Origin of the sequence: Deinococcus apachensis DSM 19763 (genome assembly GCF_000381345.1) — a bacterium.
GTDB lineage: Bacteria > Deinococcota > Deinococci > Deinococcales > Deinococcaceae > Deinococcus > Deinococcus apachensis.
Window position 1 is genome coordinate 10,001 of record NZ_KB906403.1, and the last position, 113,215, is coordinate 123,215.

General features: G+C 69.0%; 104 protein-coding genes and 1 tRNA gene (2 of these 105 cut by a window edge). 41 read left to right on the forward strand and 64 right to left on the reverse strand.

Annotation, left to right across the window (positions count from 1 at the left end; genetic code table 11):
• Together rpoB and F784_RS0110845 are read left to right on the forward strand one after the other, a co-directional pair.
• Positions 1-318, forward strand: partial view of a DNA-directed RNA polymerase subunit beta gene (rpoB, locus tag F784_RS0110840; protein WP_026332408.1) — the final stretch only. Its footprint begins 3,141 nt before the window's first position; the window shows 318 of its 3,459 coding nt (coding positions 3,142-3,459); the start codon falls outside the window, past its left edge; the stop codon is at positions 316-318.
• 91 nt (positions 319-409) lie between these two features.
• On the forward strand, positions 410-5,017 hold the full coding sequence (locus tag F784_RS0110845; RefSeq protein WP_019586754.1) for a DNA-directed RNA polymerase subunit beta': 4,608 nt from the start codon (positions 410-412) through the stop codon (positions 5,015-5,017).
• Positions 5,018-5,079: 62 nt separating this feature from the next.
• On the opposite strand, the gene F784_RS0110850 is transcribed toward F784_RS0110845, so the two are convergent.
• A complete protein-coding gene (locus F784_RS0110850; protein ID WP_019586755.1) occupies positions 5,080-5,613 on the reverse strand; it encodes a DUF2721 domain-containing protein in 534 nt (177 codons plus the stop codon).
• Between the two features lie 120 nt (positions 5,614-5,733).
• Here F784_RS0110850 and rlmN point away from each other — a divergent pair, with 120 nt between their 5' ends.
• From rlmN to F784_RS26135, 5 genes are all read left to right on the forward strand, one after another.
• Positions 5,734-6,768 carry a dual-specificity RNA methyltransferase RlmN gene (gene rlmN, locus F784_RS0110855; protein WP_019586756.1) on the forward strand — a complete coding sequence of 345 codons (1,035 nt, stop codon included), beginning with the start codon at positions 5,734-5,736 and terminating at the stop codon, positions 6,766-6,768.
• Between the two features lie 203 nt (positions 6,769-6,971).
• Positions 6,972-8,594, forward strand: coding sequence for a tetratricopeptide repeat protein (locus tag F784_RS0110860; RefSeq protein WP_019586757.1), 1,623 nt, complete (start codon positions 6,972-6,974; stop codon positions 8,592-8,594).
• Positions 8,591-9,862 (forward strand): SPOR domain-containing protein, encoded by a 1,272-nt coding sequence (locus F784_RS27580; protein ID WP_026332409.1) that lies wholly within the window; start codon positions 8,591-8,593, stop codon positions 9,860-9,862. The genes F784_RS0110860 and F784_RS27580 overlap by 4 nt, the downstream gene beginning before the upstream one ends.
• 4 nt (positions 9,863-9,866) lie before the next feature.
• Positions 9,867-10,562 (forward strand): redox-sensing transcriptional repressor Rex, encoded by a 696-nt coding sequence (locus tag F784_RS0110870; protein ID WP_019586758.1) that lies wholly within the window; start codon positions 9,867-9,869, stop codon positions 10,560-10,562.
• On the forward strand, positions 10,559-11,170 hold the full coding sequence (locus F784_RS26135; RefSeq protein WP_157465190.1) for a hypothetical protein: 612 nt from the start codon (positions 10,559-10,561) through the stop codon (positions 11,168-11,170). Before F784_RS0110870 ends, F784_RS26135 begins: the two co-directional genes overlap by 4 nt.
• A 76-nt stretch (positions 11,171-11,246) precedes the next feature.
• Here F784_RS26135 and cpdB read toward each other — a convergent pair whose 3' ends face one another.
• The 4 genes from cpdB to F784_RS0110890 form a co-directional block, all read right to left on the reverse strand.
• Positions 11,247-13,133, reverse strand: a complete 1,887-nt coding sequence (gene cpdB / locus F784_RS0110875) for a 2',3'-cyclic-nucleotide 2'-phosphodiesterase (RefSeq protein WP_040383024.1) — start codon at positions 13,131-13,133, stop codon at positions 11,247-11,249.
• A gap of 44 nt (positions 13,134-13,177) precedes the next feature.
• Positions 13,178-14,455, reverse strand: a complete 1,278-nt coding sequence (locus tag F784_RS0110880) for a lactate 2-monooxygenase (protein ID WP_019586760.1) — start codon at positions 14,453-14,455, stop codon at positions 13,178-13,180.
• A gap of 32 nt (positions 14,456-14,487) precedes the next feature.
• Complete coding sequence (locus tag F784_RS0110885) at positions 14,488-15,681, reverse strand: MFS transporter (protein WP_019586761.1); 1,194 nt, start codon at positions 15,679-15,681, stop codon at positions 14,488-14,490.
• A 345-nt stretch (positions 15,682-16,026) separates the two neighbouring features.
• Positions 16,027-16,839, reverse strand: coding sequence for a pyruvate, water dikinase regulatory protein (locus tag F784_RS0110890; RefSeq protein ID WP_019586762.1), 813 nt, complete (start codon positions 16,837-16,839; stop codon positions 16,027-16,029).
• A gap of 166 nt (positions 16,840-17,005) precedes the next feature.
• Here F784_RS0110890 and ppsA point away from each other — a divergent pair, with 166 nt between their 5' ends.
• On the forward strand, positions 17,006-19,387 hold the full coding sequence (ppsA, locus tag F784_RS0110895) for a phosphoenolpyruvate synthase (protein ID WP_026332411.1): 2,382 nt from the start codon (positions 17,006-17,008) through the stop codon (positions 19,385-19,387).
• Between the two features lie 56 nt (positions 19,388-19,443).
• On the opposite strand, the gene F784_RS0110900 is transcribed toward ppsA, so the two are convergent.
• From F784_RS0110900 to F784_RS0110910, 3 genes are read right to left on the reverse strand one after another with little or no spacing between them, the layout of a single operon-like run.
• The gene (locus F784_RS0110900; RefSeq protein ID WP_019586764.1) at positions 19,444-20,649 is read right to left on the reverse strand and encodes a branched-chain amino acid ABC transporter substrate-binding protein; all 1,206 of its coding nucleotides are present in this window, start codon (positions 20,647-20,649) and stop codon (positions 19,444-19,446) included.
• Positions 20,650-20,682: 33 nt separating this feature from the next.
• Complete coding sequence (gene dinB, locus F784_RS0110905; protein WP_019586765.1) at positions 20,683-21,768, reverse strand: DNA polymerase IV; 1,086 nt, start codon at positions 21,766-21,768, stop codon at positions 20,683-20,685.
• 6 nt (positions 21,769-21,774) lie between these two features.
• Positions 21,775-22,995: a 23S rRNA (cytosine(2499)-C(5))-methyltransferase gene (locus tag F784_RS0110910; protein WP_026332412.1), complete on the reverse strand. Its 1,221-nt coding sequence runs from the start codon at positions 22,993-22,995 to the stop codon at positions 21,775-21,777.
• A gap of 351 nt (positions 22,996-23,346) precedes the next feature.
• Here F784_RS0110910 and F784_RS24605 point away from each other — a divergent pair, with 351 nt between their 5' ends.
• Positions 23,347-24,285, forward strand: coding sequence for an Ig-like domain-containing protein (locus F784_RS24605; RefSeq protein WP_019586768.1), 939 nt, complete (start codon positions 23,347-23,349; stop codon positions 24,283-24,285).
• Between the two features lie 81 nt (positions 24,286-24,366).
• Here F784_RS24605 and F784_RS0110925 read toward each other — a convergent pair whose 3' ends face one another.
• The 13 genes from F784_RS0110925 to F784_RS0110985 form a co-directional block, all read right to left on the reverse strand.
• A complete protein-coding gene (locus tag F784_RS0110925; protein ID WP_019586769.1) occupies positions 24,367-25,572 on the reverse strand; it encodes a thiolase family protein in 1,206 nt (401 codons plus the stop codon).
• On the reverse strand, positions 25,565-25,921 hold the full coding sequence (locus F784_RS26140; protein WP_157465192.1) for a hypothetical protein: 357 nt from the start codon (positions 25,919-25,921) through the stop codon (positions 25,565-25,567). Before F784_RS26140 ends, F784_RS0110925 begins: the two co-directional genes overlap by 8 nt.
• Positions 25,908-27,095 (reverse strand): alpha/beta hydrolase family protein, encoded by a 1,188-nt coding sequence (locus F784_RS22970; RefSeq protein WP_040383026.1) that lies wholly within the window; start codon positions 27,093-27,095, stop codon positions 25,908-25,910. Before F784_RS22970 ends, F784_RS26140 begins: the two co-directional genes overlap by 14 nt.
• Before the next feature lie 2 nt (positions 27,096-27,097).
• Positions 27,098-29,446, reverse strand: a complete 2,349-nt coding sequence (locus F784_RS0110935; RefSeq protein ID WP_019586771.1) for a 3-hydroxyacyl-CoA dehydrogenase/enoyl-CoA hydratase family protein — start codon at positions 29,444-29,446, stop codon at positions 27,098-27,100.
• Between the two features lie 101 nt (positions 29,447-29,547).
• Positions 29,548-30,633 carry a hypothetical protein gene (locus F784_RS0110940; RefSeq protein WP_019586772.1) on the reverse strand — a complete coding sequence of 362 codons (1,086 nt, stop codon included), beginning with the start codon at positions 30,631-30,633 and terminating at the stop codon, positions 29,548-29,550.
• A gap of 314 nt (positions 30,634-30,947) precedes the next feature.
• Positions 30,948-31,220, reverse strand: coding sequence for a hypothetical protein (locus tag F784_RS0110950; RefSeq protein ID WP_019586774.1), 273 nt, complete (start codon positions 31,218-31,220; stop codon positions 30,948-30,950).
• Complete coding sequence (locus F784_RS0110955; protein ID WP_019586775.1) at positions 31,217-31,969, reverse strand: sulfite exporter TauE/SafE family protein; 753 nt, start codon at positions 31,967-31,969, stop codon at positions 31,217-31,219. Before F784_RS0110955 ends, F784_RS0110950 begins: the two co-directional genes overlap by 4 nt.
• Before the next feature lie 115 nt (positions 31,970-32,084).
• Complete coding sequence (locus F784_RS0110960) at positions 32,085-33,044, reverse strand: VWA domain-containing protein (protein ID WP_019586776.1); 960 nt, start codon at positions 33,042-33,044, stop codon at positions 32,085-32,087.
• A gap of 34 nt (positions 33,045-33,078) precedes the next feature.
• On the reverse strand, positions 33,079-34,095 hold the full coding sequence (locus tag F784_RS0110965) for a VWA domain-containing protein (protein ID WP_019586777.1): 1,017 nt from the start codon (positions 34,093-34,095) through the stop codon (positions 33,079-33,081).
• The gene (locus F784_RS0110970) at positions 34,092-35,060 is read right to left on the reverse strand and encodes a DUF58 domain-containing protein (protein WP_026332414.1); all 969 of its coding nucleotides are present in this window, start codon (positions 35,058-35,060) and stop codon (positions 34,092-34,094) included. The genes F784_RS0110965 and F784_RS0110970 overlap by 4 nt, the downstream gene beginning before the upstream one ends.
• Entirely contained in the window at positions 35,047-36,105 is a 1,059-nt protein-coding gene (locus tag F784_RS0110975; protein ID WP_019586779.1) for an AAA family ATPase, read from the reverse strand. The genes F784_RS0110970 and F784_RS0110975 overlap by 14 nt, the downstream gene beginning before the upstream one ends.
• Positions 36,105-36,551, reverse strand: a complete 447-nt coding sequence (locus F784_RS22975) for a hypothetical protein (protein ID WP_019586780.1) — start codon at positions 36,549-36,551, stop codon at positions 36,105-36,107. The genes F784_RS0110975 and F784_RS22975 overlap by 1 nt, the downstream gene beginning before the upstream one ends.
• A gap of 223 nt (positions 36,552-36,774) precedes the next feature.
• Positions 36,775-36,849 (reverse strand) — tRNA-Ala (locus F784_RS0110985).
• A 98-nt stretch (positions 36,850-36,947) separates the two neighbouring features.
• On the opposite strand from F784_RS0110985, the gene F784_RS0110990 reads away from it, so the two are divergent.
• Both F784_RS0110990 and F784_RS0110995 read left to right on the forward strand, forming a co-directional pair.
• Positions 36,948-38,270, forward strand: coding sequence for a CCA tRNA nucleotidyltransferase (locus F784_RS0110990; protein WP_019586781.1), 1,323 nt, complete (start codon positions 36,948-36,950; stop codon positions 38,268-38,270).
• Between the two features lie 37 nt (positions 38,271-38,307).
• Positions 38,308-39,759 (forward strand): glycoside hydrolase family 13 protein, encoded by a 1,452-nt coding sequence (locus F784_RS0110995; protein WP_019586782.1) that lies wholly within the window; start codon positions 38,308-38,310, stop codon positions 39,757-39,759.
• A gap of 66 nt (positions 39,760-39,825) precedes the next feature.
• Here the strand turns inward: F784_RS0110995 and F784_RS0111000 are convergent, their stop codons facing one another.
• The 7 genes from F784_RS0111000 to F784_RS0111030 all read right to left on the reverse strand — a co-directional run bounded on the left by F784_RS0111000 (position 39,826) and on the right by F784_RS0111030 (position 47,134).
• On the reverse strand, positions 39,826-40,677 hold the full coding sequence (locus tag F784_RS0111000) for a carbohydrate ABC transporter permease (protein ID WP_245557831.1): 852 nt from the start codon (positions 40,675-40,677) through the stop codon (positions 39,826-39,828).
• Positions 40,678-40,685: 8 nt separating this feature from the next.
• The gene (locus F784_RS0111005) at positions 40,686-41,609 is read right to left on the reverse strand and encodes a carbohydrate ABC transporter permease (RefSeq protein ID WP_019586784.1); all 924 of its coding nucleotides are present in this window, start codon (positions 41,607-41,609) and stop codon (positions 40,686-40,688) included.
• Positions 41,610-41,761: 152 nt separating this feature from the next.
• Complete coding sequence (locus tag F784_RS0111010; protein WP_019586785.1) at positions 41,762-43,210, reverse strand: ABC transporter substrate-binding protein; 1,449 nt, start codon at positions 43,208-43,210, stop codon at positions 41,762-41,764.
• A 304-nt stretch (positions 43,211-43,514) separates the two neighbouring features.
• Positions 43,515-44,606 carry a PQQ-dependent sugar dehydrogenase gene (locus F784_RS0111015; RefSeq protein WP_040383028.1) on the reverse strand — a complete coding sequence of 364 codons (1,092 nt, stop codon included), beginning with the start codon at positions 44,604-44,606 and terminating at the stop codon, positions 43,515-43,517.
• A gap of 158 nt (positions 44,607-44,764) precedes the next feature.
• Positions 44,765-45,325, reverse strand: a complete 561-nt coding sequence (locus tag F784_RS0111020) for a cupin domain-containing protein (protein WP_019586787.1) — start codon at positions 45,323-45,325, stop codon at positions 44,765-44,767.
• Between the two features lie 95 nt (positions 45,326-45,420).
• Entirely contained in the window at positions 45,421-46,764 is a 1,344-nt protein-coding gene (aroA, locus tag F784_RS0111025; protein ID WP_019586788.1) for a 3-phosphoshikimate 1-carboxyvinyltransferase, read from the reverse strand.
• An 82-nt stretch (positions 46,765-46,846) separates the two neighbouring features.
• Positions 46,847-47,134: a hypothetical protein gene (locus F784_RS0111030; protein WP_019586789.1), complete on the reverse strand. Its 288-nt coding sequence runs from the start codon at positions 47,132-47,134 to the stop codon at positions 46,847-46,849.
• Between the two features lie 167 nt (positions 47,135-47,301).
• Here F784_RS0111030 and F784_RS0111035 point away from each other — a divergent pair, with 167 nt between their 5' ends.
• Together F784_RS0111035 and F784_RS0111040 are read left to right on the forward strand one after the other, a co-directional pair.
• Positions 47,302-48,519, forward strand: coding sequence for a saccharopine dehydrogenase family protein (locus tag F784_RS0111035; protein ID WP_026332415.1), 1,218 nt, complete (start codon positions 47,302-47,304; stop codon positions 48,517-48,519).
• A gap of 10 nt (positions 48,520-48,529) precedes the next feature.
• On the forward strand, positions 48,530-49,162 hold the full coding sequence (locus F784_RS0111040) for a hypothetical protein (RefSeq protein ID WP_019586791.1): 633 nt from the start codon (positions 48,530-48,532) through the stop codon (positions 49,160-49,162).
• Positions 49,163-49,216: 54 nt separating this feature from the next.
• Here F784_RS0111040 and F784_RS0111045 read toward each other — a convergent pair whose 3' ends face one another.
• Positions 49,217-49,903 (reverse strand): MerR family transcriptional regulator, encoded by a 687-nt coding sequence (locus tag F784_RS0111045; RefSeq protein ID WP_342662484.1) that lies wholly within the window; start codon positions 49,901-49,903, stop codon positions 49,217-49,219.
• Positions 49,904-50,196: 293 nt separating this feature from the next.
• Between F784_RS0111045 and F784_RS0111050 the strand changes: the two genes are divergently transcribed.
• On the forward strand, positions 50,197-50,418 hold the full coding sequence (locus F784_RS0111050; protein WP_019586793.1) for a hypothetical protein: 222 nt from the start codon (positions 50,197-50,199) through the stop codon (positions 50,416-50,418).
• 6 nt (positions 50,419-50,424) lie between these two features.
• Here the strand turns inward: F784_RS0111050 and F784_RS0111055 are convergent, their stop codons facing one another.
• Positions 50,425-51,453: a PIN/TRAM domain-containing protein gene (locus tag F784_RS0111055; protein ID WP_019586794.1), complete on the reverse strand. Its 1,029-nt coding sequence runs from the start codon at positions 51,451-51,453 to the stop codon at positions 50,425-50,427.
• Positions 51,454-51,577: 124 nt separating this feature from the next.
• On the opposite strand from F784_RS0111055, the gene F784_RS0111060 reads away from it, so the two are divergent.
• Positions 51,578-52,369, forward strand: a complete 792-nt coding sequence (locus F784_RS0111060; protein ID WP_019586795.1) for a hypothetical protein — start codon at positions 51,578-51,580, stop codon at positions 52,367-52,369.
• 147 nt (positions 52,370-52,516) lie between these two features.
• On the forward strand, positions 52,517-53,197 hold the full coding sequence (locus F784_RS0111065) for a PspA/IM30 family protein (protein ID WP_019586796.1): 681 nt from the start codon (positions 52,517-52,519) through the stop codon (positions 53,195-53,197).
• A 69-nt stretch (positions 53,198-53,266) separates the two neighbouring features.
• Here the strand turns inward: F784_RS0111065 and F784_RS25260 are convergent, their stop codons facing one another.
• Positions 53,267-53,593, reverse strand: a complete 327-nt coding sequence (locus tag F784_RS25260; protein ID WP_169405678.1) for a cupin domain-containing protein — start codon at positions 53,591-53,593, stop codon at positions 53,267-53,269.
• An 86-nt stretch (positions 53,594-53,679) separates the two neighbouring features.
• Between F784_RS25260 and F784_RS26145 the strand changes: the two genes are divergently transcribed.
• The 3 genes from F784_RS26145 (at position 53,680) to dxs (ending at position 56,597) form a co-directional block, all read left to right on the forward strand.
• Positions 53,680-53,817 carry a hypothetical protein gene (locus F784_RS26145; RefSeq protein ID WP_019586798.1) on the forward strand — a complete coding sequence of 46 codons (138 nt, stop codon included), beginning with the start codon at positions 53,680-53,682 and terminating at the stop codon, positions 53,815-53,817.
• 121 nt (positions 53,818-53,938) lie between these two features.
• Positions 53,939-54,613 (forward strand): hypothetical protein, encoded by a 675-nt coding sequence (locus F784_RS0111080; RefSeq protein WP_026332418.1) that lies wholly within the window; start codon positions 53,939-53,941, stop codon positions 54,611-54,613.
• Between the two features lie 76 nt (positions 54,614-54,689).
• Positions 54,690-56,597, forward strand: a complete 1,908-nt coding sequence (gene dxs, locus F784_RS0111085) for a 1-deoxy-D-xylulose-5-phosphate synthase (RefSeq protein WP_019586800.1) — start codon at positions 54,690-54,692, stop codon at positions 56,595-56,597.
• A gap of 84 nt (positions 56,598-56,681) precedes the next feature.
• On the opposite strand, the gene F784_RS0111090 is transcribed toward dxs, so the two are convergent.
• Positions 56,682-57,965, reverse strand: coding sequence for a glutamate-5-semialdehyde dehydrogenase (locus F784_RS0111090; RefSeq protein WP_019586801.1), 1,284 nt, complete (start codon positions 57,963-57,965; stop codon positions 56,682-56,684).
• A 258-nt stretch (positions 57,966-58,223) separates the two neighbouring features.
• Between F784_RS0111090 and F784_RS26820 the strand changes: the two genes are divergently transcribed.
• Positions 58,224-59,900 carry an HD-GYP domain-containing protein gene (locus F784_RS26820; protein ID WP_019586802.1) on the forward strand — a complete coding sequence of 559 codons (1,677 nt, stop codon included), beginning with the start codon at positions 58,224-58,226 and terminating at the stop codon, positions 59,898-59,900.
• Here F784_RS26820 and proB read toward each other — a convergent pair.
• The 4 genes from proB to F784_RS0111115 all read right to left on the reverse strand — a co-directional run bounded on the left by proB (position 59,851) and on the right by F784_RS0111115 (position 64,913).
• Entirely contained in the window at positions 59,851-60,942 is a 1,092-nt protein-coding gene (gene proB / locus F784_RS0111100; RefSeq protein ID WP_019586803.1) for a glutamate 5-kinase, read from the reverse strand. The genes F784_RS26820 and proB overlap by 50 nt on opposite strands.
• A 57-nt stretch (positions 60,943-60,999) precedes the next feature.
• Entirely contained in the window at positions 61,000-61,893 is an 894-nt protein-coding gene (locus tag F784_RS0111105; RefSeq protein WP_019586804.1) for a phosphotransferase family protein, read from the reverse strand.
• Positions 61,894-62,271: 378 nt separating this feature from the next.
• Positions 62,272-63,999, reverse strand: coding sequence for a tRNA lysidine(34) synthetase TilS (gene tilS, locus F784_RS0111110; protein WP_019586805.1), 1,728 nt, complete (start codon positions 63,997-63,999; stop codon positions 62,272-62,274).
• Complete coding sequence (locus tag F784_RS0111115) at positions 63,996-64,913, reverse strand: DUF72 domain-containing protein (RefSeq protein ID WP_019586806.1); 918 nt, start codon at positions 64,911-64,913, stop codon at positions 63,996-63,998. The genes tilS and F784_RS0111115 overlap by 4 nt, the downstream gene beginning before the upstream one ends.
• A gap of 98 nt (positions 64,914-65,011) precedes the next feature.
• Between F784_RS0111115 and F784_RS0111120 the strand changes: the two genes are divergently transcribed.
• Positions 65,012-65,479, forward strand: a complete 468-nt coding sequence (locus F784_RS0111120) for a peroxiredoxin (protein ID WP_019586807.1) — start codon at positions 65,012-65,014, stop codon at positions 65,477-65,479.
• Between the two features lie 2 nt (positions 65,480-65,481).
• Here the strand turns inward: F784_RS0111120 and F784_RS26825 are convergent, their stop codons facing one another.
• The 4 genes from F784_RS26825 to kamA all read right to left on the reverse strand — a co-directional run bounded on the left by F784_RS26825 (position 65,482) and on the right by kamA (position 69,474).
• Positions 65,482-65,928 carry a hypothetical protein gene (locus tag F784_RS26825; RefSeq protein WP_019586808.1) on the reverse strand — a complete coding sequence of 149 codons (447 nt, stop codon included), beginning with the start codon at positions 65,926-65,928 and terminating at the stop codon, positions 65,482-65,484.
• On the reverse strand, positions 65,928-66,410 hold the full coding sequence (locus tag F784_RS0111130) for a Panacea domain-containing protein (RefSeq protein ID WP_019586809.1): 483 nt from the start codon (positions 66,408-66,410) through the stop codon (positions 65,928-65,930). Before F784_RS0111130 ends, F784_RS26825 begins: the two co-directional genes overlap by 1 nt.
• Positions 66,411-66,512: 102 nt before the next feature.
• On the reverse strand, positions 66,513-67,874 hold the full coding sequence (locus tag F784_RS0111135) for an acetyl ornithine aminotransferase family protein (RefSeq protein WP_019586810.1): 1,362 nt from the start codon (positions 67,872-67,874) through the stop codon (positions 66,513-66,515).
• 151 nt (positions 67,875-68,025) lie between these two features.
• Complete coding sequence (gene kamA, locus F784_RS0111140) at positions 68,026-69,474, reverse strand: lysine 2,3-aminomutase (protein WP_019586811.1); 1,449 nt, start codon at positions 69,472-69,474, stop codon at positions 68,026-68,028.
• 157 nt (positions 69,475-69,631) lie between these two features.
• On the opposite strand from kamA, the gene F784_RS0111145 reads away from it, so the two are divergent.
• The gene (locus F784_RS0111145) at positions 69,632-70,093 is read left to right on the forward strand and encodes an Lrp/AsnC family transcriptional regulator (protein WP_019586812.1); all 462 of its coding nucleotides are present in this window, start codon (positions 69,632-69,634) and stop codon (positions 70,091-70,093) included.
• A gap of 6 nt (positions 70,094-70,099) precedes the next feature.
• Here the strand turns inward: F784_RS0111145 and F784_RS0111150 are convergent, their stop codons facing one another.
• From F784_RS0111150 to trpE, 5 genes are all read right to left on the reverse strand, one after another.
• Positions 70,100-70,954 carry a HEAT repeat domain-containing protein gene (locus tag F784_RS0111150; protein WP_019586813.1) on the reverse strand — a complete coding sequence of 285 codons (855 nt, stop codon included), beginning with the start codon at positions 70,952-70,954 and terminating at the stop codon, positions 70,100-70,102.
• A 217-nt stretch (positions 70,955-71,171) separates the two neighbouring features.
• The gene (trpD, locus tag F784_RS0111155) at positions 71,172-72,230 is read right to left on the reverse strand and encodes an anthranilate phosphoribosyltransferase (RefSeq protein ID WP_019586814.1); all 1,059 of its coding nucleotides are present in this window, start codon (positions 72,228-72,230) and stop codon (positions 71,172-71,174) included.
• Positions 72,227-72,838, reverse strand: coding sequence for an anthranilate synthase component II (locus F784_RS0111160; RefSeq protein ID WP_019586815.1), 612 nt, complete (start codon positions 72,836-72,838; stop codon positions 72,227-72,229). Before F784_RS0111160 ends, trpD begins: the two co-directional genes overlap by 4 nt.
• Entirely contained in the window at positions 72,835-73,158 is a 324-nt protein-coding gene (locus F784_RS27810) for an Imm53 family immunity protein (protein WP_211211898.1), read from the reverse strand. The genes F784_RS0111160 and F784_RS27810 overlap by 4 nt, the downstream gene beginning before the upstream one ends.
• 52 nt (positions 73,159-73,210) lie before the next feature.
• On the reverse strand, positions 73,211-74,641 hold the full coding sequence (gene trpE / locus F784_RS0111165) for an anthranilate synthase component I (protein WP_019586816.1): 1,431 nt from the start codon (positions 74,639-74,641) through the stop codon (positions 73,211-73,213).
• Positions 74,642-74,924: 283 nt separating this feature from the next.
• Here trpE and F784_RS0111170 point away from each other — a divergent pair, with 283 nt between their 5' ends.
• The gene (locus tag F784_RS0111170) at positions 74,925-75,572 is read left to right on the forward strand and encodes a class I SAM-dependent methyltransferase (protein ID WP_019586817.1); all 648 of its coding nucleotides are present in this window, start codon (positions 74,925-74,927) and stop codon (positions 75,570-75,572) included.
• Positions 75,573-75,857: 285 nt separating this feature from the next.
• Here the strand turns inward: F784_RS0111170 and F784_RS0111175 are convergent, their stop codons facing one another.
• The 7 genes from F784_RS0111175 to hisB all read right to left on the reverse strand — a co-directional run bounded on the left by F784_RS0111175 (position 75,858) and on the right by hisB (position 81,673).
• Positions 75,858-76,496: a PepSY-associated TM helix domain-containing protein gene (locus F784_RS0111175; RefSeq protein ID WP_245557833.1), complete on the reverse strand. Its 639-nt coding sequence runs from the start codon at positions 76,494-76,496 to the stop codon at positions 75,858-75,860.
• Positions 76,474-77,022, reverse strand: coding sequence for a DUF2271 domain-containing protein (locus F784_RS0111180; protein ID WP_019586819.1), 549 nt, complete (start codon positions 77,020-77,022; stop codon positions 76,474-76,476). The genes F784_RS0111175 and F784_RS0111180 overlap by 23 nt, the downstream gene beginning before the upstream one ends.
• Before the next feature lie 85 nt (positions 77,023-77,107).
• Positions 77,108-78,058: an FAD:protein FMN transferase gene (locus F784_RS0111185; protein WP_019586820.1), complete on the reverse strand. Its 951-nt coding sequence runs from the start codon at positions 78,056-78,058 to the stop codon at positions 77,108-77,110.
• A 77-nt stretch (positions 78,059-78,135) separates the two neighbouring features.
• Positions 78,136-78,396, reverse strand: coding sequence for a hypothetical protein (locus tag F784_RS0111190; protein ID WP_019586821.1), 261 nt, complete (start codon positions 78,394-78,396; stop codon positions 78,136-78,138).
• Positions 78,393-80,306, reverse strand: coding sequence for a 1,4-alpha-glucan branching enzyme (locus F784_RS0111195; RefSeq protein ID WP_019586822.1), 1,914 nt, complete (start codon positions 80,304-80,306; stop codon positions 78,393-78,395). Before F784_RS0111195 ends, F784_RS0111190 begins: the two co-directional genes overlap by 4 nt.
• A gap of 114 nt (positions 80,307-80,420) precedes the next feature.
• Complete coding sequence (gene hisH, locus F784_RS0111200; RefSeq protein ID WP_019586823.1) at positions 80,421-81,074, reverse strand: imidazole glycerol phosphate synthase subunit HisH; 654 nt, start codon at positions 81,072-81,074, stop codon at positions 80,421-80,423.
• Positions 81,071-81,673, reverse strand: coding sequence for an imidazoleglycerol-phosphate dehydratase HisB (hisB, locus tag F784_RS0111205; RefSeq protein WP_019586824.1), 603 nt, complete (start codon positions 81,671-81,673; stop codon positions 81,071-81,073). The genes hisH and hisB overlap by 4 nt, the downstream gene beginning before the upstream one ends.
• A gap of 382 nt (positions 81,674-82,055) precedes the next feature.
• On the opposite strand from hisB, the gene F784_RS0111210 reads away from it, so the two are divergent.
• The 3 genes from F784_RS0111210 (at position 82,056) to ddrA (ending at position 85,272) form a co-directional block, all read left to right on the forward strand.
• Entirely contained in the window at positions 82,056-83,612 is a 1,557-nt protein-coding gene (locus F784_RS0111210) for a S8 family peptidase (protein ID WP_019586825.1), read from the forward strand.
• A gap of 78 nt (positions 83,613-83,690) precedes the next feature.
• Entirely contained in the window at positions 83,691-84,539 is an 849-nt protein-coding gene (locus F784_RS0111215) for a serine protease (RefSeq protein WP_019586826.1), read from the forward strand.
• A 124-nt stretch (positions 84,540-84,663) separates the two neighbouring features.
• The gene (gene ddrA / locus F784_RS0111220; protein WP_019586827.1) at positions 84,664-85,272 is read left to right on the forward strand and encodes a single-stranded DNA-binding protein DdrA; all 609 of its coding nucleotides are present in this window, start codon (positions 84,664-84,666) and stop codon (positions 85,270-85,272) included.
• Positions 85,273-85,440: 168 nt separating this feature from the next.
• On the opposite strand, the gene hrpB is transcribed toward ddrA, so the two are convergent.
• Positions 85,441-87,930, reverse strand: a complete 2,490-nt coding sequence (hrpB, locus tag F784_RS0111230) for an ATP-dependent helicase HrpB (RefSeq protein WP_019586829.1) — start codon at positions 87,928-87,930, stop codon at positions 85,441-85,443.
• Between hrpB and F784_RS0111235 the strand changes: the two genes are divergently transcribed.
• On the forward strand, positions 87,929-88,186 hold the full coding sequence (locus tag F784_RS0111235) for a hypothetical protein (RefSeq protein WP_019586830.1): 258 nt from the start codon (positions 87,929-87,931) through the stop codon (positions 88,184-88,186). The genes hrpB and F784_RS0111235 overlap by 2 nt on opposite strands.
• Positions 88,187-88,496: 310 nt before the next feature.
• Here F784_RS0111235 and F784_RS0111240 read toward each other — a convergent pair whose 3' ends face one another.
• From F784_RS0111240 to F784_RS0111255, 4 genes are read right to left on the reverse strand one after another with little or no spacing between them, the layout of a single operon-like run.
• Complete coding sequence (locus tag F784_RS0111240; protein ID WP_019586831.1) at positions 88,497-89,459, reverse strand: NAD(P)/FAD-dependent oxidoreductase; 963 nt, start codon at positions 89,457-89,459, stop codon at positions 88,497-88,499.
• A gap of 2 nt (positions 89,460-89,461) precedes the next feature.
• A complete protein-coding gene (locus F784_RS0111245) occupies positions 89,462-90,163 on the reverse strand; it encodes an SDR family oxidoreductase (RefSeq protein WP_026332421.1) in 702 nt (233 codons plus the stop codon).
• Between the two features lie 9 nt (positions 90,164-90,172).
• The gene (locus F784_RS0111250; RefSeq protein ID WP_019586833.1) at positions 90,173-90,517 is read right to left on the reverse strand and encodes a hypothetical protein; all 345 of its coding nucleotides are present in this window, start codon (positions 90,515-90,517) and stop codon (positions 90,173-90,175) included.
• Between the two features lie 12 nt (positions 90,518-90,529).
• Positions 90,530-91,051 carry a hypothetical protein gene (locus tag F784_RS0111255; protein WP_019586834.1) on the reverse strand — a complete coding sequence of 174 codons (522 nt, stop codon included), beginning with the start codon at positions 91,049-91,051 and terminating at the stop codon, positions 90,530-90,532.
• Positions 91,052-91,190: 139 nt separating this feature from the next.
• Here F784_RS0111255 and F784_RS0111260 point away from each other — a divergent pair, with 139 nt between their 5' ends.
• Positions 91,191-92,378 (forward strand): class I SAM-dependent rRNA methyltransferase, encoded by a 1,188-nt coding sequence (locus F784_RS0111260; protein WP_019586835.1) that lies wholly within the window; start codon positions 91,191-91,193, stop codon positions 92,376-92,378.
• A gap of 141 nt (positions 92,379-92,519) precedes the next feature.
• Here the strand turns inward: F784_RS0111260 and F784_RS0111270 are convergent, their stop codons facing one another.
• Positions 92,520-93,212 carry a Crp/Fnr family transcriptional regulator gene (locus F784_RS0111270; protein WP_019586836.1) on the reverse strand — a complete coding sequence of 231 codons (693 nt, stop codon included), beginning with the start codon at positions 93,210-93,212 and terminating at the stop codon, positions 92,520-92,522.
• Positions 93,213-93,470: 258 nt separating this feature from the next.
• Between F784_RS0111270 and F784_RS0111275 the strand changes: the two genes are divergently transcribed.
• The 3 genes from F784_RS0111275 (at position 93,471) to F784_RS0111285 (ending at position 97,626) form a co-directional block, all read left to right on the forward strand.
• Entirely contained in the window at positions 93,471-94,778 is a 1,308-nt protein-coding gene (locus F784_RS0111275) for a S8 family peptidase (RefSeq protein ID WP_019586837.1), read from the forward strand.
• A gap of 317 nt (positions 94,779-95,095) precedes the next feature.
• On the forward strand, positions 95,096-96,886 hold the full coding sequence (locus F784_RS26160; protein WP_281166707.1) for a tetratricopeptide repeat protein: 1,791 nt from the start codon (positions 95,096-95,098) through the stop codon (positions 96,884-96,886).
• A gap of 35 nt (positions 96,887-96,921) precedes the next feature.
• Complete coding sequence (locus tag F784_RS0111285) at positions 96,922-97,626, forward strand: ABC transporter ATP-binding protein (protein ID WP_019586840.1); 705 nt, start codon at positions 96,922-96,924, stop codon at positions 97,624-97,626.
• Between the two features lie 354 nt (positions 97,627-97,980).
• On the opposite strand, the gene F784_RS0111290 is transcribed toward F784_RS0111285, so the two are convergent.
• Positions 97,981-99,093 carry an NADH:flavin oxidoreductase/NADH oxidase gene (locus F784_RS0111290; RefSeq protein WP_019586841.1) on the reverse strand — a complete coding sequence of 371 codons (1,113 nt, stop codon included), beginning with the start codon at positions 99,091-99,093 and terminating at the stop codon, positions 97,981-97,983.
• 230 nt (positions 99,094-99,323) lie between these two features.
• Here F784_RS0111290 and F784_RS22990 point away from each other — a divergent pair, with 230 nt between their 5' ends.
• Positions 99,324-99,617: a GNAT family N-acetyltransferase gene (locus F784_RS22990; protein ID WP_019586842.1), complete on the forward strand. Its 294-nt coding sequence runs from the start codon at positions 99,324-99,326 to the stop codon at positions 99,615-99,617.
• Between the two features lie 15 nt (positions 99,618-99,632).
• Here F784_RS22990 and F784_RS0111300 read toward each other — a convergent pair whose 3' ends face one another.
• Positions 99,633-100,595, reverse strand: coding sequence for a homoserine dehydrogenase (locus tag F784_RS0111300; protein WP_026332422.1), 963 nt, complete (start codon positions 100,593-100,595; stop codon positions 99,633-99,635).
• Between the two features lie 201 nt (positions 100,596-100,796).
• Here F784_RS0111300 and prfA point away from each other — a divergent pair, with 201 nt between their 5' ends.
• Together prfA and F784_RS0111310 are read left to right on the forward strand one after the other, a co-directional pair.
• A complete protein-coding gene (gene prfA, locus F784_RS0111305; protein WP_019586844.1) occupies positions 100,797-101,927 on the forward strand; it encodes a peptide chain release factor 1 in 1,131 nt (376 codons plus the stop codon).
• Positions 101,914-102,417 carry an NUDIX hydrolase gene (locus F784_RS0111310; RefSeq protein ID WP_019586845.1) on the forward strand — a complete coding sequence of 168 codons (504 nt, stop codon included), beginning with the start codon at positions 101,914-101,916 and terminating at the stop codon, positions 102,415-102,417. Before prfA ends, F784_RS0111310 begins: the two co-directional genes overlap by 14 nt.
• A gap of 64 nt (positions 102,418-102,481) precedes the next feature.
• Here F784_RS0111310 and F784_RS0111315 read toward each other — a convergent pair whose 3' ends face one another.
• From F784_RS0111315 to F784_RS0111325, 3 genes are all read right to left on the reverse strand, one after another.
• Positions 102,482-103,147, reverse strand: a complete 666-nt coding sequence (locus F784_RS0111315; protein ID WP_019586846.1) for an anti-sigma factor — start codon at positions 103,145-103,147, stop codon at positions 102,482-102,484.
• Entirely contained in the window at positions 103,144-103,710 is a 567-nt protein-coding gene (locus F784_RS0111320) for an RNA polymerase sigma factor (RefSeq protein WP_019586847.1), read from the reverse strand. The genes F784_RS0111315 and F784_RS0111320 overlap by 4 nt, the downstream gene beginning before the upstream one ends.
• 78 nt (positions 103,711-103,788) lie before the next feature.
• On the reverse strand, positions 103,789-104,034 hold the full coding sequence (locus F784_RS0111325) for a Sec-independent protein translocase subunit TatA/TatB (RefSeq protein WP_019586848.1): 246 nt from the start codon (positions 104,032-104,034) through the stop codon (positions 103,789-103,791).
• Between the two features lie 136 nt (positions 104,035-104,170).
• On the opposite strand from F784_RS0111325, the gene F784_RS0111330 reads away from it, so the two are divergent.
• The 3 genes from F784_RS0111330 to F784_RS0111340 all read left to right on the forward strand — a co-directional run bounded on the left by F784_RS0111330 (position 104,171) and on the right by F784_RS0111340 (position 108,185).
• Entirely contained in the window at positions 104,171-105,163 is a 993-nt protein-coding gene (locus F784_RS0111330; protein WP_019586849.1) for an RluA family pseudouridine synthase, read from the forward strand.
• Between the two features lie 334 nt (positions 105,164-105,497).
• Positions 105,498-107,255 (forward strand): DEAD/DEAH box RNA helicase, encoded by a 1,758-nt coding sequence (locus F784_RS0111335; protein ID WP_019586850.1) that lies wholly within the window; start codon positions 105,498-105,500, stop codon positions 107,253-107,255.
• 81 nt (positions 107,256-107,336) lie between these two features.
• On the forward strand, positions 107,337-108,185 hold the full coding sequence (locus tag F784_RS0111340) for a nucleotidyltransferase domain-containing protein (RefSeq protein ID WP_019586851.1): 849 nt from the start codon (positions 107,337-107,339) through the stop codon (positions 108,183-108,185).
• A gap of 81 nt (positions 108,186-108,266) precedes the next feature.
• Here F784_RS0111340 and F784_RS0111345 read toward each other — a convergent pair whose 3' ends face one another.
• Entirely contained in the window at positions 108,267-109,325 is a 1,059-nt protein-coding gene (locus F784_RS0111345) for a dipeptidase (RefSeq protein ID WP_019586852.1), read from the reverse strand.
• 32 nt (positions 109,326-109,357) lie between these two features.
• Between F784_RS0111345 and F784_RS22995 the strand changes: the two genes are divergently transcribed.
• The 4 genes from F784_RS22995 to ilvC all read left to right on the forward strand — a co-directional run.
• On the forward strand, positions 109,358-110,011 hold the full coding sequence (locus tag F784_RS22995; RefSeq protein ID WP_157465196.1) for a winged helix-turn-helix domain-containing protein: 654 nt from the start codon (positions 109,358-109,360) through the stop codon (positions 110,009-110,011).
• Positions 110,012-110,387: 376 nt separating this feature from the next.
• Positions 110,388-112,106, forward strand: coding sequence for a biosynthetic-type acetolactate synthase large subunit (ilvB, locus tag F784_RS23000; protein ID WP_019586854.1), 1,719 nt, complete (start codon positions 110,388-110,390; stop codon positions 112,104-112,106).
• Positions 112,103-112,720, forward strand: coding sequence for an acetolactate synthase small subunit (ilvN, locus tag F784_RS0111360; protein ID WP_019586855.1), 618 nt, complete (start codon positions 112,103-112,105; stop codon positions 112,718-112,720). The genes ilvB and ilvN overlap by 4 nt, the downstream gene beginning before the upstream one ends.
• 189 nt (positions 112,721-112,909) lie before the next feature.
• A protein-coding gene (gene ilvC, locus F784_RS0111365) for a ketol-acid reductoisomerase (protein ID WP_019586856.1) crosses the window boundary here: on the forward strand, positions 112,910-113,215 show its 5' end (the start). Its footprint extends 705 nt past the window's final position; the window shows 306 of its 1,011 coding nt (coding positions 1-306); it begins with the start codon at positions 112,910-112,912; the stop codon falls past the right edge of the window.

The following is a 113,215-nucleotide window of genomic DNA, read 5'->3' on the forward strand; positions in this document are numbered from 1 at the left end:
CTCATCACCCAGCAGCCGCTCGGCGGCAAGGCGCAGTTCGGCGGCCAGCGCTTCGGGGAGATGGAAGTGTGGGCGCTCGAAGCCTACGGCGCGGCGCACACCCTGCAGGAGATGCTGACGATCAAGTCCGACGACATCGACGGACGCGACGCCGCCTACCAGAGCATCGTCAAGGGTGAGGAAGTCTCCGGCAGCACCATCCCCGAGTCGTTCAAGGTGCTCGTGAAGGAGCTGCACTCCCTCGGCCTGGACGTCGAGGTGCTCGACAACGGCGACAAGCCGGTCGACATCTTCGAAGGGATGATGCCGAAGCGCTGAGGCGCAGCGCGTCTCGTCCGAGGGTGGACGGTCACCCACCCGAAACCCTCGGATCCCCCAGCAACAACAAGCCTCTCTCACAGGAGAAGCCGTGAAAGATTTCAACAAGGTCCGCATCGCCATCGCCAGCCCCGCCCGCATCCGCGAGTGGAGCTTCGGCGAGGTCGAGAAGCCGGAAACGATCAACTACCGCACCCTGAAACCCGAGCGCGAGGGTCTGTTCGACGAGCGCATCTTCGGGCCGATGAAGGACTACGAGTGCGCCTGCGGCAAGTACAAGCGCCAGCGCTACGAGGGCAAGGTCTGCGAGCGCTGCGGCGTCGAGGTGACCTCCTCCAAGGTGCGCCGCTACCGCATGGGCCACATCGACCTGGCGACCCCCGCCGCGCACATCTGGTACGTGAAGGACACGCCGAGCAAGATCGGCACCCTGCTCGACCTGAGCGCCGGGCAACTGGAGAAGGTGCTGTACTTCAGCTCCTTCCTGGTGACCCAGCCCCTCAACGCGCAGAAGGACGGGCGCCCGCTCAAGCGCGGCGAACTCCTGAGCGACGACGAGTACCGCGAGCTGCGCTTCGGGCGGCAGGAGACGTACGCCATCCCCAACGGGCAGGAAGCCAACATCCGCGACGGCGAGTACGTGACCCGCGGGCAGTCTCTGGGCGGCAACGTCGTGAGCAAGATGGACGGCCTGGCGCAGTACCGCTTCCCCCGCCGCGCCGAGATCGCCTACGCCGAGCAGGTCGAGGCCAGCCTGCCGCTGCCCGCCGACGTGCTGGTGGAGCAGGAAGCCTTCCGCGCGGGTGAGATCCTCGCCGAGCTGGAGCAGGACGTTCAGATCACCTCCCCGGTGGACGGCACCGCGTTCCTGCACGACATGGGCGAGGACTCCGTCATGGTGGAGCTGCGGGACAGCGCCGCCGAGGAAGGCACTTGGGGCGAGGTGCTGGCCCGCGTGTACATCCCCCACGGCCTGAACGTGCAGGTCGCCGAGGGCGAGGTCGTGGAGGCTGGCGCCGTGCTGGCGAACGCCACTGCGGGCAGCCGCCTGCGTGTCAGCCGCGACAGCCGCCTCTCGAACGTCACCTTCCCCAAGAAGAAGGGGGACGTGAAGGTCACGGCCCACTGGACGCGCCGCGTTGAGTACCCCATCAACCCGACCATGCACGTGCTCGTCGGCGACGGCTCGGAAGTCCGCAAGGGCCAGAAGGTCGTCGGCGCCATCGACAAGGATGAGGAGGTCGTGGCCGAGGCCGACGGCGTCATCACCCTGCACGCGCCCGCGAGCATCATCGTCTCCAAGGCGAAGGTGTACTCGTACCAGGACGAGCCCCTCGTCGTGAACGGCGACCGCGTGGAGCCGGGCGACGAGCTGGCCGACTCCGGCAACCTCCGCAGCGAGATCAGCGGGCGCATCGAGATCGACCTCGTCCGCAAGCAGGTTCGCGTGATCGAGTCCTACGACTTCGAGGCCAAGATGGGCGCCGAGGCGGTCAAGGAACTCCTCGACGACATGGACCTCGACGTGATGGAGGCCGAACTCGGCGAGCAGATGAAGGATTCGAGCCGCCACAAGCGTGCCAAGGCCCGCAAGCGGCTGGAAGTGGTGCGCGCCTTCAAGCGCAGCGGCAACAACCCCTCGTGGATGATCATGGAGACGGTCCCGGTCATGCCACCCGATCTTCGGCCGATGGTGCAGGTGGACGGCGGGCGCTTCGCCACGTCGGACCTCAACGACCTGTACCGCCGCCTGATCAACCGCAACAACCGCCTGAAGAAGCTGATGAGCCAGGGCGCCCCCGACATGATCATCCGCAACGAGAAGCGGATGCTGCAGGAGGCCGTGGACGCGCTCATCGACAACGGGCGGCGCGGCTCGCCGGTCACCAACCCCGGCTCCGACCGCTCCCTGCGTTCGCTGACCGACCTGCTCGGCGGCAAGCAGGGCCGCTTCCGGCAGAACCTGCTCGGCAAGCGCGTGGACTACTCCGGCCGTTCAGTGATCGTGGTCGGCCCGCAGCTCAAGCTGCACCAGTGCGGGGTGCCCAAGCGCATGGCGCTCGAACTCTTCAAGCCCTTCCTGTTCAAGGTGCTCGAAGAAAAGGGCGAGGTCACCAACATCAAGCAGGCCCGCAAGATGCTGGAGCGCTACCGCGACACCCGCGACAGCGTGTGGGACGCTCTGGAAGAGGTCATCGAGGACAAGGTCGTGCTGCTCAACCGCGCGCCGACCCTGCACCGCCTCGGCATCCAGGCGTTCGAACCCGTGCTTGTCGAGGGTCAGTCCATCCAGCTTCACCCGCTCGTCTGTGAGGCGTTCAACGCCGACTTCGACGGCGACCAGATGGCGATCCACGTCCCGCTGAGCGCGCAGGCGCAGGCCGAGGCCCGCATTCAAATGCTCTCGGCGCACAACCTGCTCTCGCCCGCGAACGGCGAGCCCAACGTCAAGCCCAGCCGCGACATCATCCTCGGCATCTTCACGCTGACCCAGCTCCGCAAGGACAACCTGGGCGCGGGCAGCGAGTTCGCCAGCGAGCAGGACGCCCTGGCCGCGCTGAACGAGGGCCGGGTCGCGCTGAACACGCCGATCACGGTGAACGGCACCGAGACCAGCCCGGGCCGCCTGCGGTACGTCTTCTCCAGCCCCGACGAGGCGATCATGGCCGTCGAGCGCGGCGAGATCGACTACCAGGACCATGTCCGCATCCGGTTGAACGGCACGGTGTACGAGACCTCCGCCGGGCGCGTGATGTTCCGCCGCCTGGTGCAGGAGGCGCTGGGGAACCAGGCGCACCTGGTCGACACCCTGGTGAACCTCGACACCGCCTACGAGAAGGACCACCTCAAGGACATGATCATGGGGTGCTTCAAGCACCTCGGGATCGAGGCCACCGCCGGGCTGCTGGACGCCCTGAAGGACAGCGGCTTCCGCCTCTCCACGACTTCCGGCATCACCATCGGCATCGACGACATCGTGCTGCCGCCCAACAAGGCGGAGCTGCTCGCCGAGGCCGACAGCAAGCTCGCCGAGATCGAGCAGAACTACGAGTTCGGCTTCATGACCGAGGAAGAGCGGTACAAGCAGGTCGTGCAGCTCTGGAACGACACCACAGACGAGGTGAAGAACGCGGTCTTCGAGAACTTCAGCCGCAACTACCCCTTCAACCCGCTGTGGATCATGAGCCAGTCGGGCGCCCGTGGCAACCCGCAGCAGATCCGCCAGCTCGCGGGCATGCGTGGCCTGATGGCCCGCCCGGACGGCAGCACCATCGAGGTGCCCATTAAGGCGTCCTTCCGCGAGGGCCTGACGGTGCTGGAGTACTTCATCTCCACCCACGGTGCGCGTAAGGGTGGTGCGGACACCGCGCTGCGTACCGCCGACTCGGGCTACCTGACCCGCAAGCTGGTCGACGTGGCCCACGAGGTCGTCGTCCGCGACGTGGACTGCGGCACCACCGACTACACGGTGATCCCGCTGGGCGCGACCGACGAGCGCACGGGCGAGTGGCGCACCCGCAAGGGCAGCGAGATCGAGACGAGCATCTACGGCCGCACCCTGACGGCGGACGTGGACGTGGCGGGCCGCACCATCCCGGCCGGGCAGATGCTCAGTCTGGAGGATGTCAAGGCAATCACGAAGGACGCTAAGGCTATCAGTGAGGTGTTCGTCCGCACGCCGCTGAACTGCCGCGTGAAGGCGGGCGTGTGCCAGAAGTGCTACGGCTACGACCTCTCGCAGGCCAAGCCCGTCTCCATGGGTGAGGCGGTCGGTGTGGTCGCCGCCGAGTCCATCGGCGAGCCCGGCACGCAGCTCACCATGCGTACCTTCCACACCGGTGGTGTGGCGGGCGGCGGTGACATCACGATGGGTCTGCCCCGCGTGATCGAGCTGTTCGAGGCGCGCAAGCCCAAGACCCAGGCGGTCGTCGCCGACCGTGACGGCGTGGTCCGCATCGAGGAGGAGGAGGAGCGTTACCTCGTCCGCATCGAGGCCGAGGACGAGCAGTACTCCTCGAAGACCGCGATGAAGATCGGCAAGGCGCTGCGCCTGATCGTGCGCGACGGCGACCGGGTCGAGGCCGGGCAGCCGCTGACCCGCGGCGCGATCAACCCCCACGACCTGCTGCTGTACAAGGACACCGACGCCGCCCAGCGGTACCTGGTGGAGGAAGTGCAGCGCGTGTACCGCTCGCAGGGCGTGAAGGTCCACGACAAGCACATCGAGGTCATCGTCCGCCAGATGCTGCGCTACGTGGAGATCACCGACGGCGGCGACACCGACCTGCTCGAAGGGCAGACGGTCGAGCGCTGGGAGGTCGACCAGGCGAACGAGGCGCTGGCCGACGGCAAGACCCCGTCCTCCTGGAAGCCCGTCCTGCTCGGCATCACCAAGAGCAGCCTGACGACCAAGAGCTGGCTCTCGGCCGCCTCCTTCCAGCACACGACGCACGTGCTCACCGAGGCCTCCATGCGCGGCCAGGTGGACGAGCTGATCGGCCTGAAGGAGAACGTGATCCTCGGCAAGCTGATTCCCGCCGGAACGGGTCTGATGACCGTCCGCGAGATGCAGGTCGCCGACGACCGCACGCTGGAGAAGTACGGCGAGGAGGGCCGCAGCCCCGACTCGGTCACCGGCACCCAGCGCTACGACGACACCCGCCCCAGCAGCCCCACCCTGCCCGGCTACGCCGACTGAACCAGGGCTGAATTCAAAGACCCCCACTCGGCGACGGGTGGGGGCTTTTTTGTTGCCTGGATCTACACCTCGCGCGCCACCCGCTCCGCCTCATCGCTGTAGAGGGTGGCGTAGTGCTGCCCCAGGTTGACCAGAAACTGCATCTCCTCGTGGGTCGTCCGCGCGCTCAGCCGTGTCTCGAAACTCAGGAGGAGCGCCCCGTAGGCGAGGGAGGCCGCGCCCAGGATCGCCAGGACCACCGGGGCCGGACCAAACGCCGCGTCAAACAGAGCCCCCGAGCCGATCAGGATGCTCGTCAGCACGAGCAGGGCGACCGCCACGTACAGCGCCGTCATCGCCCGCTGGATGATGCGGCTGCGGCGGGCGAGGCGGGGAAGCTGACGGATGATCATGCGTTTTTCCTCGCGGGCGAGGGGTTCAAGCTGGCCGCTCTCGCTCACGAGCACCTTGAAGCGCGCGGTGAGATGACGGACTCGATCCGTCGTCCGTCCCAGGCGCGTACTCGTGCTCATGAGTAATGTGCCCGCGCCGCTGATGAGGACGGCGGGCGTGATCATCGCCGTCAGGACGCTGAGGTTCGGGTCGGCGGTCGCCACAGGTTCAGGGTAAAACGTCGGCGGTGGCGCGGCTGTCGGGTCCGGGCTACAGAGACATTCGCCCCGCCGAACGTGTCCCATCCCTTCCCCCTACTTCAGCCCAAGCAGTAGAATTTTCTGATGCAGTTTCTCCTCGACCTTCACCCCGATCAGTACCCGTTGGAGGGCTTCCGGTGGCGGCAACTGCTGGAGTGGGTCTTCGTGCAGGGCGTGGGGACCTTCGACGCCATGACGAACCTTCCGGTAGAGGTTCGCGCCGACCTCGCCGCGCGCTACACCCTGAACCCCTTTCGGGAAATCGAGACGGTTCGCAGTTCGGACGGCTCGGTCAAATACCTCTTCACTCTCAATGACGGCCGCCAGATGGAAGCCGTCTATATGCCCTACCTCGACCGCAAGACGATCTGCGTGTCCACGATGGTGGGCTGCCCCGCCCGCTGCGCCTTCTGCGCGACCGGGGCAATGGGCTTCGGCCGCAACCTGACGCCGGGCGAGATCGTGGCGCAGGTGCTTGCGGTGGCGGGCGGCGAGGGCGTCGCCCCGCGTGAGATTCGCAACCTGGTCTTCATGGGCATGGGCGAGGCCATGCTGAACTACGCCCACACCATGCAGGCCGCGCGTATCCTGCTGCACCCGCAGGCGCTGGGCATGAGCAAGCGCCGCGTAACCCTCTCCACCGTGGGCATCGCCAAGGGCATCCGCCAACTGGCGGCCGAGGACGACCTGGGCATCAAGCTGGCGATCAGCCTGCACGCCCCGGACGAGGAAACGCGGCGGCGCATCATCCCGACCGGCGCCGCGAACTCCATCGAGGAGATCATGGCCGCCGCCCGCGACTATCAGGCGGTGACCGGGCGCCGGGTGACGCTGGAATACACCATGCTGCGTGGGGTGAACGACCACCTGTGGCAGGCGGAACTGCTCGCCGATCTGCTGCGCGGGCTGGTCAGCCACGTCAACCTGATCCCCATGAACCCCTGGGAAGGCTCAGGCTTCGAGAGCAGCACAGAGGAGCAGATTCAGTCCTTTTACGATGTGCTGGAGGCGCGGGGCGTGGACGTCAGCGTGCGCCGCTCGCGCGGGAAGGACGCGGGGGCGGCCTGCGGGCAACTCGCCCTCAAACGTCCCGGCGCGGCCATCAGCGTTCCCGCCTGACTCCCCGTGTTCAACAGGCCTCCCCCCACCGGGAGGCTTTTTTCTTGCCCGCTCAATGAGGCGGGTGAGAAAGGATAAACCCCTTCCTGTCCAGCTCCTCCTAGAGCGTGAGAGAATCACGGCACCCAGCGCATTGCGCGTAAGGGTTCAGCAAGAACCTCTCGCCTAACCTGTTCACGTTCTCCCCCCCCTGGAGGCCCCCGGTGAATCAACGTAATCTCAAGCTGCTGCTCGGCCTGCTGCTGATGGGCACACCTGTCGCCTCGGCACAGACGCTACTCGACACGTCGGCGGCAATCTCCGTCCAGAACACCCTGAACCAGGTGGGAACGCCTGCCGTGCCGAAGGTTCCGGCCATCCCCGGAACTTCAACGCCAGCCACTATCCCCGACACCTCCACGCCTGCGGCCACCACACCTGCCGTTCCTGTCACGCCGCTCACGCAGGCGCAGCAGGCTCAACTCGCCCGGGCGCGGACGGCGCTGAACGCGGGACAACTCCCTCAGGCTCGCACGCTGTTCGAGGGGCTGATCGCGCAGAACTACGCGCAGCCGGAGCCGCACTTTGGGCTGGGTCTCACACTGCTCGCGCTGGGGAATCTCAAGGGGGCGGCCTTCGAGTTCACGCAGCTCGCCGCGCTGGCTCCCGACCGGTACGAGGCGCCGTACAACCTCGGCGTGATCGCCACCCGCCAGAAGCGCTATGCGGACGCGCTGGGGTTCTACGGGCAGGCGGCTACGCTGGCTCACGGCAAGGCCGGGCCCGCCAGCGAGCGGCAGGTGCTGGAGGCGCTCGCCGCCGAGCAGACCCGCGTCGGGGACTTCGCGGGGCTGAGCACCACCCTGACGCAGGTTGTGGTGCTCGAACCGAACGACGTGGACGCCCAGTTCCGGCTGGCGCAGGCCATGACGCTGGCGGGGCGCAGTGCGGAGGCGCTGCCCCAGGCCTACGCCGTCTTGCAGCGCCAGCCCAAGCGGGTGGACGCAGCGCTGCTGGTCGCGGATATCTACGTGGCGCAGGGGCTTCCCGACCGCGCCGCGCGGGAACTCGACGCCGCGGTGGGCCGCACGGGCAACGGGATGGACCGCGCCCGGCTGCTGCTCCGCAAGGCCGACGTGCTGGCCGCGAACGGCGACACGCGCGGGGCGGTCCTCGCCGCTCAGGCCGCCGCCCATGAGGACAGCCGCAACGCCGCCACCTTCGCCCGGTTGGGGGAACTGCGGGTTCTACGAGGCAACCAGCCCGAAGCCGCTGCCGCTTACGAGGTCGCGGTCCGCTTGGCGCCGAAAAACGCCGCGTACCGCACCGCGCTGGCCGCCCTGCGCCTCGCCCTGGGGCAGACCGCCCAGGCCGGGCGCGACGCCGCGCAGGCGCTGCGCCTGAAGCCGGACCCTGCCACCCTGGCCCGCGCCCAGTTTGTGCGGGGTGTGGCGGCCTACCGCCAGGGCCAGTACGCCCAGGCCAGGACGGCGCTGCGCTCCAGCGGTCAGCTCACCCCCAGCGCCGAGACCTACCTGTGGCTGGGCCTGAGCGCCTACGCCATGAAGGACTACGCGGGGGCCGCCGGAGCCCTGGGCGCGAGCGTGAAGCTTGACCCCACGCCGGTCGCGCGACAGAATCTCGCCTCGGCGCTGCTCGCCGCCGCCCGCTACACGGAGGCCGAGGCCGTGCTGCGCGGCCTGGTGAGTGACCAGCCGAAAAGCGGCGAGGCGTGGTATCTGCTGGGTCTGGCCCAGCGCGCCCAGACCCGTGAGCCCGAGGCCCGCCAGTCGCTGAAGACCGCCGCGAACCTGGGGCACGTCGCCGCGAAGGGGGCCTTGAAGTGAGCGGGGCGCAGGGTAAGGTGCGCCGCTGGCCCGACCTGCTGATCGGCCTGCTGGTCCTCCTGTTGCTGGGGGGCTTCGGCGTCCTGCTGCTGGGGCAACGCGCGCCCCAGGTGCAGGTGGCCCAGGCTCCGTCCCCGTCCACCTCCTCCACCCCGTCCGACACCCCCCCCCCACCCGTCATCCCCGGCGCGCCCGGAACGGACCTCGGGACCGGGACGACAGAGGCGACGACGGAGACGCCCGACAACTCGGCCACCGCGGGGCAGGATACCGGCTCCCCATCCCCCCAGGCCTCCACCCCGCAGACGGACAACCCCCCAGCGACCGCCGAGCCGTCTAACACGGCCCCCGAAGCGAGCGCTCCCAACACGACGACGGATCAGGGCAACATCGGCTCCGCTACCAGCACCTCCCCGGCGCCCACGGCCTCCAACTCCTCCGGTGCGGTGCCCGTGGTGCCCGCCGAGCCTATCCCGGCAGCCCCTGAAGCCCCGCCCACGCCCCAGGTTGATGTGCCCAACGCTCCACCGTCCTCCACGGTGGAGCCCTCGACTTCCGGGACGACCACCCCCGCTCCCGCCGTCCCAGCCCGCGCGGGCGGGGCCGTCGCCACGAGTGAGCAGCGCACACCGCTGCGGAGCGACTACCGCATCAGCCTGGGGACTTTCGGCAGCGAGGGCGCGGCGCAGAGCCGCACCGAGGGCGTCCGGACCCTGGGCTACACCGTCTACCCTATCGACGTGGGCAGCCAGGTCGTTGCGCAGGTCGGCCCTTTCGCCGACGAGGCCACCGCCCGGCAGGCCCTGGCGGACATTCAGCGCGTGTATCCCCGCGCCCTGCTGTACCCGCCCCGCAACCGCAGCCTGACGGGAGGCAGTGGGGACAGCGCGGCCAGCACCCCCGACACCACGTCCACCCCAGCCACCCCCACCCCCACCCCCACACCCGCGACTCCCGCCGAGCGCCCCACCTCCACCCCGGAAGCCACGAACACGCCCGAGACGCCCAGCGAGGCCACGACCCCGCCCGCCGCCACACCCGCCCCCGCGCCGAGCGGTCCCGTCTACCTTCAGGTCGGGGCCTTCGACCGGGTGGAGAGCGCCCAGCGGCTGGTGGGTCTGCTGCGCGACCAGGGCTACGCGCCCACCGTGAACGCCCCGGAGGGCGGCAAGGTGACCGTCTTGATCGGACCCTTCAGTGGCGAGGCCGTGACCGACACCGAGGCCAAACTGGACGCCAGCGGCTTCGACCACTTCCGGGTGCGGTGAGGCCATGACCGGCATCCCGACGGCCACCATCAGCCGCCTCGTGACCTACCTGCGAATTCTGGAGGGTCTGGAGGCGCAGGACGTGAGCCGCACGAGCAGCGGCGACCTTGCCGAACGCGCCGGGGTCACCGCCTTCCAGGTTCGCAAGGACCTCGCCTACTTCGGGCGCTTCGGCACGCGCGGCATGGGGTATACCGTACCCATCCTCAAGCGCGAGCTGCTGCGGGTGCTGGGCCTGAACCAGACCTGGAACGTGGTGATCGTGGGCGTGGGGCGGTTGGGGCAGGCCATTGCCAACTACCCCGGCGCCAGCGACTACCAGTTTCAGTACGTGGGCCTGTTCGACGTGAATCCCGATCTGGTCGGCCAGAGTGTGCGCGGCCTGCCCGTGCGCCACGTGGACGACCTGCGGGAGTTCGTCCGAACCACCCGGGTGGACATGGGCTTTCTCGCCGTGCCGCCCGAGCGCGCCCAGGATGCCGCACAGAGCCTCGCCGACGCCGGGGTGCGCGGCATCCTGAACTTTGCCCCCACCGTCATTCAGCCGCGCACACTGGAACGCTCCGGCCAGCAAGAAATCAGTGACGAATGGCGTGCTGTGATTGTGGAGAACGTGGATTTTCTGGCGGGGATGAAGCGTCTGGCCTTCTACATCCTGAATCCCCACCTGAAGACGGTCGAACCGGAGGAGAATGAATGAAGAGATTGGCCCCCCTCGCCCTGCTTTTCGGCTTAGTCCTGAGTGCTTGCGGGAGCGCACCGGGGCAGTTGTCCGGTACACGGGTATCCATTGGCGTCGCCGTGGATGACTCCAAGTCAACCGAGACTGCAACCAAGACCATTACGCCTGCTACAGACACAGCCCCTCAAAAGGTTTCCTGGACCATTACGTCTGGAAGCGGCGTGACCTTTACCTTCATGACCAGACCCGGTTCTGATGCAGTATACTTGACTGGATACCGCATTCTCAAAGAAACCATTACCACTGCTGCCGGAACGACAGTCCATGAGAATATGAGCGACGTCAACAAGATGGACCTGTATCTAACTTCAGGGTACACCTGCACTGCTCGGACTGCTCTCACCTCCTGCCCCACCAGTGGAAGTGATACTGCGCCTGCTAACGGCATCCCTGCCCAGCACGCCATCTATCTAGAAGGCGGGCTTGGCGGCTTGGCCCGGGCCACCGACGGTGATGTGTCCCAGGTCACCTCTGTAGAGTTTTACGGCATAAGCAGCAATGGGCAGCCTGTGGCAGTACGTGCGGACGGGGTTGTGAGCACTGGTCTACGACTTGGTGACGAGTGAGACCCAGCTAGCAATTGAACGCAAGACGAGAGGGTGGGGGACGCCGGTCTAGCGCCCCCCCACCCTCTCGTCTCGTTCAGAACTTGATCGAATACTCCGCGAACCCGTCCTCCCGAGTCCGCAGCAGCGTGGCTCCGGCGGGCAGGTTCTTCTGCGCGTTCGGGCTGCTGACGTACAGCAGGGTCACGCCGGGGATGGGCGTCAGCTTCCAGTTGTTGTCGGCAGTGGGGTTCACCGTCTTCTGGTCCTGGAAGAACTTGATGATCGCCTGGCGCGTCTCGTCGGGGGCCTGGAGGACGATGTTCTTGCCATCCAGGCCGGGGAAGGAGCCGCCGCCCGAGGCGCGGTAGTTGTTCGTGGCGATCACGAACTGCTGGTTCGGGTCGATGGGCTTGCCCTGGTACATCAGGTTCTTGATGCGGTGGGCGCCCTCGTTCACGACCTCACCCTTGCTGCCGTAGCGCGAGGGCTGGGTCACGTCGATCTCGTAGGTGACGCCGTCGAGGATATCGAAGTTGTAGGTGGGGAAGGACTCGTCCACCAGCGCCTGGGGCTCGGTCTTGCTCGGGTCAATCTGCTTGAACTGCCCGGCGGCGCGCTCCAGCCACTCCTGCACGCCCGCACCGTTCACCACGACGGCCTGGACCGTGTTGGGGTACACGTACAGGTCGGCGACGTTTTTGATGGCGAGCGTTCCGGCGGGAATGTCGGTGTAGTAGCTCGGGCCACTCCGGCCCCCGGCCTTGAAGGGCGCGGCGGCGCTCAGCACGGGCAGGTCCTTGTACTGGGTGTCCGCCAGCGCAGACTTGACGTAGGCGATCTGCGCATTGCTGACAAGCTGCACACTGGGATCGTCCTGCACGAGCGCCCAGTAAGAGGTGATGGGGGCCGCGAGGTCGGCGACCTTGCCGCGCACGTAGGCGAGGGTGCCCTCGTTGGCCTGCTTGACCGCTCGGGCGATGCGGGGGTCGGGCGTGACGAGGCTCTTCTTCGCCGTCTTGTCCCAGATGGGGCGGAGACTGGTGGTGCTGTCCGCGACCGTCCACTTCTGGGACTGGCGGTCGTAGTTGAGCTTGAGGTCCACGATCCCGAGGTCGTTGCCCCAGAACCCGGCCATCACGACGGGCTTGCCGTTGATGGTGCCCTTGGTGATGTCAGCGCCGGGAATGTCCTTGTACACCGGCCCGGGGAACTCCTGGTGGCTGTGGCCGCTGAGGACCACGTCGATGCCGTCTACCTTCGTCAGCTCGGTGGCGACGTTCTCCTGGCCGGGCTGGTAGTCAGCGTTGATGCCGGTGTGCGCGACGGCGACGATGATGTCCGCGCCCTTGGCCTTCATTTCGGGGACGAACTTGCGCGCCGCCTCGACGATGTCGGTGGTGACGATCTTGCCGTCGAGGTTGGACTTGTCCCACTGCACGATCTGCGGGGGCAGGAAGCCGATCACGCCAACGTTGAGGACGTAGGGGCGGCCTTCGGCGTCGTAGACCGTCTTGCGCTCGATCAGGTAGGGCGTGAAGGCGTTCTCGCCGGGCTTGCCGGTGCCGTTGTCCTTGTAGGTGTTGGCGCTCACGTAGGGCATAGGCGCGGCGGAGAGCACCTGCTGGAGGTAGGGCAGGCCGTAGTTGAACTCGTGGTTGCCCAGGTTGCCCGCGTCGTACTTCAGCAGGCGCATGGCCTCGTGCATGGGATGCAGTTGGCCCTCCTTGAGGGGCTGCACGCGCGCGACGAAGTCACCCAGCGGCGTGCCCTGGATCAGGTCGCCGTTGTCGTAGAGCAGCGTGTTGCGCTTCTCGTCGCGGGCTTGCTTGACCAGCGTGGCGGTGTACTCGAACCCGAACTCGCCCGTGGGCTTGTCCTGGTAGTAGTCGTATCCCAGCGCGTTGGAGTGCAGGTCGGTCGTTTCGAGGATACGCAGGTCGACAGTCTGCGCGCCCGCCGCGCCCAGCAGCAGGGCGGCCATCAGGGTCAGTTGCTTATGCACGCCCTGTAGAATACCCGGCTTTGTCAGGGCTGTGTAGACGGTGAAGGGGGCGCCAGAGTCCCCGGTCCAAGATCACGGGCCGCCCGCACACCCAGCAGGCCCAGGGTCAGATCGAACTCGGCGAGGACGTTCTGAAGGACCTCCCGCACGCCCGCCTCCCCCGCGATGGCGAGGCCGTAGGCGTAGGGCCGCCCCAGCAGCACCGCCCGTGCCCCCAGCGCGAGGGCCTTCGCCACGTCCGAGCCGGTGCGAACGCCGCTGTCGAAAAGCACCGGAAGGTTTCCCGCCGCGACCACGCCGGGCAGGGCGTCGAGTGCGCCGATCTCGCCGTCGATCTGGCGCCCGCCGTGGTTGCTTACGATCAGGCCGTCTACACTGCGCCGCACCGCTTCCCGCGCGTCGTCGGGGTGGAGGATGCCCTTGAGGAGGATGGGGAGGCGCGTCCACTCGCGCAGGCGGCTCACGTCGTCCCAGCTCAGGTCAGGGCGGGTGTAGGTGGCGGTGAAGCGGGCGGCGGCAGAGCGCATTTGGGTGGGTCTGAGGCCGAAAGTGCGGCCCTTGGCGGCAAGTTCCGCCCCGGCCCGGACGAGGGCGGGCGTGCGGGGAGGCTGCACGGCGGGGGCGGGCAGAGGTGTCTCCAGCCGTGAGCGGAACACCGGGTCGCTGAGGTACTGGGCGATGCCGCGTCCCCGCAGGAAGGGCAGGTGCCCCAGGTCGAGGTCGCGTGGACGCCAGCCCAGCAGCGTGGTGTCGAGGGTGAGCACGATGGCCGCCGCCCCGCAGGCCTCCGCGCGGCGCACGAAGGAGCGGGTCACCTCGTCGTCGGTGCCCCAGTAGAGCTGGAAGAGGCGGGGGCTCTCCCCCATCGCCGCGGCGCATGTTTCCATCGGCACGGACGCCTGGGAGCTGAAGATGAAGGGCACCCCCTCGGCCGCCGCCGCCCGTGCCACGGCGAGGTCGGCCTCGGGGTGGGCACTTTCCAGCACGCCGATGGGCGCGAGGAGGAGGGGCGCTGGGAGGGTGCGGCCCAGCAGGTCCACGCTGAGGTCACGCTCACGCGAACCACTCAAACGGCGGGGAACAAGCTTGACGCGCTCGAAGGCCGCGAGATTCGCCCGCATGGTTCGCTCGGCCCCCGCCCCACCCGCGATGTAGGCGAAGTCCGCCGGGTTAAGCTTTGCGCGGGCCGCCTCCTGCAACCGCTCGGGGGCGACCGGAACGCGGGGGCGCTCGCCGCCCAGCCCCCGCACGTACACCTGCGTCTGACGCGTCCTGCCCGGCCCGGACCCGATGTTGGTCATGGTTGAGGATACGGTCGGCCGCCCAGAACCGCTCAACGACTCCCTTCCACCACCCGGCGCGGCAACCCCACCAGCAGGGCGAGCGGTCCGGCGAGGAGCAGCCACAGGGCCGCCTCCACCCCGAAGTGCTGCGCGACCACACCCAGCCCCAGCAGGACCGCTCCACTCGCCATCCCCGCCACGCTGCCCAGCGCCATCACCGTGCCGCTGCGTTCGGGGAGCGTCGCGTACAGCCGCGCCTGCAAGACCGCGTACCATCCCGAATTGAGCATCCCCAGCAGGCCCAGCAAGGCGAGCTTGACGCCGAGATGGGGCACGAGCAGGAAGGCGGGGAACACCAGAACTGTTGCCCAGGCACTCATCCGCAGATAGCGAATTCCCGGCATCCGTTCCAGGAGTGGCAGCACGAGCACGTCGCCCACCAGACCCACGCCCGTCAGCACCGCGACCGCCAGGCCCGCCGCCGCTGGAGTCGCCCCCACCGCATCCACGAAGTACAGGGCCACAAAGCTGCGAAACACGTCCCCCGTCAGGTTCGCGCACTCCAACAGGACGAGCGCGGCCCGCACCTCGCCTCGTCGGAGCGACGCCACGACACCCCGCGCCGCGTCCCGCCAGTCGAGCTGCTCGGGGGCCTCCGCCCCGTGAGACAGTGCCGATGATCTCCAGGTGCCGACCAGCGCCACCACGGTCAACGCGGCGAGCAGCGCGAACACGGCCCGCCAACCCAGCCCCAACGTCACGGCGAGGCCGACGAGCAGCGGGCCAACCACGTTGCCCACCGATCCAGCCAGCGCCCAGCGCGCCATGTTCTGCTCGCGGCGGGACGGCTCGGCGTCCATGAGGGCAGCCTGCGTCAGACTGACGAACGCGCCCGAGGCGGGGTAGAACAGCACCAGCGCGGCGAGCAGCGGCCAGAAGCCCCCGGCGACCGCGAAGAGCGCGAGTGAGGCCGCGAAGCAGACGCCCCCACCCAGGATGAGCGCCCGCCGGTAGCCCAGGTCCGCGAGCAAACCCAGGAAGGGCTCGACGAGGTTGACGAGGATGCCGGGCAGGCCGAGCAGCAGCCCCAATTCGACGTACGAGAGCCCGAGGTCCTGGCGCACGAGCGGCCAGGCGGCCCCGGTGGCGCCGTCCACCAGCTCGTCGAGCAGTTCGACGGTGAGCGCGGCAGCCAGAAAGACGACGGTGAAGTTGAGTGGACGCGGGAGTGGGCGTTGGGTCACGGGTCTTTCCCTTTCACGAGAGCGGCGGTGGAAGCAGCAGCTTGTGAAAGGGGGCGGGGACAAGCCCGTGAAGACCGGCGGGCCGAAGATCAGGTCAGCCGTGCGGGGGCGCCAGGGGCGTTACCAGGGCGGGAACGTCATGGGTCAGTGTACGGCGCGGCGAGAGGAGCCGCAAAGCTCAGGTCCCCGAACGCCGTGGGAGAGTTCCTGTCGCCCAGGACGAGGTGAAGGGCCTCGCCCTCCAGTCAAGTCTGGGGATGCTTCGCCTGCGGCTCAGCATGACACTGTCTATACCCATGGCAACGGTTCCGCGCCTGCCTCATTGGAGAAGATGGGGCAACCCCCCTACCCCCGCCGCACCTGCGCCAGAATGCCCGCCGCGATCTCCTCCACGCTGGCGCTCGTCGTGTCGCGCACGGGAATGCCCGCTCTTTGAAAGAGGCGCTCGGCGCGGCGGACCTCGTGTTCGCACTGCTCCAGGCTGGCGTAACGGCTGTTCGGCTTGCGCTGGGTGCGGATGGCATGCAGTCTGCGGGGGTCGATGGTCAGGCCGTGCAACTTGGCGCGGTGCGGCTCCAGCGGGATGGGCAGCGACTCGCGCTCGAAGTCGTCCTCTGCCAGGGGATAGTTGCTGGCCCGGACCCCGTGCTGGAGCGCCAGGAAGAGGCTGGTGGGCGTCTTCCCGACACGGCTGACGCCCACCAGGATCACGTCGGCCAGGCCGTACTGGCGGTCGCCCAGCCCGTCGTCGGTGGCGAGGGCGAAGTCGAGGGCGTCCATCCGCGCCAGGTAGCCGTTCTGGTCGTGCATGTCGTGATAGCGGCCCACGCTGCGGGCGGCCCGCACGCCGAATTCCTCCTCCAGCAGGCCGAGACCTGGGCCGAGCAGGTCGAACACGCGGGCGGGGGCAGCCTCCAGCTCGCGCAGCACGGCGGGGTCGGTGATCGTCGTGAAGATCAGCGGGCGGTCGCCGCGTTCGGCCAGGGCCGCGACCTCGCGCGCCACTCCCTGCGCGGCGGCCACGCTGGCGACGAAGGGCCGCTGGAGGTACTTGAGGGGCTGATTCGGAAAGTGCGCGAGCAGGGCGCGGGCCGTGTTCTCGGCGGTCAGGCCGGTGTGGTCCGAGACGATCAGCACGGTGCGGGGCGGCGGGGTCATGGGGGCAGGGTGACATGGCCGGAGGCTCACCTCCCCAGAACCATGAAGGCTGTCCCCCGAAAGGTGGCAGGGTTGGGACGGCCCTCGGGTTAAGCTGGGCGGGCAGCCGATACACCAACCCCCGCCGCTTCCACGCGCGGGACTCCCTTCTACACGCGGAGGACACATGAATATGATTCGCTGGTTCCAGACACTAAGGATGACGGACGTGGAGGTCGTGGGCGGCAAGAACGCCTCCATCGGCGAGATGATTCAGGGCCTGGCAGGGGCGGGGGTGCGGGTGCCGGGCGGCTTTGCCACGACCGCCGACGCCTTCCGCGCCTTCCTGACCCATAACGGGATCGAGGAGAAGATCAACGAAAGGCTCTCCTCCCTGGACGTGAACGACGTGGTAGCCCTCACCGCCGCCGGTCGGGAGATTCGCGGCTGGGTGGAACAGGGCGAGCTGCCCGCCGAGTTGGAACAGGCTATCCGCGACGCATACGCGCAAATTACAGCGGAGGCCGGGGGCACGGAACCCGACGTGGCCGTGCGCTCCAGCGCCACCGCCGAGGACCTGCCGGAAGCCTCCTTCGCAGGTCAGCAGGAGACCTTCCTGAACGTGCGGGGCATCGACGCTGTGCTGCACCACGTCCGCCTCGTCTTCGCCAGCCTCTACAACGACCGGGCGATCTCCTACCGCGTCCACCACAACTTCGAGCATTCGGAGGTCGCGCTCTCAGCGGGCGTGCAGCGCATGGTCCGCACCAACCTGGGCGTGAGCGGCGTGGCTTTTACCCTCGACACCGAGAGCGGCTACCGGGGGGCGGTGCTGGTGACGGCGGCGTACGGGCTGGGGGAACTCGTCGTGCAGGGAGCCGTCAATCCCGACGAATTCTTCGTGTACAAGCCCGCGCTGAAGGCCGGGAAACGCGCCGTGCTGCGCCGCACGCTGGGGAGCAAGGCCAGGAAGATGATCTACGCCGAGGGGGGCGGCGTCGAATCGGTGGACGTTTCCGAGGCCGAACGTCGCCGCTTCTCCCTCTCGGACGAGGACCTGACCGAACTCGCCCGCCAGTGCGTGGCCATCGAGGAGCACTACGGCCGCCCGATGGACATCGAGTGGGGCAAGGATGGGCGCGACGGGCAAATCTACATCCTTCAGGCCCGCCCCGAGACGGTACAGAGCCGCGCTGGGCGAACGTTGGAACGCTTCGAGCTTCAGGGGAAGGGCGAGGTGCTGGTCGAGGGCCGGGCGGTCGGAAGCCGCATCGGCGCGGGCACCGTGCGTGTCGTCGGCGACCCTGCCGAGATGGATCAGGTGCGGGAGGGGGACGTCCTTGTCGCCGACATGACCGACCCCGACTGGGAGCCGGTGATGAAGCGCGCCAGCGCCATCGTGACCAACCGGGGCGGGCGCACCTGCCACGCGGCAATCATCGCGCGGGAGCTGGGGATTCCGGCGGTCGTGGGAACGGGGAACGCGACCCGTGAACTGCGGAGCGGGCAGGAGGTCACGGTCAGTTGTGCCGAGGGCGACACCGGCTACGTATACGAGGGCCAGCTCCCCTTCCGGGTCAACCGGGTGGAACTGGACGCCATGCCCGATGTGCCCATGAAGATCATGATGAACGTCGCCTCGCCCGACCGGGCCTTCTCCTTCGCGGCGCTGCCGAATGAGGGCGTGGGGCTGGCGCGGGTGGAGTTTGTCTGCTCGAACGTGATCGGCGTTCACCCCCGCGCGCTGCTGGACTACCCGGACGTGCCGGAGGACGTGAAGACCCAGATTGAGGAGAAGACAACCGGGTACGCCTCCCCGCGCGACTTCTTCCGCGAGAAGCTGGCGGAGGGCGTGGCGAGCATCGCGGCGGCGTTCGCGCCCAAACCCGTGATCGTGCGCCTCTCCGACTTCAAGAGCAACGAGTACGCGCACCTGATCGGCGGCCCCGCCTACGAGCCGCAGGAGGAAAACCCCATGATCGGCTTCCGGGGCGCCTCCCGCTACCGCTCGCCCGACTTCGCCGCCGCCTTTGCCCTGGAATGCGAGGCGATCAAGGCGGTGCGCGACGAGATGGGCCTGACGAACGTGCAGGTCATGATCCCCTTCGTCCGCACGGTGGCCGAGGCGCGGACGATCATCGAGATTCTGGAACGCAACGGCCTGAAGCGCGGCGAGAACGACCTGAAGGTCATCATGATGTGCGAGGTGCCAAGCAACGCCATTCTGGCCGAGCAGTTTCTGGAGCACTTCGATGGCTACTCCATCGGCAGCAACGACCTGACGCAGCTCACGCTTGCGCTGGACCGCGACTCCGGGCTGGTGGCGGACATGTTCGACGAGCAGAACGAGGCCGTGCTGGCGCTGATGAGTCAGGCGATCAGGGCGGCCAAGCGGCAAGGTAAGTACGTCGGCATCTGCGGACAGGGTCCTTCCGACCATCCTGCCCTCGCCGCGTGGCTGATGGAGCAGGGCATCGACTCGGTGAGCCTCAACCCCGACTCGGTCCTGAGCACCTGGCTCCACCTGGCGGGTGAGGTGAACGGGGAGCGGGAGACGGCGCGGGCGTAGGACTTCTTTCGCAAGAGAGGGACGGCCCACCCGGAGCCGTCCCTTTTTTTCTCCCCTTATTTCAAGCTGTCGGCGGTGACGATCTGGACCTTCGCCACCTGGGGCTGAAGCACGTCGTCGAAGCGCATGATGAGCAGACGCGACCGCTGCCGCTCGCCACTGGTCGAGAAGTTGACGGCACCCGTCACGGTCATGCACTTGGACTTGTCCGCGCTGAAGCAGGCGGGGAGGTTCACCTTGCGGACCGCCTCGCTGACCTGAGCGCGGGTGGGCACGTGGCCCGCCTGATTCGCGGCGGCCTTGATGCCTTCCAGGAGGACCATCATGGCGTCGTAGGAGTACACGGCCACGCCGCTCGGCGCCGTCTTGTAGGCCGCCTTGTAGCGGTCGGTGAAGTCCAGCGCGTTGGAAAAGGCGCTCACCGGGCCGAAGCCGGTGCTGTACACCACGCCCGCCCCCGCGATCCCCGCCCGCTGGAGGAAGCTGGGCGAGTCGAGGCCGTCCCCGCCCATGAAGGTCGCCTTGACGCCCGCCGCGCGCAGCGACTTGACGAGCAGCGAGCCGGTGTCGTCCGTGCCGCCGAAGTACACGACCGGGGCGCCACTCGCCTTGACCTGCTTGACGACATCGGTGATCTGGGCCGGAGTGGCAGCGGAGGCTCCCGTGTAGCCCGCGACCTTGATCCCGCGCTTTTTCAGGTTGCTGAGCAGGACCTTGGTCAGCCCGTTGCCATAGGCGGTGTTGTCGGAGATCACGAACACCGAGTTCGCCTTCAGCTCATCGGCGATGTATCCGGCCGCCGCCACGCCCTGCGCGCTGTCGGGCGACACGACCCGGTTGAAGTTCGTCCAGCCGTTCTGGGTCAGCCCGTCGTTCGTGCTGGTGGGCGACACGAGCGCGAGCCTGGCGGGCGCGAAGGCCTGCGCCAGCACGTTCGAGACGCTGGAATTCAGCGCCCCGACCACGCCAATCACGCTCTTGTCCGCCAGGATCGTCTTGGCGACCTGCCCGCCCAGCGCCGCCGAGGCCTGATCGTCGTAGGGGGCGAGGACGAGGTCGTACCCCAGCGCCCTGAACGCCCCTGCCTGCGCCCGCACCGCGAGTTCCGCCCCCCGCTTGACCTCGCTGCCGATGGCCGTCAGGCTGCCGCTCAGCGGGCTGACCGTCCCCACCTTGATCGTGGCCGCGCTCGCCCCGCTCGCCAGCAACAGCGCGGAGAGTGCTGCACCCTTGAACCAACCCTTGCTCTTTGCCTTCTGCATAATTCAAGCTACGAATCCTGCATAACAATGCTCTTACTCCTCCCACGTCTCGCCGAACAACGTGGGCTGGGGGGGTGTCGGCGGCCCGAGCCCGGCCACCGTAATCCCGACGAGGCGGACACCCCGACCGGCCAACAGCTCAGCGCTCACCAGGCGGGAAGCCACCCGCGTCAGGACTTCCGCCTCCCGCACAGGTTGGGGCAGCGTCACGCGCCGGGTGAGGAGGGTCCGGTCGTGGAACTTGAGTTTGAGGACGACCACGCGGCCCGTCACGTTCGCCCGTGCGAGGCGGCGCTCGACGGCTCGCGCCAGGCCCGGCAGGACCGCCCGCACCTGTTCCGGCGTATGCAGGTCGTCCGCATAAGTCTCCTCGGCGCCGATGCTGACGGGGGCGCGGTCCGGCTCCACCGGTCGGTCATCTTGCCCCCGGGCGATGCGGGCGAAATGCTCGCCCACACGGCCGAAGAGGGTGACCAGCGTCTCGGGGGGCGTGGCGCGCAAGTCCGCCCCCGTATGAATGCCATGCGCCGCGAGCTTGCGGGCCGTCGCCGGGCCAATGCCATGGAAGTCGGCGGTGGGGAGGGAGGCCAGCAGCACGTCCGCCTGCGCGGGCAGGAGCACGGTCAGGCCGTCGGGCTTGTTCCGCCCGCTCGCCAGCTTGGCGAGGAACTTGTTCACACTGACCCCCGCCGTGGCGGTGAGATCGGTGGTCGCCCGAATCTCCGCGCGGATACTCCCGGCGATGCGGGTGGCGCTCGGCCCGCCGATGAGGGGAGCCGTCACGTCCAGATACGCCTCGTCCAGCGAGAGGGGCTCGACGAGCGGGGTGTAGCGCCGGAAAATCTCGCGGACCTGGGCGCTCACCTCCCGGTAGGCCTCGAACCTCGGCTCCACGACGAGCAGATCCGGGCAGCGTTCGAGCGCGTGGTAGAGCGGCATCGCGCTCCGCACCCCGAAGGACCGGGCCTCGTAACTCGCGGTGAGGACCACACTGCGTTTGCCGCCCCAGGCGACGGCGAGGGGCCGCCCACGCAGCCGGGGGTCGTCCCGCTGCTCCACGGACGCGTAGAAGGCGTCCATGTCCACATGGATGATCTTGCGCGTCCCCTCCCCCACCACAGGTATTCAGGGTTCGAAGTGCAGGTAGATCGCCTTGAGGTACTCCGCCTCGGGGAAGGCGGCGTGGTGGTCGGGGGCGTGGCGGCTGGTCCGCAGCTCGCGCCAACGGCGGCTGCTGCGGCGGGCCACCCCCCGCACGGCCTCGAAGAATTCGTCGGCGCTGACGTGGGCGGAACAGGAGGCGCTGACGAGGATGCCGCCCGGTGCCAGTCGGCGCAGCCCGTCCGCCGCCAACTTCGCGTACGCGCGGATCGCCCCGGCCCGCTCCGCCTCCCGCCGCGCCAGGGAGGGAGGGTCAAGGACGATCAGGTCGAACTCGCGCCGCGTCCCTGACAGCCAGTCGAACACGTCCGCCTGCACCGTCTCGTGGCGGCAGGCGGCGATGTGCGGATCGGCAACGTTCAGGGCGAAGTTACGCTCAGCACTCCTGAGGGCGTGCGCGCTGATGTCGAGGCTGACCACGTCGGTCGCCCCACCGCGCGCCGCGTACAGCGAGAAGCCCCCGGAGAAGGAAAAGGCGTTTAACACCCGCCGCCCCTTCGCCACGGCCTCCACCCGGCGGCGGTTCTCGCGCTGGTCGAGGAAAAAGCCGGTCTTCTGCCCGCGCACCACGTCCGCCTCGAAATGCAGGCCCGACTCGCGGAAGATCACCGGCCCGTCGGGTTCCGTGCCTACCAGCGTCTCCCCGTCGTGTAGCCCCGCCTCCTCCGCCAGCGTCTCTATGTTGCGGCTGAGGCGCACGACCACCCGGTACTTCGGGAAACGCTCCTCCAACAGCCGCAGCAGCAGGGACAGGTGGGGAAACCAGGCCGCCGTGTAGAGCTTCAGGACCAGCGTGCGCGAGTAGCGGTCGAGAACGGCACCGGGAAAGCCGTCGCTCTCGCCGTTCAGCACCCGGTAGCCGTCCGTCTCCGGCCCGAAGAGCGCCGCGCGGCGGTGGACGGCCGCCTCCAGCCGGGCCTCCCACCACGCCTCGTCTACAACCACCGGCAAGCCCATATGCAACACCCGCAGCCGCAGCGGCGAATGGGGGTCATACAGGCCGAGGGCGAGAAAACGGTCGCGGCGGTCGTACACCACGGCGAGTTCCCCGGCCTCGCCCTCGCGGTTCTGCTCGCGCACGCTCGACTCGTACAGCCAGGGGTGCCCCGCGCGCAGATGCGACTCCGCCGTGGCCGTCACACGCAAGCGTAGGCGGGGGCGGGCGGGGGAAACGGGCTCAGGCATCGCCGCCAGGGTAGAGGTTCCCCAGCCCCTCCGCCAGCGCCCGGACCACTCTTCCGGAGCCTCCCCTCATTTGGGGCACTGTGAGAGGTCGTTCACTGGACAGGCTCTCGTATTGAGCGCAGCAGGGCCGAGGGGAACCAGCTTCATCGTGAGCTTTTCCAGGACGGACAGGCACAGCTTCGGGACGGTGCTGCTGGCCCTCGCGCTGGCCTCGCTGATCGTGCTGTGGTAAGCGCGGCGGAGCCACTGGGTGCAGGGGAGCGAGAACACAGGCCGCACCACTGGAAGCAATCCGCTCATGCCGCATATGCGGCAACAGCGAAAGTCATCGACCTTTACGCTGAGGGGGTGATGAAAAAACTGGCCCTACCCATTCTCGGTGCTGCCCTCCTACTCGCCTCGTGCGGTGGCAGTGAGACGCCGACGACGGACACGACTGCCCCCACCGTGAAGCTCTCGGGCATGTCACCCACCACGCCGGGCGACTTCACGCTGACCGCCTCTACCTCGGATAATGTCGGCGTCACGAAGGTCGAGTTCTACCAGGGCAGCACCCTCATCTCCACCGATACCGACGCGCCTTACACAGCCACCTTCACTGTGGACCAACGCAACAACGGCTCAGTGAGTTTCACCGCCAAGGCTTACGACGCGGCGGGCAACGTGGGGCAGGGTGGCCTGAACACGACGATCAACATCAATACCCTGTATCAGGGGGACTGGGTGTGGGTGGCCGTCGACTCCTCCAACAATGTGGTGGCTTCCGGCCTGACCACCCTCTTTAGTCAAACCGATGTCGACACGGGCACTCTGGCGCTCGGAGTCTATGGAAAGAACGTGGCTCCCGGTGATTTCAAAAGCGACGTGGGGCTTGAGGGATTGACCGTCATGGGGCCAGTGACGGACTCCGGGCAACTTCAGGTGCGCCTCGTCCGCGATCCAGAGAACAAAGACCTTTTTATCCTGGCCGACGACGATGACAATGCCCTCGAAACTCAGCAGGGCAGGCCGTTCTTCTTCGATGACGACGCGGAGCTTCGCGCCGACCCCACCAGCAGTCGGGCCGTTGCCTTCGGTATGAGCCAGGTCAGCACTACCCCGTCTCTCGAGGGCCTGTCCGTGTCCGCTGGTGGCTTCTCGGCACAAAGCCGCCCTCAACTCCAGGTGGCAAAGCTGATTCGCCAGGCCAGTGCGCTGGCCGCGTCCGCCAAGACGCCGAACGGGGCAAGCACCAGCTTCACCGCTGGGCAGCTGTTTCCCCTCGTCCAGAAAGTGGCCGCCGCGCGCTGACCGCTCCTGCCACCCGGTAGGAACCAGCAAGGGAAGGGGCCACCGCCCGGGCGGTGGCCCCTTCCCAGCAGTTCTGAAGTGTCAGTCCGCCGCCTGTTCCCCCGCGCCCTCCTCGGGGAAGACCTCGATCACGCCCGCCGCGCCCATGCCACCGCCAATGCACATGGTGATGAGCGCCTTGCCGCCGCCCCGGCGCCGCAACTCGTAGATCGCGGTCGTGGTCAGCTTGGCGCCCGAGCAGCCCAGCGGGTGCCCTAGGGCGATGGCACCGCCGTTCACGTTCATCTTCTCCTCGTCGAAGCCCAGTTCACGGGCCACGGCGAGGCTCTGGGCAGCAAAGGCCTCGTTCAGCTCGATCAGGTCGATGTCGTCCAGGGTCAGGCCCGTCTGGGCGAGCACCTTCGGGACCGCGCGCACAGGACCGATGCCCATGAGTTCCGGCTCCACGCCCGCCACTGCGAAGCCCAGGAACTTGGCGAGCGGCTTCACGCCGAGTTCCTGCGCCTTATCGGCACTCATCACGAGGACGGCGGCAGCCCCGTCGCTGAAGGGGCTGGAATTCGCCGCGCTCACCGAGCCGGTCGCCTTGAAGGCCGGGCGCACCTTCGCCATGTCCTCCAGGTTGGCGTCCCGGCGAATCAGCTCGTCCTTGTCGAAGGTGACGGTTGTGCTGGTGACCTTCGTGCCCTTGAGCTTGTCTACCTGCACGGGCACGGGCACGATCTCGGCGTCGAACTTGCCGGAGTCCTGGGCCGCCGCCGCGCGCTTGTGGGAGCGGAGGGCGAACTGGTCCTGGTCCTCCCGGCTCACCCCGTACTTGGCGGCCACGTTCTCGGCGGTCAGGCCCATGCCGATGTAGGCCCCGGGGCGCTCGTCCACGAGGTCAGGGTTGGGGCTGGGGTTGTGGCCGGTCATGGGCACCATGCTCATACTCTCCACGCCCCCGGCGAGCATCACATCTGCCTGCCCGGTCTGGATCGCCGCCGCCGCCATGGCGATGGTCTGGAGGCCGCTGGAGCAGAAGCGGTTGATCGTCACGCCGCCCACGCAGTCGGGCATCCCCGCCCGCAGCGCGGCCATGCGCGCCACGTTCAGGCCCTGCTCGGCCTCGGGGATGGCGCAGCCCATGTACACGTCCTCCACGATGGAGGGGTCCACGCCCGCGCGCTTCACGGCCTCGCTTAGCACGAGGGCGGCGAGGTCATCGGGGCGGGTGTTGGCGAGGGTGCCTTTGACGCCACGCCCCACGGGGGTACGAACGGCGGAAACGATAACAGCATCACGCATTAGGGTTCTCCTTCTCCTGGGGGATGGTTTTCTGTCCCGATACCGCCTTGAGAAAACTATTGACACTCATCTCAGGGGGCGTAGCAGGGACAACGAGGTCGCTGTTCAGAACCACATTTTGCATCTGATCTAAGAGGCAAAAAGTGCTACCCAACCAAGCGTGGATGGTGGTCAAATTGTCATCTCGCCCAATTTCGGGTTGCCCACCTATTGGCCCGGTGATCTCCAGAACGTAATGAACACCTACTTGTAGCTCGTACTCCTCAGCCCAAGGCTCAACGACCAGCCTTTGCCCTTGTGTTTCGGCCACAAGAGGAACGTTGACTGTACGGAGATTAGCCTTGGACATAGCTCCGCCCCAACACCCGCGCCACGAACCCCTCCAGCACCGCGTCATATCTCTCCGGGTCAATGTTCCAGCAGCGGATGTGCTTGGCTCCCTCGACCCGGTGGTACTCCACCAGATCGGGGCGGGCGGCGGCCAGAGCGTCTGCCTGTCCCACAGGAATGGTGCGGTCGCGGGTGCCGTGCCACAGGAGGATGGGCACCCGGAAGGTGGGGGCGGCCCTGATCTGGTCCACCGCGTCGAAGTCCTGGCCGGACCGGCGGGTGACGACGTACTGCACGAAGGTCGCCATATGCCGCGCCACGAAGGGCGGCAGGCCGTACCGCTGCCCCTGCCACCGAATGGTCGCGCGCCAGTCGAGTACCGGGCAGTCGAGCATCACGCCCAGGACGGGGAGGGGGAACGGCTCGTGCTTCGGGCGCAAGACGCTCAGGACGATGTTGCCGCCCATGCTGAAGCCATACAGCACCGCCCGCCTGTACCCCGCCTTCCTCGCCCACTGCAGGGCGGCTATAACGTCCTCAGCCTCCTCGTCGCCCAGGGTGTGGTAGCCGTTCTCGGTGCGCGGGGCGCCATAAGCGTTCCTGAACGTGACGAAGAGGGAGCCCGCGCCCGTCCGCCGCAGCGCCGGAAGCATTCTGAGCGCCTGCGACCGCTGCCCGCCGTGCCCGTGCACGACGATTACGAGGGCATCACGTTCGCCGGAGGCGGGGGGGATGTGCCAGGCGGGCATGTCTCCCAGAGTTGTCTTTACGGCGGTGTCCTCGTACCCCACGCCCAGTTGTGCTGGGGTGCCGTTGTAGACGAAGGAGGAGGCCCAGGCGAGGGCGCCATTGGGCACCACGCCGCGTTCCTCCTGAATATCCCGGCGCACCAGCGTGCCCATGATTCGGGCAGGACTCAGGACCGCGTGCCCCCGGTTGGGGCGGAGTGGAACAACGCCTATTACGCCCCTTGAAAGCGTCTCCGGCAGCGCGGGCAACCACACCGAGTTTCCCCGCCGCCCTATGGCGACGAACACGCCCTTTACCCGCCGTGTTTTGGAGCGCAGGGTGATGTCGGCACCGACGAACGCCCCAACGCCCAGCAGGGCAGCGTAGCCCACGGCAGCCCAGGCGGCGACGTGGCGCTTGCGGACATGGCGCAAACGGTCGAGGAGGCGGGGACGCTCGCTCACACTTAGTTCCTTAACGGCTTGCCCGTCTTGAGCATGTGGGCGATGCGGTCCTGGGTACCCTTCTTGCCCAGCAGGGTGAGGAAGGCCTCGCGCTCCAGGTCGAGGAGGTGCTGCTCACTCACCTTCGCGTTCCGGTTGTTGCCGGTACCGCCGCTCAGGACGCGGGCGAGTTGCTTGCCCACCTCGGCGTCGTACTTCGTGGCGTACCCGCCCTCCGTCATGCCGTACAGGGCAAGCTTGACGGCGGCGATAGCGGCGTCGCCCATCACGGGGATGTCCTGGCGCGGCGTGGGCTGCACGTAGCCGGGCGCCAGGGCCAGCACCATCCGCTTGGCCTCCTCGATGATGTGGTTCCTGTTCATGGCGATGGTGTCGTGGTCGCGCAGGAAGCCGAGCTTGCGGGCCTCCAGAGCACTCGTGGACACCTTGGCCGTGCCGATGAGTTCAAAGGCACGCTGGACGGCGGGTAGCAGAGGCTGGTTCGGCTGGAGCTGGTCCGTGAAGCGCAGCAGCATCTCCTTCGTGCCGCCGCCGCCGGGAATTAGGCCCACGCCCACTTCCACCAGGCCCATGTACAGCTCCGCGCTGGCGACAATGTGGTCCGCGTGGATGGAGAACTCGCAGCCACCGCCGAGGGCCAGGCCGAAGGGCGCGGCGACCGTGGGGTGGGGGCTGAAGCGCATGGAGGTGGTGACCTGCTGGAACTGCTTGATCGCGCTGTCCAGCTCGTCCCACTCCTCGTCCTGCGCCTGCGACAGGATCAGGGGAAGGTTCGCCCCCGCGCTGAAGTTCTCGCCCTGGTTGCCGAGGACGAGCCCGGCGTACCCCATCTCCTGCACGAGCTTGTGGGCATCCTGCACGGCGCGGAGCTGATCTTCCCCGAGGGCGTTCATCTTCGCGTGCCACTCGACGAGAAGCACACCGTCGCCCAGGTCCACGACGCTCGCGCCGGGACGCTTCTTGACGACCCTCGTGGCGTCCTTCTTCAGGTCGGTCAGGATGAAGTAGGGCGCCTCATACTTGGTGGGCTCGCCCGTCGGAGTGACCGTCTCCCCGTCCTGGTAGAAGCGCTCGCGGCCCGATTCCTTCATCGCCTGGAGCAGGGGCGGGAGGGTGCGGCCCTCGGCCTCCAGGTTGGCGATGACGGTCTGCACACCCAGCGTGTCCATCGTCTCGAAGGGGCCTTCCTCCCAGCCGAAGCCCCACTTGAGGGCGTTGTCGATGTCCTGAAGACGGTTCGACACTTTCCCCGCCATCTTCGCGGCGTACCAGAAGCCGTCGTTCATCACGCCGCGCAGGAAGTCGCCCTCCCGGCCCTCGGCGTTGTAAAGAGCCTTCACCCGCTGAGCGAGGGGCTGCCCCTTCACGGCCTCCACGGCGGAGACCTTCACCTTGCCGCCGTCCTCGTACTCCAGCGTTTCGAGGTTGAGGCTAAGAATTTTGGTCTTGCCCTTCTCGTCCTTCGTCTTCTTGTAAAAGCCGCTGCCCGTCTTGTCGCCGAGCCACTTCTTCTCCTCGACGAGCCGCCTGAAGGTGTCGGTGAGGCTGAAGTCCTCGTCGGGCAGCGTGACGCGGTTCAGGTCGTTCGCCACGTGGTAGATGATGTCGAGCCCACTCAGGTCGGCGGTACGGAAGGTCGCACTCTTGGCGCGGCTCAGGACGGGGCCGGTGAGCTGGTCCACCTCGTCGGGCGTCAGACCGGTGCGCTCCATATGTCGCATCGCGCGGACGATGCCGTACACGCCGATGCGGTTGGCAACGAAGCCCGGCACGTCGTTGGCGACCACGATGCCCTTGCCCAGCGTGTGCTCACCGAACTCGGAGAAGGCGCGCAGCACGTCGGGATCAGTCTTCGGCGTGGGGATGACTTCGAGGAGGTGCAGGTAGCGCGGCGGGTTGAAGAAGTGCGCGCCGACAAAACGCCGCTGGAAGTCCTCGCCCCGGCCCTCGATCTGGAGGTGCATGGGGATGCCGGAGGAGTTGCTGGAGATGATCGCCGTCTTCTTGGCGACGCCCTCGACCCGCGCCCACAGGTCGCGCTTGGCGTCGAGCTTCTCGATGATCGCTTCCAGGATCCAGTCAGCGTCCTTGAGCTTCTTCAGATCGTCTTCCAGGTTACCCGGCGTGATGAGGGCGGCACGGGCCGGGTCCATGAAGGCGGCGGGGCTGGCCTTCAGCGCCCGCTGAATCCCCTGCTTCGCCAAGAAATTCCGGTCCGGGTTGTCGGGCAGCACGATGTCGAGCAGGGTGACGGGGATGCCCGCGTTGGCGAGCTGCGCGGCGATGGCGGCACCCATCACGCCCGCGCCGATCACGGCGGCTTTCTGGATGCGGTACGGCTGATTCTTCATGCGACCTCCTGCGGCAGCCAAGGGCTAAAATCTTGAACTCGGTCCAAAGGTTAGGACGCCCCGTGACGTTTGTCCACCGGGCGGGGCACAAAGGGGCGGGATCAGCGGGCGGCGAGCCAGGACCGGGCGGCGGTCTCCAGCGCGGCGAAGGAGGGGAAGTCGACAGCCCGGGCGGCAGCGTCGGCATTCCCCGTTTCCGCGAACGCCTGGGCGAGATGCCACGGCCCTTCCTCGCCCCGAGTCCCGGCCAGGAACTCCACCACCCCGAGCCCCTGGCGGTAGGCGTTGTCCCAGCGGCCTTCGGGGACGGAGGGAAAGTCGGCCAGTTCGGCCAGGGATATCCAGCCGGAGCGGGCGTAGGCGTTCGCGCGGCTCTGCCACGCCTGCCAGCCGGGGGCGGACACGAAGGCGTGGGCCGCGAAGTTCGCCAGCCCCTCGTGCAGCCACCAGGGAATGCGCTTGTCCCGGCCCTCCCCCGCCGCCAACCCCACGGCGAGGTGGGTGAATTCGTGGGTCAGCAGACGCAGGGTCTCGCTCTCGACCTCCCCGGGAGAGCCACCCGGCATCACGAGCTTGATCGCCTCGCCCGGCTCGTTCCAACCCGCGACGGGGGGCAGGGAAAGATACACGCTGGCGCTCAGGCGTGGAGCATCCGGGTAGACCTTGACCACGGCGTCCCCGGGAACGGTCAGGCCCAGCACGCTCTTCACCTCCTGGGCCGCGCGGGTCAGGAGGGGGGCGAGGGGCCCCGCACGCTCCGGCAAACCCGGCACCTTCAGGGCGAGCAAGGTGCCCGTCCCCGTCTTGATCGGCTCGAACGCTTCCCCCGCGTAGCGCCACACTTCTCCCACGCGCACGAGTTGTACCGGCAGCGTGACCCGGCTCGTCCGCCCCGGCACGCGCGTCCATGCGAGGGTGAGGTCGGCCTCGGCCCGGGAGCCCTGCTGCCGAAGGTCGCTGAAGGTGTAGGTCACGTCCCTGGGCGGCTTACGGGTAAGGTCCGCCGCGAAGTTGGCGCCCTCGACAGCGAAGGTCCCATCTGGAGCGAGCAGATTCCGATAGGCCGAAACGTTCCCCGCCCGCGCTGCTTTCTGGAGCGCCGTCGCCAACTCCTGCGGGGTCCGTTGGGCGAGGGCGGCGGGGCACAGCAGCGTGAGGCCCACGAGCAGGGCGGACCGAAGTGTCATGCTCCAGCTTAGGGCGGGGGTGGGAAGTCAGATCGTGCCTCCGATCTGGACGCAGGACGCGGGCCTCCTGTCCGTCCTCCCCAGGATCAGCTCGAACTCCGGGTCACGGGCGACCTTCGTCCGCAGCCCCACTCGCTCATGGCTAGACAGGAGGGCCTTTTAGATCGCCTTTACGAAGTGAGCAAGTTGCTGGAGAGGAGTACAGTAGGGACAAACCCCTCAGCTTTTCTCTGTTCTCCTGCTCCCCCACAGCCGGAAGTAGACCCGGTTGGAGCGAAACGCCCTCCGTCCAGGTGGGCGTTTCTTGTGGTGGGTTAGATGAAGCCCTTCACGATGTACACCACCACCAGCCCTCCCAGTGCCGCGAGCGCCGCAATGCTGAGACGGCGGTCCCGGTTCCATGCCGCGGCGGCGGCCCACACGGCAGCCAGAACGGGCACCAGCCCCACCCACGAGACGCCGACGACGGCGAGGCCAGGAAACAGCACGCCGAGCGCGAGGAGCACCACGCCCACCCAAAAGCCCGCGGGATAGAGCCAGGCGGGAAGGCCCGCGAGTTCGGTGTTTTTCGGTCGCTCGGGAGTCATCCGTGCCCCCAGTATTTCCAGAGAAGTTGCCCCGCGGTGAAGATCAGGAGCAGGCTGAAAAACAGCTTGAGCTGCGCGGCGGGAATCCGGCTTTGCAGACCGGCCCCGGCCCGCGCCCCCACGAGGACACCGAGGGCGACTCCCGCCGCCAGCCGCACGTCGAGCAGGCCGCCCGCCTGGTACACCAGCGCGTTCCCTACAGCGGTCAGGCCCATGATGAAGGTACTCGTGGCGATGGCCTGCCGGATGGGCACGCCCGCGAGCAGGTTCAGGACGGGCACCTGCACCGTCCCGCCCCCGATGCCCAGCAGGCCGCTCATGATGCCCGCCAAGGTCATCGCCGGGGGGACGAGGCGGCTCGGAGCGCGCTCGACCTCCACCCGTTTCAGGCCGCGCAGCAGGTTGTAGGCGGAGTACAGCAGCAGCAGGGCGAACACGGTCGCCACCGCCCGCGCGGGGAGGACCAACCCCAGGAAAGAGCCGATCGCGCCGCCCAGGATGGTGTACGGCGAGAGCAGGTAGCCCGTCCTGGCCCGCACCAGCCCCTGTTGCAGGTAGCTCGCCGCCCCGCTCAGCCCCACCGCCAGCACCCCGATCTGCGACACGGCAACCGCCTGCTGGATGGTGATGGGGTGTCCGAAGTGCGGCAGCACGAACTCCAGCGCGGGCACCACGACCACGCCGCCGCCCAGCCCCAGGATCGCGCCCAGCACCCCGGCGAGCAGGCCCACGCCGATCACGGCGAGCATCAAGAGAGGATCACGGGAGGGAGGCTAACACGGGCGAGGGGCGCGGGAAACCAGGCCTTTCTTCAGCAACGCGGGCGGGCCACAGTGCGAGGCTGTGACCCGCCCTGTGCGTTCCTTACAGGATGCGCCGCGTCACGAGTTCCGAAACGCCCAGGCTCCCCAGCAGCACCAGCCCGGCGAGCGCCGCGAGGAAGCCCGAGACCTCGCGCGCCTGAACGGTCCAGCCCAGTGAGCGGCCCAACTCGCGGTAGATCGAGCTGAGCTGGGAGGCCGAGCGCGCCTCGGAGTAGTGGCCCCCGGTGGCGGTGGCGATGCTCTTGAGGGTCTCGGCGTCGAAGCCGCCCTGAAAGCTGTTCCAGCGGTTGCTCCGCAAATCGCCGCCCACCGTACCCAGCCCCACGGTGTAGACCTTGACCCCGAGCTTCTTGGCCTGGGCCGCCACCTCCAGTGGGTCGCTGCCGGTGTTGTTGCGCCCGTCGGAGAGGAGCACGATGGCTGCCGGGGGCCGGTCCTGGGCGGTTGCCGCCGCCTTGGCGTCCCGACCCGGCAGGGCCTGGAGCGCCGTCAGAAGCCCGTCCCCGATGGCGGTGCGGGGAGCCACGCTCAGGTTGTCGATGGCCGCGAAGACCCGGTCGTGGCGGGAGGTGGGCGGGGTGTGGAGCACGGCGTCTCCCGCGAAGGAGACCAGGCCGACCCGCGCGCCCTGCGGCAGCGCCCGGATGAAGCGCCGGGCGGCCTCCTGCGCGGCGATGAAGCGGCTGGGCTCGATGTCCTGCACCTCCATGGAGCGCGACACGTCGATGGCGAGCATGATGGAGGTGCGGTTGTCGGGCAGCGGCAGCGGCGCGGTGGGCCGGGCCAGGGCGAACAGCGTCAGGGTCAGTGCCCCCAGGTACAGCAGCGCGGGCAGGTGGCGCCGCAGCGGTCGGGGACGGCCCGACGCCTGCGCGAGCAGCCGCAGGTCCGGGTGCAGCGCGGCCGCCTGGGCGGGCCTGACCAGCCCCCGCAGGTACACCCACACGAACAGGGGCAGCAGCACCAGCGCGGCCAGCGCCCAGGGCCAGAGAAAGGTCATGGGGACACCTCCAGGGAGGGAAGCGGGGTGGCAGTCACGGCACCCTCCGCTGCCAAGCCAGCGCCAGCCCGCCCCCCAGCAGCAGCAGCGCGGCGGCGAGGCCCGCGAGCGGGGCGGCGAGGCCCAGATCTCCCGGCGACCAGCGCACCGCCGTGCCCAGGTCGCGGTACAGCTCGCGCAGCCGCTCGGGCTCAGGCGGGGAGAGGAATTGTCCGCCGGTCAGGTCGGCGAGTCGGGACAACTCGCGGGTGTCGAACGGAACGAAGACGAGCTGCCCCTGTACCTGGCTGACTGCCCCGCCCTCCTGCCCGATGGCGACCGCGTACAGCTTGACCCGCTGGTCCGAGGCGAAGCGCGCGGCGATCAGGGGATTGGCTCCCCGGTTCGAGATGCCGTCCGAGAGGAGCAGGATCGCCCCCGGCGGAAGTGTGTCCGGGTCCACCGGAGCCGCGCCTGGCGTGGCCCCCGCCTGGGGCGGCAGTTCGAGCAGCTCGCGGGGCGGCACCGCCTTCTCGCGTCCCGGCAGCGCCCGCACGCCGCTCACCATTGCCCCCGCAAAGGAGGTGGCCTGGGCGGGCTTGACCCGGTTCAGCGCGTCAAGCACCTCCTGGCGGTCGGTGGTGGGCGGCACGAGGACCGAGGCGCGGTCGGAGAAGGTCAGAAACCCGATGCGGGTGGTGGCGGGGGCCAGCCGCAGGAACTCGCGGGCCACCTCGCGGGCCGCCTCCAGCCGGGTGGGTTTCACGTCGTCAGCAAGCATGGAGCGCGAGGCGTCGAGGGCAATCATCACCGAGGCCTGGTTGGTGGGCAACCGCAGGGTGGCGACGGGTTGGGCGGCAGCGAGCAGCAGCAGGCTGAGCGCGCCGAGTTGCAGGGCCAGCGGCCACCGGGAACGCCCCCTCGCCCCGCCGCGCAGCACCGAACCCAGCAGGTGCGTGTCGGCGTATGCCGTCGCTCGCCGCTCCCGGCGCCGCGCGGCCCGCCACAACCCCCACGCCGCGAGCGGCAGCAGGAGCAGCAGCCACAGCAGGGCCGGATAGGTGAAGGTCATGTTCGCCTCCCCCGCCTCGCGGCCGTGAAGCGCAGCAGGGGACCGACCGGGTCACGCTCGGTCCCCAGGTCGAGCAGGTCCACCTGCACCGAGGTCAGCGCCCGCCGCAGCGCCCGGTCACGCTCCTCCACCAACCTGGCGTGGGCCGCGCGCACCCCCGGGTCGGAGGTGTCGAGCCACAGCTCGCCCCCTGTCTCCGGGTCGCGCAGCCGCAGGCCACCCACGTCGGGCAGCACCCGCTCGGCCGGGTCCGAGACGCGCACCGCGACCACGTCGTGCCGCTGCGCCAGCCGCCCCATGGCGGTCGTCCAACTCCCCGGCCCGCGTGAGGCTTCTTCCAGAAAGTCCGACACCACGAACACCAGCGACCGCCGCCGCAGGGTGCGCTCGACCGCCGTCAGGGCTTCGGCGAGGTCGGTGGCTCGGTGGTTCTCTGGTCCACCCGGCGTCTCGCGTGACAGCAGGTTGAGGACCGCCAGCGCCTGCGCCCGCCCGCCCCTCGGCGGGGTGAAGCCCGCCCGGGGACCGAAGGTGATCGCTCCGACCTTGTCCCCGTGCCGCGCGATGACGAGGGCGGCCAGCCCCGCGAACTCCTTTGCCAGGTCCCGCTTGAGGACCCGCCGGGTGCCGAAGTCCATCGAGGCCGAGGTGTCGATCACCAGCCAGGCGGTCAGCTCGCGCTCCTCGCGGTACTGGCGCACGTGTAGGCGGCCACTTCTGGCGGTCACGTTCCAGTCGATGCGCCGCACCTCGTCGCCGGGCTGGTACTCGCGGACCTCGGCCAGATCCAGGCTGGGGCCGTAGAAGAGGCCGCGGTAGTCGCCGAACAGCACCCCGTCCAACCGCCGCACCACCCCGAACTCCAGCCGCCGCAGGAGCTGGGCGGGCCGCTCGGTCGGGGGGCGGACCGGGGCGGGGGCCGGGGGCGGAACGGTGACTCTCTGCCGTCGTCTAAGCAGGCTCATCGCGGGTCACGACCGGCGGGGCGGCGCCGTGCGGGTCGCCCAGGTGAACGCGCGGGAGCGGCACGGCGGCGATCAGGCGCCCGACCAGCTCCTCCAGCCGCACCTCCTCGGCCAGCCCCTCGTACGAGAGCATGATGCGGTGGCGCAGCACCTCGGGGGCGAGGTCGCGCACGTCCTCCGGCAGGGCATACTCGCGCCCCCGCACGATGGCGAGCGCCTTGGCTCCCAGGATCAGGTTCACGCTGGCGCGCGGGCTGGCCCCGTAGACGACCGAACGTTTCAACTCGGGGAGTCCCACCGCCGCCGGGTCACGGGTCGCGCGGGCCAGCGTCACCGCGTATTCCGTGACCGAGGGGTGGACATAGACCTGATCGGCCATCCGCTGCATCTCGCGCAGTTCCTCGGAGGAGAGCTGCACGGTGATGGGCTCGAACTTGTGCGACACCCGCTCGACGACCGTCATCTCCTCGTGGAAGCCGGGGTAGCTCACGATGACCTTGAACATGAAGCGGTCCACCTGCGCCTCGGGCAGGAAGTAGGTACCTTCCGACTCGATGGGGTTTTGCGTGGCGAGCACCAGGAAGGGGTCGGGCAGCGGGAAGGTCTGCGACCCGATGGTGACCTGGCGCTCCTGCATGGCCTCCAGCAGCGCGGACTGAATCTTGGCGGGCGCGCGGTTGATCTCGTCGGCCAGGATCAGGTTGGCGACCACCGGGCCGAGTTCGACCTCGAAGGCGCCCGTCTTCTGGTTGTAGATGCGGGTGCCGATCAGGTCGGCGGGCACCAGGTCCGGCGTGAACTGGATACGCCGGAAGGACGCGCCGATGGCCTGCGCGGTGGTGTGGATCGCCAGCGTCTTGGCGAGGCCAGGCACGCCCTCCACGAGGACGTGCCCGCGGGCGAGCAGGGCGACGAGCAGACGCTCCAGCAGCAAATCCTGCCCGACGATGACCTTTTTGACCTCGAACAGCAGCGTCCGCAGCCGCGCGGCGGCGTCGATCACGGCCTGGGGCTGGAGCGGGGTGAGGGGGGCAGCGCCGGTCATCAGACCCTCAGATCCGGCTGAGACGGGGCGGGCTGGTCCGGCTGCGGGAGGGGCTGGTTGAAGGGCTGCAGCGGGAGCAGCTCGTTGTCGCCGCCCGGCTGGCCCTGCCCGGGCTCCTGGCCGGGAAGCGGCACCCCGGGCTGGAGGCGGTACATCTGCCCGTCCTTGAACATCAGCACGTTGCACTCTCCTTGTCCCGGCGCCTGACCGGGTTGCTGGGGACCAGGGCTCTGGCCCTGCTCGGTTCCGTTGTTGGGGCCGGGGACGAGCGGGATCAGCTCGCGTGGGTCGTCCGGTGCCTGACCCTGGACCGACTGAACCGGAATGGGGCGCAGCAGCGCCGCGGGGGTGGGGGCACTCCCGGTGGGAGCAGGCGCGCTCTGGCGGCCCGCCACGAAGCCCACCGCGAGCCCGCCGAACGCCAGCAGGGCGAGCAGGGGGTTCATGTGGGCACCCGGGGAAGAGAGAAAAGCGCTCGGAACCGACGTTCTGAAGCGGTCACGCCAACCTCCTGAGGGGTGGGGAAAAGGGCGTACCCCACTCTAGGCTTTTCTTCTGGGAAGACCTTGAGCTGGCGCACAGATTGGGGAGCGCACGAGCGGCGGGGCAAGGGGGGCCGGGCGCAAAGACGAACACCCGGCCTGAACCGGGTGTCATTCTCGTCTTGGTTGGTGGAGGCTAAGAGATTCGAACTCTTGACCCTCCGCTTGCAAAGCGGATGCTCTCCCGCTGAGCTAAGCCCCCTCAGCGGCGCTCAGGCTAGCAGGTGCGGCCCGGGGAGGCAAGGCTTAGGCCAACACGCGGGCCGCGCTTGCCGGGCCTGCCCCGCTAGCATGTCCCCCATGTTCCGCCGCCGCCCTCCCCTGCCCGCCTTTCCGCCTGGTGCCCTGCTCGTCGGCGGCGCGGCCCGCGACTGGCTGCGGGGAATTCAGCCCAAAGACTTCGACTGGGCGGTGCCTGACCCGGAGGCGGCGGCGCGCCAGGTGGCCGCGCGGGAGGGGGGAAGCGCGTTCCCCCTCGACGAGGACCGCGGCTACTGGAGGGTTCATCTGCCGGAGGGGGTGCAGCACGATTTCGTGCCCCTGCCGGACGACGTGACGGCCGACCTCCTGCGGCGCGACTTCACGGTGAACGCCCTGGCGCTGACGGCGAACCGTCAGGTTCTCGACCCCACGGGCGGACGCGCAGACCTGCGCTCCCGGCGGCTGCGGATGGTCTCGGAGGCGAACCTGCGGGACGACCCCCTGCGGGCGTGGCGGGCCGCCCGTTTCGAGGTCACGCTAGGCTTTCGGCTGGAAGCGGCGACGGAGGCGGCGGTGCGGCGGGTCGCGGCCGACCTGGCGGCAGGCACCCTCCCCATGCCCGCGCCCGAGCGGGTACGTGACGAGCTGCACGCGCTGCTGGGTCATCAGGACGCGGCCCGGGGCATCTGGCGGCTGGAGGAGCTGGGCCTGCTCGCCCTCACCCTCCCCGAGTTGCGGGAGGGCATCGGGATCGTTCAGGGCGGCTTTCACCACCTCGACGTGTTCGGGCACGGGGTGGAGGCGCTGCACCAGCTCCTGGCCCGCTTTCCTCACGCCGACCTGCCGCTGCGCTGGGCCACCCTGCTGCACGACGTGGGCAAGCCGCGCGCCCAGGGCGTGAACCCGAAGTCGGGGCGCATCACCTTCTACGAACACGACAGGATCGGCGCCGCGCTGACGAAGGGCATCCTGACGCGCCTGCGCCTTCCCTCGTCGGAGGTGGAGCGGGCCGCCGCGCTCGTCCGCGCCCATATGGTGCCCCTCCCGGCGGGGGAGCGGGAGGCCCGGCGCTTCGTCCACCGCCGCCGCGAGCTGCTGCCCGATCTGCTGCGCCTGATGCTCGCCGACCGCGAGGCCGCGCGGGGGCCGCAGAGCCACCCCGCCATCCGGCACGCCTACGCTGCGGCGATGGACTGGGTGCTGGCCGCGCTAGAGGAACAGCCCGCCGCCCCCCGCCCCCTGCTCACGGGTGAGGACGTGATGGCGCTGCTGGGCATTCCCCCCGGTCCCGCCGTAGGGGAGGCGCTGCGGGCCGTGGCGGAGGCGCAAGCACTCGGCGAGGTGCGGACGGCGGAGGAGGCCCAGGCCCTGTTGCTCGGGCGGGGGGACACGGCTTCTTCCAGCAGGACACCGCCCTTTTGATTTTCTTGTAGCGGTCGCCCGGCTATCCTGGCCGTCCATGTCGCCCTCCGACCAGCCGCACCCCATCACGCCCGAATGGGTCAAGGACGCCGTCTTCTACCAGATCTTCCCCGACCGCTTCGCCCGCAGCGGGCGCGTGACGGGCCTGAACCTCCAGTCCTGGGGCAGCCCGCCGCAGGTTCATGGGTACATGGGCGGCGACCTGTGGGGGGTGATCGAGCGGCTGGACCACATTGCGGCGCTCGGGGTGAACGCGATCTACTTCTGCCCAGTGTTCCAGTCGGCCTCCAACCACCGCTACCACACCCACGACTATTACCAGGTGGACCCCATGCTGGGCGGGAACGAGGCGCTGCGGGCGCTGATCGACGCGGCGCACGCGCGGGGCATCCGCATCGTGCTCGACGGTGTGTTCAACCACGCCAGCCGCGGCTTTTTCCAGTTCAACGACCTGCTGGAACAGGGCGAGGCGAGCGCGTACCGCGACTGGTTCCACGTCTCGGGCTGGCCTCTGCACGCCTACGACGACGCAGGGCCCGCGAACTACCACGCCTGGTGGGGGATCCGCGCGCTGCCCAAGTTCAACACGTCCACCCCCGCCGTGCGCGAGTTCCTGTGGGACGTGGGCGAATACTGGATGCGCTTCGGCATCGACGGCTGGCGGCTCGACGTGCCCAACGAGATCGACGACGACGAGTTCTGGCGCGAGTTCCGACGCCGGGTCAAGGCCGTCAATCCCGACGCCTACATCGTGGGGGAGCTCTGGGGCGACGCGCACCGCTGGCTGGCGGGGGACCAGTTCGACGCGGTGATGAACTACCACTTCACCCGGCCCTGCCTGGCCTTTTTCGGGGCGCGCACCCTCCAGCAGGCCGCGAACGAGTACAGCGGCCTGGGCCATATCGAGCCGCTGGACGCCGCCGCCTTCGCCCGACGGATGGAGGAGGTCACGCGGCTGTACCACCCCGAGATCGTCCGGGCACAGCTCAACCTCCTCGACTCGCACGACACGGCCCGCTTCCTGACGGCGGCGGGGGGCGACGCGACGGCCTTTCGCCTCGCCTCCATCTTCCAGATGACCTACGTGGGGGCGCCCTGCATCTATTACGGCGACGAGGTGGGCCTGCCGGGCGGCCACGACCCGGACTGCCGCCGCGCCTTCCCCTGGTTTGATCCGGCGAGCTGGGATTGCGAGACGCTGGGCTTGCTACAAAAGCTGACGGCGGCCCGCCACGCCACCCCCGCCCTGCGCCGCGGGGAGTTCCACATCACCCACGCCGGGGGGGACGAACTGGTGTACGTGCGCGAACACGCGGAGGGGAACGCCCACGTGGCGCTGAATGCGGGCCGCACCCCAGCCGAGCTGCCCCTCGCGCGGGTCCAGCCCGGACGTTACTGCGACGCCCTGACCGGCCTCCACGTCGAGCTGGCCGAGGGGACACGGGTGGAGGTTCCGGCCCGGGGCGCGCTGATCCTCATTCCGGCCTGAGCGTGGCAAAGAGGAGGGGCGGGGAGACCTTGGCATCTCCCCGCCCCTCGCGCCTGCAAAAGGCACCTACCCCTTCACCCCGCCGCTCGTCACACCCTGGATGTAGTAGCGCATCAGGAAGGCGAAAAGCACCAGCAGCGGCACCGCCGAGAGCACGTAGGAGGCCATCAGGGCGCCGTAGTTCGGCGTCACCGCGGTCGCCGCGCCGCCCCCCTGGAAGTTCACCAGAGCGACGGGCAGGGTGCGGTGCGCCTCGTCCAGCACCAGCGAGGGCAGCAGGTACTCGTTCCACACCGGCACGAGGCGGATGATCGCCACCGAGATCAGCACGGGCAGGCTGACCGGCAGCACGATGCGGCGCAGCAGGGCGAGGTGCCCCGCGCCGTCCAGCCGCGCGGCTTCCAGCATGTCGCGCGGGATCGCCTCGAAGGCTGCGCGCAGCACCAGGATGGCGAACGGCTGGCCGACCGCGACGGTGGGCAGGATGATCGCCAGGTAGTTGCTGGGCAGCGTCAGGTTGCGAATCTGCACGTACAGCGGGATCAGGGTCAGGAAGTCCGGCACGAGCAGCAGGGCGAAGGTGACGGCGAACAGCAGGTGCCGCCCCGGAAAGTCCATCAGCGCGAAGGCGTAGGCGCTCAGGGAGGCCAGGAGCAACGTCGCCAGCACGCTCGTGACGGTAATGACTACTGAGTTGACGAGGGGACCCTGAATCTGCGCCCAGGCCAGCGCGTAGTTCTCGGGGTGCAGCCGCGTGGGGACATTCAGCAGGCTCTCGGCGTACTGCACCCGGTCCTTGAAGGAATTGACGGTGGTGAAATACAGCGGGAAGAGGGCCAGCAGCCCCAGCAGAACGAGGACAGCCTGCCGCACGACCTCGCCTGGAGTGAAGCCCGCGCGCCCCACGCCGCCTCTCACGGTCCCCCTCACCGGTTCCCCCGGCTGATCAGGCGCGAGAGCAGGGTCAGGACCACGACGAGGATCATCAGCAGGAAGGCAATTGCCATGGCGTAGCCGTACTCGCCGTCACGGGTCGCCGTCTGGTACATCAGCAGCGCGGGCACCGTCGTCGCGTAGCCCGGCCCGCCCGAGGTCAGTACGAGGGGGCTGATGTAATACTGGACGTTCCCGATGATCGCCAGCATGGCGATGAGGCCCAGTTGCGGGCGCAGCAGCGGCAGGTCGATTCGCAGCACCCGCCGCAGCCCCGTCGCCCCGTCAATCTTGGCCGCGTCGAACACGTCCTCGGGGATGGCCTGGAGCCCGGCGTACAGCAGCAGGAAGTTGAAGGCATCAATATACGGGAAGCCCAGGAAGATCAGGCCGTACAGCGCCGTGTGCGGATCGCTCAGCCACTCGTGCCGCAGCCCGCCCAGCCCCACCGCGCCGAGAAGCTGATTGAGCAGCCCGTCACTCCGGTAGAAGTCGCCCCACACGAGCAGCAGCACCAGGGACGGAATCACGATGGGAATGACGAAGAGGGTGCGGTAGGCGTACTGCCGCCGCTGCCCTCGCAGGTGAAAGACCAGTTCGGCGACGATCAGCGGCATCACGAGGGCGAGCAGGGTGCCCAGCACCACCCAGATGCCCATGTTGGTCGTCGCCTGCCCCATCACGGGGTCGGCCACCGCCCGCTGGAAGTTCTCCAGCCCGGTAAAGGTAGGGGGGTTCAGCCCGTCCCAGTCGGTAAAGGCGCGGGTCACGGCGATATAGGCCGGGTAGTAGGCGAAATACCCCACCAGCAGCAGGGTCGGCAGCAGGAAGAGGTAGGCGGGCCAGTTCCGCCGCAGGCGGGTCAGGACGCTGCGGGGGGAGGCGGAACCGGAACGGAAGCCGGGCAGGGCGGTCATGAGGCGCTCCTCGGGAAGAAAAGGAGGCAGGCCGGAGGAACGCGCGGGGGCAGCGTCTTCCGGCCTGCGGGTCAGGCGGCCCGGCCTATGGGCCAGGTGTGGCTCAGGGTGGTGAGCAGGAAGGCGAAGTCACACACGGGGCGCCCTCCGGCTCACTTGTACTTCGACAGGTCGATCTTGTTCTTGCGGGCGTAGTCCTGCGCGGCGCGGTCCAGCACCGTCTGCGCCTGCTGTTTGGCCTGGTCGAGCGTGATGTTCCCGCTGAGGTACAGCCCGAAGATGCGCTGCATGTCCACCCAGCCCAGATTCGCCGTGGCGGTGGCCGCCCCGATGGACCGCTCGGGCAGCTTGAGTTGCGCGGTGATCGCCCCCGCGTCGAAGTTGCTCAGGGCGAGCTTCACGGTTGTGCCGGGCCAGGTCGGCGCGTAGGTGCCCTGCTCGGCGGTCAGGCGCTGGAGGTTTCTGGGCGTCCCGAAGTAGCGCATCCAGTCAATGACCGCCTCGGTCTTGCCCTTCTCGCGCATCGTCTTGTTCGACTGCGGCGTGCTCATGGCGTACTGGAAGCCGCCCGTGCCCGCGTAGGCGTTGGCGGTGTTCGCGCCGGTCGCGTACTTGCTCTCGTTCTTGCTGAGTTTGGGGAAGTTGAAGGCCCCGACCGGGAACCTCACCCCGGCGTCCAGCATCTCGCGGACCTTATAGCTGCCCTCGTAGAGCATGGCTTCCTTCTGGCCCACAAAGTCCTGGAAGGCGTCGTAGTTCTTGCCAGGGTCGGCGGCGAGGTAGTCCTTGGGCCAGGTGTCGGTGAACTGCTTCATCACCGGCCACCACGACATGAAGCGGTCGTCCTTCGGCGTCAGGATGCCCTTGGAAATCGCCACCGCCTCGTCGAGCGGCGACTGGCCGGGCAGCCCGTCGTAGCCCGCCAGCTTCGCGTAATCCTTGGAGTACAGGTCCGAGAGGAAGTGGCGGCTCCACCACGGGTAGGCCGGGACCGCGTGCATGGGGTAGATGCCCGCCGCGCTCAGCTTCTTGGACGCGGCGATCAGTTCGGGCCAGGTCGTCGGCACCTTGGTGATCCCGGCCTTTTTGAAGAGGTCCTTGTTGTAGAAGATGGTGTAAGCGACCTTGTCGCCGCTCAGGGTGTAGATCTGCCCCCCCGGCGTGCGGCTCTCGGCGAGCTGGGCCTTGTCCATCACGTCCTGCCAGGCCTTGTTGCCGGGGATGTAGGGGTTGGGCTGCTTGAAGTACGGGGCGAGGTCGTTCGCCACCCCTTTAGGCAGGGTGGAGTTCAAGCTGTACGACTGCGCCCAGTAGATGTCGAAGAGTTCGCCCGCCGCCGCCTTGACCCGGATCATGGTGTTCGTATCGGGGATGGGCTCCTCGTAGAACTTGATCTTGATGCCGGGGTACTTCTTCTCGTACTCGCTGGCGATCTGCTGAAAGACCTTGAGCTGATTCTTGACGCCGGGAAAATTGGGCGTGTAGTCGGCGGCGACCATGTAGATCGTGCCGCGCCAGGAGCCGGGCGCGGCACTCGCCGTCGAGATCAGGGCGCTTGAACTCAGAAGCAGGGCGGTCGTCAGGGCAGTGCGGCGTTTCATAGGTCCTCCTCAGTCACATGCGGATGGCGGCAGCATAAAAAGGCTCCCCCCCCCGGAATGCTGGATTTCCTACGAGTTCCAGGGAAGGGTAAGGTCATCATCTTGGTCCCCGCCCCGGTGGTTCGGCCGCAGGACAAGGCCGCCCGTGCCCCGCCGCCCGCCGTTTCAGATCGGTGACCCCTACGCGCCCTGCACAGGGCCGCGCACCAGGCCGTCAGTGCCCGGAGTTCCGCCCAGTCCCGAACGGCTTCCAACCCCACCCCTGGAAGCGAGCCTGCTCCGGCCGCCCCTCAGCCGGGTCGCGTCACCCCCCCACGTACTGGATGCGCCAGATCCGCCCCTCCCCGTCGTCCGTCAGCAGCAGCGACCCGTCCCGCGCCACCACGAGGTCCACCGGGCGGCCCAGCACGCGCTGCCCGCTCAGGAAGCCGGTCAGGAAGTCCGTCACCTTCCCGGTCTTCGGGTCCACCGTCACGACCTTGTAGCCGCTCTTGGTGCTGCGGTTCCACGAGCCGTGGAGGGCCGCGAACATCTGGCCGCGGTACGCGCTGGGGAACGTCTTGCCATCGTAAAAGGCCAGGCCCAGCGGCGCGGAGTGGGCGGTGGTCAGGGCGAAGGCGGGCGTAGCTTTAGCGCAGGTGGCCGCGCTGCTCTGCCCGAAATCCTTGTCCCACACCTGCGCCTCCCCGGCCTGAGTCGTGTAGCAGTACGGCCAGCCGTAGAATCCGCCCGCCTTCGTGCGGTAGAAGCCCTCGGGCGGGATGTTGTCGCCCAGCAGGTCGCGCCCGTTGTTAGTGGCGTAGAGAGCGCCGTCATACCACTCCAGGCCCACCGGATTCCGCAGCCCGGTTGCGTAGGGTTTCCCGTTCTTGCCATCGGCGTCGTAGACCCACACGGCGGCGCGGCGCTTGTCGCTCTCCTCGCAGACGTTGCAACTGCTACCGGTCGCCACGTACATCTTCCCGTCCGGCCCGAACACGACCGTGCGCGTCCAGTGCCCACCCCCAGCGGGGAGGCTGACGAGTTGCTGCGGTCCCCCGCTCGCCTTCGTCTGCCCCGCCTTGTAGGCGAAGCGCACCACCCCGTCGGTGTTCGCCACGTAGAGGGAACCGCCGTGGAAGGCGAGGCCATGCGGGCGGTTCAGGCCGGAGGCGAAGACCGTCTTGCCGTCCGCCTTGCCGTCCCCGTTCTGGTCGGGCAGCCTGGTCACCGTTCCCGCCTGCGGGTCCGAGACGAACACGTCGCCGTTCGGGGCCACCGCCATGAATCGCGGCTGCTGGAACCCCTCGGCGAACAGGGTCACCCGGAAGCCGTCCGGCGCCTTGAGGGTCGGCGTCTGTGCCATCGCCCCACCCACGAGGGCCAGCGCCCCCGCCACCAGCATTCGTTTCAACATAAAGGCAGGAGACCACGGGGCGGTGAGAGGGCGCGGGGAGACCGATGAAGCGCGAGCGGCCCCGCCGATCTACAAGCTCAACTCACCGTCAGCTAGGGTTCAGCCTCCCCCGGAGCGACTGGGATCAAGGGTCGCATGGTCGCTGCGGCCGAACGCCCTCAGGGTTGGACTTCCACGGTTACCGGCTGCTCATGGCCGTAATTGAAGTAGGCCCTCAACACGCTGTCCCCCGTATTCCGCACCCAGTGCGGCCACCCCGCCGGGAAATACACGCAGTCGCCCGCGCCCAGCTCGACCTCGAGCCATTCCCGCTCTGGAGTCTGCAGGCCTGCACGGGCGGTCCCCTCCAGCACAACGGCCAATTCCGAGGTATTGGTATGCAGGTGGGTCGCGCGCCAACTGCCGACGGGAATCTCCACCTGCGCGATGGAAATGCCCCGCAGCACCGGCCACACCTTCTGATTCCCCTTACGAGCCGTGACCTCGGCCGGAATGACGGCAGACGGCAGTTCCGGCAGGCGCCGCACGTAATCCGCGGGCAATGAACTGCGGGGGGCGGGTGTGGCGGGTGCCGGGACCCCGGGGGCGTTCTGAGCAAGGGCACTCCCGCGCAGCAGGGGAAGGCTGGCGGCACCGAGGGTGGCCGCGGCACGGATGACCTCACGGCGGGAGAGGGGGCGGTCGAAGAAGCGTTTCCAGAACCGGGGTTGGGCAGTCATACAATTACTCCGGCGCGCACCCTAGAGTTCCTGGGAGGTTGCCGCTAGGGCACGCCTCACATCCGGACTTGCCGGAGGCTGCCGAACCTTCTGGCCTATCCCCCTGTCTGGGGGTACTCGAACCGTACCCCCAGCCCCTCCAGGTGGCGGAAAAACAGCGGGTAGCTCTTGCGAATGTGGTGCGCCCCGGTGATGCGGACGGGGGCCTCGGCCCGGAGCCCCAGCAGCGTCAGCAGCATGATCATGCGGTGGTCGCCGTGCCCGTCGGCGGTGACGCCCCCCGCGATGCGCCCGGCCCCCGTCACGCTCAGGCTGGCCTCCGTCTCACTGGCACTTAAACCCAGACGTTCCAGCTCGCGGCGGGTGTCGCTGATGCGGTCGCACTCCTTCAGGCGCAGGGTGGCGACGTTCTCCCAGGTCGTCGTGCCGTGGGCGAAGGCGGCGGCGGCGGTGAGCGCCTGCACGGCGTCAGTGAAGCCGTCCCCATCACGCGTAACAGCATGAAGAGGCCCCCCGCCCCGCACCGTCACCCGGTCCCCCTCGCGCACGATGTCGGCAGCCATCTCGCGAAGCACGTCCACCGCCTCGCGCTCACCCTGAAGGTCGCCTTCGCGCAAGTTCGAAACCGTCACCTCGCCGGGGAGGATCGCGGCGGCGGCGAGGATCGCGGCACTTCCCGGGTAGTCTCCCGGCACCAGGACGCGGCCCGCCCGGTACGTCTGCCCGCCGGGGATGGAGATGCGGGAGAGGTCGTCGCTCGCACTCGCGCGGACCCCGAAGTCGGCGAGCGTCGCTAGCGTCTGCCGCAGCGGTGCGTGGCTCTTGATCTCGCCCGTCAGGCGCAGGTCCAGCCCCTCTGGCAGCAGCGGCGCGAGGAACATCAGGGCTGAAGCGTACTGGCTCGAGCGCTCGGCCGACACCACTACCAGGCCGCCCCGCACCGGACCGCTGATCGTCACCGGCATCCGTCCGCCGTTGCTGCTCACCCGCACCCCCAGGCGTTCCAGCGCTTCAAGGAGGTCCCCCTGCGGCCGTTTCCCCAGCGAGTCAGCGTAGTCGGTGACCAACGTCGTTCCGGTGGTCAGCGCCGCCACGCCCATCAGGAAGCGGGCGACGGCCCCCGCGTTGCCGGGGTTGAGCGTCATCCCCGACCGCGGACGCGCCCCGAAGCCGCGCACCACCACGTCCTCTCCTGCGGAGCTTTGCAAGTCCCCCACCCGCTCCACGCCCGCGCCCCAGTCCCGCAGACAGCGAATCAGTGCCTCCGCGTCCTCGCTGGTGGCCGCGCCCACCACGCGCGTCTCCCCTTCCGCCAGCGCCGCCGCGAGCAGATAGCGCGTCGTGTAGTTCTTGCTCGGCTGCGCGCGCAGTTCCCCCCGAAGCTCGCGGGCGGGATGGACGATCACGTCGAAACGCTCGGGCAGGCCGTCGGGGGTCATGGGGAGGAGGCTAGCGCGGCGGGGAAAGCTGGAATCGGAGGGGTCGAGACAGGCTTTACAGCGACTCCACCGCAGCGGGAATTCAGGGGCCGACTTGAAAGGTCCGCTGACCCTCTAACCTCAAGGTCGCCGTCGCCCGCCCATCCTTCACTTTCACGACGCAGCTCTGCACGGTGTTCGGGAACTTCCGCTTCAGGAGTTCCTGGCAGCTCACCTCGTAGGCCGCGTTCGCCGAGAGGCCGCCGCGCGCCGCCGCCTGCACCGCCTCTCGCCCGTACTCGCGGGCGGCGCGGCCCTGCCACGAGAGCACGGCCACGAAGACCATGACCCCCGCCACGAAGGTGAGCAGGATGAGCAGGAACGTCCGCATACGGCGCGCAGGCTAGCGCAGCGAGGCGGGCCGCACCCAGGAGGAGGGGGCGCGGCCCGTGAGGGAGGAGGCGAGCGGGACCAGAACCGCTCGTGTTCATGGTGCACCGAGAACCTGACGCGGGCATGACCCGGCCCCCCGCGGGAAGCGGGGTACACTGGCCCCCGATGAGCAAGGTTATGATTATCGGCGCGGGTGGCGTGGGCAACGTTGTCGCCAAGAAGTGCGCGCAGAACGACGAGGTGTTCACCGAGGTGCTGCTCGCCAGCCGCACGGTGAGCAAGTGCGACAAGATCGTCGCGGAGATTCACGAGCACATGCCCCAGAGCCGCACGAAGTTCACGACCGCCGCCGTGGACGCCGACAACGTGCCGGAGCTCGCCGCCCTGATCCGCGAGTTCGGGCCGGAACTGGTCATCAACGTGGCGCTGCCGTACCAGGACCTCACCATCATGGACGCCTGCCTGGAGACGGGCGTGCACTACCTCGACACCGCGAACTACGAGCCAAGAGATGTGGCGAAGTTCGAGTACAAGTGGCAGTGGGCCTACCGTGAGCGCTTCGAGCAGGCGGGCCTGATGGCGCTGCTGGGCTGCGGCTTCGACCCCGGCGCGACGAACGTCTTTACCGCGCACCACGCCAAGCACCACTTCAAGGAAATCCACTACCTCGACATCGTGGACTGCAACAACGGCAGCCACGGCAAGGCGTTCGCCACCAACTTCAACCCCGAGATCAACATCCGCGAGATCACGGCGAACGGGCGTTACTGGGAAGGCGGCGACTGGGTCGAGACGCAGCCCCTCGAGATCAGCCAGGACATCTACTACCCCAACGTGGCGACCCGCAAGAGCTTCGTCCTGTACCACGAGGAGCTGGAATCGCTCGTCCTCAACTTCCCGACGATCAAGCGGGCCCGCTTCTGGATGACGTTCGGGGAACAGTACATCAAGCACCTGACTGTGCTGGAGGCGGTGGGCATGACGAGCATCGAGCCCATCAACTTCCGGGGCCAAGAGATCGCGCCCATCGAGTTCCTGAAGGCGGTGCTGCCCGCGCCCGAATCACTGGCGGCAAATTACACCGGGCAGACCTGCATCGGTGTGCAGGCGCGCGGCATCGGCCACGACGGGCAGGAGAAGGTCCACTTCGTCTACAACGTCAAGGACCACGCCGAGTGCTACCGCGAGGTGCAGGCCCAGGGCGTCTCGTACACGACGGGCGTACCCGCCATGATCGGCGCGATGCTGATGCTGCAAAAGGCCTGGTTCAAACCCGGCGTGTACAACGTCGAGGAGTTCGACCCCGACCCCTTCATCGCCGGGATGAACCGCTGGGGCCTGCCGGTGGACGAGCTGCCCGGCATCCAGCTCGTGCTGGACTGAGGGGGAAGCCATGCGCCCAGCCGTCCTGTTCACCGTCCTGCTCGCCCTGGGCGGGAGCCCCGCGTGGGCGGACACCCAGCCCGCCGAGCAGGGCCGGGGGGACGCCATCCGGGTCACGTCCCTGAACGACGGGCGCTTCCGCTTCGTCCTGGGGCCAGCCCAGTCCGTGCTCGACCTGGGGTCCGGCCTCAGCGGCTGCACCGGGTCCCTCTACGACGGGGCGACGGGGGAGCAGTACGGGGGCAACGTGCGGGCCCGGGTGCTGGACGAGGTGCGCGGGGCGGGCTTCTGGTACGTCGTGATGCAGGTGAACACCAATACGGGCTGCAATGTGCAGGGCCTGTGCGGCGCGGGCCTGTCCACCGACATGCTCTGGCTCAAGCTCGACGTGCGCTTGCGGGCCGTGGCGCGGCAGGCGGCGAGCGTCGAGGACTGTGGCACGGATACTGAGCTGACCCAGTTCGATGGCCGGAGGCCGGAGGGGGATGACCCCCGCCTGGAGATGCGCGGCGGCGTCCTCTCGCTCGAATCGAGGCAGGACGACTACACCCGCAAGGTTACGACGGTCACGGCCCTACGCTACGACCGACGCTCCCCGGAACGCGGGCTGGTGCGCTCCACGAGGCAGATGCCGCTGAAATAGGAACATGGACAAGCTGCCCCGGAGCCTTGACACTCCGGGGCGGCTTTGTCGTGATTACGCTCCCTTCGCCCCGTCCAGCGCCCTCATCGCCTCGCCGATGTACGACCACATGGCTTGCATCTCGGGCGTCATGTTGCGCTGATAGGACTCGTTGAGGGTCGAGCCGATGTCCTGACGGCCCCCGGTAAACTCTGCGACCAGGCCGCGCCAGCGCCGGGCGAGTTCCAGCACACGAGGGTCCGTCGCCGGAGTTCCGGCCTCCATCTCGCGCAGCACCTCGCTCATCAGCCGGGGCCACTCCTGCTCCACTTCCTTGATGCGCGCCTCGCCGACCGAGACGCGGCGCTCCTCCAGGTACTTCTTCTGCTCGTCATTGAACTTGGGCTCCTCGCCCACACGGCGGGCCGTCTCCAGCATCCTGTCCACCTTCTCGCTCATACGGATCACCTCCAGGAGGTCGGACCAGCTCGCCCCGCAGACGTCCAGCCGCTTCAGGCGCTCCAGCAGCGCCCGCTGGCGTTCCAGCTCCTCCTCCAGCACCCGGATGTGCTCCTCGATCACCCGCCTGGGGTCGTGCCCGGGGCTATGGAGGACGGCCCGGATCTGCCCCAGCGGCAGCCCGATGGCCTTGAGGCTCTGAATCTGTTGCAGGGTCCGTAGGTCGGCCTCGGAGTACAGGCGGTGCTTGGAGTCGGTTCGCTCGCTGGGCGTCAGCAGCCCGATCTCGTCGTAGTGCCGCAGGTCCTGACCGTCAGGCCCGTGCGACGCGCGAGTTCCCCGATCCTGAGCTTCACGCTGCCCCCCTGTACGACACGGTAAAACCGGACGTTACGTGAGGGGCAAGGGTGGGCAAAATGGTGTAGTCGGGCGCAGGCGAGGGTCAGAACCTGGGCTGCGATCCCCGCAGGCCTTTCTCAGAGAAAGGCATCTGGAAGGATTGACGACGCCATAGACAAATTCTCGGAAGGCCACAGGAAAGACTCAAAGGCGACTGCGGCGCGCCCGCCCTACAAAGCCTGCCTAGGAGGTCTGCTGTGAGCATGTCGGAAGACACGCCGCCCCCACCGGAACCGCTTCCCGACACCGAACTGCAGGAGCGGGTGGAACGGCTTCGGCTCCTGTCCGAGCGCGTCAAGGCACGCCGGGACTTGTGGGCGTCGTGGGACCTGGAGATGAGGATCATCCGGCAGGAACAGGCCTGGAGGCGGGGGCAGCAGATCCAGCGCGCCGGGCTTCTTCCGCCCCGGCAGGAGTAGTCCCCCTCACGCCGCGCCCTGGTTCTCCACCCGGGCGAAGATCATGCGGCCCACGTTCGTCTGCACGTTGTTCACCACCTGAACGCGGGTGGGCTTGCCCCGGAACTTCAGGCCGTCCTCGACGACGACCATCGTGCCGTCCTCCAGGTAGCCCACGCCCTGGCCCTGCTGCTGGCCGCCCTTGGTGACCGTGACGGTGAGGAGGTCTCCGGCCTGCACCTGGGGCTTGAGCGCGACGGCGGCGGCATGCAGGTTCAGGACCTCCAGGCCGTGCAGCCGGGCGATCTTGCCCAGGTTGCCGTCGTTGGTGACCAGTTTGCCGCCTGTCTCGCGGGCCAGGCGCACGAGCTTGTCGTCCACGGTACTCAGCGTGGCGTCGTCCCAGTCCTCGACGCGCAGGGGGCGGGCCGCGCGCAGGTCCTCCAGCACGGTGAGGCCGCGCTTGCCCCGGGTGCGCTTCTGGGGGTCAGCGTGGTCGGCGAGCACCTGAAGCTCCCGCAGCACGAAACCGGGCACCACGAGGTCGCCCTCCAGAAAGCCCCCACGGGCGAGTTCGACAATTCGGCCGTCGATGATCACGTTGGTGTCCAGAATCTTGCTGCCCGGCTGGCGGCGCACCGGGGGAAAGGCGAGCAGCCCGAAGGCATCGGCGTGCCGGGCGGCGAAGGGGACGAAAAAGGCCGCCAGCACGAGCGTGACGACGACGCTCCAGACCCAGGTGTAAAAGGGCAGGCCGCGCAGCAGGTTGCCCAGCAGCACGCTGAGGAGCAGCGCGACCATCAGCCCGAAGGTCGCCGCCGCGACCGTGCGGGGCGAGAGGCCCGCGTACCAGCGTCCCAGGCGGGTGAGTTCCCGGGCGGCGAGGCGCTCGGCGCGGGGGGCGAGCAGCAGGGCGGCGAGCGCGCCCGCCAGCATCAGGCTGAGGGTATTCACGCGCGTCACATCGGGGTCGCCGGTTCCCACGGCGAGCATTCGCCCCGCCGCCCATCCGGCGAGGAGACCGAGCAGCATGATGACCAGCCGGAAGGCAAGCACGTCCCCGAGTGTAGCGGAGGCCCGGCATTCTAGAGGCCGCACTCCGTCACAACGGGTGAGGAAACTGACGCATTGATGTGTGGTTCAAAGTGGACGCTCATAGAGGCCAGTTACCATGCCTGCCATGCGTGAAGTTTCCAAGGTGGCCTGCGTGGCGGGCCTGTTGTTCAGCGGAGTGTCCGGCGTGGCGGGCGCGCAGGGAACGTCCTCGCCCGCCGCTCCTGCCCGCGCGGCCACGACCCCCGTATCGGCCGCCACGGCGCGCGGCGCCAGCAGCGTGGCGGTGGAGATCAGCGGGACGGTCCAGGGCCAGATCGTGGCCTGCCCCAAAACGCTCAAGGTGAGCGCGGCGGCGGTCTGCCTGTACGTGCGGAACACCCCGGCCTCGCTGCGGCCCCTGGTGCGCGGCAAGCTGGGCACGCGGGCTCAGGGCGACTGGAAGACCTCCGGCCAGGCCAGCTCGCTGCTGGTGGCGAGCGCGGCGGGTGGCGCGGCCAACACCTTCGTCCTGATGGCCCCGCTGAGCGCCCAGGAATCCCTGCTGGTGGTGGACACGGCGCCGACGGCCGCCGCCTCCGCCGCTCGTCCCGCCGCCCCGGCGGGCGTGATCAAGGGCCAGCCCTACGTGCTCGGGCGCGATCTGATCGGCGTGGTGAACGTCACGTCCCTCGGCGCGGGCAAGTTCCGCCTCACCCGCGGCGGCCTGGACCCGCTGACGGTCACGGTCGGGCAGAAGCGGGCGCAACTGGGCAGTGGCAGCGTGGAACTCCCGCTCGTGCCCGCCAGCGACGGCACCAACCTGATCTTCCCGCTCGCGGGCCTGCGCTCGCTGGGCTGCACCTTCACCCCGGCGGGGTCGAACGTGACGGTCGCCTGCGGCCAGGCGAGCGTGGGGCTGCGGCCCATCGTGTTCTGAGCAGTGAGCCCTCAGGAAAGGAAGCTTCCACGCGGGGCTTCCTCTTTTTCATTTCCTGGCCCCGGCTTTAGCTCGTCTTGAGAGTCCGCCTGGGGGGAACCGGGGGCGGCGCGGCTGCGTAATCATGACCGCAAGGAGGCATCACCCATGAGTATTCTTGACCGTCTATCCCGCCTGCTGCGTGCCAACGTCAACGACCTCATCAGCCGGGCGGAGGACCCCGGCAAGATCATTGACCAGGCCCTGCGCGATATGCGCGCCGCCTACGGCGAGGCCCGGGCTGAGGTCGCCGACGCGATGAGCCAGAACGCCCGCCTGGAGCGGGAGGCGGGAACCAACCGCAAGCTCGCCGAGGAGTACGAGAAGAAGGCCGAGGAGGCCCTGCGCGGCGGCAGCGAGGACCTCGCCCGCGAGGCTCTGAGGCGCGCCCAGAACCACAAGGACCTCGCCAAGGGGTTCGAGGAGCAGATCGCCGTGCAGAGCAGCACAGTGGACCAGCTCAAGACCCAGCTCCGCGCCCTGGAAGCCAAGATCGACGAGATGGAGTCGAAAAAGACCCTGCTCGCTGCCCGGCAGAAGACGGCCCAGGCGGGCGCCACCCTCGACCGCGTCAGCGGCTTCGACAAGGCGGGCGGCGCCATGAACGCCTTCGAGGACATGGAGCGCAAGGTCGCGGGAATGGAGGACCGCAACCGCGCGATGGCCGACCTGCGCCAGGAGGGCGACCTTGACGCGCAGCTCAAGGACCTGGGGCGCGACCGCGACCTTGACGACGCCTTTGCCGCCCTCAAGGCCCGGGTTCAGGGCGGGGACAAGCCGCAGGGGTAAAAGCCACCGGAATCAGGCAAAAGGGGCGCGCTCACGTCCCTTTTCCCATTTGGAGCGCACCCCGATCAGTCAGGGCGGGGCCCGGCCCACTCGATGCCATAGCCCGGCGCCTCGGCGAGCAGCCGTGCGAACTCCTCCGGGCGTCAGCAGGACCAGCAGGCGCGCGGTGGGGGACCTGAGCTTGAAGGCGTGGGGGAGGCCGCGCGGCAGGAAGACACAGTCCCCTGGCGTGGCCCGGTGGCGGCGGTCCCCCACCTGGAATTCCACCTCGCCTTCGAGCAGGTAGAACGTCTCGTCCTCGTGGGTGTGCAGATGCGGAGGGGGCTCCAGACCCGCCTGAACGCATTCCTCGACCAGGGCGAAGGCGCCGCCGGTGTCCTCGCCGCGCCGGAGCACCGTCTGCTGCTGCGACAGTAGTCGAGCGCGTCCCCGACCCCCGGGACGGCCGCGCGAAAATCGTCCAACTCACCCCGCGAGGCCGGGTGGCCGAGGGCGTCGCCCGCGCGGCCATCACCGGGGTGCAGGAGGAGTGGGCGCGGCACCTCGGCCCCGGGGACTTCGAGCAGCTCCTGACCCTGCTCCGGCGCCTCAACGCCCACGTGACGGCGGGAGACGGGTGAGGCCCGTCTATTCCCGGAGCTTCGATCACCAGGCGTCCTCCGGCTCCAGAGGCCCCTGCATCAGGTCAACTTCATGAATGCTGACAGAATAGGGCCGATGTCGCGCTCTACCCTGAACCCCATGCGAGGCCGCGCCTCCCTCCTGATCGCCGCACCCCTGCTCGCGCTGCTGGGGGCGTGCGCGCCCGCCACCACCAGGGCGGCCCCGCCCGTGCAAGCGAGCACCAGCGTCTCCGCCGTGTCCTTCTACCCGCGCGAGACGGGGCTGAGCTGGACCTATCTCCCCGAGGGCGAACCAGCGGGCGGGTTGCCGTACACCCTGCGCGCGCTGGGGCCGACCGTGTTCGCGGGACAGACCGTCCTCGCGTTCGAACTGACCGGGCGCGGCGCGGACCAGACGTGGTACCGGCAGGTCGGCGCGTCCGGCGTGCAACTCCTGGGTTTTCGCAAACCCGGGGTGACGGTGCGGCTGGAGCCCGCCTGGACCGAGGCGCCCGCCGAGAATGCCTGGCGGGTGGGCCTGGCCTGGGAGGGCCAGAGCCGGGTGACCCTGACGAGCGACGACGGCAAGGTGCAGGCACAGGGCACGCTGAAGTACCGCTACGACGTGCAGGACCGCCGCCGGGTGACCACACCCGCCGGAGCCTTCGACGTGTGGGTAGTCACCCGCCAGATCACGGACGACGTGGGCGGCCTGTTTCCGGAGGCGCAGCAAGAGTGGTTCACCCCCTTCGTGGGAGATGTTCGCACGCCCGAGGGTCTGCTCCTGACCGGGCGCAACTTTGGGGGGAGGTAAGGATGGCGCCGCTGCTCTACCGTGGGGACATGACGCCCCGCCCTCTCAGCCTACCCTCAGAGTCGGGAGGCCAGCCATGAGCGAGCCGAAAACCTCCTCCAGCCTGACTCCGGCGGGGCGCACGCCGCTCCTCGACCGGGTGAACACCCCGGAGGACCTGAAAAAACTCTCGCGCGACCAACTGCCCACGCTTGCGGCCGAGCTGCGCGACGAGATCGTGCGGGTGTGTTCGGTGGGCGGGCTGCACCTCGCCAGCAGCCTGGGTGCCACCGACCTTATCGTGGCGCTGCACTACGTGCTGAACTCGCCCCGTGACCGCATCCTCTTCGACGTGGGGCACCAGGCGTACGCGCACAAGATGCTGACGGGCCGCCGCGCGCAGATGCCCACCGTGAAGAAGGAGGGCGGCCTGTCCGGCTTCACCAAGGTCAGCGAGTCCGAACACGACGCGATCACGGTGGGACACGCGAGCACGAGTCTGGCGAACGCGCTCGGCATGGCCCTCGCCCGCGACGCGATGGGGCAGGACTTCAAGGTCGCCGCCGTCATTGGGGACGGCTCGCTCACGGGCGGCATGGCGCTCGCCGCGCTGAACACCATCGGCGATATGGGGCGCAAGATGCTCATCGTTCTGAACGACAACGAGATGAGCATCAGCGAGAACGTGGGGGCGATGAGCCGCTTCATGCGCGGCCTCCAGGTGCAGAAGTGGTTCCAGGAGGGCGAGGGCGCCGGGAAGAAGGCGGTGCAGGCCGTGAGCAGGCCGCTCGCCGACTTCATGAGCCGCGCCAAGAGCAGCACCCGCCACTTCTTCGACCCCGCAAGCGTGAACCCCTTCGCGGCGATGGGCGTGCGCTACGTGGGGCCGGTGGACGGGCACAACGTTCAGGAGCTCGTGTGGCTGATCGAACGGCTGGTGGACCTTGACGGGCCGACCATCCTGCACGTGGTCACCAAGAAGGGCAAGGGCCTGAGCTACGCCGAGGCCGACCCGATCTACTGGCACGGGCCGGGCAAGTTCGACCCGGCAACCGGGGAGTTCAAGCCGAGTGACGCCTACTCATGGAGTGCGGCCTTCGGGGACGCGGTGACGGAGCTGGCGAAGCAGGACCCGCGCACCTTCGTCATCACGCCCGCCATGCGCGAGGGGAGCGGGCTGGTGCGCTACAGCCAGGTTCACCCCCACCGCTACCTGGATGTGGGCATCGCGGAGGACGTGGCGGTAACGACCGCCGCCGGGATGGCGCTCCAAGGCCTGCGCCCCATCGTGGCGATCTACTCGACCTTCCTGCAACGCGCCTACGATCAGGTGCTGCACGACGTCGCCATCGAGAACCTGAACGTGACCTTCGCCATTGACCGGGGCGGCATCGTGGGCGCGGACGGGGCGACGCACAACGGCGTTTTCGACCTGAGCTACCTGCGCTCGATTCCGAACGTCCGCATCGGGCTGCCGAGGGACGCTGCCGAGTTGCGCGGGATGCTGAAGTCCGCGCAGGAGAACCCTGGCCCCTTCGCCATCCGCTACCCGCGCGGCAACACCGAGCGCGTGCCCGACGGCACTTGGCCGGAGTTAAGGTGGGGCACCTGGGAGCGGCTGCGGGACGGCGACGACGTGGTGGTTCTGGCGGGCGGCAAGGCGTTGGAGTACGCGCTGAAGGCCGCGCGGGACCTCCCCGGCGTCGGCGTCGTGAACGCCCGCTTTGTCAAGCCGCTGGATGAGAAGATGCTGCGCGAGGTGGCCTCCAAAGCCCGCGCCCTGGTCACCGTGGAGGACAACACGGTGGTCGGCGGCTTCGGGAGCGCGGTGCTGGAGGCGCTCAGCAGGATGGGGCTGGGCGTGCCCGTGCGGGTCCTCGGCATTCCCGACGAGTTCCAGGACCACGCGACGGTAGAGAGCGTGCACGCACGGGCGGGGATCGACACGCAGGCCATCCGTACCGTGCTCGCGGAACTCGGGGTGGACGTGCCGCTGGAGGTGTAGGAGGACAGATCAGTGCCGCGTTGGAGCAGACTTCAACTCCTCGGTCGGGGTTGAGGTCTGTTTCTTCTTAACGCCCTTCCCAGCTCAAGCCCTGACCTGCCCCTCTCCCACCACGACCCACTTCGTCGTCGTGAGTTCGCGCAGGCCCATCGGGCCCCGGGCGTGCAACTTCTGGGTGCTGATGGCGACCTCGGCGCCCAGGCCGAGCTGCCCGCCGTCGTTGAAGCGGGGGCTGGCGTTCACCATCACGGCGGCACTGTCCACGTCGCCCACGAAGCGCTCGGCCTGTGCCGGGTCGCGGGTCAGGATCACGTCCGTGTGGTTGCCATGCGCGGCGATGAAGTCGAGGGCCTCGTCCAGACCCGAGACGGTGCGGATGCTGGCGGTCAGGGCGAGGAATTCGGTGCCGTAGTCGGAGTCTTGGGCGGGCTCGGCCTCCAGCCCGGCAGCATGAAGTGCAGCCAGAGCGGGAGGATCGGCCCGCAGCGTGACACCCGCCGCGATCAGGTCCCGGGCGATGGCGGGCAGGGCGGGGAGCGCCCCCCCGTGGACCAGCAGGGTGTCGAGGGCGTTGCAGGCGCTGGGTTTCTGCACCTTGGCGTTGTGGATGAGCCGGGCGGCCCGCTCCACGTCGGCGGGGTCGCGGGTGAAACTCTCGTCGAGGTAGATGTGAACGACGCCGATGCCGCCCACGATGACAGGCACGGTGGCGTTCTCCACGCAGTAGCGGTGCAGCCCGGCCCCCCCGCGCGGAATGATGGCGTCCACCAGATCGTCCAGGCGCAGCAGGTCGAGCATCCGCTCGCGGGCCGGGTCGCGGATGACCTGGACGGCCTCGGCGGGAATGCCTTCGGAGGCCAGGCCAGCGCGAATGGCCTCCTCCAGCGCCGCGTTGCTGCCCACCGTCTCCCTGCCGCCGCGCAGGATGACGGCGTTCCCGCTCATCAGGGCCAGGGCGGCCACGTCCACCGTCACGTTGGGGCGGCTCTCGTAGATCACGCCGAGGACGCCGAGGGGCACCCGACGGCGGGAGACACGGAGGCCGTTGGGCCGGACCTCGTCGGGCGTGGTCTCCCCCACCGGGTCGGCCAGGGCCGCCACCGCCTCCACGTCCCGGGCGATGGCCGCGAGGGAGGCCGCGTCGAGGCGCAACCGGGCGACCATATGTTCAGGAAGTCCCGCTGCCTGCGCTGCCGCCACGTCCCGCGCATTCGCCTCCAGAATCTCGGCCTCGCGCGCCTGCAGTTCCCGCGAGGCCGCGTGCAGGGCCGCCACCTTGTGGGCCGTGGGCAGCGAGCGCAGCACCCGCGCCGCCCGCCGCGCCCGCAGGCCCATCTCCCGGACGGTGAGGGTCTCGGTGGTCGTCATGGGGGCAGGGTAGCAGGGGGAACGGGATGGGCGCGGCCGCCCGTCTGGAGGGGTGTGGGCGTTGCCGGGTGGTGGCTGGCCCCACAGCGTCCGGGGCGTGGGGACAGTTCCCCGCCAACGCCTGCTCCCGCTTCGCTCAGGCGGAGCGGTGTTACAGCCCCGTAAGACCAGGCCTGGCACACTGCCGGAGGGATGAAAGGGAAGCTGCGAGGGCAAGACACTGGTGCGGCAGCAGAATTCCTGTCCCACCCTTCCCTGATGGCCGCCCCCAGGCTTTCCCTGCTGTTCGCGGCCACCCTGGGGACCACCCTGGTGAATCTGGCGTGCCTGCTCGCCCTGGGGCCGCGGGGGGCGGCGGTGCAGGACGCGCTGTTCGTCGCGTGTTGCGCGCTGTGTGCCTGCACGGCGGCCGAGGCGGCCCGACTGCACCCGGCGCCGCGGAACCGGGCCTGGACGTTCGTCGCGCTGGCCTTTGGCGTCTCGGCCCTGGGCAATGCCTGCTGGACCTACCTCGAATATGTCCGGCGGGAGACCTCGACCTCTTCGCTGGCGGACGTGGCGTTTTTGCTGGTGCCGGGCCTGCTCGCGCTGGCCTTTCTGCACCTGCCGCACGCCCGTCCCAGGGGGCACGACCGGGTGCGGCTCGCCCTCGACGTGTCCGTCCTGGTGGGTCTCCTGGCCCTGTGGGGCTGGCGGCTCTTCATCGCCCCGGCGGTGGCCGACCTGCAGGAGCAATCGCTGGCCGCGGCGCTGGCGGCCCTGTACCCGCTGCTGGACATGGGGCTGCTGTGCCTGCTCGCCTGGCTCGTGCCGCAGCGCCTCCCGTCCTGGCCGACGCTGTGTTTCGCGGCCGGGACGACCGGCTTCGTCCTGGGGGACGTGGTCTACGCACGCCTGGAGGCGAGTGGGGGGTACGTCACGGGCCATCCCAGCGACCTGCTGTGGGCGGGCGGGGTGGTGGCCTTCGCCGCCGCCGCGTGGTGCAGCGTGCGGAACATCCCGCATGACCAGGCCCCGCCCCCACGGCTGGAACTGCGGCCCCTGTCCTTCGTGCTGCCCTACCTGGCGCTGGCAGTCAGCTTCCTGCTGCACAGCCTCGTGCCGGGCGGCAGGCCGGGAGAACTCGGCACGCTCGCCGTCCTGGCCGGGCTGGTGGGCCTGCGGCAGGGCCTGGTCTGGCAGGACAAGACCCGGCTGGAGGCGGAGCTGCGCGACGCCGCGCGGCTGCTGGAGGCCCGGGTGGAGGAACGCACCGTGCAGGTGCGCCAGACCTTCGAGGGCGGGCTGCTGGCGCTGGGCATGGCCCTGGAAGGCCGCGACCTGGAGACCAGCGGCCACACCGAGCGGGTGGTTCGGCTCGCCCGCGCGCTGGGGCGGGCGCTGCACCTCCCGCCCGAGGATCTGGACGCGCTCTCGCAGGGCGCGTACCTGCACGACCTCGGCAAGCTCACCGTGCCGGACGCCATCCTCCACAAGCCCGGGAAACTGACCCCGGAGGAGTTCGCCGAGATGCAGACCCACGCCGAGCGCGGCCACCGCCTCGCCCTGCGCCTGCCCCACCTCGCCCCGGGGGCCCTGACCGTGATTCTGCATCACCACGAGCGCTGGGACGGCACCGGCTACCCGCATGGGCTGCGCGGCGAGGGCATCCCGCCCCTCGCCCGCATCTTCGCCGTCGCCGACGTGTACGACGCCCTGGTGAGCGAGCGCCCGTACAAGCCCGCCTGGACCCCGCAGGCCGCCGCCGCCGAGATCCTCGCGGGGGCGGGGCGGCACTTCGACCCCTGCGTGGTCCGCGCCTTCGCGGGGCTCCGCGAGGCCGGGCGGCTGGGCACTCCCGAAGAGGCGCGGGACGAGAGTACCTCCCTGCCCGCAGAATCTCCCGCTACAGCCGCACCAGATCGTCCCGGTGGACCGCCTCCGGGCCGTAAGTGAACCCCAGCACCCCCTCGATGTCGCGGGAGTGGCGCCCGGCGATCCGCGCGAGGTCGGCGGCGCGGTAGCGGGTGAGCCCGCGTGCCACCTCGCGGCCGTCCGGCGCGACGAGGCGGACCGTGTGGCCGCGCTCGAAGGGGCCGTGGACGGCGGTGATTCCGGCGGGGAGCAGGCTTCCGCCCCGTTCCCGCACCGCCCGCGCCGCGCCCGCGTCGAGCATCACCCGGCCCGTCGCCACCTCCGCCAGAATCCAGCGCTTGCGGGCCTCCAGACGCGAGCCGTGCGCGAGAAAGCGTGTGCCGAGGGCCTCGCCGCTCACGACGCGGCCTAGGGCGTTCTCGGCGTCGCCGTGGGCAATCACGACCGGAGTTCCCGCCCGGGTGGCGATCTCGGCCGCCTGAATCTTGGTGTGCATCCCGCCCGTGCCGCGGTGGCTGCCCGCGCCGCCCGCCAGCGCCCAGACCTCGGGCGTCACCCGTTCCACCACCGGGATCAACGTCGCCCCAGAGTCCACGCGTGGGTCGGCGGTATAGAGGCCCGGCGCGTCGGTCAGGATCACCAGCAGGTCGGCCTCCGTCAGGTTCGCCACGAAGGCGGAGAGGGTGTCGTTGTCACCCACCCTGAGCTGCGCCGTCGCCACCGCGTCGTTCTCGTTGATGATCGGCAGAACGGCCCGACTCAGGCAGCCGTCCAGGGTGGTGCGGGCATTCAGGTAGCGGGTGCGGTCGCGGAAGTCGTCGGCGGTGAGCAGCACCTGCGCGACGGGCACCCCGTACAGGTCGGCGATGCTCGCGTACAGGTGCATCAGGCGGCCCTGCCCGACCGCCGCCAGGAGCTGCTTTTCCGCCAGCGTCCGATCACGCGGCGGAAAGCCCAGCGCCTCCCACCCGGCCAGCACCGCGCCGCTGGTCACCAGCACCACCTCGTGCCCCCCCGAACGCACCGCCGCCATGTCCCGCAGCAGGTCCACCAGCCGCGGGCGATGGAGCCGGTCCCCCCCCGCTGTCAGGACACTGGTGCCAAGTTTGAGGACGACGCGCATGGCGCCCAGAATAGGGGTGAGGAGGACGGGTGGGCGAGGCTCGCCTATGCTGGCCTTTCAGGGCGCCAGGAGCCCATTCAGGGCCTGACGGACGAACCACCCGTGACGTGCCCGCAGCGTCTCCTCCACCTCGGCCTCCAGCCCCCACCCCGCCAGTCGGCCCGCCGGACGCAGGGCGGCCCGGAGGTCCCAGAGCGGCAGCGGGGCAAAGTCGAGCCCGGACCCCGCCCGGTAGCGCCCTGTCAACTCGTCCATCGCGTCAGGGCCGTAGAAGAAGAGGGTTTCGAGCCGGGCATTCGCCAGGTCGGCGAGTGGGTCGCCCAGCGCCGCGTCCTCCCAGTCAATCACCGCGGCCAGGCGGCCCTCCCGCCACAACACGTTGCCCGGCCAGAAATCCCCGTGCAGCAGGGTGGGCGCGTTGCGGGGTGTGGGCGGCCAGACCGGTTCGAGCGCGTCCCGGATCGTCCCCTCATCCAGCGTCTCGTCGAGAACGGCGGGGCGCTCGCTCAGGTCCGGCAACGGGCGGAGGAAGGGCAACTCCCCCACCCACCGGACGGCATGGAGCCGGAGGAGGAAGTCGGCCATCTGCACGGCGCAGTCGGTCGGGTTGGCGGGGGTGAGGACTGTTTGGCCCTCGACATACCCCGTAACCAGGACAGGCGCGGGAAAAAGCACGCCGGACGAGTCGGCATACAGCGGCCGTGGGACGGGGAGGCCGGCCGATGTGAGGAGGCGCAGGAGGTGGAACTCGTCGTCGGCCACGCTCGGCTTGCCGCGGACATCCGCCTCCCCGTGCTGCCGGAGGACCCACCGCTCGACTGACCCACCTGGAATGCGGACCTCCAGAGCCATGACCTGGGCGGAAACACCTCCGGCCAGCGCCCACGACCGCAGCACCTCGGCGTGGGGGTTCAGGCGCCACACGAGCTGCTGGAACGGCGTATCCCTCATCAGACGGGCTTCCTACCCCGCCCGAGCGGCAGGAGCAGGAAGCTCCAGAGGCAAACCACCCGCGCCCGATTCACGACTCTTCCAGCCTAACGCCGCGTCCCCCGACGTGGGTGATGCACCGGACAAGACCACCTTGGACGTCCCCTGAAGAGGAGCTGACCATTGGGATAGACGCTGAGGGCACGCGGGAGCACCCGCCTGACACTTCCCCCACCCAGGAGGATTTCAGATGCACACCGAACCCCGCCGGGCCTCTTCCCTCCTCGTTCCCCTGCTCGCGCTGCTGCTCCTCGCGCTCGTCACCGCGGTGGGAGGCTGGATCGCGGGCGGCGTGATCGCCGTGCTGGGGCTCCTGCTGCTCTCCACCGCCTCGGGCCGTCAGCGGGAACGGCGCGCCGGGGGAGGAACGGGTGGGGCGGGTTGGTCCGGCACCGACTCCTGGGGCGGGGACTCGGGCTGCGACTCGGGTGACGGCGGGGGGGATGGGGGGGGCTGCGGGGGAGAATGATTCTGTTCCTCCCCCCGCCGCAGGGCGCGGAAGGTCCCGCGCAGCAGCCGGGCCGCCTCGCCCGCCCGGACGCCGCCCATGACGGACGGAGTGTGGCCCCAGTGGGAGGCGAGCAGGTCACCCACCCCACCCAGCGCCCCCGCCTTGGGGTTGCGCGCCCCGTATACGAGGCGGGCGACCCGCGCCTCCAACGCCGCCCCCAGGCACATTGGGCAGGGCTCCAGCGTGACGACGAGCGTGCAATTCGTCAGGTAAGGGGTGCCGAGCGTCCGGGTGGCGTCGCGCAGGGCGGCCAGTTCCGCGTGGTGGGTCATGTCCCCATGTTCCCGGCTGGTGTTGCGCCCCCGGCCCACCACCCCCCCGTCCGGTCCCAGCACGACCGCGCCGACCGGCACCTCGCCCACCCGCGCCGCCTCGTGGGCGAGGGCCAGGGCCTCCCCCATCGCCGTATGAAGGGGGTCTTCGGGAACGCCCGCCTCCTCGCGCGCCCCGGCAGCCCAGAGGGAGGGCATGAGGCCCGCCCACCGCACATCGGCCCCCACGGCGAGGACGGGCACCCGGTCCCGTTCCCCGCGCGGCACCTTGGCGTCGGTGAATACGTCGCTGAGCTTGCGCGTGCCACCGCTCAGGCGCGCCCGGTCCCCCGGCTGACGGGTACGGAGCGTCCAGCCGTCCGGGAGGGGAAAGTCGGGGGTGGGCCACGGCAGCGGTTGGAGGTGGAGCCGCCCGCCCGTCACGGTCACGTCACGAGCGGCGGGCAGGGTGACGTGCGCCGTCTCGCCCGCTCCAAGCGCTGCGGCGAGACGCTCGACGTGTTCAGCATGGTAGGGCAGGCCCGCGTCCGTCAACGCCCGCGTCACGTACCGGCGCAGGACGGCGGGAGACTGCTCACTCAGGGGGGCGTGCGCGGTCAGGCGGGCAGCGAGGTCTTCCAGCGCCGCGTCATCCTCGCGGGACAGGCGGGCCAGCCGTCCCAGTGCCTCCTCCACGCTGGGAAAACGGGCACTCAGGAGGGGCAGGACGGCGGTCCGCAACCACGCGCGGGTCTGGGTGGGGTCGGCGTTGGTGGGGTCCTCGCGCCAGTCCTGACCCAGGGCGCGCAGGAAGGCCTCGACCTCGGCGCGGGAAACATCCAGCCAGGGGCGGCGCACCCGGCCCCGGACGGGAGGAATACCGTTCAGAACGGCCTCACCGCGCAGGAGTTGCATCAGCACCGTCTCCGCCTGGTCGCGGCGGGTGTGGGCGGTCAGGACAGCCCCAGCACCATACCGTTTCGCCGTCCGGCCCAGGAAGTCGTAGCGCACGCGGCGGGCGGCGTCCTCCACATTCCAGCCGCGCCGGGCCGCGACGGCCAGCACGTTCACCCGCGTTCCCTCGAAGGGCACGCCCAGCCCGCCCGCGAGGGTTCGCACCCAGGCCTTATCCACCGCCGAGTCCGGGCGCAGCGCGTGGTCGAGGTGGGCGGCGACGGGCTGGACTCCGGCGAGCAACAAGGCCCGCAGCAGTGCCACGCTGTCTGCCCCGCCCGATACGCCGACGACCACCACCCGCCCCGCATAGGGCGCGAGGGGGCGTTCCAGAATCGCAGGGGGCCTCACCCCTCCACCCAGCCCGGCCAGGTCACTCCCAGCGCCTGTGCGAGGGCGAGCGCGTCGTGAGGGGCATGGGCGCCGATATCGTTGTCGAAGTAGACGTACACGTCGCGGGGCTGCTGAGGAAGGGGCATGTCCGTGAGGCGCCGCGCGTCCGCAGGCTCACTGCCCGCCCGCCACGCCCGGACCCGCTCGGCCCAGGCGGCGATCTCGCCGGGCTCGTACCCGCTGCGGTACAGCTCGCGGGAGCCGTGCAGGCGGACATAGACGAAGTCGGTCGTCACCTCCTCGATCAGTGGGAAGTGCCCCGCCGCGTCCGCGACGACGAGCGCGACCCCGTGACGGCGCAGCAACTCGGGCAGCTCGGGGGTGACGAAGCTCGCGTGCCGGACCTCCAGCGCGTGGCGCAGGGGCACGTCCCGTTCCGCCTGCGTCCACGCCTGGCCCTCCAGGTGCGCGTCGTGCTCGGTCGCCAGCCGCGCCGCCTCCCCCATCGAGCCCGGCAGCAGCGTCAGGAAGGCGTCCAGCACCTCCGGGGCGAAGCGCACCCCCTCGGGGAGTTGCCAGAGGACCGGCCCCAGACGGTCTCCCAGCCGCAGCAGCCCCGAAGCGAAGAAGTTCGCCAGCGGCGCCCGCACCCCCCGCAACTTCTTCATGTGGGTGACGAAGCGCCCGCCCTTGACCGCGAAGACAAATCCCGGCGCGGTCTGCGCGGCCCAGCGGGCGTAGGACTCCGGCTTCTGCAGCGCGTAGAACGACCCGTTGATCTCCACGCTGCCCAGTCGCCCGGCGAGATATTCCAGTTCGCGCCGCTGCGGGAGTCCCTGAGGGTAGAACGCGCCCCGCCAGTGCCGGTACGTCCAGCCGGAGGTGCCGATAAATACCCGGCCGGGCTGGGGGGAAGTGGGCGGGTCGGTCAAGGGGTCCTCGGGTCGGGAAGAGAGCGGTGCGGTTTCTCCCGGTCCCACACTATGCCGTGGGAAGCGTCCGGGCGGGGACCTCCCCGTACAATGGCCCCATGTCCCCCCGCGTCGGCCAGCCCGCCCCCGAGTTCGATGCCCGCAGCGACGACGGCCGCCCCATCCGCCTCGCCGACCTGCGGGGGCGCTGGGTGGTGCTGTACTTCTACCCCCGGGCGAACACGCCGGGCTGCTCCATTGAGGCGCAGCGGTTCGAGGCCGCCCTTCCCGAGTTCGAGCGCCTGGGCGCCACCGTGATCGGCGTGAGCACCGACACCGAGGCGCGTCAGGCCAATTTCCGCGACTTCTGCGGCCTCAGCTTCCCGCTCATCCCCGATGGGGACCGCACCCTGTCGCGCACCTACGGGGTGATGGGCGGCCTGGGCGGGCTGCTCGGCATAGCGGCCCGGCAGACCTTCCTGATCGACCCGACCGGGAAGGTCGCGCACCACTGGTCCAGCGTGAACCCGCAGACCCACGCGGCGGAAGTGCTGCGCTGGCTCCAGGGCCAGGCGGTGCGGGCGTAGCCTCAGCGTCCCCGACCTTCTGAGGGCCGGTCCGCCGAGCTGGGACTTCCCGGAATCACCGGCCCCTGCGGGTACAGCCAGCGCAGGAAGACGAGGAACAGCCCGATCACGGTCGCGGTGCTTGTGGTGAGAAAGGCGATGATCACGCCGCTCTCCAGCCGGAAGGGGCGCCCGTTCAGCTCGCCCCAGCCGAGGGCCAGGGTCAGCACCACGTCGGCGACCAGCCACGCCGTCGCCAGGACGAAGACAGCTCCGCCGATCACCAAGCGTAGCAGGCGCTGGTCCACGGCCTCGCGGTAGCGCAGCTCGCGGGTGCGGCGCTCCAGCTCGGTGGCGCCCGAGTCGCTCAGCCGCTGCTCGACCTCCAGGCCGCTCCGCACCACCCGGTCTATCGGGTTGGTCTCGGGCGTGGAAGGCGGTGGGAAGAACGGGCCGGGTTCGGTCGGCATCAGGCGCTGCGGGCGAGACTGGTGTAGTACTCGCGGGTCACCTCGTTGGGGATCAGGTCATTCGGCAGGCCGTACGTCAGGGTCCACGGGCTGCCCTGGAGGTGGGTCAGGCGCGACAGCTCCTCGCCGTCCATCTGCCCGTAATTGCGCCACACGCTCCGCACGACCTCCAGCGCGTCGGGGTCGGCGCTTAGATCGGGTTCGCCGGGAGCGACGGGCAGAATATCGTCCGGGCGCAGCGTCCGCTCGCCGCGCCAGTAGTCCCAGAGCTTGCGGACCACCGGCCCGTGCCGCCAGGCATGCACCGTGTTGTAGATCAGGGACCGCCCCAGCAGCGCCAGGGTCCACCCGTGCGCGATGTACACCAGCTTGTGAACCTGCATCTGCGTCAGCGTGCGTCCCTCGGCCCGCGCGAGGTCGAGGAATGCATTTGCCACCACCTCGGCGGCATATCCAGTCCGGGTCGGGTCAGCAACGGTCATAGGCGGCCTCCTTTCTGATCACAGCGTAACACAAGCGGCCTACGTTCAAGAAAGGATAAGGGACCGTCCTCCATGGGGTGACGGTCCCTCGGCTCGCGGCGCCTACCCCAGGCTGGCGAGCGCCTCGCGCATGATGTCCAGCCCCGTCCCGGCCTCCTCGCGGGTCAAGATCAGTGGCGGGCTGATGCGGATGACCGCCTCGCCGCAGTCGAGGTTGAGAAGGCCGCGCTCGAACATCGCCATACTCGCCGCGTCACGGAGCTTGCCATCGGGGCTGCCGTCCGGCTTCACAAACTCCAGGCCGATGAAGAGGCCCTCGCCGCGCACGTCTCCCAGGAAGGGGAACTCGGCCTGCATCCCCCGAAGCTCGTTCATGATGTACGAGCCGACCGATGCCGCGTTCTCCATCAGGCTCTCACCGCAGCCGGGGTGCTTCACCACGCCTTCGAGCAGGTCGAGCGTCGCGTGGGCCGCCGCCGCCGCCACCGGATTCCCGCCGAACGTCGAGCCGTGCGAGCCGACAGGCCAGGTCATGACACTATCCTTCGCCAGCATCGCGCTGATTGGCAGACCCGAGGCAATACCCTTCGCCAGCGTCACGATGTCGGGCTGGACGTCGAAGTGCTGGAACGAGAACATCTTCCCGCTGCGGCCCATCCCCGCCTGCACCTCATCGAAGATCAGGAGGATGCCGTACCGGTCGCACAGCGCCCGCAGCCCCGGCAGGAAGTCCGCGGGCGGCACGATGTACCCGCCCTCACCCTGCATGGGCTCGATGATGATCGCGGCGACCTCATCGGAGGGAATAACGGTCTGGAACAGCCCCTCGATGTGGTCGAGGACCGCCTGCCCGCAGGTTTCGGGCGTGCTGCCCAGCGGCGGGCGGAAGGGATTGGGGTAGGGCACGTGGCTGACGTTGGGCAGCAGCGGGCCAAAGCCGCGCTTGTATTTCGTCTTGGAGCCCGTCAGCGTGATGGCCCCGTAGGTCCGCCCGTGGAAAGAGCCCAGCGTGGAGATGATGTGGGTGCGCCCGGTGTGGTTGCGCGCGAGCTTCACTGCCGCCTCGACCGCCTCAGCACCGCTGTTCCCGAAGAACACGCGCCACTTCTCGCCGGGCCGCTCGACGTGCGAGACGAGGCGCTCGGCCAGGCTGGTCGTAATCTCCTGCGGGTAGTCGGTCAGGCAGACGTGGGTGAACCGCGTGATCTGCTCCTGCACGGCCTTCACGACATGCGGGTGCGCGTGCCCCGTCGTGCTCACCGCGATGCCCGCGAAGAAGTCGAGCATGGTGTTGCCGTCCACGTCGGTCAGCCACACGCCCTCGCCGTGGTCCGGCACGAAGGGGTAAGGCCGCATGTACGAGGTGGAGAGGTGCTTAGAATCGCGCTCCATGATGGCCTTCGTCTTGGGGCCGGGGAGCGAGGTCTTGAGAAGGGGCTGGCGGGGCTTGGGGAGGGTAGTCATTGGGAACTCCTGAATAAATTGGAGGGAATTAGGGCGGTTGCATCGCAGGGGGACCCCTCCGGGCCATCTCCCTCTCAAGGGAGGCAAGGCGTTACCCTGACTCCCTTTGAGGGGAGCTGTCAGCGAAGCTGACTGAGGGGTTGTATGCGACTCAGTCCCCGCTCACCGGCTGCGGCGTTTGAAGCATTCCGTCGGGCGCCGTATCCGTGACCGCCGTGTCATGGGTCAGCGGGCCGCTGCTCCCGACCCCATACGCTGCCCACTTGTCCTCGCGGCTGTTCAGGCGGTGCTGGGTCGCGCCGGGGCGGTTGCGGCTCTCGCTGAACTCCTTGGGCTCGATGGAGATACGCTCGCCCTCCATCAGGCCGTAGATGCCAGTCTGACCGGGCTCGCGGCGCTGCCAGTCCTCGGGCACGGCCATATCGGGGCCGGTGTAGTCGGTCGGCTCGGAGTACGCGGCGATGTAGCCCTCGAAGTTGCGGAGGATCAGCTTTTCCGGGCTGTGGCTCAGCACGTAGTTGGGCGCGACCGGAATCTTGCCGCCGCCGCCGGGAGCATCCACCACGTAGGTCGGGACGCTATAGCCCGAGGTATGCCCGCGCAGGCTCTCCATGATCTCCAGGCCCTTGGCGACGGTGGTCCGCAGGTGCCCCGCCCCATGCACGAGGTCGCACTGGTAAATGTAGTAGGGCCGCACCCGAATCTTGACGAGTTCGCGCAGCAGTTTCTGCATGATGACCGGGTGGTCGTTCACGCCCCGCAGCAGCACGCTCTGGTTGCCCAGCGGCACGCCCGCGCGGGTGAGGCGGTCGCACGCCTCGGCCACCTCCGGCGTGATCTCCTTGGGGTGGTTGACGTGGATGTTCATCCACAGCGGGTGGTTCTCGGCAAGCACGTCGCACAGTTCCTGGGTCACGCGCATGGGCATGAACACGGGGACACGCGTGCCAATGCGAATGATCTCGATGTGCTCGATCTTGCGGAGCTCGGCGAGCAGGCGGCCCAGCACCTTGGGCGCCAGCGTCAGCGGATCGCCGCCCGAGAGCAGCACGTCGCGCACCTGGGGTGTGTTCCGCAGATAGTTGAGCTGCGCCTCGTACTCGGCGGGGTTGAAGGTCTCGGTCGGGTCGCCCACGATGCGGCTGCGGGTGCAGTAGCGGCAGTACGAGGCGCACTGGGTCGTGACGAGCATCAGCACCCGGTCGGGGTAGCGGTGCACCAGGCCGGGCACGGGGCTGTGCTTGTCCTCAGCGAGCGAGTCCTCCATCATCGCCGTGAAGGGCTCCAGCTCGTGGTGGGTGGGGATGACCTGACGCCGCACCGGGCAGGTGGGGTCCTCCGGGTCCATCAGCGAGGCGAAGTACGGGGTGATGTCCAGGCGGAAGATGCCCTTGGCGCTCGCCCCCGCCCGCTCGCTCTCGGTGAGGCGGATAACCTCCTCCAGTTCCTCGACGGAGTTGATGCGGTTCTTGAGCTGCCACTTCCAGTCGTACCACTGCTCGTCGGGCACGTCCTGCCATTTGGGGGCACGGTGGTTGCGGGGCAGCATCTGCTGAGACCGGACGGTCGCCTGCGGGTGCAGTCGGGTGGAACTGGGCATAGGTCCTCCTGGAATGAAGCGAAATGTAATGTCTTGCCTTTATTCTCAGAATTTCCGCCCTGCTTTGGAAGGCGCACGGCCCAGCTTTATGGCAGGTGAGGCCGGGCGCCAAACTGGCAAACGCCACTTCCGACCTTGCAATTGATAAGATGCTCCCATGAAGCAGCACGGCGGCTCCCTCGATCCCCTCGACCACCGCATCCTGGAAGAACTCCAGACCGATTCCCGCCTGAGCATGCGCGAACTGGGGCGCCGGGTCGGGCTCTCGGCGCCCGCCGTCACTGAGCGGGTGCGGCGGCTGGAGGACGCGGGCGTGATCCTGGGCTACGGGGTGCGGGTGGCGTCCAAGCCCCTGGGGCGCACCATCACTGCCTTTATCGGTGTGCAGGACAGCGGGCGCAACGACCCTACCCTGATCCGCTGGGCGAAGAAAAACGACGGCGTGCTCGAATGCCACAGCGTCACGGGCGACAACTCCTGCATCCTGAAAGTCGCTGTGCCGGACGTGGGCGCCCTTGAAAACATGCTCGGGGACCTGATCGCCATGGGCTTTACCTGCGACACGAGCATCGTGCTCAGTACGCCGCTGGAGGGGAAATTGCTGCTGCCGCCGAGGTGAGGGGGATCAACCCCGTTCTTCGGCAGAGAGGCCGCGGCGCCACAACACCTCAAGGGCAGTGCGCTTGACGGTCTGATCTTCCTCCAGGGCCAGCCTCCGCAAGGTCTCCTCCAACCGCGCGTCCCGGCAATAGCTCTCCAGGAGGGGCACGGTGGCGCGGCGGACACGGATGCTGGGATCACCCAGGGCCATGGCGATCAGCGTGGGCAACAGGTCCACGGCGGGCACCAGAGGACTGAGCTTGCAGGCATCGCAGCTTAGGGAATGGAGGGCGGCGCGGCGAACACGTGAAACGGGGTCACTCAGGAGATGCCGCAGAGGTTCGGCGCACCGTTCATCCACCAGATGGTCCAGGGCATTCGCGCAGTCGAAGCGGACCCGGGGTTGCCCGTGGCCCAGCCCCTCGATCAACCCGCCCACCACATCCGCGAGTTCGCCGGAAGCGTCCAGATGCTTCCGTACGGCCAGAATGTCGTGGAGGGGCATACGCGCGAAGCGGGCGCCGAGGGCCTGGGGGTCGTGGTGCCGTGACCAGGTCAGCAAAGACGCCGCCAGGTCATGAACGAACTGCCGACGCGCCAAGCGGCGTTCGGCGCGAGGGTCGGGTGCAGCCATCGCGAACCGCTCCACCGCTTCGACATATGTCTTGAGCCTCGCCCAGCCCGGAAACCCGTACTCCCATGCGAGGACGAACTGGGCGTCGGCCAGCCGCGCCCGCCTGTCCTCCAGGGTCACGAGCCGGGGCAGGTACACCGAGAAACGCTCTCGTGCCCCCGGGTGGCCGGAGAGGAAGGCTTTGAGCAGACTCTTGGCCTGCCTCCTGAGGTGTTCGAGGCTGGGCGCGGCGGGCAGTTGGCGCATGACGGCTCCCTTTCGAGAGGCCCCGAGTCCACGGTGGCGGGCCGAAAGGAAGGTCAGGGTTGTCGGGGGTGGGACTCGGCAGTGGGCTGTGCCCTTTCCGTGGACAGGAGGCGGCTGAACCGCGCTGGGACCAGCTTACACGGTCGCCGCCCGGGAACAGCAGGGGAACCGACGTAGCCCGGGTGAGCGAAATGGCGGGGCTGACCCCACGCGGCCCTCAGCCCCCCGCAGCCCGCCGGGTGTGCGCCGCGTACCTTTGCAACAGTTCCCATCCCGCCCCGCTCGCCATCACCTCGCGGGCCTGGGCCACGCCGTCCGCGATGCGCTCGACCTGGCCTGCCGTCCGCAGGGCCGCCCCGGCATTCAGGGCCACGATGTCGCGCTGGGCCGGGGTGCCGCCCCCGGTCAGCAGGGCGCGCGTAATTTCCGCGTTCTCGGCGGGCGTGCCCCCCACGATGGCCTCCCTGGGGTGGAGGCTCACGCCCACCTCCTCGGGATGCAGGGTGCGGTCAATTACCTCGCCGTCCCGCAGGCCGGTCACCGTGTTCGGGCCGCAGACGGTGAACTCGTCCAGGCCGCTGCCGTGGACGACCGTCGCCCCCCGCGCCCCCAACAGGCGCAGCACCTCCGCGAGCGTGCGTGTCAGCTCGGGCTTGAAGACGCCCACGACGAGGTGAGTTGCCCCTGCCGGGTTGGAGAGCGGTCCCAGGATGTTGAACACCGTCCGGGCAGCGAGGTCGGCGCGGACGGGCGCGGCGTGGCGCAGGGCCGGGTGATAGTTGCGCGCGAACATGAAGCCGATGCCGAGGCCGTTCACCCCATCCGCCACGACCTGCGGCGGGGCGTCGAGGTTCACGCCCAGGGCTTCGAGCACGTCCGCACTCCCGGCCCGGCTACTCGCGGCGCGGTTGCCGTGCTTGGCGACGGGCACACCTGCTGCCGCCACGACGAAGGCGGTCGTCGTGCTGATGTTGAAGGTGTGCGCCCCATCCCCACCCGTGCCGACCACGTCGAGGAGCACGTCGCGCGGTTCCACCTGCACATGAACGGCGTTCTCGCGCATGGCCTGGGCGAAGCCCGCGATCTCCTCCGGCGTCTCGCCGCGCACGCGCAGGGCGGCGAGGGCGGCGGCGAGACGCACCCCGCTCACGTTCCCCTCCATCACCTCGCGCATGAAGGCGGCGGCCTCGGCCTGCGTCAGGATGTCGCCGTTCATCAGCCGGACGTGCATGGTGCGCCCGTCGGGGGAGGTCGCCGGGGTAGAGGTTTGCGTCATGCCCGCACCTCTTCGCGCCGCGCCCGGTACTCCCGCACGAGCATCAGAAAATTCCGCAGCATCGCCATGCCGCCCTCCGTGGCGATGCTCTCGGGGTGGAACTGTACGCCGAAGACGGGGTAGTCACGGTGACGCAGCGCCATGAGAACTTCTTCCTGCGGGTCGGTTGTCCAGGCGACGGGCACGAGTTCGGGCGGCAGATCACGCACCACGAGGGAATGGTAACGGGTGACGCGCACCTCATCTTCCAACCCAGCGAAGAGGCCCGAGCCGTCGTGCCGCACCGCGCTCGTCTTGCCGTGGACGGGTAGAGCGGCCCGCCCGACCGTTGCCCCGAACGCCTCCCCGATGCTCTGGTGGCCGAGGCAAACGCCAAGTGTTGGGTATGTCGGCCCCAGTTCGCGGATCACGTCGACACTCAGGCCCGCCTCACGCGGCGTGCAGGGCCCGGGCGAGACGACGATGGCTTCGGGGTTGAGCTTCCGCACGTCCTCCAGCGTGAATTGATCGTTGCGCCAGACGGTCAATTCACAACCCAACTCGCCGAAGTATTGGACGAGGTTGTAGGTGAAGGAGTCGTAGTTGTCGATCAGCAAAATCCGAGTCATTCTTCTCCCTCAACCGCGTCAGCCCACGGAAAACTCTTGATTTTAAGGACTGGCGCAGCCCAAGCTCTAAAAACCGAGATCGGCTCGCCAAGATTCATAGGTCCGCCTGCGCCTTCAAAACACCCATTCAAGACGGACCACATAACCCAGCCGTGTTCATGCCGCTCGACCTGAATTTTCTCAAAAGGCTTGTCCTCCAACCCAGTTCCGAGAAGGCGTACTCTGAGCCTCCATCCCGGATTATCAACGGTTGAAGTCTTTGCCCCGTACCCATGCTCCCAGTCCCATCGCACATCGCGTAATACCAGCCCTGAAGCCACCTTAAGGGATCTGGCGAATCCAGCGTTTCTTGAATGCGTGCCCGTCGCCCCATCACAACCCCCCCGCCGCCATCTCCACCGCCCGCATCAATGCCGCCGCCTTGCTGCGTGTTTCAAGTTCTTCGGCCTCCGGGTCACTGTTGGCCACAATTCCCGCCCCGGCCTGGATATGAACCTTCCCGTTCGCGATCACCATCGTCCGCAGGGTCAGGGCCATGTCGAGGCTGCCGTCCAGCGCGATGTAGCCGAAGGACCCGCCGTAGGGACCGCGCCGGACGGGTTCGAGTTCGTCGATGATCTCCATCGCGCGAATCTTGGGGGCGCCGCTCACCGTGCCCATCGGCAACACGGAGGCGAGGGCGTGCAGCGGCGTCTGGCCCTCCCGCAGCTCGCCCGTGACGGTGGAGACGATGTGCATGACGTGGCTGTACCGCTCGACGGAAAAAGCGTCCTGCACCCGCACGCTGCCGTAGCGGCTGACTCGCCCCAGGTCGTTGCGGCCCAGGTCCACCAGCATGAGGTGCTCGGCCCGCTCCTTCTCGTCGGCGAGGAGTTCGGCGGCAAGAAGTTCGTCCTCTTCAGGGGTCGTGCCCCGCCGCCGCGTACCCGCGATGGGGCGGGTGACGACCGCGCGCCCGTCGCTTCGCAGCAGGCTCTCGGGGCTGGAGGCGACGAGCGTGACTTCTCCCAACGCGAGGTAGCCGAGGTAAGGGCTGGGGTTGACTCGGCGCAGCGCTCGGTACAGCGCGAAGGGATGCACGGTCAGGTCCGCGCTAAACCGCTGCGAAGGCACGACCTGGAAGATGTCGCCCGCACGGATGTACTCCAGGCTCTTTTCCACCGCCGCCATGTAACCCTCGGGCGTGAAGTTGCTGGTGAAGGTCGGTGCAGTTGCCTTCTCCCGTCCCGGCACCTCGTCGGGCAGGGGGCCGCGCAGCCGAGCGGCGAGGGCTTCCACCACCCGGTCCGCCTGCTCCCGCGTCTCGGCGGTGGCAACTGCGATCAGGCGGTGGCGCAGGTGGTCGTAGATCACCATGCCCTCGGGGGCGATGAAGAGCGCGTCGGGGAGGTTCAGCTCGTCGGGCTTGGCGTCGGGGAGGTGCTCGTAGGCGCGGATCAGGTCGTAGGCGGCGTATCCCACCGCCCCGCCGATGAAAGCGGGCAGGCCCCCGGGAAGGGAGACCGGGCGCGTGGTCGTTCCGTACAGCCGGGCGAGGGGATCGGCCTCGGGGCCATCGAAGCTGCCAAACGTCCCGCTGCTCGTCACTCGCCCCGCGCGGTACGTGAAGCGCCCCTGCTCGCCCACGCCGATGAAGGAGTAGCGGCCCAGCCGCTCGCCCGCCTCCACGCTCTCCAGCAGGAAGCTGACCGGCTGGTCCCGCGCGACCTTCAGGTACGCGGTGACGGGCGTGTCGAGGTCAGCGTTCAGCTCGCGGACGGCGACGTGGGCGGCGGGTCGGGTCGGGGAAAGGGTGGGGGTCATGGGGCTCCTGTGGGGCACAGTGCTGAGGGGCGAAGGGGCAATGGAAAACGCGCCCGGTGGGAAGTTCCACCTGGGCGCGTCCGGCGTGCTGGACAAACGGCGCATCAGACCCAGGCGAAGCTGGGCCACCACCACGCACCGTTGACGGTCATGGGGGCAGGATAGCGCGGCTGCGAGGCGGCATACCAGCCCCCAACCCGCACATTCGTTTACACAACCCCTTCCGTACAGGGCTGGGCTCCTGCTTGCAGTCCGCAGGAGGCTGTCCTGAGAGCATGGGCGCATGGATGACAAGCCCGGTTCCACGCTCCCGGCGCAGGCCTTTCGCCGAATGGACGAGACCCCTGACGAGCTCTTCTACGCGCAGCCGCGTTTCGTGACCCACATCGACGACCTCGCCATCGCCGCCGTGACGCAGCTCTACCGCGAGTTCTTCCCGCCGGATGGGCAGATTCTCGACCTGATGAGCTCCTGGGTCAGCCACCTGCCGCCCGAGGTCGAGTACGCGGGCGTCACGGGGCTGGGCCTGAACGCCGCCGAACTCGCGCGCAACCCCCGGCTGACCCGGCGCGTGGTGCAGAACCTCAACGCCGATCCGCACCTGCCCTTCGACCCGGCCACCTTCGACGGCTGCGGCATCTGCGTGTCCATCGACTACCTGACCGACCCCGTGACGGTGCTGCGCGAGGTGGGCCGGGTGCTGAAACCCGGGGCGCCCGTCGTCATCACCTTTTCCAACCGCTGCTTCCCGACGAAGGCGGTCGCCATCTGGCACGCCCTCGACGACGCCGGGCACGTCGCCCTCGTTCAGGAGTTGCTGCGGGCGGCGGGCACCTTTATTGGCATTCAGGGCCTGGACCGCAGCCCACGCCCCCGCCGCGCGGACCCGCTCTACGCGGTGGTGGGTCGGGCAGTTCAGGAGGAGGGGTAGCCAGTGATGGCTTGAGGGATACGCTCACAAGGTTCTCTTGAAAAAGAGCGGCCCATAAGGCAAAAAATCTCCTCTCTCTTGACGCGCAGAGCTGCCTGCAGAGGGGGTGAGCGGGCCGAGCGTTAGGGCGGGACGCGGAAAGCTTGTCATGCTGAGCGAAGGCGAAGCATCTCCAGGCGAGACCCTTCGCCTTGCTCAGGGTGACCAACGTTTTGAGCCGTATCTTAGGAGACCAGCCGGGGTGTCCTGGCACCTGCTTTCAAGCTAAAGGGATTGCGCGCCTCCTCAACCCATCGCCACCTTCATCAACAGCAGCACGAGGATACTGGCGGCGACCATGCTCACCAGGGCCTTCACGCGCGTCTTTTTCAGGTAGAGCAGGATCGCCAGGCCGGTCAGGGCCACGAAGGCGAGAAAGGCGCCGCTGAGGTCGATGAGCCACGCCCAAGCGCCCCCCGCGTCGCGCCCCCGGTGCAGGTCATTGAGGACGGCGACCGCCCCCTGCGCGTCCACCGTCAGGGTGTATTTGCCCGTCCCCGTGTCGATGAAGGCATCGGCACCATATCCCGGCGCCTTGAAGCTCAGGCTGGCCTCGTCCCCGTCCACCCGGGTGTCCTCGACACGGCCGTGCAGACTGTAGCGGGCGCGCAACTCCTCCGCCACGCTCAACCAGTTGACCTGACCATTCTGAATCCAGCCCGCCGGGAGGGTGCCCGTCACCTCGCGGCGCGTCTCGGCGTTCCCGAAGGCCCAGTCGGGGTGGTTGAGGGTGATGCCGGTCAGGGCGAAGAACAGCACGACGAGCAGGCTGATCATGCTCGTGTAGGTGTGCAGCGTCCGGGCCCAGACATGCGTGCGGGCCTTGAGGGTCCGGGGACGCCGGGCCGGTCGTGTGGCGGCCTCAGGCCTTCGCGTAATTGACACTGGCGGCCTCAATGTCGCCGTCCGCTCCCAAGCTCCGCTTGAAGGCCGAGGAGCCGACGGTCACCTTCTCGCGGACCAGGCTGTAGGGGCCATGTTCGCGGGCAGTCTCGATGCACACGTAGTAGTCGCCGCGGGGGGCCAGGGTGCCCTTGTCGGTCTTGCCGTCCCAGGCGACTGCGTAGGTGCCGGGGTTGCGGGTGGCGCTGCTCACGGTGTCCAGCAGCTCGCTGTTCTCGCGGTACCAGCGGCGCAGGTCGGGAATCCAGCGCGGGCCGCGGCCGGTGGTCTGCGCCCAGACCGTCAGGGTGCGGACCGGATTGCCCTGGGCGTCCTCAATCCACACGGCGACGTAGGGCCGTTTGACCCGGCCGCCCGCCTGGATGGCGACGCTGAAGCTGATGTCCAGCGCCATGCCGCTCACCCAGGCGGGAGCTGCGGCAGCCTGCGCGGGCAGAAATCGGCTGACGGTCAGAAAGGCGGTCGTGGCGGCGAGCTTGCCGAGGAAGGCGCGTCGGGTGTCGGGCATGGGGAAACCTCCGGGGTAGGATCGCGGGGCAGGCTATCCCGCGTCGAGATGCCCGACAGGCTCCCCTACTACGGTTAGGCGGGAGTTAACGGGGCCAGCGGTCACTCGCGTGCTGCCTGCCGTCCCGCGTCACGATCAGGGCGGCGGCGCCGGGCGTGGCGTTCACCAGCGCCAGCCCCTCTGGCACATCCAGCACGCTCAGGGCCGTGGCGAGCGCGTCGGTGGTCAGGCAGTCGGGGGCGGTGACGGTGACGCCCGGAACCTGCGTCACCGGCCGTCCGGTTCGGGGGTCAAGGACATGGGAGTACCAGGCGCCCCCAATCCGGTAGCCCCGGTGCGCCCCGCCGCTCGTGGCGAGCGCCCCATCCCGCACATGAACCCGGGCCAGGGGCGGCGCGTCGTCCCGGGCGGTGAAGGGGTCGGCAACCGCCACCGTCAGGCCATTTCCACCCAGCGTCCGCAGGTCGCCCCCCACGTTGACGAGCACGGCCCGCACGCCGTGTGCGCAGAAGGCCGCCTCCGCCGCCCGGTCCACCACATAGCCTTTTGCCAGGGCATTCAAGCCGAGGGGCAGGGTGCCGTGACGGGTGGCGGTTCCGTCCGGGTGCAGCGTCCAGAGAGGTTCCCGCAACTGGGCGACGATCTCCGCGAGAGCTGCCTCATCGGGGAATTCGTCCCCTTCCGCCGCCGCCTTCCAGATCGCCCCCAGCGCATCGGCCCCGGGGTGGAAGGCCCCCCCCGTCCGGCCACGCCACTCGTCCGCCGCGTGGAGAACTTTCCACAGGTCGGGGCTGATCGGAATGGCCTCCTCCCGCGTCCCCGCCCAGCGCGACAACTCGCTTTCCGGGTCGAAGCGGTTGAGGATTTGGGTCAGGCGCTCGGTTTCATTCAGGGCAGCGCGCTCAGCAGCTTCCGCCCGCGTGCGCCCATCCGCGACGACCTGAATCTCCATCTCGGTGCCGAGCGTCCGCTCGTAGACGCTGCGGAGGCGGTAGGGCCGTTTCAGGGCGTGCCACAGATGATTCAGGGGAGACATAGCCCCAACCCTTGCCCCTTAGCTGGCCGCCTTTCCCCACTCACCACGAGCCACTTCCCACTGACTTTAGGCCTTCCTCACGGCCTATTCGCCGTCGTCCACAGCAGCAGCCCGATCAGGATGAGGTCGAGGGCCCAGGCAGTGGGGCGCTTGAGGCCCGGGTCGCGGCGGGCACGCAGGTACTGCACGAGCAGCCGGGCGATCAGCAGCACCACGATCAGGGCCGGGTCGGGCAAAGGGCCGCCCAGCAGCGGCACGAGGAGCAGCACGGCGACCACGGCGAGCAGCACCAGGCTCAGGATGGTCAGGCCGTCGGGCCGGGAACGGGGAGCCGTCACCGCTCCTCACTGCGGGGCGTCTCGCCCACGTGGTCGAGGATCAGCACGCTCATGGGGGGCAGGTTCAGGCGCAGGTGGTGCGTCTGCCCGTTCCATCCCTCCTGCCGCGCGGTCAGGTCGGGCTGCTGGGTGCCGAAGCCGCCGTACTCGCCGTCATCGGTGGAGAGGAGCATGCGGTACTCGCCGCCCTGGGGCACGCCGACGTGGTAGCCCTCGCGGTACACCGGGGTCAGGTTGGCGACGGTCAGGCTCCAGGTGCCCCCTCCCTCTGCCGTGGGGCGCGGGTCGCGGCGGACATAGGCGTACACGCTGTTGTCGCTGTCGTCGCCGATCACCCAGAGCTGGCCCTCGGCCCAGGTGTCGCCCACGTGGAGGTCAGGGCGCTCGGCATACAGGGCGTTCAGCCGCCGAACCAGATTCATGACGCCCCGGTGTTCGGGAATGTCGGTCACGGACCAGGGAAGCTCCTGCGCCTCGTTCCACTCGGTCCCCTGGGCGAACTCCTGGCCCATGAAGAGGAGCTTCTTGCCCGGCGTGGTCCACATCATCGCCAGAAAGGCCCGGTAGCCCGCCCGCTGCATGTACCAGTCGCCCGGCATCTTGGACACCAGCGACTTCTTCCCGTGGACCACCTCATCGTGGCTGATCGCCAGCACGTACTTCTCGGTCGTGCGGTACACGTTGAAAAAGGTCAGCTTGTGATGCTCGTACTTGCGGTAGACCGGGTCCAGCTCGAAGTAGTGTAGCGTGTCGTTCATCCAGCCCATCGCCCACTTGTAGTCGAACCCCAGGCCGAAGGGCGTCGGCGACGTGACGCCGGGGAAGGCGGTGCTCTCCTCCGCGACCATCGTCACCCCGGGGGCCATGTGGTGCACGACCTCGTTCAGCCGCTTGAGGAAGGCGATGGCCTCCAGGTTCTCGCGCCCGCCGTGGATATTCGGAATCCACTCCGTGCGCGAGAAGTCGAGGTACAGCATCGACGCCACCGCGTCCACCCGCAGCCCGTCCACGTGGAAGTCCTGCACCCACTTGAGCGCCGAGCCGATCAGGAACATCACGACCTCGTTGCGGCCGTAGTCGAAGATGTAGGTGTTCCAGTCGAAGTGGTAACCCTTGCGCGGGTCGGCGTACTCGTACAGGGGGGAACCGTCGAAGTGCGCCAGCCCCGCCTCGTCGGTCGGGAAGTGCCCGGGCACCCAGTCGAGGAGGACACCGATCCCCCGCTCGTGCAGGTGGTTGACGAGGTAGGCGAAGTCCTCCGGGGCGCCCAGGCGACTCGTCGGCGCGTAGTAGCCGGTGACCTGATAACCCCACGAGCCGTCGAAGGGGTGCTCCATCACGCCCAGCAGCTCGACGTGGGTGTAGCCCATGTACGTCACGTAGTCGGCCAGGCGATGCGCGAGGTCGCGGTAGTTCAGGAACCAGCCGTCGTCACGCCGCGCCCAGGAGCCCACGTGGACCTCGTAGATGCTCATGGGGCGGTCGAAGCCGGGCGTGCGGCTCGCCATCCACTCGTCGTCCGTCCACTCGAAGGGCTGGCGCCAGATGATGCTCGCCGTGTTGGGCCGCACCTCGGTGAAGGTGCCGTAGGGGTCCATCTTGTCCACCGTGCGCCCGTCCACGCCCGTGACCCGGAACTTGTACCGCTGCCCGTGCTGCGCCTCCGGCACGAAGGCGCCCCAGAAGCCAAAGTCCAGGCGCTCCATCGGGTGGTCGAGTCCGTTCCAGCCGTTGAAATCCCCCACCACACTGACCTGCTGCGCGTTCGGTGCCCAGACGGCGAAACGCACCCCCTCTACCCCATCCTGTGTGACGGGATGCGCCCCGAGCAGGTGGTCCGGGCGCACGAGGTCGGCCGTCACCAGTTTCTGAAGGTGCCCGTGATCGAGCGGCAGCGGAAAAGGGCTCATGAGGTCGAGTCTACCGGGTGGCGACAGGCGGGGCGGGTCCCGCATTCAGACCCCGAAGGCAAGGTAAAGAAGGGGCGTGACCTTCCCATCTGGGAGGAGCCGCCGGGACTTCGCTCAGCCCTCCCCTCCCCCCAGTACGTGCCGCCGGAACCGCTCCAGGATGGCGAGGCCGACCGCGCCGCTCTTTTCGGGGTGGAACTGCGTGGCGTGGATGTTGTCCCGGCTGAAGGCCGACCAGAAGGGCACCCCGTACTCGGTGAGGGCCCCGGCGTCCACATCCACGTCAATCGGCACGTAGTATGAGTGGACGAAGTAGGCGTAGGCCGGGCAGCCGAGGTCCCGCAACAGCGGCGAGTCACCCACTTTGTCCAGGCTGTTCCAGCCCATCTGCGGCACCTTGCGCTCAGGAACGGGCTCGAACCGTCGGACAGTGCCGGGCACGAGGTTCAGGCCGCGCATCCCCGGCGCCTCCTCCGAGTCAGTCAGGAGCATCTGCATGCCCACGCAGATGCCCAGAATCGGCGTGCCACCGTTTGCCGCGTCCAGTACGGGGCCGTGGAAGCCGTGGCGGTCAAAGGCCTCCATCACCTGCCGGAAGTGGCCCTGCCCGGGCACGACGAGGGCGGGCGCGTGTGGCACGTCAGCGGGGTTGTCGGAGAGGCGCACGGTCATTCCGGCGCGTTCCAGGGCCTTGGCGGCGCTGCGGACGTTCCCGGCACCGTAGTCGAGGAGGAGGACTTCGGGCGCTTTGCGGTCGGGCACGGTCACAACACCCCCTTCGTGCTCGCCAGCTCCTCCGAGGTCACTCGCACCGCGTCGCGCAGGGCACGGGCCAAGGCCTTGATGATCGCCTCAATGACGTGATGCGCCTCGCGCCCGGCGAGCAGGCGGACATGCAGGGTGACGCCCGCGTGGTTGCACAGCCCACGCAGGAACTCGCGCAGGTGGTAGTGGGTCATGCCCCCCGCCGTTCCCCACACGTCCAACTTCTCCGGCTCGAAGGCGAGGTGCGCGCGGCCCGACAGGTCGAGGACCACGTGGGCCAGCGTCTCGTCCATCGGCACAAAGGCGCTGCCGTACCGCTCGATACCCCGGCGGTCGCCGAGCGCCTGCCCCAGCGCCTGCCCCAGCGTGATCCCTACGTCCTCGATCAGGTGGTGCGGTTCGATGTGCAGGTCGCCCGTCGCCTGCACGCTCAGGCCAATCCGGGCGTGGCGGGCCAGCGCGTCAAGCATGTGGTCGAGAAAACCGTGCCCGGTCGTGGGCGGGGTGGAGGTCAGCTCGTCCAGATCGAGGGTCACGGTGATGTCTGTCTCGTTCGTCGTGCGGCGGACCGTGGCGGTGCGGGCGGTGGCGGTGCGGACCATATGGGGCATGCTACGGCGCCAGCGGTTCCAGAACTGCAATTTCCCAGGGCGTAGGCTGCACCCAAGCAGTCACGGAGGGCCTTGTTCACCCCTGCTTGCCATCCTAGTAATGTAAAAACACACACCTATCACTCCTACAACACAGGCCCATCACATCCTCTCGTCACTTCAGGCAGTTCCTGCGGTATCAGCAATTTTTTAGGCCCTTAGAGGGCTAAACGCGTTCTCTTTGCGACAAAGGAGAAGGTTCTACAAAAGAAAGGTTGCCTGGCATCAACCTGTCTAGATGTTTTTATGAAGACGTCTCTGACCCCCGTGGTAGACCTTGCGCGTCGGCAAATCCAGGCGCGTTCCTCGGTCCAACCCCATCCGGAGGTTCAGGATGAACTCACGTATTGCCCCCCTCACGCTCGGCCTTACCCTTCTCCTTGCCTCCTGCGGTCAGCAGATGGCGAGCGGACCTGATGACAGCACACAGGTCGCCACACCTGAGCGCGGAACTCAGACCTCCGCACCGCTGCTGGGCACGAGCAATCCCGACGCCATCCCTGGGCAGTACATCGTGGTGTTCAAGGACGGGGAAGGTTCCGCGAACCTGGGTGCCCAGGACGCCGGTGGGCTGATCCGCAGCCTGAGCCTCGATCCGCAGGGCATTACCGTGCAGCACATCTACAGCCAGGCGCTCAGCGGCTTCGCGGCCAAGCTCAGCACCCAGAACCTCGCCACCCTGCGGGCCGACTCCCGCGTGAAGTACATCGAGCAGGATGGCGTCATGCGGATGTCGGCCACCCAGAGCGGCGCCACCTGGGGACTCGACCGCATCGACCAGCGCAGCCTCCCGCTGGACGGCAACTACACCTACAGCACCAACGCCAGCAACGTTACCGCCTACATCATCGATACGGGCATCAACACCTCGCACACGGCGTTCGGCGGGCGCGCCGTGTGGGGAACGAACACGACGGGGGACGGCAACAACAGTGACTGCCAGGGCCACGGCACACACGTCGCCGGGACGGTGGGGAGCAGCACCTGGGGCGTCGCCAAGGGCGTGAAGCTGGTGGCCGTCAAGGTGCTGGGCTGTGACGGGTCGGGGACGAACTCGGGCGTCATTGCCGGGGTCAACTGGGCCGTGAGCAACAAGAGCGGCCCCGCCGTGGCGAACATGAGCCTGGGCGGCGGTTTCAGCCAGGCGGTGAACGACGCGGTGAATAACGCCGCCAGCCGGAACCTCGTCATGGCCGTCGCGGCGGGCAACGAGAAGCAGAACGCCTGCAACGTCTCCCCGGCGAGCGCGGCGAGCGCCATCACGGTGGGTGCGACCACCAGAACCGACAGCCGCGATACGGGCTACAGCAACTACGGCTCCTGCCTGGACATCTTCGCGCCGGGTACGGGCATTACCAGCGCCTGGATCGGCTCGACGACCGCCACGAACACGATCAGCGGCACCAGCATGGCGACCCCGCACGTCGCTGGCGCGGCGGCCCTGATCCTGGCCTACAACCCCTCCTACACCACCAGCCAGGTGACCAGCACCATGCTCAACAATGCGACGACCGGCAAGGTCACGAACGCGGGCACGGGCAGCCCCACCCGGCTCCTGTACACGGGCACGGGCGGCACGACCACGCCCCCCAGCGGCACCACGACGACCTACACCGGCTCGGTGAGCCAGGGGGGCAGCAGTTGGAAGCCCAGCACGAGCGGCTTCAGCTACGCGGGCGGCACCCTGAAGGGCTCCCTCAGCGGCCCCAGCAGCACTGACTTCGACCTGTACCTCCAGAAGTGGAACGGCAGTGCCTGGGCCGACGTGGCCGCCAGCGAGGGCGGCACAAGCAGCGAGAGCATCAACTACGCGGCGGGGGGCGGTACCTACCGCTGGGAGGTCTACGCCTACTCCGGCAGCGGCTCCTACACCCTGACCGAGACGAAGTAACCGCCGCGAACCCGGCGCTCCGAACAGGGGGGCCGGGTTCCTTTCTGACCGCTCCCCCACGTTGTTCAGGAGGTCCCTATGAAGAAGTTCTTTGCCCCGCTCGCCCTGCTCGGTTCGCTGGTGTTCACCGCCTGCGGCACCACCACGCCCCAGGCCGCCCAATCCCTCCCCGAGGAGAGCATGACCACGACGGGTACCGAGAAGGCGTTCGGCGAGTTGAGCGGCCAGATCGTGTACGGCACGGTAACGAGCGTGACGAACCGCCCCTATCAGGTCAGCGTGACGCCCAGCAACCAGATGAGCGGCGGCTGGTGCGGCGGCACTCTGATCAGCCCCAACTGGGTCATGACGGCGGCCCACTGCGTGGACGGCCAGAGCGTGAGCAACATGCGGGTGCGGGCCGGGATCAATAACCTGACGACCACGAGCGGGCAGCTCCGCACGCCCAGCCAGATCATCATCCACCCGTACTACGGCGGCACCAGCAGCGGCTACGACATCGCGCTGATCAAGGTCAGCACCGCCTTCACGCTGGGCAGCACCGTGCAAACGGCGGCCCTGCCCGGAAGCGGCGCCGAATCCGTCCTCGACGTGAACGGCAAGAGCGCCACCGTGAGCGGCTGGGGCAAGACCGAGACGGGCGCCTACAGCAACACGGCCCTGCGCGAGGTGACCATTCCCATCACGCCAACCGGCAGCGATTGCGGCAGCCGCCCGGGCAACACGATCTGCGGCAAGTACGCGAGCGGCAAGGACAGTTGTAACGGGGACAGCGGTGGCCCGCTCGCGGCGCCCTACAACGGCAAATACTACGTGCTGGGCATCGTGAGCTATGGCCCCAGCGAGTGCCGCGGGTACGGGGTGTACACGCGCGTGAACGGCTACATCAACTGGATCTACCAGCAGACCGGGATAAGCGCGCAGTAACCGCTCCCTCCCTCACCCCCGGTTCGCGCCGGGGGCCTTTTATCGCCTTCACTTCACCGGAAGCCTGTGCTGAGAAACACAATTACGCCTTGACCGTAATAGCGTTCTGTTATAAACTAAACGTATGAAGTTGAGCGATGTTCAGAAACGACTCCAGGCCCCGTTTCCCGCTCATCTCGTGGGCTGGAAGCCCCAGGCGTTCACCAAGGACCGCGGCCGTGCCCTCCTGCTGGCATATGTGGATGCCCGCGCCGTGCAGGACCGCCTCGACGCCATCTGCCCCGACGGGTGGAGCTTCGAGATCGAGGTGATACCCGGCACCTCCACCCCCACCGTCAAGGGCCGCCTGACCGTCCTGGGCGTCACGCGCGAGGACATCGGCGAGGCGGGCGGCGACGGCGAGTACGCGACCCTGAAGGCGGCGAGCAGCGACGCCCTGAAGCGTTGCGCGGTGCAGTTCGGCATCGGCCGCTATCTGTACGACCTGCCTAAGCAGTGGGTCGAGTGGAACGACGCGAGGCGCGAGCCCGCCGTTACCCCCGAGTTGCCCGAGTGGGCGCGGCCCGACCACGAGCGCAGCCCCGGTGGCGCGCACCTCGTGCAGGCGATGGAGCAGCTCAAGTACGAGCTGCCCGAGGACCTGGATCTCCAGCGCGAGGTGTACAAGCACCTCAAGGCGGCCCTGAGCAGCCTGCATCCCACCGCCCAGGGCGGGCACGGGCGGGCCGCGTGACCCCCGTCACTCCCCGGCAACTCGCCGCCGTGATGCTCGTCGTTCTGGCGCTGACGCTGCTGGGCGGGGCGCTGGCGAAGCTGTTCTAACCCCGACCTTTCTCCGGCCACGTCCCAGGTGATACCCCTGGGGCGTGGCTTTCTTGAGGACTGGGCTCGCGGGCCTCTGTCACAGCCGTTTCTTGACCTGCCGCGTCGGCGCGTGCGACCAGGGATCGTCCGGCCAGGGGTGCTTGGGATAGCGGCCCCGCAGGTCCTTGCGAACCTCGAAGTAGGAGGAATTCCAGAAGGAGCGCAGATCCTGGGTCACCTGCACGGGCCGCCCGGCGGGCGAGAGCAGGTGGAGCAAGACGGGCGTGCGGCCCCCGTTCACGGTCGGCGTCTGGGCCAGCCCGAAGAGTTCCTGCAACTTCACGGCCAGGATGGGGGGCGAGCCGTCGAGTGCGTATTGAAGGCGAACCCGCGAGCCACTGGGCACGGTGAGGTGAGTGGGGGCCAGCTCGTCCAGCCGGGCGGGCAGCGGCCAGGGCAGCAGGGCTTGCAGGGCGGGGAGGAGGTTGAGGCGCCGCAGGTCGTCGCGGGTACGCACGCCTTCCAGGTAGGGGCCGAGCCAGTCCTCCAGGCTCCTGAGCAGCGCCGCGCCGGACAGGTCGGGCCACTCGGATTCCTCGGGGCGCCAGCGGCGCAGGGACTCGATTCGGGCGCGCAATCCCTCAGCCTCCGGGCTGAATGTAAGGAGGTGGAGGCCCTCGGTGCGGACAGCGTCGGCGAGGGCGGCCAAGCGGGCCGTATGGGGAAGGTCACGCAGGGGGCGGGCGTCCAGCACCAGCGCCCCCACATGCCGCTCGCGCTGGGCGACCAGGGTGCCTGTCCGGGCGTCCCAACGGACGGTGTCCCGGGTAGCGGCGCGGGCGTCCAGCAGGGCGGGGTCGAGCGGCGCGGCGAGGTGGATGCGGCCCTCCCCACTCCCCGCATCCAGATGGGCGACGGCGAGCGCGGGACTCCCCGCGAGAGGGTCCCCCTCCGGCAGCCGCGCCCCCTGCCCGCCCGCGAGCAGAAAGCGGCCCCCTCCCCCCTCCCGGCTCAACGCCACCCGCTCGGGGTAGGCGAGGGCGACGAGTTGTCCTGCGGCGAAGGAATCGGGGAGGGTATCGTCGGGCCGGAGGTTGAGCAGTCGGCGCCACTGCCTCGCCAGGCGCTCGATCCGCTCCAGCACGGCGGCCTCTCCCCTGCCGCGCTCGCCCCGCCGCCACGCGCGCAGGGCCGCCACCCGGTCGGTGAGATCCGTTCCCGACCCGACTCCCAGTGGGTCGCGTTCCTCCAGCAGGGCGGCGACATCGGCGGCGAGTGCCCCCAGGCCCAGCGCCGCCCCATCGTGGAGGAGGTGCGCGAGGCGGGGGTGGGTGGGCAACTCCAGCAGGGCCGAGCCGCGCGGGGTGATGCGGTTCCCCTCGTCCAGCGCGTCCAGGTCGCGCAGCAGGGCGCGGGCCGAATCGACGCGCGGTGCGGGTGGCGTATCCAGCCAGGCGAGGGCGGCGGGGTCGGGGGCGCCCCACCCGGCGAGTTCCAGCGTGAGGGGCGCGAGGTCGGCCTCCAGAATTTCGGGGGGGTGGGCGGCGGCGAGGGCGGCGTGGGTGCGCTCGCTCCACAGGCGGTAGGCGGTGCCGGGGGCGGTGCGTCCAGCCCGTCCCGCGCGCTGGTCGGCGGCGTCCCGGGTCACGCGGGTCGTCACCATGCGGGTGAGGCCGGTGCCGGGGTCGAATTTTTGTGTCCGGCTGAGCCCGCCGTCCACCACCACCCGCACCCCCGCCAGCGTGAGTGACGTTTCCGCGATGGAGGTCGCCAGCACCACCCGGCGCCGCCCGCCGGGATCGGGGAGGATCGCCCGCCGCTGCTCGGCCAGGGGCAGGTCACCGTAGAGGGGCAGAACGACGGCGCCCACATCCAAGAGGGCACCCATCGCCCCACGAATCTCGCGCACGCCGGGCAGGAAGGCGAGGATGTCCCCCTCGGGATGGGCGGCCAGGGCTTCGCGAACGGAACGGGCCACCGCGTCCTCCACCCGGCCTGCCGGGTCGGCGGGCAGGTAATGCACGTCCACCGGGTAGGCCCGGCCCGCGCTCTGCACCAGCGGCGCGCCCAGCCGCCCGGGGAGGGCCGGGTCGAGGGTAGCGCTCATGACGAGCACGCGCAGGTCGTCGCGCAGCGCCCCCTGCACCTCCCGCAGCAGGGCCAGGGCGAGGTCAGCGTTCAGGGACCGTTCGTGGAACTCGTCGAGGATGACGAGGCCCACCCCGCTCAACTCCGGGTCGCGTTGCAGCCTCCGGGTGAGGATGCCCTCGGTGACGACCTCGATACGGGTTCTGGCCGACACGCGCGACTCGAAGCGCACGCGCGAGCCCACAGTGCCGCCCACCTCCTCGCCCAGCCCCTCCGCCAACCGCGCGGCGACGGCGCGGGCCGCCACCCGGCGGGGTTGCAGCATGACGATGGACTGCCCAGCCAGCCAGGCTTCGTCCAACAACGCCAGAGGCAACGCGGTACTCTTGCCCGCCCCCGGCGGCGCCTGAAGCACCACCAGCGGGTGAGCCGCGAGCGCCGCGCGCACCTCGGGCAGCACCTCGGCGATGGGGAGGTCGGGGAGCGTCACGCTGGGCATGGTAGCGGGAAGTGAGCGGGTGCTGCGTGGTCAAATCACGGTGCTTCGTCGGCCTCAATCCGAGCAATTCCAGGAAAACCCGCACCGCATTGTCGTAGAAGCGTGCGCGTACTTCGTCGGAACCACCGTGCAAAGCGTAAGCGTCGAGATTTATATCATTGAGGTCGCTGTCCGTGAAATCATCAATGGGGGCGGCTTCTATTTGAAGCGGCACATCCGGTTCTATCTCATGCACCTGCATAACAAATTGCAGTAAAGACCGTGGCGCTATGGCACCCACAAAGCCCAGCACTGGAGGAGCGGGCAAGTAGAGATAACTCCTCCGTTCGGCGTTCTCCAGTAAGAACCACCGCACGATTTGGTGGTCAATCCCCTGTTTGACGACTTCCACCCCCGCTTTGAAGGTGAAAGGGTCCCGGGCCATCTCCTGGCGTTTCCACGCCACCCACGCCTGCTGCCTCACCCGTTCATTTCATCACGGTTGGCGGTCCGCAAGCTCCTTCCTCAGCCGTGTTCCAACGGATTCTGGATGGCTCCATTCCCCTTCAAAGCTGTTGCTCTCAGCGTCACGACGCCTCGCCCCCACTCGGCGGCTCGCCCGCCTCCTCGTCCGGAGATTTGTGGAAAGCAGCGCCCACCTTCCGCACGTCCTCGTGGATCAGGGTGGTGTTCAGCGAGACGGCGGCGAGCATCCCGGTCGAGGCGGCGCTCATGACGTACTGAGGAGCACCGGTCATGTCGCCCGCCGCCCAGACGCCGCGCACGCTCGTCATGCCGTGCTCGTTCACGACCACCCGGCTCTTCTCGTTCAGCTCGCAGCCGAGAGCCGCGGGCAGGGTGCTGTTCTGGACCTGGGTGGGATTCAGGAAGACGGCGTGCAGGGTCAGCCGCTCGCCCCCCTGGAACTTCACCTGCACGGTGTCCCGGCCCCCCAGGCGCAGGATGGGCGCAGTGTGGACGGGGATGTCCAGCCGCCGCAGGTCCTCGCGCTGCTCATCCGTCAGCTCGTCCGGGCCGCCGGTGAGCAGCACGACCCGGTGCGACCACGACCGCACGCTGAGGGCCAGGTGATGGCCCTCCTGCCCGGACCCCAGCACGCCCAGCATGTGTTCGCGGTTGGGCCAGCCGTCGCAATACGGGCAGTGGTGGACGGTATGGCCCCAACGTTCACGCAGGCCCGGCACGTTGGGCAGCACGTCGCGCACGCCCGTGGCGAGCAGCAGCCGCCGGGCATGCACCCAGCCGCCGTCGTGCCGCACCGCGAACCCGTCGGGGAGACACCGGGCCTCGCGCGCCATGTCAGGGCACACGGTCACCGGGTAGGGTTCCAGGTCCGCCAGTCCGAGCCGCTTGAGCCCGGTTGGGGCGGCCCCGTCGCGGGTGAAGACGCCGTGGGCCGCAGTCGCCTTGGCGTTGCGGGGCGGTCCGCCGTCGAGCAGCAGCACCCGCCGCCCCGCACCGCCCAGCACCAGCGCGGCGTTAAGTCCGGCCGGGCCAGCCCCCACCACAACAGCATCGAAGTTCTGCATGGTCACCCTCCCTGCGGGCCAGGACGCACGCTCACGTCCGGGACGGTGGCGTCGCGCGGAGCGTCCAGCACAAACTGGATGGTGGCCGCGACCGTCGCCGGGTCGATGAAGGCCGAAGGGTCGTAGGCCCCACCCTCCTGCGCGCGAACCTTCTGCTGCATCGGCGTGGCCGTTCGGCCCGGGTAGACCGTGGAGACGCGAACCCCGTGCGGCGCCTCCTCCTCGCGCAGCGCGTCGGCCAGTGCCCGCAGAGCGAACTTGCTCGCCGCGTAGCTCGCCCATCCGGGGTTGGCCCGCAGGCCCGCGCCGCTGTTGACGAAGACGACCGTTCCGCGCTCCGCCCGAACCTGTGACAGCAACACCCGGGTCAGGGCGGCGGGGGCCACCACGTTCACCGCGAGGGTGTGCGTCCAGACCTCGGGCGGCTGCTCGGCCACCGCGCCGAGTTCGACGACGCCCGCGTTGTGGACCACGTTCGTCACGCGGCCCAGTCCGGAGGCCGCTTCTCCAAACGTCCCCGACCGGGTGAGGTCCAGCACGAGGGGTCTCGCGCCGCCCACCTCGTCACACAGGGCGGAGAGCCGCCCCTCGTCCCGCCCCTGGAGGATGAGGTCATGCGTGCCCGCCAGTGCCCGCGCGAGCGCCACGCCGATACCGCCCGCCGCCCCGGTGATGAGCGTCACGGGCCTTGCCGAAGTCGTCATTCGCGGAGGCTAACGCACCAGATGCGACCGGAAATACTGTTCCTGAAACCAAATGGCCTTCATGATCTCTGCATCTGACCAGTGTGTGCCCGGACGCACGACGGTCAGCTTGTCCTCCACGTCGTCCGCACGCAAGAGGACCGCCGTCACCACACCCTCCGCCTCGCGCACGGCCATGTCCCAGCCGAGGAGGTAGGCGTCTCTCGGCTGACCGTCGCCGCTCAGCGTGCCGGGCACCTCACCGTAATTCACTGGATACACCAGGTCCGGCCCGCGGGGATGGACGCTCCCCAGCGGGCGGTCCACTATGGCGCGGACGGTTTGACCCAGGAACGGGGTGAGGGCCGGTCTCACGTCCCGATCAGCTTAAAATCGGGCGCGGGCCTTGAGATTGATCAGGCGGAGCTGTTCGCCCGTCAGGCTGTCGCCCCGCACCGCCCGCACGCCGAAGTAGCCGTGCCCGGACTTGCCCGCCGTGTCCAGCGCCGGGCCAGACAGCGTGAAGGGCCTACTCGCCCCCGCCTGAAGCGCGATGGTCCCGATGGCCTGTCCGCTCTCCCTCGCCGGGTCGCAGGCCACCACATCGGCCGTGAGGCCCTGGCAGCCGGAGGGCATGCTGGTCCGCACGTACACGGCCACCTCGCTCAGGTTGCCACCCAGCGCCGTGTAGCTCGCGTCACCGGAGATGCTGAGGCCCTGAAGGAGTTTCGGGATGGACGCGCCCCCGAAGGCGTCCTGACGCACATAGATGACCCGGCCCTGCGAGGCGGCGCTGGACTGGAGGTTCAGGGTCACGTCGGGGATGGTGATGGGCGGCGTGGGGACCACGCCACAGGCGGCGAGGGCCAGGGCCGTCCCCAGCCCGGTGAACAGCTTGCGTTTCAACATACGACCTCCTTGGCCAAGGGGTGGAGCAGCTCGTCGATGCGGACAGGAGCGGCTGCGGCCCGCGGCGTCCTCTCCGCCACCTGGGGAGGGTAGCCGGGGCCATCCCACGAAATTCTGACAGCCGCGCTACCCTGCACGGATGACGAGGGCGAGCAGGCTGGCGAGCGTGACGCTGAAGGCGGGGGCGGTGCGGCGCGTCGCCGGGCGCTACCCCTTCGGCCACACGGGGGACATCGCGGAGGCGGCGCCGGGCATCACGCCGGGCGACGTGGTGGAGGTCCGGGCGCCGGACGGGGCGGTCATCGGGCGCGGTTACTTCAACACCGGGGGCGCGACCCCGCTGAGGATGCTGACCTGGGGGCGTGAGGATATCAACCTGGACTTCTACCGCTCACGGGTGCGTGCGGCCCTGGCGCGGCGGGAGGGCCGGATCACCGGGACGGACGGGGTGCGTGTCCTGTACGCCGAGGCGGATGGACTGCCCGGCGTAATTGCCGACCGCTTCGGGGACGTGCTGGGCGTGCAACTCCGCAACGCGGGTGCCGAGCGCCACCGCGACCTCATCCTGCGGGCGTTGCGCGAGGAGACGGGCGCCCCCTCCGCCTTCGAGCGCAGCGACACGGGCGAGCGCCGCCGCGAGGGGCTGGAGTTGCGGACCGGCGTGCTGTGGGGCGAGGTGCCCGAGCGCGTGACCTTTCACGAGGACGACCTGACCCTGCACTTCAACCCCTTCGACGCGCAGAAGACGGGCTTTTTCCTCGACCAGCGCGACAACCGCCGCCTGATGCGCTCGCTCGCGGCGCCGGGTGAGGGCTTTCTGGACGTGTACTCGTACACCGGGGGTTTCAGCCTGCACGCGGCCCGGGCGGGGGCCAAACCCGTCGCGCTCGACAAGGATGAGAAAGCCCTCGGCGTGCTGGAACGCGAGGCGCGCGAGAACGGCGTGAGTGTCGGCGTGCGCTGGGGCGACGCGCTGGAGACGCTGACGGCGCTCGAACGCGAGAAGCGGTCCTTCGGCGCGGCGGTCCTCGACCCGCCCACCCTCGCCAAGCGCAAGGAGGACGTGCCGCGTGCCAAGCGCATCTTCACCGACGGGGCGGCCCGCGCCCTGCGGATGCTGCGCCCGGGCGGCCACCTGCTCGTCAGCACCTGCGCCCACTACATCCGGGTGGACGACCTGCTCGACGCGGCCCGCGTGGCGGCGGGCGAGGCCGAGTGCGACGCGGAGGTCGTGGCGGTGACCTACCAGCCCGCCGACCACCCCCACCTGCTGAGCGTGCCCGAGAGCCTCTACCTCAAGAGCCTCCTGCTGCGAAAGGAGGGGTGAGGGGACGGGATGTGGCCGGATGACCCCGCCTCGGTAGAGGGCTGGACGCCCCTGACGGGCAGCTTCGGCGACGATGGGGCGACCGGGTGAGGGGGCGGCCTGGGCCTCGAGTCCTACCGGTCACGGCCCCGGGCGCGGACGCTACTCCGCCTCCGCCGCTTCCAGCGAGACCGTCTCCAGAACTCGCGGGTCGAGAAGGGTCACCGCCTGGGACGTGACCTGCACGATGCCCTGCGTCTCCAGCTTCTTCAGGACGCGCGAGACCGTCTCGCGGCTGCTGCTCGTGCGGGCCATGATCTCCGCCGTGCCCAGCGGCAGAACCTCGGGGTGGGGCACACCCACCGCGGCGCGCTGCGCGTACAGGCTGGAGAACACGTGCGCGAGCGCGGCCTCGGTGTTCTGGCCGAAGGCGATGAGTTCGTCGTTAAGCAGGGTGACCCGCCGGGCGAGCATCTCGGCGAGGTTCCACAGCACGCCGGGGTGGCGGCGCAGGATCAGCTCGAAGTGCCCGCGGTGCAGCATCAGGGTGCGGACGGGGGTGAGCGCCCGCACGGACGCGCTGCGCTCCTGGCGGGCCAGTACGGCGGTCTCGCCCACAACCCCGGGCGCGTAGAGGTCGCCCAGCACCCGCTCGCGGCTGCCCAAGCTGACACGGCTGACCCGCACCACCCCCGCCGTGATCAGGTGCAGCGCCTCGCCCGGATCGTCCTGCGCCACGAGCAGTTCGCCGGGCGCGAAGGTCCGCTCGGTGACCACCTTCAGCGCCTCGCGCAAGGCCTCCTCCGGGACGTTCTGGAAGAGGGGGGAGAGTTTCAGGTCGTCCAGGCGAGCCATCGGGGCGCATCCTAGCGCCTGGAATGGGCCGCCGTATGGGACCGGGACCACGCCGGGGCGTCCGTGCCGTTCCCAGAGTCCCGGGCCTCTTCCCGTCTGAGAACCGGGCAGGGGGACGGCGATGGGGGGGGTCCCTCAGACAATGGGGGGAGAGCCCCCGTATGTAAGAAAGTATTCAAATCTGACCACCGAATATGGCCCGGGGAGGGTAGGTCACGCCGCGCCAGGTTGGCCCGCCTCCTCCCCGAAAGGAGCAGCATGAAGCCAAGAAGTCTGGTTCAAGGCGCCCTCGGCCTGTGTACGGCGGCGCTGATTGCGGGGTGTTCGCAGTCACCGGGAACGCCAGCGGCCCAGGCCTACCGTCCCGCCTACATCCTCCAGGTACCCGCCAGCGCGCAGGACACGAGGCAGGAGCTGGAGGGGCGCTACGGCGGCAAGGTTGTGGAGCTGAACACCCAGGAGGGATACGCCGTCATGGGGCTCGACCAGGCGGCGGCGAAGACCCAGAACCTGCGTGCCCAGTCGCTGGGCGATGAACCGGTTGCCGAACCCAACCTCAACCAGTTTCAGGGGGGGGCGTTGGCGCTGATGGCAGGAAGCCGAAGCTTCTGGATGGGCGGCGAATGGCAGGCGTGGGCAGGTGGATCACGCAGTTTCTGGATGGGGGGGCAATACGCACCTATCGCCCAGAACACTCAACCCTTCCAGCAGATTAAGCTGGAGAACGCTCAGAAGCTCGCCCCCAACCTCGGTGCGGGTGTGAAGGTCGCCGTGATCGACACGGGAATCGACCTGAGCCACCCAGCCTTCGCGGGAGCTCTGGCACCGTCCACCGAGTGGAAGGACTTCTACGGCAACGACAACGTGCCGCAGGAGGAAGGCATACTCGGCGTCGGCGGCTACGGGCACGGCACGTCGGTCGCCAGCATTGTCTTGCAGGTCGCCCCCAAGGCGACGATCCTGCCCCTGCGCGTCCTGGGTCCGAATGGTGATGGCGATACTCTTCAGGTTGCCAACGCCATCAAGTACGCCGTCGCCCAGAAAGCGAGGATCATCAACCTGAGCCTGGGCAGCACCACCAAGTCGGACACCGTGCAAAGCGCCATCCAGGCCGCCACCACCGCTGGCGTTCTCGTGGTGTCCTCGGCGGGCAACGACAACACGCCGACCATCACCTACCCGGCCATCATTGCCGACGATAAGGGGCCGCTGGGCGAACGCAGCCTCAGCGTGGGCAGCGTCAACAGCTGGAACATGAAGTCCTCGTTCTCCAACTATTCCCCTGACCTCGAACTCAGCGCGCCCGGCGAGAACATCTTCACGGCTGGCCCCGGCAACCTGCTGGTGGCCTGGAGTGGCACCTCGATGGCAGCGCCCATGGCTGCTGGTGGTCTGGCCCTCGCCCTCGGTCAGACGCTGGCGGTGGACATCAAGGATGTCACCAGGAAAATGGCTGAGAACGGCTTCGACCTGTACAACAGCGGGCTGAACTCCGCTTACAAGGACAAGCTGGGCAAGCGGCGCCTGGACCTGGAATTGTTCCTGAAAAGCACCATCAGGTACTGAGGAACAGGCGGAGCGAAGGCGGGGGAAGTTCCCCCGCCTTCATTCTTGTAAGAGCGCGGAAAGCCCCGAGGGGAAAATATGGGCGGGTGTCAGAAGCCCTCGACGGTACGGGAAGCGTTGGTGATGCAGACCTCCGGGCAAGGGTAGATTCGTTGAATGAGGCGGCGTTTGCGCTCCTGAAGACAGATGACGCCCGTGTGTTGGAACTTGCTGGAGCTGCCAACGAGCTTGCAGGCGGTGCCTACCTGTTCGGCGCCGCACGCGCTCAACTCATTCAAGGACTTGCATACACGGAACGTGGCGATAGCAACCACGCTGTGCAGGTTTTGCAAAAAGCCTGGGAGGCATTTCAACTCCTTGTCAACGAGCAGGGCCAGAGGGAATCACTAGAGGCACTGGGCAGAATTTACCTCCAGTTGGGAGAATTGCCTGTTGCAGAAAAATACCTGCATCTGGCCCTAGAATTAGCTAGGCACAATGGCATTGAAAGAGCCCAGCTCCTCAATCTACTCGCCGGGGTACAACACAGGAGTGGCGACTACGGATCATCACTCACGTCACTTGAAGAAGCCCTCAAGATTCACGAGCTGCTTAACAACAGCAGCCAGGCGGCGAGTGTGCTGGGTAACATGGGGATTCTGTACACCAGCCAAGGAAGATATCCAGAAGCGCTTACGCACCTGACCCGGGCATACCGTATCTTAAGAGACGAGGCGCAGGATGAGCGGATGCAAGGAGTGGTTCTGCTCAACCTGGGACATCTATACCTTGGAATGGGAGAGCCGACAAAGTCAATTCCTTACTTTGAAGAGGCACTACATCTGGCAAGGCGGAGGCAAGACCGTCTTGCAGTGGCAATGTCAACCCTAAACATAGGTGCCGCTCAGGACCAGGCCGGTCATTACGCTGACGCAGAGCCTGCCTTCCGAGAAGCACTCACCATCTCACGTGAGATTCAGTACCGTCCCGGTGAGGTTTCTGCCCTCGACGGCCTGGGTAATATCCTTGCTCAGCGCGGACAGCTCCATGAAGCCGCCGCCGCTCACGCCGAAGCCGCCGCCATAGCGCGGGAGATTGAGGACCTGGAGGGGGAACTCGACGCCCTCAACCACCTCGGACAGGTGCAGGCGGAACTGGGGGACTTCCCTGTCGCCCTCTCGTCTCTGGAACGGGCGCTGACGCTGGCGCAGGAGGCCGACCACAAGAAGACGGTGTACGAGGCCCACCGCGCCCTAGCGGGGGTGTACAAGCGGGCGGGCGACTTCGAGCGGGCGCTGCACCACCACGAGCTGTACCACGAGGCCGAGCGGGCACTGTTCAACGAGGAGAGCGACAAGAAAACGCGCGAGCTGAGCGCGCAATTCGACGTGGAGCGCGCCCGCCACGAGGCCGAGGTGCAGCGCCTGCAACGCGAGATGGCCGAGACGGCGCGCGAGGAGGCCGAGGCCCTGGTCCGCGAGCGTACCCACGAGCTGGAGCAGGCGCAGGTCGAGATCGTGACCCGGCTGGCGGTGGCGGCCGAGTACCGCGACGACCTGACGGGCGAGCACACCTGGCGGGTGGGGCATGTCAGCGCCCTGATCGCGCGGGAGCTGGGCCTGCCCGACGAGGACGTGGCCCTGCTGCGGATCGCGGCGAGACTGCACGACGTGGGCAAGATCGGCATTCCCGACGCCATCCTGCTCAAGCCGGGCAAATTCACCCCCGAGGAGCAGGAGCGCATGAAGGCACACACCCTGATCGGCGCGCGCATCCTCTCGGGCGGACACTCGCGCCTGCTCCGCATGGCCGAGGAGATCGCCCTGTCGCACCACGAACGCTGGGACGGCGGCGGCTACCCGCTGGGCAAGGCCGGGCACAGCATCCCGGTGACCGGGCGCATCGTGTCGGTCGCTGACGTGTTCGACGCTCTGACGAGCGAGCGGCCCTACAAGCAGGCCTGGGACCGGGGCGACGCGCTGGCCGAGCTGCGGCGGCAGGCGGGCACCCAGTTCGACCCCGAGGTCGTGGAGGCGGCCCTGCGGGTCTTTACCCGGGCCGACTTCACCCGCCTGATGCGCGCCGAAACGGAAAGCGCGGCGGCGGCCGAGGCCACCCGCCGGTCCTGAGGCCGGAGCAGGCGGCCTGCGCTACAGTGCCCCGCGTGACGACCACCGCCCCCGCGCCCACTGCGGCCCTCACCGCGACCGCGCTGTCCGCGCGGCTCCTGCACCACGGCTTCGGGGACACGGTGGTATTGCACGGGGTCAGCCTGGAGGTCAGCGCGGGCGAGGTCGTCGCCGTCACCGGCCCCAGCGGCAGCGGCAAGAGCACCCTGCTGCACCTGCTGGGCGGCCTGGACACCCCGCAGAAGGGCGAGGTGTGGTGGGCGGGCGAGCGGGTGGACCTCCTGGGGACCCAGGCGCGGGCGCGGCGGCGCGCGGGCCGGGTCGGGCTGGTCTTTCAGCACCACTACCTGCTGGAGGACCTGACGGTGGAGCAAAACGTCCTCGTGCCCGCCCTGCTCATCCACCGGGACGAGACGGAGCGGGCCCGGGACCTCCTCGCCCGGGTGGGGCTGGCCGGACGCGGGCGGGAGTTGCCGCGTGTGCTCAGCGGCGGTGAGCGCCAGCGGGTCGCGGTCGCCCGCGCGCTGATCACCCGTCCCGCCGTGATCCTCGCCGACGAGCCCACCGGCAGCCTCGACCGCGCCAACGCGGAGGTCGTCGCGGGCCTGCTGCTGGACCTTGCCCGCAGTGAGGGGGCAGGCGTGCTTCTCGTCACCCACGACGAGCACCTGGCCGAGCGGGCCGACCGGGCGCTGCACCTGCTGGACGGGCAGATCGTGGACGAGGCGGTCAGCCGTTAGCCCACGGGTGTTGGCGACAGCAGGAACCGGAGCGTTGGGCAGAAGATTTGTCATCCTGAGCGATGCGCAGGGCAGGCTTTTCTCTCCACGCCGTCCCAGCTCTGGAAGCTACCCTGATGGGCCGATTTCGCCGGTTGAGCGCCCCCTCTCCCCTGGCTGTTCTGACCCTCCCCCCTGGTGGGAGAAGGCCTGGCGACAGGAAGGGGCACCAGAGCGTTGTCCTGGGTGGAGATAAAAGTCTGAGGCGAAGGGTTCCTCAGTTGACGTCGTGGGATGCTTCGCGGAGTTGACCCCCCAGCACGGCGAAGGACTCAGCATGGCACTCTTCTTTTATCCCATGCCCCGACCTTTCCATCACCACCCCGCCCGCGCGTACACGTCCGGCAATGTGGGCGTCAGGCCAAACTCGCGGGCCGCGCGCTGGGGCCAGTGGGGATCGCGCAGGAAGGCGCGGGCCAGGGCGATCAGGTCGGCGCTCCCCTCCGCCAGGATTTCCTCGGCCTGGGCGGGGGTGTCGATCATGCCGACGGCCATTACCCCCAGGTCGGGCACCTCCCGCCGGACGCGGGCCGCGAAGGGCACCTGATACAGCGGCCCGGCGGTGATCTGCTGGGCGGGAGTCAGGCCGCCGCTGCTCACGTCGAGCACGTCCACTCCCTCGAAGCGCAGCAGGCCCGCGAGCGCGACCGTCTGATCCACGTCCCAGCCCCCGGACGCCCAGTCGGTCGCGCTGACCCGCACGAAGAGCGGGAGGTGCGTGGGCCACACCGCCCGGACGGCGCGCACAACCTCCAGCAGGAAGCGGACCCGGTTCTCGAAGTCCCCGCCGTACTCGTCGGCACGCGCATTCGCCAGCGGCGAGAGGAACTGGTGCAGCAGGTAGCCGTGCGCCGCGTGAATCTCGACCACGTCGAAGCCCGCGATCTGCGCCCGGCGGGCTGCCGCCGCGAAGTCGGAGGTGACGCGCCGGATGTCGTCCACCGTCATGGCGACGGGGTGGGGGTAGGCGGCGTTGTAGGGGTCGTCCGCCGGGCCGATGACCTGCCATCCCCCGGCCTCGGGCGGCACCGCGCCGTGCCCACGCCAGGGGGCATAGGTGCTCGCCTTGCGGCCCGCGTGCGCGAGCTGCACGCCGATCAGGCCGCCGTAGCGATGCACGAAGTCGGTGATGTGCCCCAGCGGCACGATCTGCTCGTCGGACCACAGGCCCAGGTCCTCGGGGCTGATGCGGCCCTCGATGGATACGGCGGTCGCCTCGGTGAAGATCAGGCCCGCGCCGCCCAGCGCGAACTGCCCTAGGTGGGTGAGGTGAAAGTCGTTCGCCACCCCATTCTGCGCGCTGTACATGCACATGGGCGACACGACGGCACGGTTGGGGAGCGTCACGCCCCGCAGTTTCAGCGGCGTGAAGAGCAGCGGGGAGGGTGTTCCCCCGGAGGCTGGGGCGGAGGAGGCGATCTGCGTCATGCCACCGAATCTAGCCAGCGGCCAGGCCCCGCGCCAGCAGGCGGAGGCTTCATGAGGGGTGCGGGGGGAGATATTGAGGGCATGGAACTTCGCAGCAGTCTGGAAGGCCTCGGCCCACACCAATTGCAGGGTTTTTTCGAGGGATGGCCCAACCCCCCTTCGGCACAGACACTCCACTGCCTCCTGGCCGGGTCGTACCGCATCTCGCTCGCGGTAGAGGATGGGGGCAGGTGGTGGGCATCGCTCAGGCCATCAGCGACGGGGTGCTGACGGCCTTTATCCCCCTGTTGGAGGTTCACGCTACCCACCGGGGAAGGGGCGTCGGCTCGGCGCTGATCCGGCATCTGCTCGCCCAACTTGACCACCTGTACGCCGTGGACCTGAGTTGCGACGACGACCTCGTGCCTTTTTACCAGCGGCTGGGCTTTCGGCGGGCCAACGCGATGGTGCTGCGGAACTATGCCCGGCAAAGCGGGGAGGCTTCCGCAAGTCCCGGCCAGGAGGGGGAGGAGCCGGAGGAATGAGCCCGCCTTCCCGCCTCAGTGCAGCGGCACGTGCCCCGGAAACCCGATCAGCCAGTCCAGCAGGTCCCCCACCATCGCCGACGCGGTGACCATGCCCCCCGCGCCGCCGCCCGCGAAGATCAGCGCGCCGCATTCCTCGCCCTCGTACACCATTGCGTTGCGGCTGGCCCCCTCGTTGCACAGGGCATGGGTGGCGGGCAGCCGCCGCGGCGAGACGCTCGCGCGCCACCCCGCCCCCTCCCGCCGCAGGTCGGCAACCAGCTTGATCCGCTCGCCCGCCGCCTGGGCCTGGGCTACCTCCTCCAGCGTCACGTCCTCGATGCCCCGCACCTCGACCGCCGAGTACGGGAAGTTGCCGTCGGCACAGAAGCGGGCCAGGACGGTGAGCTTGTGCGCGGTGTCAAAGCCGCCGACATCCAGGGTGGGCGGGTCCTCCGCGTAGCCCAGCGCCTGCGCCTGCGCGAGGGCGTCGGCGTAGCTCCGCCCCCCCTCCATCTGGGTGAGGATGTAGTTGCAGGTGCCGTTCAGCACGGCCTGGAGCCGGGTGAAGGTGCTCGCCCGCAACACGGTACTCATCGGCCCGATCACGGGCGTTCCGGCCATGACCGACGCCTCGTAGTACAGGCGCCCGGCGAGGGCATGCTCGCGCAGGTCGTCCCAGCATTCGGCGAGCAGCGCCTTGTTCGCGGTGATGACGGGACGGCCAGATCGGAGGTAGGGCAGCAGCAGGGCGAGGGGCTGGTCAATGCCCCCCAACGCCTCGACCAGCACGCTGCTCTCCCCCAGGAAGGCGGGATCGCTCGTGAGAGGCGTGCCGGGCGGAACGTCGCGCTCGCGGCGGGCATCACGGACGAGGACACCTGTGACCTCGACCCGCACGCCCAGGTTGTCGAAAATGTCCCTGCGCCTCTCCAGCAGATGCAGCACCTGCTGTCCCACCGTGCCGCAGCCCAGCAGGCCCACCGTCACCGTTCGCATGGGCGTGACTGTAGCGTCGCCCGGGGAGAGGGGAACCCCCCACCCTGTTGCCTGCCTTCCGGTCGTCTAGGGAGGGGGGCGGTAGACTGCCCCCATGTTGCCTGTGTCGAGAATTCTGTTCGTGTCGGGGCTGTGCCCACCGGGGGCGAGGCCGGTCGTGCCGTGGCGGGGTCGGGCTTTGCCCGCGGGGACGGTGCCGGTTTGACAGGGGGCCGCCTGGACGAACTGGCGGCGGAATTCGGCATGGTGGAGCGGGCGCTGGGTGATCCGGCCGCCCTCGCCGATGCGCGTGAATACGCCCGCCTGACCCGTCGCCACCGCGAACTCACGCCGCTGGTGACGCTCTACCGCGAGCGCGAGGCGCTGACCCGCGACCTCGCCGGGGCGCGCGAACTCCTCGCCGACCCCGACATGCGCGACCTGGCGGCGGGGGAGGTCGAGACCCTGACCACCCGGCTCGCCGGGATCGAGGCCGAGTTGGAAGTCCTCCTCCTGCCCACCGATCCCGACGACGCGAAGGACGTGATCCTGGAATTGCGGGCCGGGGCGGGCGGGGCGGAGGCGGGGCTCTTCGCCGTGGACCTGCTGCGGATGTACACCCGGTATGCCGAGGGCGCGGGACTCAAGCTGAACGTCCTCGACGCCTCCGAGAGCGACCTGGGCGGCGCGAGCAAGGTCGTGGCGGAGGTCACGGGGGAGTTCGCCTTCCGCGCCCTCAAGTGGGAGCGGGGCGTTCACCGGGTGCAGCGGGTGCCCGCCACCGAGTCGCAGGGCCGCATCCACACGAGCACGGTGACGGTCGCGGTCCTGCCGGAAGCCGAGCAGGGCGAGGTCCAGCTCGACCCCTCCGAGGTGCGGATCGACGTGTTCCGCTCACAGGGGGCGGGGGGGCAGGGGGTAAACACCACCGACTCGGCCGTGCGCGCCGTGTACCGGGCGGGCACCCCGGACGAGATCGTGGTGGTGTGCCAGGACAGCCGCAGCCAGATCAAGAACCGCGAGAAGGCGCTTGTGGTCCTCGCCTCGCGCCTCGCCGAGCGGGAGCGGGCGGCGCGGGAGGAGCGCGAGCGCGAGACGCGGGCCTCGCAGGTCGGGACGGGCGAGCGCAGCGAGAAGATCCGCACCTACAACTACCCGCAAAACCGTGTGACCGACCACCGCCTGGAGGGGGATGCCAAGAATTTCGCCCTCGACTCGGTGATGGCGGGCGGCCTCAGCCCGGTCGTGGCGGCCCTGGCCCGCGACGAGCGCGAGCGGCAACTCCTCGCCATGCAGGACGAGGGCGGGGCCGAGGCTGGGGGCGGCAGGCGGGGGACCTATGGGTCGGCGTGACCTCCTGGTGGCCGCGGGCGTCCTGCGAGACCGCTTCGGGCGGGTGCTGCTCGTGGGCAACGACTGGCAGGGCCTGGGGCGGGTGCGCCACACCCTGCCCGGCGGCGTGGTCGAACCCGGCGAGACGTTGCTCGAAGCCCTCTACCGCGAGATCGCCGAGGAGACGGGCCTCAAGCTTACCGGCATCAAGCACATGGCCTACACCGTGCATATCGAGGACGAGCGCCGGGGCGAACGCGCCATCGCCGTCGCCTTCGAGGCGACCTGGGAGGGCCTTCTGAACCCCTCCGACCCCGACGGCTTCATCGTGGAGGCGCGCTTCTGTGCCCCCGATGAGGCCGTCGAGTTGCTGGAATCCCCGCCCATGCGCGAGCCCCTGAGCGACTACCTGCGGACGGGCGAGCCGGGCCGCTTCTACGCCTTCAAGGGTTGGGACGGGCGCGGCGGGCTGCGGGTGCCGCCCTTGAAGACGGAATCCTCACCCCGCTGAAGGTCAGGGTGCACCGCGCGGCTCGGATGGAAGATTCGTCCGAGCCGCGTGCTTTTCCCGGGGATTACAGGTTCTGCACCAGGATCGGCGTCGTCGTGGGCTGGGGGCTCCCTCCGGGCGGCTCGACACTCACGGCGACGGTCGCGCCGGGCGGCAGACCAGTGAGCAGGAAGCCCTGGCCCTCGAACACCCCAAGTGAGACGGGCGTGCCCGCCTGGATGCGCCACATCTGATACACGCGCCCGGCGTCGGCGGGCCGGTTCAGGTGCAGATAGGCGCGGCCATCGGGCAGCCGCACGAGCTGCCCGAGGTCGGTGCCGTTCGCCGTGACCGCCTGCGTGGTGGCGCCGGGAGTACGGGCGTACTGCTGCAAGGGATCGGGGTTGGGCCGCAGCACGAACACCAGGGCGAGCGCGGCGGCCAGGCCCAGGGCGGCCAGGGGGACCCAGGGGGTGCGGCGACGCGCCGGAGCGGGCGGCGCGATGGGGGTCACAGCAGGGAGGGAAGCCTCCCGCTCGGCGGCCAGGCGGGCGAGCAGGCGATCCTCCGCGCCGGGCGGGGGTTCCACCTCGGGCAGGGACTCCACCAGGGCGGTCAGCGTCTCCTGTTCGGCCTGGAGCTGGGCGCGCAGTTCGGGGCTGGCCTCCAGGGCGGCCCTCACCTGGGCCTCCTCCTCGGGGGACAGGATGCCCAGGGCATAGGCGGTCAGTTGCTCCGGGTTGGTGGTCATGCGCGCTCACCTCCTTCCAAGGTGTCCGGTCCCGCCAGGTGGCCGCGCATCCTCTCCAGGGCGGCGCGCAGCCGGGATTTCACGGTGCCGATGGGCAGCCCGGTCATGGCCGCCAGCTCCGAGTGAGAGTAGCCGCGGTAGTAGGCGAGTTCAACCAGCTCGCGCTGCGCCCTGTCCAGCACCTGCACCGCGCGACTTGCCAGGACACGGTCGGTGGGGTCAGTCGCCTGCACGGGCGCGTCCCACTCCTCCAGCTCCAGGGCCACGTCGGGCCGGTCGCGCAGTTCCTGCAGGAAGCGGTGGTGCGCGATGCTCACGAGCCAGGTCTTGACGCTGGCGCGCGAGGGGTCGAAGCGGGCCGCGTGCCGCCAGGCGTTCATAAAGGCGTCCTGCACGCAGGATTCCACGTCGTCGCGCTGGCGCAGCATGCGGTGGCCGAGGGAGTAGAGCAGCCGGGCGTGGCGGCGGTGCAGTTCCCGCAACGCCTCCTCCTGCCCGGCGGCCATACCCCGGATGAGCGCCTCGTCGGTCGGCTCCTGAACGGGTGGGGGGTCGGCTGCCATGGGTTGCGGGCAGCCTAACAGGCCGGGCGGGGGGGCGTGTGACCGGGCGCCGGGAACGCCCTCACACGGGGCGGTCATTCAGGCCCGCGGGGGCTGCTCGGCGGTGGGCACCGCCTGAACGGCGGGGATAGCCGCCACGGGCACGTCCTGAGCGGGGGTGTCAAGGCCACGGCGCAGGTCGTCGGTCACCGTGCTCGTGGACTTGCGAAACTCACGCAGGCCCTGGCCCAGGCTCTTGCCGAGTTCCGGCAGCTTGCGTGGGCCGAACACGATGAGCGCGACGATCAGGATAACGAGCAGTTCCGGGACACCGATGTTGGGCATGGCAGTCCTCCTTGGGGGCAAGGGATGGGGGGCCGGGGCGGGACGCTCAGGACGCCGTACTCTCCTGGGCTCACTCGGCTGTATCCCGTTTGCACGTGATCGGATTACCCCGGAAACGGGGATGAAGGGGGTATGGATGGGGGAAGGGGACAGTACACTGCCCGCCGTGAGTGACGCCGCCCTCAACCTGACCGCCACGCCGGGCCGCCTGGACGCCGTGCTGGCCGAGTTGGTGGGGGCGAGCCGTTCCCAGGTGGCCGGGTGGATCGAGGGTGGACATGTGCAGGTGGGAGGCGTGGTCGTCCAGAAGGCCAGCCTGAAGCTGAAAGGGGGCGAGGCGCTGACGGTGCAGGTTCCCCCACCCCCGGACGCCACCGTCGCGCCGGAAACAGTCCCCCTCGACGTGCTGTACGAGGACGCTTCCCTCATCGCCGTGAACAAGCCGCCCGGGATGGTCACCCACCCGGCCCCCGGGGTGACCTCCGGCACGCTGGTGAATGCGCTGCTGGGCCGCATGAGCCTCCCCGAACAGCCGGGCGCGACAGGTCCCGACGGCCACCGCCCCGGCATCGTCCACCGACTGGACAAGGACACCAGCGGCGTGATCGTGGTCGCCAAGACGGTGGAGGCCCACGCCCGGCTCGCCGCCGCCTTCAAGGACCGCGATACGCGCAAGATTTACCTCGCCATCGCTGCCGGAACGTGGCGGGCGGAGGGGCCGGTGAACGTGAACGCTCCTATCGGTCGCCACCCCACTGCCCGGCAACGGATGACCGTTGGGGGCGTGGGAGCCCGTGAGGCGCAGACCCGCTTCACGCCGTTATCCGCGCATCCTGACGGGCACGGGCGCACGCTGGCCCTCGTCCGCGCGCAACCACGCACCGGCCGGACACACCAGATTCGCGTCCACCTCTCGCACCTGGGCAGCCCGATCCTGGGCGACCCCGTCTATGGCCGCGAGAGCCAGGCTATTGGACGTCATGCGCTGCACGCACAGTTCCTGACTCTCCCCCACCCCGTGACGGGCGAGGCGCTGCACCTGCACGCCCCCGTGCCTGAGGACATGTTGAGCGCCTGGGTGGCGCTGGGGGGGACAGTTCCGGAGGACTTGGAAGTGCTGCCCGCGTAAAAGGACAAGGGAGTCCAAGGTCTACAGCGCGCGGAGGAGACTCTTCGCTCCGCTCAGGGAGACAGTCTCCGACTGTGCTGAGCACGGGTGAAGTTCCTCCACCATCCTTTCGCAACACGCACTGGAGGCCACACCCTCTTCCCCGTCCTGGAGCGCGAGAATGCTCTCCACGACCCCCGCTTCCCCCCTTGCTTTTTCTAGGCGTACCGTGTACACTTTCCCTTCGTGCGCCGTTCGGGACAGCCCCGACGGTTGGAGAGGACCCCATCAGGACGAGCTTTCAGGGTTGAAGGCGTTTGTAGTTCGCAGGGGTACTTTCCCGAAAGGACTACAAATGAACTTTGATCAACTGATCGCGCCCGAACTCGCGGCGCGTCTCGCCGAACGCGGCATCGTCGAAGCCAGCTCTATCCAGGCCGAAAGCCTGCCCCACACCCTTGCCGGGAAGGACCTGATCGGCCGCGCCCGCACGGGGACGGGCAAGACGCTGGCCTTCGCGCTGCCCATCATCCAGAACCTGGAGCCCAGCCGCGAGCGGGGGCGCTTGCCGCGCGCCATCGTTCTGGCGCCCACCCGCGAGCTTGCCAAGCAAGTTGCGGAGGAATTCTCCAAGAGCGGCCAGCATCTCGCCACCGTCACCGTGTACGGCGGCGCGAGCTACGGCCCGCAGGAGAGTGCCCTGCGCCGCGGCGTGGACGTGGTCGTCGGCACCCCCGGCCGCATCATCGATCACCTGGAGCGTGGGAACCTCGACCTGAGCGCCATCGAGTACACCGTTCTCGACGAGGCGGACGAGATGCTGAGCGTGGGTTTTGCCGACGCCATCGAGACCATCCTCCAGAAGACCCCCGAGACGCGGCAGACGATGCTCTTCAGCGCCACGCTGAACGACGACATCCGCCGCATTGCGCGCAAGTACCTGCGCGAGCCCGTCACCGTGGACATGGTGGGCGAGGGCCGCAGCCAGGCCGCCCAGAGCGTCGAACACCTCAAGGTGAAGGTGGGCCGCACCCGCACCCGTGTGCTGGCCGACCTGCTCACCGTGTACAACCCCGAGAAGGCCATCGTCTTCACCCGCACCAAGCGCGAGGCGGACGAGCTGGCGAACGAGTTGATCCACCGCGGCATCGAGTCCGAGGCGCTGCACGGCGACCTGGCGCAGAGCCAGCGGGAGCGGGCGCTGGGGGCCTTCCGTGCCGGACGAGTCGGCGTGCTCGTCGCCACCGACGTGGCGGCGCGCGGGCTGGACATTCCTGAAGTCGACCTGGTGGTGCAGTACCACCTGCCGCAGGACCACGAGAGCTACATCCACCGCTCGGGCCGCACCGGGCGCGCCGGGCGCACCGGCACCGCCATCGTGATGTACGGCGACCGCGAGAACCGCGAGCTGCGGAACCTGGAGTACCGCACGGGCGTGCAGTTCAAGGAACGGACCCTGCCCACCCCCAAGGAAGTGCAGGCCGCGAGCGCCGGGGCGAGCGCCGACCTCGTCCGCAAGGTGGACAGCGGTGTCGCCAGCACCTTCCAGGCCGAGGCCGAGCGGCTGTTCAGCGAGCTGGGCCTGGAGGCCCTGGCCCGGGCGCTGGCCAAGATCAGCGGCGTGACCGAGCCTGTCAAGGCCGCCAGCCTGCTGAGCGGTGAGGAGGGCATGACCACCCTGATCCTGCATGCCGAGCGCCTGAGCGTGGCCCGCGCTGTTGCGGTGATCGCCCGCAACAGCGACGTGGACACCCGCCGCCTGGGCAAGGTGCGCCAGTGGCGCGGCGGCGCCGTGGCCGACGTGCCCAGCGAGTACGTCGAGAAGCTCCTCGCCGCGAGCCCGCTGGAGGGCGAGGTGGGCGTGGAAGTCGCCCAGGAACTCCCCGAACTGTTCGAGGCCCCGAGCCGCGAGGGCCGTCAGGGTGGCAATTACGGCGGTGGACGCGGCTACCGTGACCGCGACGAGGGCGGCAACCGGGGCAACCGGGGTGGTGGCTACCAGGGCAACCGGAGTGGTCAGGGCCGCTGGAGCCGCGACCGCGACGGTGGTGATCGGGGCGAGCGCCGCCGCGAAGACTACGCCGACCGCGAGTTCGTGCCGAGCGGACGTTAAAGCCAGCCTCTGAAGAGTGCCCCTGCCCGAGTGGTGGGGGCATTTTTGTTGGCGTACCAGAGACAGGAGTAGGCTAAGCTTGTGAACTCCCTCACGGGTTCCGGGCTTCCAGAGGCGAGAGACGCGTTTCTCTCCGCACTGGCCGAGAAAACCCGGGGGGACACGCGCCTCCGCGCCGCCTGGCTGGAGGGCAGTATGGGAAGGGGTACGGCTGACCGTTACTCCGATATCGACCTGCATGTGCTGCTGCCTGAAGTCGCGCTGCCCGCCTTTCGAGGGGAGGTGGCAGAGTGGCTGGGCGACCTGAGCCCACTGGTGGTAGTCAATCAACTCTTCGGGGGCCAGATGGTCAACGCGCTGACTGTGGACGGCCTGCGGGTGGACCTGTGGCCGCATCCCGGGGAACATGTGGAGCTTTCCCCCTCCCGGGTCCGCATCCTGCACGCCGCACCCGGCGCCATCACGCTGGGGGGCGACCTCCCCACACCCCCACCCGAGGTGACCGCCGGGCACCTGCTGGGGCTGATCCGCGAATTCTGGCGCTGCATCACCCTGCTGCCCGCCGTGCTGGGCCGCGAGGAACGGCTGGTGGCCGTGCAGGGTCTGGCGGTGGAGCTGGGGCTGGTCACGGACCTGCTCGTCACCGGGTCCGGGGCGGTCCGCGACCGGGGGGTCAAACATTTGAACGCCTTCCTCCCGGTGGACGTCCGGCAGGATCTGGAAGCCACGCTGCTTCCGGCCGACCTGTCCGCTCAGGCGCTGGCCGACGCGCACCTGCGGCTGGCGCGGGTGGTGCAGGAGCAGGGGCGTTCACTGGCCGGACGCTGGGGATTCACGTATCCGACGGAACTGGAACACGCCGCCCTGAGCTACGCCGCACAGGAACTGGAAAGGCTGGGCGTCGCGGTGAATGTTGTACGTCTCTCCTGACCGCTCGCCCTGTTCCCGGGAAAGGGTTTCTCCGAGTCTGTGCCGTTCGCGTTGCGGCCGTCCAGCCTGCGCCTGCGCCCCCTACTTCCAGGTCTGGCGAAACACCCGCCGCCAGTTCTCGGAGGCCAGCTTCCGCAGGGTCGTCTCGTCATACCCGTGCGTCCGCAGCGCGCCGATCAGGTGCGGCAGTCGGCTCGCGTCTCCGATAACGTCCGGCACCACCGCCCCGTCGAAGTCCGACCCGAAGGCCACCCGGTCCACGCCCAGCCGCGTCACGAGGTAGTCCAGGTGCCGCACCACCACGTCGAGGGGCGTGTCGGCCAGGAGGTGGGCGTCGGGCCGCACGTCATTCACCGCGAAGTTGAAGCCCACCAGGCCGTCCGACTCCCGGATAGCGTCGAGCTGCTGGTCGGTGAGGTTGCGGGTCGATGGGCACACCGCGTGCGCGTTGGAATGCGTCGCCACCAGCGGCGCGTCCGAGAGCGCGGCCACGTCCCAGAAGCCGCGCTCGTTGAGGTGCGAGACGTCGAGCATCACGCCCAGCCGGTTGCAGGCCCGCACCAGCGCCCGGCCCTCGGGGGTCAGGCCCGGGCCGGTGTCGGGCGAGCGCGGGTACGCGAAGGGCACCCCGTGGCCGAAGACGTTCGGGCGGCTCCAGACTGGCCCGAGCGAGCGCAGCCCCGCCCGGGCCAGCACCTCCAGGCAGTCGAGCCGCGGGTCGATGGCCTCAGCGCCCTCCAGGTGCAGCACCATGGCGAACACGCCTTCCCGGCACGCGGCCTCCACCTCGTCAGCGGTTCGGGCGATTCGCACCTGTCCCGCGGCGCGCCCCTCCAGGCGAAACAGGGAGGCCATCTGGCCGGTGATCTGCCGCCGCGCCTCGTCGGGGTCAAGGGGACCGGCCAGCCGCACCTCATACCCGTTCCCGGTGATCGTCAGGTCGTCCTGGGGGGGCTGATCGGGGTGGGCCATCAGGGCGAACAGGCCGCCGAAGAGGCCGCCCTCCCGGGCACGCGGCAGGTCCAGGTGACCCCGGGTGGACCGGCGCAGGAAGTCGTTGCCGCCCTCCCGGTACTCGGCGAGGCGCTGCACGGTGTCGTTGTGTCCGTCGAAGATGGGGATGGCACGTGTGGAAGTCATCTGCCGCCCAGCCTGCCGCTACCCTGGGTGAAATGGGACAACCACTTTCACGCAGCTCGGCGCCCGTCGTGACCGAACCCGAACTGGCCCGCGTGCTGCTCGACCCTGGCCGCCGCCGCTCTCTCACGCCCTTTTTCGGGCGCGCCCTGACGGTGGGGGAAGCGGCGGCGGAACTGGGCGTGAAGCCGAACTCGCTGCTGTACCAGGTGAAGCGGCTCGTGCATCTGGGCCTGCTGACGGTGGTGGGGGTGGAGCCTCGGGCTGGCCGGGCAGTCAAGCGGTACCAGGCGGCGGCGGAACGGTTTTTCGTGCCGTTCGCCACGACGGACGCGGAAACGCTGGAAGCGCTGCTGTTGCGAACGGGCGAGCCCCACGCGCGCCGGTTTGCCCGGAGCCTGGCGCGGACGCTGCTCGACACCCCGGAGGGGACGATGGGGTATCTGGTGGGGCGCCACGCGAGGGGTGAGGTGGACGCCTACTTCTCGCCGGACGGGGTGAGGACGCTGTCGCTGCTGGAGGCGGAGGCCCCGGCGGCTGGCCGGTCATGGGCCGTGCTGTCGCTAAGCCACGAGGACGCCAAAGCCTTGCAGCGGGAACAGTGGGCGCTCTGGGAGCGGTATCTGGGCAAGCGTGGGAGTGGACGGTACCTGGCGCATTTCGACCTCACCCCTTGGCTGGAGGACTGACCTGGGGGCGGCCCACCGCTCGCCCCGCCACGCGAACGGCGAGGTCCTGGTCTCCCCCTATCTAGACGCGCCCCCATCCTCGCGCTGCACAGCCCGTAGGGTGAAGGGCATGAACGCGCCGCACCCCATTCTCGTGGTGGTACTTCTTGGCTCCGGGGGAACTGGACGCTGAGCGTGAGCGCGCGCCACTGACCCCCACCCCACCCGGGCGGGGGTTTTTCGTTGAGTGAAAGGAGAGGGCAGGTATGGGACGCAGGGGACCACAACATCGAGCAACCGCCCGTCGGGGAGGACCCTTCGGAGCCGCACACCGCGCCACGTCGCCTTCGGGTGAGCGTGGCGCGCGCCGTTTGGACACCACCACGGGGAGGCAGGCATGACGCAGCAGGACATGACGGGTGCCAAGGCGCTGTGGGCCACCCTCGCCGCACACGGCATCAATACAGTCTTCGGCTACCCCGGCGGCGCGATCATGCCGGTGTACGACGCGCTGACCTTCTACCCCGAGGTCCGCCACATCCTCGGGCGGCATGAGCAGGGCGCCATCCACGCGGCGGAGGGCTGGGCCAAGGCAACGGGCGAGATCGGCGTGTGTATCGCCACGTCCGGGCCGGGGGCGACGAACCTCGTCACCGGGCTGGCGGACGCGATGCTCGACTCGGTGCCCATCCTGGCGATCACCGGGAACGTCGCGCGGCACCTGATGGGCACGGACGCCTTTCAGGAGGCGGACATCACCGGGATCACCCTCCCGATCACCAAGCACAACTACGTCGTGCGCGACGTGGAGGAATTGCCCCGCGTGATCGCCGAGGCCATCCGCATCGCGCGCAGCGGGCGGCCCGGCCCGGTGCTGGTAGACATTCCCAAGGACGTGCAGCTCGCCGCCTACCACGGTGAGATCGCCGCGCCCCACGCCCGGCCCGAGATTCCCGCACCGAAGCCGGAGGCTATCGAGAAGGCCCGCGAGTTGCTGCGTTCGGCCAGGAAGCCCGTCATCATGGTCGGCGGCGGGTCGCTGGACGCGGCGGCGGAGATCACCGCCCTCGCCCACGCCTGGGACATTCCCGTCATCACGACGCTGATGGGCCTGGGTTCGTTCCCGGCCAGCGACCCCCTCTGGTTAGGAATGCCGGGGATGCACGGCTCGGTCGCCGCCAACCGCGCGATCTCCGAGGCCGACGTGCTACTGGGCATCGGCCTGCGCTTCGATGACCGGGTGACGGGCCGGGTGAACGGCTTCGCGCCGAACGCCTCGATCATCCACGTGGACCTCGACGCCGCCGAGATCGGCAAGATCGTGCGGACGCATGTTCCGGTGCGGGGAGAGGCTCGGGTGGCCGCCCAGATGCTTGCGGAGGGCGCCCAGAAGCTCGACCTCCCCGAGTGGCGGGAGAAGATCGCCGAGTGGAAGACCCGCACCCAGGATCCCGACCACTGGGGCGCCGGGTACGCGGTGAAGGCCGTGGTGGACCGCCTGCGGCCCGACGACATCCTCTCCTCGGACGTGGGCCAGCACCAGATGCTCGCCGCGCAGCTCGCCCGCTTCGAGAGGCCCCGCCGCTGGATCAACTCGGGCGGGCTGGGCACGATGGGTTTCGGCTTCCCGGCGGCGATTGGCGCGGGCATGGCCGAGCCCGGTGTGCGGAGCATCGTTATCGCCGGGGACGGCGGCTTCCAGATGACCGCCCAGGAACTCGCCACCCTGAAGAAGTACGACATCCGCAACGTCAAAATCTGCATCATCAACAACTCGTTCCTGGGCATGGTCCGCCAGTGGCAGGAACTCTTCCACGAGCGCCGCTACTCGGAGGTCTACCTGGGCGACTCCAACCCCGACTTCCTCAAGCTCGCCGACGCCTACGGGGTGCCCGCCTACCGCGCCGACCGCGCCGAGGAACTGCCCGAGGCCATTGACGCCTGGCTGAACGACCCCAAGAGTTCACTGCTGGAAATCGTGGTGCCCAACGAGCACGGTGTCTTCCCGATGGTGCCCGCCGGGGCCTCCCTGAGCGAGATGATCGAGACCGAACCTCCCCGCCCCACCCCCGGCATTGAGAAGAACGCCGCCGCCGAGGAGGCGAAGAACGCATGACTGGCCCTTTCGATTCCACCCCAAAGGACCACCTCGTCTCCGCCCTGGTGCGCGACGAGCCGCGCGTGTTGACCCGCATCTCCTCGCTCTTCGGGCGGCGCGGGTACAACATCAGGAGCCTCAGCGTGGGCTCCACCGAACACCCCGGCCTCAGCCGCATGACCTTCGTGGTGACGGGCGACCGGGGCGTGGTCGAGCAGGCGATGCGCCAGCTTGAGAAGCTGCACGACGTGGTGAAGATCATCGACCACAGCCTGGAAAAGTTCGTGGACCGCGAACTCGTTCTGGTGAAGGTCGCCATCACGCCCGAGAGCCGGGTGGAGGTGCGCCAGATCGCCGAGGACTTCCGCGCCCGCATCGTGGATGTGGGCCGCCACGCCCTGACCTTCGAGGTGACGGGCGACGAGGGCAAGATCACCGCCTTCATCGAGCAGATGCGCCCTTTCGGCATCATCGAGACGATGCGGACGGGGCGGGTGGCCCTGACGCGCGGCTCGAACGCGGACATCCCCAGCCACGTCTACCATGAGGGGGAGACGGAGGCGTTGCGCCCCGTAGTGGAGAGCGCCGAGCCGAGGGAGGAGAAGGCGCGGGGCGTGCCGAATCTGTTTTAGCTGCGTATACCCCTCAGTCAGCTTTGCTGACAGCTCCCCTTAGAGGGGAGCCAGAAAGCACGGCTTGAGGAGCACTTCATAGCCTCCCGTTTACGGGGAGGCGGCCCGACGGGCCGGAGGGGTTGCACGCCGCCCCCCTCCCCTAGCCCACATTCCCCCCCAACTCACACTTTGTAGGAGAATCGCCCAATGGCCGCGAAAATGTATTACGACCGCGACGTCTCCCTCTCCCCCATCGAGGACAAGCTCATCGCCATCATCGGCTACGGCTCGCAGGCGCACGCGCACGCGCAGAACCTGCGGGACAGCGGCCTGAACGTGGTCGTCGGGCTGCGGGAGGGTAGCCCCAGCCGCACCAAGGCGGAGCAGGCGGGCCTGCGCGTCACCAGCATCGAGGACGCGACGCGCGAGGCGGACGTGGTCATGCTGCTCATCCCCGACGAGACGCAGCCGAAGGTCTACGAGGAGAGCATCGCCCCGAACCTCACGGACGGG

Coding starts and splice junctions, on each gene's coding strand:
- ppsA (WP_026332411.1), top strand. CDS start 17,006: ATGAATATGATTCGCTGGTTCCAGACACTAAGGATGACGGACGTGGAG.
- F784_RS0110965 (WP_019586777.1), bottom strand. CDS start 34,095: ATGACCTTCACCTATCCGGCCCTGCTGTGGCTGCTGCTCCTGCTGCCG.
- F784_RS26140 (WP_157465192.1), bottom strand. CDS start 25,921: ATGTCCAAGGCTAATCTCCGTACAGTCAACGTTCCTCTTGTGGCCGAA.
- F784_RS0111105 (WP_019586804.1), bottom strand. CDS start 61,893: ATGAGGGATACGCCGTTCCAGCAGCTCGTGTGGCGCCTGAACCCCCAC.
- F784_RS0110995 (WP_019586782.1), top strand. CDS start 38,308: ATGTCGCCCTCCGACCAGCCGCACCCCATCACGCCCGAATGGGTCAAG.
- rlmN (WP_019586756.1), top strand. CDS start 5,734: ATGCAGTTTCTCCTCGACCTTCACCCCGATCAGTACCCGTTGGAGGGC.
- F784_RS0111150 (WP_019586813.1), bottom strand. CDS start 70,954: ATGCGCCAACTGCCCGCCGCGCCCAGCCTCGAACACCTCAGGAGGCAG.
- F784_RS0111145 (WP_019586812.1), top strand. CDS start 69,632: ATGAAGCAGCACGGCGGCTCCCTCGATCCCCTCGACCACCGCATCCTG.
- F784_RS0111290 (WP_019586841.1), bottom strand. CDS start 99,093: ATGACGCAGATCGCCTCCTCCGCCCCAGCCTCCGGGGGAACACCCTCC.
- F784_RS0111040 (WP_019586791.1), top strand. CDS start 48,530: ATGCGCCCAGCCGTCCTGTTCACCGTCCTGCTCGCCCTGGGCGGGAGC.
- F784_RS0111195 (WP_019586822.1), bottom strand. CDS start 80,306: ATGAGCCCTTTTCCGCTGCCGCTCGATCACGGGCACCTTCAGAAACTG.
- ilvN (WP_019586855.1), top strand. CDS start 112,103: ATGACTGGCCCTTTCGATTCCACCCCAAAGGACCACCTCGTCTCCGCC.
- F784_RS0111130 (WP_019586809.1), bottom strand. CDS start 66,410: ATGACCGTTGCTGACCCGACCCGGACTGGATATGCCGCCGAGGTGGTG.
- F784_RS0111240 (WP_019586831.1), bottom strand. CDS start 89,459: ATGCAGAACTTCGATGCTGTTGTGGTGGGGGCTGGCCCGGCCGGACTT.
- kamA (WP_019586811.1), bottom strand. CDS start 69,474: ATGCCCAGTTCCACCCGACTGCACCCGCAGGCGACCGTCCGGTCTCAG.
- F784_RS0110925 (WP_019586769.1), bottom strand. CDS start 25,572: ATGCGTGATGCTGTTATCGTTTCCGCCGTTCGTACCCCCGTGGGGCGT.
- hrpB (WP_019586829.1), bottom strand. CDS start 87,930: ATGCCCAGCGTGACGCTCCCCGACCTCCCCATCGCCGAGGTGCTGCCC.
- F784_RS0110950 (WP_019586774.1), bottom strand. CDS start 31,220: ATGACTCCCGAGCGACCGAAAAACACCGAACTCGCGGGCCTTCCCGCC.
- F784_RS0111060 (WP_019586795.1), top strand. CDS start 51,578: ATGCGTGAAGTTTCCAAGGTGGCCTGCGTGGCGGGCCTGTTGTTCAGC.
- F784_RS0111090 (WP_019586801.1), bottom strand. CDS start 57,965: ATGACGACCACCGAGACCCTCACCGTCCGGGAGATGGGCCTGCGGGCG.
- F784_RS0111065 (WP_019586796.1), top strand. CDS start 52,517: ATGAGTATTCTTGACCGTCTATCCCGCCTGCTGCGTGCCAACGTCAAC.
- F784_RS0111080 (WP_026332418.1), top strand. CDS start 53,939: ATGCGAGGCCGCGCCTCCCTCCTGATCGCCGCACCCCTGCTCGCGCTG.
- F784_RS0111300 (WP_026332422.1), bottom strand. CDS start 100,595: ATGCGAACGGTGACGGTGGGCCTGCTGGGCTGCGGCACGGTGGGACAG.
- F784_RS26820 (WP_019586802.1), top strand. CDS start 58,224: ATGGCCGCCCCCAGGCTTTCCCTGCTGTTCGCGGCCACCCTGGGGACC.
- F784_RS0110940 (WP_019586772.1), bottom strand. CDS start 30,633: ATGACACTTCGGTCCGCCCTGCTCGTGGGCCTCACGCTGCTGTGCCCC.
- dxs (WP_019586800.1), top strand. CDS start 54,690: ATGAGCGAGCCGAAAACCTCCTCCAGCCTGACTCCGGCGGGGCGCACG.
- F784_RS0111005 (WP_019586784.1), bottom strand. CDS start 41,609: ATGACCGCCCTGCCCGGCTTCCGTTCCGGTTCCGCCTCCCCCCGCAGC.
- F784_RS0111335 (WP_019586850.1), top strand. CDS start 105,498: ATGAACTTTGATCAACTGATCGCGCCCGAACTCGCGGCGCGTCTCGCC.
- F784_RS24605 (WP_019586768.1), top strand. CDS start 23,347: ATGAAAAAACTGGCCCTACCCATTCTCGGTGCTGCCCTCCTACTCGCC.
- F784_RS26135 (WP_157465190.1), top strand. CDS start 10,559: ATGAAGAGATTGGCCCCCCTCGCCCTGCTTTTCGGCTTAGTCCTGAGT.
- F784_RS0110910 (WP_026332412.1), bottom strand. CDS start 22,995: ATGCCTGAGCCCGTTTCCCCCGCCCGCCCCCGCCTACGCTTGCGTGTG.
- F784_RS0111320 (WP_019586847.1), bottom strand. CDS start 103,710: ATGGCAGCCGACCCCCCACCCGTTCAGGAGCCGACCGACGAGGCGCTC.
- F784_RS0111275 (WP_019586837.1), top strand. CDS start 93,471: ATGAAGCCAAGAAGTCTGGTTCAAGGCGCCCTCGGCCTGTGTACGGCG.
- F784_RS0111245 (WP_026332421.1), bottom strand. CDS start 90,163: ATGACGACTTCGGCAAGGCCCGTGACGCTCATCACCGGGGCGGCGGGC.
- F784_RS0111260 (WP_019586835.1), top strand. CDS start 91,191: ATGACGAGGGCGAGCAGGCTGGCGAGCGTGACGCTGAAGGCGGGGGCG.
- F784_RS0111170 (WP_019586817.1), top strand. CDS start 74,925: ATGGATGACAAGCCCGGTTCCACGCTCCCGGCGCAGGCCTTTCGCCGA.
- F784_RS0110970 (WP_026332414.1), bottom strand. CDS start 35,060: ATGAGCCTGCTTAGACGACGGCAGAGAGTCACCGTTCCGCCCCCGGCC.
- F784_RS0110990 (WP_019586781.1), top strand. CDS start 36,948: ATGTTCCGCCGCCGCCCTCCCCTGCCCGCCTTTCCGCCTGGTGCCCTG.
- F784_RS0111015 (WP_040383028.1), bottom strand. CDS start 44,606: ATGTTGAAACGAATGCTGGTGGCGGGGGCGCTGGCCCTCGTGGGTGGG.
- F784_RS0111310 (WP_019586845.1), top strand. CDS start 101,914: ATGGGTCGGCGTGACCTCCTGGTGGCCGCGGGCGTCCTGCGAGACCGC.
- F784_RS0111135 (WP_019586810.1), bottom strand. CDS start 67,874: ATGACTACCCTCCCCAAGCCCCGCCAGCCCCTTCTCAAGACCTCGCTC.
- aroA (WP_019586788.1), bottom strand. CDS start 46,764: ATGACCCCCGACGGCCTGCCCGAGCGTTTCGACGTGATCGTCCATCCC.
- F784_RS0110935 (WP_019586771.1), bottom strand. CDS start 29,446: ATGAAGAATCAGCCGTACCGCATCCAGAAAGCCGCCGTGATCGGCGCG.
- proB (WP_019586803.1), bottom strand. CDS start 60,942: ATGCGCGTCGTCCTCAAACTTGGCACCAGTGTCCTGACAGCGGGGGGG.
- trpE (WP_019586816.1), bottom strand. CDS start 74,641: ATGACCCCCACCCTTTCCCCGACCCGACCCGCCGCCCACGTCGCCGTC.
- F784_RS0110880 (WP_019586760.1), bottom strand. CDS start 14,455: ATGACCAACATCGGGTCCGGGCCGGGCAGGACGCGTCAGACGCAGGTG.
- trpD (WP_019586814.1), bottom strand. CDS start 72,230: ATGACGCAAACCTCTACCCCGGCGACCTCCCCCGACGGGCGCACCATG.
- F784_RS0110900 (WP_019586764.1), bottom strand. CDS start 20,649: ATGCAGAAGGCAAAGAGCAAGGGTTGGTTCAAGGGTGCAGCACTCTCC.
- ddrA (WP_019586827.1), top strand. CDS start 84,664: ATGAAGTTGAGCGATGTTCAGAAACGACTCCAGGCCCCGTTTCCCGCT.
- F784_RS0111215 (WP_019586826.1), top strand. CDS start 83,691: ATGAAGAAGTTCTTTGCCCCGCTCGCCCTGCTCGGTTCGCTGGTGTTC.
- F784_RS0110890 (WP_019586762.1), bottom strand. CDS start 16,839: ATGACCCCGCCGCCCCGCACCGTGCTGATCGTCTCGGACCACACCGGC.
- cpdB (WP_040383024.1), bottom strand. CDS start 13,133: ATGGCCGCCCTGCTGCTGGGCGCGGCGGGCGCGCAGACTGTCGACCTG.
- F784_RS0111020 (WP_019586787.1), bottom strand. CDS start 45,325: ATGACTGCCCAACCCCGGTTCTGGAAACGCTTCTTCGACCGCCCCCTC.
- hisB (WP_019586824.1), bottom strand. CDS start 81,673: ATGGTCCGCACCGCCACCGCCCGCACCGCCACGGTCCGCCGCACGACG.
- F784_RS22995 (WP_157465196.1), top strand. CDS start 109,358: ATGGGACAACCACTTTCACGCAGCTCGGCGCCCGTCGTGACCGAACCC.
- F784_RS0111210 (WP_019586825.1), top strand. CDS start 82,056: ATGAACTCACGTATTGCCCCCCTCACGCTCGGCCTTACCCTTCTCCTT.
- F784_RS0111160 (WP_019586815.1), bottom strand. CDS start 72,838: ATGACTCGGATTTTGCTGATCGACAACTACGACTCCTTCACCTACAAC.
- F784_RS0111030 (WP_019586789.1), bottom strand. CDS start 47,134: ATGCGGACGTTCCTGCTCATCCTGCTCACCTTCGTGGCGGGGGTCATG.
- F784_RS0111325 (WP_019586848.1), bottom strand. CDS start 104,034: ATGCCCAACATCGGTGTCCCGGAACTGCTCGTTATCCTGATCGTCGCG.
- F784_RS22975 (WP_019586780.1), bottom strand. CDS start 36,551: ATGAACCCCCTGCTCGCCCTGCTGGCGTTCGGCGGGCTCGCGGTGGGC.
- F784_RS0111270 (WP_019586836.1), bottom strand. CDS start 93,212: ATGGCTCGCCTGGACGACCTGAAACTCTCCCCCCTCTTCCAGAACGTC.
- F784_RS0111185 (WP_019586820.1), bottom strand. CDS start 78,058: ATGTCTCCCCTGAATCATCTGTGGCACGCCCTGAAACGGCCCTACCGC.
- F784_RS0111255 (WP_019586834.1), bottom strand. CDS start 91,051: ATGTTGAAACGCAAGCTGTTCACCGGGCTGGGGACGGCCCTGGCCCTC.
- F784_RS0111235 (WP_019586830.1), top strand. CDS start 87,929: ATGGTAGCGGGAAGTGAGCGGGTGCTGCGTGGTCAAATCACGGTGCTT.
- F784_RS0111120 (WP_019586807.1), top strand. CDS start 65,012: ATGTCCCCCCGCGTCGGCCAGCCCGCCCCCGAGTTCGATGCCCGCAGC.
- F784_RS0110870 (WP_019586758.1), top strand. CDS start 9,867: ATGACCGGCATCCCGACGGCCACCATCAGCCGCCTCGTGACCTACCTG.
- ilvB (WP_019586854.1), top strand. CDS start 110,388: ATGACGCAGCAGGACATGACGGGTGCCAAGGCGCTGTGGGCCACCCTC.
- F784_RS0110960 (WP_019586776.1), bottom strand. CDS start 33,044: ATGACCTTTCTCTGGCCCTGGGCGCTGGCCGCGCTGGTGCTGCTGCCC.
- F784_RS26825 (WP_019586808.1), bottom strand. CDS start 65,928: ATGCCGACCGAACCCGGCCCGTTCTTCCCACCGCCTTCCACGCCCGAG.
- F784_RS0111035 (WP_026332415.1), top strand. CDS start 47,302: ATGAGCAAGGTTATGATTATCGGCGCGGGTGGCGTGGGCAACGTTGTC.
- F784_RS0111330 (WP_019586849.1), top strand. CDS start 104,171: ATGGGGGAAGGGGACAGTACACTGCCCGCCGTGAGTGACGCCGCCCTC.
- F784_RS0110955 (WP_019586775.1), bottom strand. CDS start 31,969: ATGCTCGCCGTGATCGGCGTGGGCCTGCTCGCCGGGGTGCTGGGCGCG.
- F784_RS0110975 (WP_019586779.1), bottom strand. CDS start 36,105: ATGACCGGCGCTGCCCCCCTCACCCCGCTCCAGCCCCAGGCCGTGATC.
- F784_RS0111180 (WP_019586819.1), bottom strand. CDS start 77,022: ATGCCCGACACCCGACGCGCCTTCCTCGGCAAGCTCGCCGCCACGACC.
- F784_RS0111010 (WP_019586785.1), bottom strand. CDS start 43,210: ATGAAACGCCGCACTGCCCTGACGACCGCCCTGCTTCTGAGTTCAAGC.
- F784_RS0111345 (WP_019586852.1), bottom strand. CDS start 109,325: ATGACTTCCACACGTGCCATCCCCATCTTCGACGGACACAACGACACC.
- F784_RS0111315 (WP_019586846.1), bottom strand. CDS start 103,147: ATGACCACCAACCCGGAGCAACTGACCGCCTATGCCCTGGGCATCCTG.